The organism is Bradyrhizobium guangxiense, from assembly GCF_004114915.1.
Lineage (GTDB): Bacteria > Pseudomonadota > Alphaproteobacteria > Rhizobiales > Xanthobacteraceae > Bradyrhizobium > Bradyrhizobium guangxiense.
The window spans coordinates 853335-966086 of sequence record NZ_CP022219.1 but is presented as its reverse complement, the minus strand read 5'-3'; the positions used below and the strand labels follow the sequence as shown (position 1 = coordinate 966086).

Here is a 112752-nt window from a genome sequence, read left to right as displayed (position 1 = left end):
GCGAGCCGGCTGAACCGCTCGATCTGAGCGCTGTCGTCCGTCTCAGCAATCGCTTCCCAAAGACGTCTTGCCCGGGTTCGTCCCGGGCATTCTCGTCTTCGGACCCTACTTCCCGGTAAACCTCGCCTTGCGCTTCTCGACGAAGGCATTGCGGCCTTCGATGGCGTCGGCGCTCTTGCGGATCGTTGCCTGAAGCTCGATCTCGCGGCGGAACTGCGCCTCATAGGTGGCATGCTCGCTCTCCTCGACGAGCAGGCGCGTTGCCACCAATGCGCGTGTCGGGCCCTCGGCGAGCCGGTGCGCCAGTGTGAGCGCCTCGTCCATCAGCTTCGCATCGTCGACGACCTGGCGCACCAGGCCGATCTCCCGGGCACGCTCGGCCGTCAGCGGCTCCTTCAGCAGCATCAGCTCGAGCGCGCGCTGCCGGCCGATCAGCCGCGGCAACAGCCAGGTCGAGCCGAGATCCGGCACCAGTGCGATGCGGCTGAACACCTGGATGAAGCTCGCCGACCGCGCCGCGACGATGATGTCGCCGGCCATGGCGAGGCTGAAGCCGCCGCCGGCCGCCACCCCGTTCACGGCGACCACCACAGGCACGCGGCATTCGCGCAGCGCCTTGAAGGCCGGCCAGTAGAACCGCATGACGCCGGCGGCGATATCCTCACCCAGCGCTTCCGACGCCTTCAGATTTTGTCCTGAGCAGAAGCCGCGCCCGGCGCCGGTGAGGATCAGGGCTCGAATACCCTCGTCCTGCGACATTTCGCCGATGGCGGCAGCGAGCGCGCCGAGCAGATCCGGCGTCATCGCATTCAGGCTTGCCGGCTCATCGAGCGTCAGGATCCCGACCGCGCCATCCCGCGCCTGTTTCACACCAGCCATGTCGCCACTCCCTTTGGATGTTCTCGTTGGCCGCAATGTGCCATTGTCCGCGCGTTCCGCCAATCGCTACGTCGGCGCAACGACGCCAAGACAACAGACCGCAAACATCAAGACGACATCATGCCTCATCAGTTCAGCCTCAACCAAATCGCCCGCAACCCCGCCGTCACGTCCAAGGGTGGCATCGTCGCCTCGCAATCGCGACGGGCGGCCGAAGTCGGGGCGCAGGTGTTGGCCGCAGGTGGCGACTGCGTCGACGCGATCGTCGCGACCACTTTCGCCCTGAACGTCCTGGAGCCCTGGAATAGCGGTATCGGCGGCGGCGGCGCGATGGGGCTCTACCGCGCCAAGGAAAATCGCACCGAGGTGATCGACTACGGGATGCGCGCGCCGCAGAGCCTGCGCGCGGCCGACTATCCGCTCAGCGGCGAAGGCGCCGCCTCCGATCTCTTCCCCTGGCCAAGGGTGAAAGACGATCGCAACATTCACGGACCCAGCTCGGTGGCCGTGCCCGGTGTCGTCGCCGGAATGGAAGAGGCGCATCGCCGCTACGCCAAGATGCCGTGGAAGGATCTGGTCGCGCCGGCGGCCAGGCTCGCCGGCGAAGGACTGCTGGTTGACTGGTGGACCACGGCGACGATTGCGGGCTCGGCCGCCGATCTCAGGCGCTATCCGGCGAGCGCGGTCGCTTACCTGAAGGACGGCCTGCCGCCGACCGCGCCCTGGGGCATCAAGGCCGAGACGCGGCTGCCGCAGGACACGCTGAAGGCGTCGCTGTCACATCTCGCCGAGGCCGGCCCCCGCGATTTCTACCAGGGTGATCTCGCCAGGAGCATTGCTTCCGACATCAAGGCCGACGGCGGATCGCTATCGGTCGAGGATCTTGCCGCCTTCCGCGCCCATTCGCGCGCGCCGCTGGCGATCCCCTATCGCGAGGGCAAGGTCTATGCGACGCCGGAACTCACGGCGGGGCCGACGATGGCACATGCGCTGCGCCTCTTGCAGCAGAGCTTGACGCCCGCAGGCGCGCCGGATGCCGGTGCCTATGTCGAATATGCGCTCGCATTGCAAGCCGCCTTCCGCGAGCGGCTCAAGGACATGGGCGATGCCGACGGCAAACGCTCGCTGGGCGCCGAATATCTCGCACCTGCCTGCACCACACATTTCTCGGTCGTCGACCGTCACGGCAACATCGCTGCGGTGACGCAGACGCTGCTCTCGTCCTTCGGCTCGAGATATGTGACACCGCACACCGGCATCACCATGAACAACGGCATCATGTGGTTCGACCCGACGCCGGGCACCACCAATTCGCTCGCACCCGGCAAGCGCTGTCTTTGCAACTACACGCCCGTCATCGCCGAAACCAAGGACGGCAAGCGCCTCGCGGTCGGCGCATCCGGCGGACGCCGCATCCTGCCTTCGGTGCTGCAGCTCGTATCCTTTGCGATGGATTTCGGCATGGACCTCGACGCCGCCATCCATCAGCCGCGCATCGACGCCAGCGAGGGCGCGGTGGTGATCGGCGATGCCCGCCTGCCTGCGGACGTGCGTAAAGCCCTGGCCGCGCGCTTCGACTATGAAGAGAGTCGCGTGCAGGCCCTGCCGCAGAAATTCGCCTGCCCGAGCGTGGTGATGCGCGAGGGCGACACCAATTCGGGCGCAGTCGAGATCTTCCAGCCCTGGGCCGACGCGGTGGCGGAAGCCTGAGCGGACGGATCGAGTGCCAGCGCGCGTTGAGCCCTCGTGCGATTACGCATCCCGGCGAGCGTCACGACTCCTCCACATTCACAGGGAACTTACCCGCCCGGCATTCGTTCATTGCACGGACAAATGCGCTCGCCCCAGTGGAGGACATCATGAAGAAATTTGCGCTCGCCGCGTCGCTGATGATTGCGGCCGGCCTCACGTTTACCAATCCCGCTCTGGCCAAGGGGGGCCATGGGGGCGGACACGGTCATGGTTACGGTCATTCGATGGGCCACCATTACCATGGCACGCCGCCGGGATGGTCACACGGACGCAAGGTCGGGTGGCGCGGTCACGGGTGCCCGCCCGGCCTGTGGAAGCAAGGCCGCTGCTGACGCCATCCGCAACTCATGAAAGGCGCCGCTCCTGACCGGGCGGCGCCTTCTTCAAATGCCGAGCCGGTCCCGTATACGCCCCGCGATCACCGCGGTCGTCACGCCCACCGGCCAGAACGCGTGCATCGGGATCGGCTTTATGCCCGTGATGGGCATGTCGATGTCAGCCTTGGCGCCGCCGATCAGACGGCGCGCGAGCTGAGCGCCCATTGCGGTCGCGAGCGCAACGCCGCGGCCGTTGCAGCCGAGCGAGATCAGGATTCCCTCGGCGGGCTCATGCACATGCGGATAATGATCCCCAGTGATGGCGAGCCGGCTGTTCCAGCCGTGAGTCCAGGAAGCGCCCTTCAGCTGCGGCCACAGCCGCTCGGCATAGCGGATGAGATAAGCGACGTCGTACGGTGACTTGATCCAGCGCATCGGCCCGCGGCCGCCCATCAACAAGCGATTCTGCTGATCGATGCGATAATAGACGGTGATGTGGCCACTCTCGTAGAGCACGGGGCGCGTCGGCATGATCGAGCGGGCGACCGGATCAGACAGTGGCGCGGTGGCGGCGATCGAGGAGAACACCGGCACGATGGTGCGGCGGAGCGCTGGCCAGAGATCACCGGTAAAGCCGTTGGTGGCGAGCAAAACCTTGTCGGCATGAACCACGGCCCGCGGCGTCTCGATGCGCCAGCGACTGCCATCGCGGCGCAGTGACAGCGCCGGCGTCTCGCCATGCACCTTGGCGCCCGCCGAGATCGCGGCGCGCGCGAGGCCGCGGGCGTAGCTGAGCGGATGCAGATCGCCGCCGCGCGCATCGAGCATGGCGCCGACATAGCGATCGGTGCCGGTCATCTCGCGGAGCTGCTCGCGGTTGAGATACCTCACCGGCATGCCGCGGCGAATGCACTGCTGCGCCGTCTTCTCGATCGCGGCTGCGCTGGCCTCGTGATAGGCCGCGCGCAGCGTGCCGTTCTGCCGTGCCTCGCATGGGATCTGATAGCGGCGGATCAGATCATGCGTGAAGTTGGTCGTGCCGTAGGAAAACTCGATCATGCGCCGGCCGAGCTCGGCGCCGAAATCAGCCTCGATCTGATCGGGATCGTGCTTCAGGCCCGGGTTGGTGTGGCCGCCATTGTTGCCCGAGGCGCCCCAGCCCGGCTCCTGCGCCTCCAGCACCAGGGCCTCGACGCCCTGCTCCGCCAGATGCAGCGCGGTGGAGAGGCCAGTGTAGCCGCCGCCGACGATGGCGACCGAGACGGTCTTGTCGACATCGAGCGGCGGCGTGGCGGCCGGCGCAACGGCTGTGTCGGCATAGAGCGATGGCGGCAGGGGCAGGCGCGCAGGCATGGCGAAGTCCGGTCAGAGCGGGTGCAGCACGCGGCGCAGAAAATCCTGCGTGCGCGGATGCTGGGGTTGGTTGAGCAGCGTCTTGGCCGGCCCCTGCTCGACGATGACGCCACCGTCGATGAACAGCACGCGATCGGCAACGTCGCGGGCAAAGCCCATCTCGTGAGTGACGACGACCATGGTCATGCCGTCGTCAGCGAGCTTGCGCATCACCCCGAGCACGTCGCCGACCAATTCGGGGTCGAGCGCCGAGGTGGGCTCGTCGAACAGGATCGCCTTGGGCTGCATCGCCAGCGCACGCGCAATGGCGACGCGCTGCTGCTGGCCGCCGGAGAGCTGGGGTGGATGGGCGTCTGCCTTTTCCGCGAGCCCGACCTGGGCGAGCAGCGCGCGGCCGCGCTCGAGCGCGACGGCCCGCGATTCCTTCTTCACATAGAGCGGCCCTTCGACCACGTTCTCCAGCGCGGTGCGATGCGGAAACAGATTGAAGCGCTGGAACACCATCGAGACCTGGGTGCGGATATTCACAATCGAGGGCGCATCGCGATCGACCTTCAGGCCTTCAACGCTGATCTCGCCGCGATCGTAGCTTTCGAGCCCGTTGATGCAGCGCAGGATGGTCGACTTGCCGGAGCCGGAGGGACCGATGATACAGACCACCTCACCCTTCTGCACCGACGCATCGATGCCCTTGAGCACCTCGACCTTGCCAAAACTCTTGTGGACGTCCTTCAGCTCGATCATCGCTTGCCGGCCCGCTTCTCGAAGTGACGGACCAGCAGGATCAGCGGAATGCTCATGGTGAGATACATCAGCGCGACTAGCGTGAACACGCTGGTGTTCTTGAAGGTCGAGGACGCGATCAGCTTGCCCTGCAGCGCGAGCTCGGCGACCGTGATGGTGGACGCCTGCGAGGAATCCTTCAGCATCATGATCATGACGTTGCCGTAGGGCGGCAGCACGATGCGCACGGCCTGCGGCAGCACCACGCGGCGCATGGTGAGCCACCAGCCCATGCCGATCGACTGCGCCGCCTCGATCTGGCCCTTGTCGATGGCCTCGATGCCGGCGCGGAAGTTTTCCGCCTGGTAGGCCGAATAAGCGATGCCGAGCCCGAGGATCGCGGCCTGCAACGCGCTGAGCGTGACGCCGAGATCGGGCATGACGAAATAGAGATAAAACAACAGCACGATGATCGGGATGCCGCGGATCACGTTGATCAGGCTGGCGCTGAGCATCGACAGCGCCTTGATGCCGGAGACCCGCATCATGGCCCAGATCAGGCCTAGCACCGTCGAGAGCAGCAGCGAGCCGATGGTGACGACGATCGTCAGCGCGACGCCGTTCATCAGGATCGGGAAGAACTCGACGGCGTCGCGCCAGAAGCCTTTCATCGGCAAGCCTTCATCGAAAACCTTCTTCGATCAGCCTCTCACGATCAACCCTGCGCCTTCAGGCCCCATTTATCGAGGATCTTGTCGATGGTGCCGTTGGCCTTCAGCTTCGCCAGCGAGGCGTTGATCTTGCCGAGCAGTGCAGCCTCGCCCTTGCGGACGCCGATGCCGACCGAGCCGACGGTGACGGGCTTGTAGCCGTCGACGAGGCGCACCTCGGGGAAGCCGCCTTGCTTCAGATTGTAGGCGAGGATCGGATAATCGGCGTAGCCGGCCTTGAGGCGACCGGTGTTCACGTCGCGCAGGATGTCCGGAATGGTGTCGTAGGCCTTGACGTCGGCGAACAAGCCGGACTTCTTCAGCGCGTCGACGAAGGCGGTACCGACCTGGGCGCCGACCGTCTCGCCCTTCAGATCCTCCTGAGTGGCGTAGGCCTTGGTGTCGCTCTTCGGCACCACGAGACCTTCGCCATAGCTGTAGATCGGGTCGGAGAAGTCGACGACCTCCTTGCGCGGCGGCGTGATGAACATCGCGGCAGCGATGATGTCGATCTTGCTCGAAGTCAGCGACGGGATCAGTGCCGAGAACTGCATCGGCTCGATCTGGACGTTGAAGCCGGCATCCTTGCCGACCTCGGTGATGAGATCGACCATGATGCCCTGAATGGTGTTGGTCTTGGTATCGAGGAAGGTGAAGGGAATGCCCGTCGGCGTCGAGCCGACCTTCAGCACCTGTTGCGCCGAGGCCGGCGTCACTGCTGCCAGTGCGAGTGCCGCGACTGCGGCCTGAACAAAACGTTTCATCGCATCCCCCTTTGGGTCTGGCCGGTGGCGGCGGTCGCGCATGTCGTGATCAGACGTTGCGGGCCACGCCGTTTCGGCCTATTTTCACCAATATGAAAATTTGGTCACACTTTCGCGGACGATGCAAGCGGTTTTCATGCACATGAAGGAAGCGGTTTGACGTGAGCGGTGGCAAAAGAATGCGCAACCCGTCCGCCGCAAAGTCGGCCGGGAAGGTGAAAACCAAGGCCGCCGCCAAGCCGGCGGAGCCCGCGATGGACGTCGCGGTCGGCCGCCGCATCAGGGATCTCAGGCGGGTCAGGCAATTCTCGCTGGAAACGGTCGCCGCGCACACGGACCTGTCGATCGGCTTCCTCAGCCAAATCGAACGCGGCCTGTCGTCGCCGTCGCTGCGCGTGCTTGCAACGCTCGCCGACGTGCTCGGCGTCGGCATCGCCGCGCTGTTCGGCGCGAGCCCGAGCGCCGACGGCGCCTCCGACCAGGTGGTGACGCGCGGGCTGCAGCGGCCCGAACTGAAACTCTGGCGCACCGGCGTGTCGAAGCAATTGCTGAGCCCGGCGAGCGGCGACAACAAGCTCAATCTGTTCCTGGTGCATCTTGAGCCCGGCGGCTCCACCGGCGACGAGCTCTACACCCATGACGGCGAGGAAGCCGGCCTCGTGCTCGAAGGCGAGATGATGCTGACGGTGGACAGCGAGACGTGGTCGCTGAAGCGAGGGGACAGTTTTCGCTTTGCGAGCAGACGGCCGCACCGGTTTTCGAATCCGGCGCAGGATGCGAAGGCCGTGGTGCTGTGGGTGAATTGCGTGACGGGGGCGGGGTAGCCAATTGCCGTCATTCCGGGGCGATGCGTAGCATCGAACTATGGTGCGCAATTGCGCACCTGAGAATCTCGAGATTCCGGGTTCGCCTCTTTGAGGCGCCCCGGAATGACAGCGTCAATCACCCGAACCGGTGATTGTACCGATCCACCGTCAGCGCACTGACGTCGATCTCCGGCTTCTTGCCCGACAGCATGTCGGCGAGCACGCGGCCCGAGCCGCAGGACATGGTCCAGCCGAGCGTGCCGTGGCCGGTGTTGAGGTGAAGGTTGGCGTACTGCGTCGGGCCGATCACGGGCGGGCCGTCCGGCGTCATCGGACGCAGGCCGCTCCAGAACGTCGCCTTGGCGAGATCGCCGCCGCGTGGGAACAGATCGGTCAGCGAATGGTCGAGCGTGGCGCGGCGCGCATCGTAGAGCTTGCTCGAATAGCCGGAGATTTCGGCGGTGCCGCCGACGCGGATGCGACTGCCGAGGCGGGTGATCGCGACTTTGTAGCTCTCGTCCATCACGGTGGATTCCGGCGCGCCTGAGGCGTCCTTGATCGGCACCGTGATCGAATAGCCCTTCACCGGATAGACCGGCAGCGAGATGCCGAGCGGTGCGACCATCTGCGACGAATAGCTGCCGAGCGCGAGCACGTAACTATCTGCCTGCAACATCCCAGCACTGGTCGCGACGCCGCTGACGCGGGCGCCGTCGGTGACGATGCGGTCGATGCCGGTCTTGAACATGAAGCACACGCCGAGCGCCTGGGCATGCTTGGCCAGCGCCTGCGTGAACATGTGGCAGTCGCCGGTCTCGTCCTGCGGCAAGCGAAGCCCGCCGACGAACTTTTCCTTCACGCCTGATAGCGCCGGCTCGACGGCGATGCAGCCCTCTCGGCTCAGCACCTCGAACGGCACGCCATACTGCTTGAGCACAGCGATGTCCTCGGCCGTGCCGTCGAGCTGGGCCTGATAGCGGAATAGCTGGAGCGTTCCTTGCGAGCGTTCGTCATATTGAATGCCGATGTCGCGGCGCAGATCGCGCAAGGCATCACGGCTGTATTCCGCGATGGGGATCATTCGGCTCTTGTTGACCGCATAGCGCTCGCTGGTGCAGTTGCGCAGCATCTTGAGCAACCAGACCCACATCGCCGGATCGAGCTTCGGCCGGACCACCAGCGGGCCATGCTTCATCAGGAGCCACTTCACCGCCTTCACCGGCACGCCGGGGCCGGCCCAGGGCGAGGAATAGCCGGGCGACACCTCGCCGGCATTGGCGAAAGAGGTCTCCAGCGCCGGCTCGGGCTGACGGTCGACAACCGTTACTTCGTGGCCGGCACGTGCGAGGTAGTAGGCGGAGGTGACACCGATGACACCGCTGCCGAGGATCAGAACTTTCACGCTTCGTCAAACTCCCGCGGCATCACGCTCGCCGCTGCAAGGACACAACTCGCAACGGCGAGAGCAATTATCAGGCCACCTTCTTGATGGCGTCGCCGAGGATCGAGACCATCTGGTCGATGTGGCTCTTCTCGACGATGAGCGGAGGCGACATCGCGAAGCTGTCGCCGCTCATGCGCAGGTAAAGCCCGGTGTTGAAGCAGTCGACCATCACGTCATAGCCCCGCGCGCCGACGACGCCGTCCCGCGGCGCCAGCTCGACCGCGCCCATCAGGCCGCAATTGCGGATGTCGACGACGTTCGGCAGGCCCTTGAGCGAATGCAGCGCGTCGCGCCAATATTCGGCCATCGACGCACCGCGCGTCAGCAGCCCCTCGTCCTTGTAGATGTCGAGCGTCGCGATGCCGGCCGCGCAGGCGGTCGGATGCGCCGAATAGGTGTAGCCATGGAACAGCTCCATCTGGCTCTCCGGGCCGACCATCAGGCCATCGTGCACCTTGCGGCTCGCGAACACGGCGCCGCACGGAATGGTGCCGTTGGTGATGCCCTTGGCCGTGGTCATCAGGTCCGGCGTGACGCCGAAGAAGTTGGCGGCAAACGGCGTGCCGAGGCGGCCGAAGCCGGTGATGACCTCGTCGAAGATCAGGAGGATGCCGTGCTTGTCGCAGATCTCGCGCAGGCGCTGCAGATAGCCCTTCGGCGGCGGCAGCACCGCAGTCGAGCCCGGCACCGGCTCGACGATGACGGCCGCGATCGTCTCGGCGCCGTGCAGCGCGACCAGACGCTCCAGATCATCGGCGAGCTCGGCGCCATGCTCCGGCTGGTCCTTGGCGAAAGCGTTGCGGGTGAGATCGTGGGTGTGGCGGATGTGGTCGACGCCCGGCAGCAGGGTCGTGAAGGCACGGCGGGTGGCGACCATGCCGCCGACCGAGGTGCCGCCGAAGCCGACGCCATGATAGCCGCGCTCGCGGCCGATCAGGCGGGTGCGGCTCGCCTGGCCGGTGGCGCGGTGATAGGCGAGCGCGATTTTCAGCGCGGTGTCGACCGACTCGGAGCCGGAATTGGTGAAGAAGACGCGGTCGAGACCTTTCGGCGCGATCTCGGCGAGCCGCTCGGCGAAGTCGAACGCCAGCGGATGGCCCATCTGGAACGACGGCGCGAAGTCCAGCGTCATCAGCTGGCGCTCGACCGCGGCGGCGATCTGCTTGCGGCCATGGCCGGCATTGACGCACCACAGGCCGGCGGAGCCGTCGATCACCTTGCGGCCGTCGACGGTGGTGTAGTGCATGCCCTCGGCCGAGGAGAACAGGCGCGGCGCCTTCTTGAACTGCCGGTTGGCCGTGAACGGCATCCAGAACGAGTCGGTCTTGATAGTGTTCGGAATCTGATGAAGGGTCACGGCCGCGCTCCTTTGCTGACGCCATAGCTGAGCCACGGCTTGGAAAGCGCAACAAGTCCTTTTCTGCTCAGCCGCAACCCATTGATTTAACTGGGGCTGCAGGTCCATATTTGCGGGATCCGCAACACCTGCAACACGGGACCTGAGGCATGAGCGTCGACATCGGTGGACGGCTGCGATTCATCCGGGCGCGCCACAAGCTGTCGCAGCGCGAGCTTGCCAAGCGCGCCGGGGTCACCAATTCGACGATCTCGCTGATCGAATCCAACCAGATGAACCCCTCGGTCGGCGCCCTCAAGCGCATCCTCGACGGCATCCCGATGGGGCTTGCCGAGTTCTTCGCGCTGGAACCGGAAAGCCGGCGCAAGATCTTCTACCGCGCGGAGGAGCTGACCGAGGTCGGCAAGAAGCCGATCTCGTATCGGCAGGGCGGCGACAATCTGTTCGGCCGGAGCCTACAGATCCTGAAGGAACGCTACGAGCCTGGCAGCGACACGGGGCGCGTGCACCTCGTCCATGACGGCGAGGAAGGCGGTATCGTGATCTCGGGCAAGCTTGAAGTCACCGTCGAGGACGAGCGCCGCATCCTCAATCCCGGCGATGCCTATTATTTCGAAAGCCGCCGCCCGCATCGATTCCGCTGCGTCGGCGGCAAACCGTGCGAAGTGATATCGGCCTGCACGCCGCCGACGTTCTGAAGCGCGACCTGCCCATCCGCAATGCTACGGGCCACCGGCATCTTACGGGGCTTGAGCCACCTCAAATCCAACGAGCCGAACAGCTATATATTGGCAACCGTAGCCGAGCAGCCTGGCGCAAAGGTGCTGAGGTTATGGCCCCGGATTCCTAGGCTCTCCGGGGTCGCTTCGTAACAGGGCTCGCAGATGAAGACCGCTCTCGCTGATGCAGAAGCCGCGCTCGCGGAAGTCCAACGCGACACCGACAGGCTCCACTCGCAGGAGCTGCGCGCCGCCATCACGAAATACATCGAAGCACAGAAAGAGCAGATCAAGGCTCTCCGCAGGAAGATGAACTGATCGGATCGGCGAGGCGATTGGCATCGCCCATGCCGTCCTGAACCTCGGGGAGACGGCGCGCCACCAACGAGCAGGCACGATCCCGGTCCAGTTAAGGGCCGCCGATGTTCGTCTCCTTCAGCTTCGCACTTCTCGGCTCGATCCGCTAACGGCACCGGGCACGGCGCGGTCCGGTGCCGTGCGGCCTTTCAAGGCTGCGCCAGCAACGCCTCGATCCGGATCGGAAAGCGGCGAACGCGCACGCCGGTCGCATGCCAGACGGCGTTCGCAACCGCGCCGGCACTGCCGGTGATGCCGATCTCGCCGACGCCTTTGATGCCGAGCGCATTGACGTGCGGGTCGTGCTCCTCGACCGTGATCACGTCGAGCGGCGGCACGTCGGCATTCACGGGGACGTGGTACTCGCCGAGATTGGCGTTCATGATGCGGCCGGTACGGCGATCGGTGATCGCCTCCTCGTGCAACGCGAAGGATAGGCCCCAGATCATGCCGCCGAACAGCTGGCTTTTCACCAAGTGCGGATTGACGATCCGGCCGGCGGCGAAGGCACCCACCATGCGGGTGACGCGGACCTGGCCGAGCTCGGGATCGACCTTCACCTCGGCGAACACCGCGCCATGCGCATGCATCGCATATTCCTCCATGGCGGCGGGATTGGGCGCGCCGGTGCCGCGAGCCTCGACTTCGGCGACGCCGGCACGTGCGAGGATCTCGGCGTAGCTTTCGCTGCGACTCTCATCGTCGCGTCGGACCAGCCTACCCTCGCGCGCGATCACGCCGGCATTGCCGGCGCCGAACAGCGGCGAGCGCTCATCGTTGGTGGCGAGATCGGCCAGCTTTGCGATCACGGCCGCGCCGGCGCTGTGGATTGCAGCCCCCGCGGTTGCCGTATGCGCGGAGCCGCCGGCGATGCCTGCATCTGGCAAGTCGGACGTGCCGGCTTTGAACGCGACGCGTTCGATATTGAGACCGACAGCATCCGCCGCGATCTGCGCCAGCGCCGTCCAGGCGCCCTGCCCCATGTCATGTGCCCCGATCTCCATCACGCCCGAGCCGTCGCGCTGGATCGCGGCGCGTGCCTCCGCCTGGAACATCAGGGCGGGGAAGGTTGCCGTGCCCATGCCCCAACCGACCAGAAGGCCGGCATCGTCGCGCATCTGCCGCGGCTGGAGCGAACGCTTGGCCCAGCCGAAGCGCGCTGCACCCTGCTCGTAGCAGGCGCGCAGCGCCTTCGACGAGAACGGCTTGCCGCTGATCGGCTCGACCTCGGCGTAATTCTTCAGGCGGAAGGCCAGCGGATCCATGCCGCAGGCCCAGGCCATCTCGTCGATCGCGCTCTCCAGCGCGATCGAGCCGGTCGCCTCGCCGGGCGCGCGCATGAACAGCGGCGTTCCCGTGTTGACGCGTACGGCATCATGCGAGGTGCGGATCGCGGGAGCCGCGTAGAGCGTGTGCGAGGCATCGGCGGCCGGCTCGTAAAAAACGTCGAACGTGCTCGAGACGGTCCGCGCGTGGTGATCGAGCGCGGTCAGCCGTCCCTCGCCGTCGGCCCCGATGCGCAAGCGCTGACGCGTCGGCGCGCGATGGCCGACCGGGCCGTACATCTGCTCACGACGCAGCACCAGCTTGACCGGTCTGCCGACGAGCTTTGCGGCCATGATGCCGAGCACCGGCGGACCGCCCATCAGCCCCTTCGATCCGAAGCCGCCACCGAGGAATGGGCTGCGGATATGGATCTTGTCGTGCGCGATGCCGAACAGCTCGGCGATGCGCGCGAGCGACAGCTTCAGGCCCTGGGTTGGCATGTCCACGGATAGCTTGTCGCCATCCCAATGGGCCACGATTGCGTGCGGCTCCATCGCGTTGTGATATTGCGGCGGCGTCTCGTAAGTCGCGTCGATCTGCTTCTCGGCCGCGGCAAGGCCGGCTTCGACATCTCCGCGGTGAATTTCCGCGGGATTGCCGACGCCGACGGCGGGCGGCACAAAGCTCTCGCCGGCGTCGAGGCCGACCCGCGGAGGCAGCGTCTCATAGCGCGGTGCCAGCAGCACCGCACCTTCCGTCGCGGCTTCGAGCGTTTCCGCGATGACGACGGCGATCGGCTGGTTGGCGTAGCGGACTTCGTTGCTCTGCAACGCCTCCATTCGGAACACGAACGGATTGGTCTTGATCTCCGGGTCGATCGCGAGCTGCGGCTTGTGCTCCGGCGTCATGACGTCGACGACGCCGGGATGACGTTTCGCGGCAGCGACATCGAGCGACGCCACGCGTCCGCGCGCGATGCCGGAGGTCGCGATCACCGCAAACAGCATGCCGGGCGGATGATTGTCGGCTGCATAGGTCGCCTGCCCCGTGACCTTGAGGACGCCGTCACGGCGGGTCAGCGGCTGGCCGATGTTCGAGCCATGGCGAAGATGGGCAGGTGCGCTGGTGAGATTGAGCTCAGACATGGATGGCTCCGGACGTGGAGGCAAAGGGAGACGCCGGCAGCGCGGGCAGGCGCGCGGGCGTGCCGGCTGCGGCAAGGGTCAGCGCGCGCACGACGATGCGGCGTGCGAGCTCGATCTTGAAGCCGTTGTCGCCGGACGGCTTGGCATCGGAGAGCGCGCGCCAGGCAGCTTCCTGGAAGACGTCTGCCGTGGGCGCGATACCCCTCAGCACCTCTTCCGCAGGCCGAGCCCGCCAGGGCTTTGCGGCGACGCCGCCGAGCGCGAGCCGCGCTTCGATGACCTTGCCGCTCTCGATCCGCAACGCAGCCGCGGCGGACACCACGGCGAAGGCATAAGACGTGCGCTCGCGGACCTTGAGATAACGCGCATGCGCGCCGAAGCCGCTTGCCGCCGGCGGCAGGCGCACCGCGACGATGAGGTCGCCGGGCTCGAGCGCGGACTCACGCGCCGGCGTGTCGCCGGGCAGACGATGCAGCTCGTCGAGCGCGATCTCGCGGCGGCCGCTCCTGCCCTCGATCTCGACCACGGCGTCGAGCGCAACCAGCGGCACGCAGAAGTCGGACGGATGCGTGGCGATGCAATTCTCGCTCCAGCCCAGCACGGCGTGGCTGCGGTTCTCGCCGTCGCGGGCATCGCAACCGCTGCCGGCCTCGCGCTTGTTGCAGCGGCTGGCAGTGTCGTAGAAATAGGCGCAACGCGTCCGCTGCAAGAGATTGCCGCCGACGGTCGCGGCGTTGCGTAATTGGGCTGATGCACCTGAGAGCAGCGCTTCGGCGACGGCGGGATAGGTTCGTGCGAAGCCGGCATCGTGTGCTAGATCGGCGTTGCTGACGAGCGCGCCGATACGCAACGATCCGTCGGCGAGATGCTCGATGCCATCGAGCCCTTCGAGATGGGTGACGTCGACCAGGCGATCCGGCCGGCTGACTCCCCCCTTCATCAGATCGAGCAGATTGGTGCCAGCGGCGAGATATGCCGCGCCCGGCTGAGCAGCGGCGGCAACGGCCTCAACAACCGTGGCAGGCCTGAAATAATCGAACGGTTTCATGCGGAGCGCCTCTGGTTGGTTTCGTCGGCGCGGCCTTGTGCGTCGAGCACGGCATCGACGATGCCGGCATAGGCGCCGCAGCGGCACAGATTGCCGCTCATGCATTCACGGATGCGTTCGGGATCGCTGCCGGCCTGGCCCTCGCGCATCATGCCGATCGCGCTCATGACCTGACCGGGTGTGCAGAAGCCGCACTGAAAGCCGTCATGAGCGATGAAGGCGGCCTGCACCGGGTGCAGCTGATCACCGCGTGCTACGCCCTCGATGGTGAGGATGTCGGCGCCGTCATGGCTGATGGCGAGCGCGAGACAGGAATTGATGCGCTTGCCGTCGACCAGGATGGTGCAGGCGCCGCACTGGCCGCGATCGCATCCCTTCTTGGTTCCGGTGAGATGGAGGCGCTCACGCAGGAGATCGAGCAGCGTGACGCGCGGATCGTCGAGGACGAAGTCGCGCCGCGCACCGTTCACGGTGAGGCTGATCGAGTGGTTCATACAAGGCTCCGATCAGATTTGGACATGAGTCATCGTGCAGCGCGCCACCGCCGTGGCCGCTGTCGAATAGCGCCGCCCGACCACAATCCGGGCGAGCACATGACCGAAGATACGGAGGCGCCCTCCGCTTAACAAGGGCCGCCGAGAAATATTTGGAATTCGTCAAAAGCCCCTGCGCCACCAACGCGATGCAGCCCTGCACGGGTCCGACGAGGGTTCAATCTAACCAATTCGTGATCTACATTGCCCGCATGGACGACCACACCGACCAGATTCGGAAGCCCCGCGCCGATGCCGTGCGCAATCGCGAGCGCGTGCTCGAAGCTGCGAAACTCGTGTTCAACGCCGGCGGCCCCGAGGCGAGCCTGGAAGCGGTGGCCAAACGCGCCGGCGTCGGCATCGGCACGCTCTATCGGCATTTTCCGACCCGCGAGGATTTGTTCGAGGCGGTGTACCGGCGCGAGGTCGAGCAGCTCAGCGAGCTCGCCGAGCAGCTGAAGAACGCGAAGGACCCGGTGGACGCGCTCAGGCGCTGGCTGCGCTCCAACGTCGAATTCGTCGCCACCAAGAAAGGCATGTCGGCCGCGCTGGCGCTGACGTTCCAGAGCTCGTCGGAGCTGGCGGCGTTCTCGATGGACCGGCTGACCAAGGCGATCGGCTCGCTGCTGGATCGCGCGGTCGCGGCCGGCCAGATGCGCGGTGACGTCAGCCCCGAGGACCTGCTGCGCACGCTCGTCGGCATGTGTTACATGCACGACCAGCCCGGCTGGCAATCCTCGGTGCTGCGGATGCTCGACGTGTTCGTCGACGGGCTGCGCGTGCCGCCAGGCGCCACGGTCAAGGCACGAACCGCCAGGCCTGCGAGGCCGGTGGTGAAACGGAAGCGATAGCGCGCCCGTATCTCCCTGAGGTCATGCTAGGATCAGCATCGCCGGGATTTCAACGCGGAGCCTGTCATGCGCATTGCCGCCTTGCTCGTTTTTATCAGCCTTGCCTTCAGCTCCGCCGCTGCCCTCGCCGACGACGTCGCTGCCGCCCAAGGCGTCATCCGCGCCCAAGAGCAGGCCTTTGCACGCGACGACGCAGCCGCGGCCTATTCCCATGCCGCGCCGGCGATCAAGGAGATCTTCCCCGCGCCCGACGTCTTCATGTCGATGGTGCAAAACGGCTACGCGCCGGTCTACCGCCACAAGAGTTTCGAGTTCGGCGACAGCAAGATCGAAGGAGGCTGGATTGCGCAGCGCGTTCACATCGTCGATGCCAATGGCGATGCCTGGGTCGCGCTCTATACGCTCGAGCAACAGGCGGATGGCAGCTACAAGATCACGGGCTGCTCGCTCCTGAAGGCGGGCCGGGCGGTTTAGGTCGCAAAACCCGGCCCGGTCCTGGTGGCGTTCATCCGCGACCGAATCAGCAGCAGCACGACGATGCCGATGTTGAGCGCATTCCACGCCACGCCGTTCGCGAACGCCGCGCCGTAGGAGCCGGTGGCATCGAAGATCACGCCCGACACCCAGCCGCCAAAGGACATGCCGAACACGGAGGCGAAGATCACGATGCCGACGCGTGTCGCCGCCTCGCTCGCCGGCATCGCCTCACGCACGATGATGGCGTAGCTCGGCACGATGCCGCCCTGGAACAGGCCGAACATCGCGGAGATGAGATAGAGCGAGGCGAGGCTGTCGAAGAACAAATAGAACACCAGCGCAAATCCCTGCGCCAGCGATCCGACCAGCAGCGTGCGGATGCCGCCGATCTTGTCGGCGAGATAGCCGGAACCGATCCGGCTGATGATGCCGCAGCCCATCATCAGCGACAGCATCTCGGCGCCGCGCGCCACGCCGTAGCCGAGATCGCCGCAATAGGCCACGATATGCACCTGCGGCATCGCCATGGCGACGCAGCAGGAGATGCTGGCGATCGAGAGCAGCACGGTCAACGTGTTGGTCGAGAGCTTGAGATCGACGCGGGGCGGCGGCGCATTGGCATGATCGCGGAGATGGTCGTTGCCCATCTGCGCGCGCAGGACGAGGACCAGAAGCGCCATCGTGCTCGCGCAGACGACGCCGATAGCGACATGCGTATGGCGCCAGCCGATCGTCTCGGTGCCCCAGCTCACGATCGGCGGCCATATCGTGCCGGCGACGTAATTGCCGCTGGCCACGATGGTCACGGCAAGCCCGCGATAGCGCTCGAACCAGTGCGAGGCTTCCGCCATCAACGGCGCGAACGTCGCCGAGGTGCCGAGGCCGATCAGGAAATAGGCCGCCACGAACTGCCAGAGCTGGGTGGACAGCCCTGCGAGCACATTGGCGACACCGAGAAACGCAATGCTGATCGCCATCGCGAGCACGATGCCGAACCGGTCGGTGATCTTGCCGGCGATCACGCCGCCCAGCCCGAAGCCGAACATCATCAGCGTGAAGGCCAACGACACCGCACCGCGCGTGGCACCGAATTCGGTCTGCACGATGGGAATCACGACCACGACCGCCCACATGCCGACGGCGCCGATCGAGCCGATCACAAGTGCAATGATGAGCCGGATCCAGGCCTGACGGGAATCAGGGCTGAACGACTCAGGCGTATGTTCTGAATGATTTGGTGCGTGCACGGGCGGGAACATGGCCCGCGGATCGCCAAGGGGCAAGCATCGTGGCGCGATATTGGGCATGCGCGGTGCACTGCGGTAATAAAATCTTGGCGAATGCGTCTTTTGCCATTAGTTTGCAATCAGCGTGTGCAACATTGCCGCGCGAGGAGCGTATTGACGGAATGTTGTTGCGATTGACGCGATCGATGCGGATCAGGGTGGGGCGCCTCGTTGCCTTCGCCTATCTGTTCTGCGTGCTCGCGCCGGCGGCAAGTCTCGCCTTGGGCAGCGGTCCTGCACCGTGCCTCGACGAAGCATTCCTCGCCGACCTCGTCCCGGGGCATCACCAGATGTCGGCCGGCCATGGCAGCACCTCGCATGAGCACGCCGGCTCACATGCGCATCACCGGACCGTAGCACAGGACGCTCCCGCCGCGGATCATCATGGCGGCAAGGGAACCGTGGGGCCGTGCTGTGCAATGATGTGCGTCAGCGCGTTGCCGGCCGATCTGCCGGTCGTGGCGACACCGGTCCAGCCGACATCCACCTGCGCGCCCGAGATCGCGGCAAGCCTGCGCAGCACGGCACCGCCCCAGCGCTACCGTCCCCCCATCGCCTGATCTGACACGACGATTTCGGGCCGAGCGCGCGCTCCTGCGCGCGCGGACCTGTGGTCCTTCAGATCAGGGATGAATCATGCTTGCGCTTTCCCAGGCGAAATCCGCCGCATCTGCGGTGGATCGACGATATTTTCGATTCAGTTGGCTGCTGCCGGCCTTTGCTGCGCTGGTGCTGTCCGGCTGCATGCCGGCAACGACACAGGTCGCCAGCACCGATCCCGCCGATCCGGGGGCGAAGGTCGCCGCAGTCGGCTATCGCTCGACCATTGCGCCCTATACCAGCCTGCGGCCGGCGACGCCGGCGCCGTGGCGTAACCGCAACGAGGCGGTGACGCCGCAGCCGAAGCAAGACCGGTAGGAGCGCGCCATGATACGCCACCTTGCGCGAAGCCTGCCCGTCCTCACTGCGCTCGGCCTTTCCGGCTGCGCCGCGTTCTCGCCCGACGGCGGCATGACGACGGTCTCGGATCTGACGAGCCAGACCATTAAGAAAGATATCGCCTTCGTGCACTCGGCTGAAGGAGCCGCCGCGGTCGACGCCCGCGTTCGCGAGTTGCTGGCACGCACGCTCAGTGCCGACGCCGCCGTGCAGATCGCGCTGCTCAACAACAAGGGGCTGCAGGCCGCCTATAACGAGCTGGCCCTGGCCGAGACCGATCTGGTGGAGCAGAGCCTGCCGCCCAATCCGGCGTTCTCGCTCTCGCGGATTTCCGGCGACGGCGGCAGCGAGATCGAGCGCCAGGTGGTCGGCGACATCCTCGCACTCGCCCCCCTGCCGTTCCGTTCCGAGATCGCTCGGGAACGCTTCCGCGCAGCGCAGCTGCGCGCCGCGCTGGCGACGCTGCGGCTCGCCGCCGACGTGCGCCGCGCCTATCTGCGCACTGTTGCCGGCAACGAGATGGTGGCACTGCTGACCGACGCGAAGGCGACGGCGGAATCCACCGCCCAGCTCGCCGCCAAGCTCGGGGAAACCGGCTCGCTCAACAAGCTCGACCAGGCCCGCGAGCAGGTGTTTTATGCCGAGACCACCGCCGACCTCGCCACCGCGCGACAGGCGGCAACGAGCGCGCGCGAAAGGCTCGCGCGCCTGATGGGATTGTGGGACGGCGGTCTCGACTTTCGTCTGCCCAATCAACTGCCGCCCCTGCCGCGCCGGCCGCAGTCACTGCCCTCGATCGAAGCCGATGCTGTGGCCCATCGCATCGACCTGCAGATCGCGCGGCTGGAGCTGAACGCGCTGGCGAAGGCGCTGAACCTCACCGAGGCGACGCGCTTCGTGCCCCTGCTCGATCTCGCCGGCATCCCCCGCCGTACCCAGGATCCGGAAGGACCGCCGTTCCGCGAACGCGGCTTCGACGTGCAATTCCAGATCCCGATCTTCGACGGCGGCGAGGTTCGCATGCGGCAGGCGGCGGAGACCTACAACCTTGCCTTCAACCGCCTGACCGAGCGCGCGGTCAATGTGCGCTCCGAGGCGCGCGATGCCTATCGTGTCTATCGCTCCGCTTACGACATCGCCGGCCACTACCAGCGCGAGATCATCCCCTTGCGCAAGATCATCACCGAGGAGATGCAGCTGCGCTTCTCCAGCATGCAGGTCGACATCTTCGCGCTGCTCACAGAGGCGCGGCAGCGTCTGGCTGCGCTACGCGGCGCGATCGACGCCCGGCAGAGATTTTTCCTCGCCCAGGCCGATCTGCAGACCGCCGTCAATGGCGGCGGCTCGCCTGCAGCCGGCAGCGACAACCCAACCACCATCGCCGCGGCAGCGCCTGCCGATGGCGGCGGCCATTGAGATGGAGGCCAAGATGTTTTCCCGCCGAGGATTTCTAAGCAGCGCCGCGCTTGCCGGCGCGTCGGCCATCAGCGGCCGCGTCCAGGCCGCTTCGATTCCGGAAGCCCCTCACATGGACAAGGTGGTGATGCAGCCGCCGCTGCATCCGACCAGCGGACCGGACTATCGCCCCGTCGTCACGTTGAACGGCTGGTCGCTGCCGTTCCGCATGAACGGCGACTGGAAGGAATTCCATCTCGTCGCCGAGCCCGTGGTGCGCGAATTCGCCGAGGGCATGAAGGTGAATCTGTGGGGCTACAACGGCCAATCGCCGGGCCCGACCATCGAGGCGGTCGAGGGCGACAAGGTCCGCATCTTCGTCACCAACCGCTTGCCCGAATACACCACCGTGCACTGGCACGGCATGATCATCCCGAGCGGCATGGACGGCGTCGGCGGCTTGACCCAGCCGCACATCGAGCCAGGCAAGACCTTCGTCTACGAATTCGAGATGAAGAAGAGCGGGACCTTCATGTACCACCCGCATTCGGACGAGATGGTGCAGATGGCGATGGGCATGATGGGCATGTTCATCGTGCACCCGCGCGATCCGAACTTCCGCGCCGTCGACCGCGACTTCGTGTTCGTAATGAGCACCTATCGGGTCGATCCCGGCACCTATCTGCCGCATGTCAACGAGATGACGGACTTCAACATGTGGACCTGGAATGCACGGGTGTTTCCCGGCATCGATCCGCTGCCGGTCAGGCTCGGCGACAAGGTGCGCGTGCGCATCGGCAATCTCAGCATGACCAACCATCCGATCCATCTGCACGGCCACAGCTTTGCTGTGACCTGCACCGATGGCGGCTGGATTCCGGAGAGCGCCCAGATCCCCGAAACGACCACCGACGTCCCGGTCGGTGCGGTCAGGGTATTCGACGTGCTCGCCGACAATCCCGGCGACTGGGCGTTCCACTGCCACAAGTCACATCACACCATGAACGCGATGGGACACGATGTGCGCAACCTGATCGGCGTGTCGCGCAAAGATCTCGCCAAGGCCGTCGGCAAGCTCGCGCCTGACGGCATGGCCATGGGCTCGACCGGCATGGCGATGGGCAACATGGAGATGCCGGCGCCCGACAACACGTTGCCGATGATGACGGGGACCGGCCAGTTCGGACCGATCGAGATGGGCGGCATGTTCACCGTGATGAAGATCCGCGAGGACCTTGCCCGCGACGACTATCGCGACCCCGGCCCCTACAAATTCCCGCAAGGCACCGTCGCCTATGAGGTCGCGGCGCCCGATGCGGCACCAGCGCGGCAGCCCGGCCAGCCGACACACAAAATGAAGATGTGAGCGTTTCGATGAACCACCAACTGGAGATGACGATGAAGACGATCAAACTCGGCCTCGCGCTGGCTGCACTTTCGCTGGCGCCGGCCCTCGCCCACGACAAGCACGCTCACGCGGGCTTTTCGGCCGGCGAGCCCGGCGACCCCAAGAAGCCCGCGCGCACGATCGAGATCCTGCTGAACGAGATGGACTACTCACCCGCCCGGATCGAGGTCAAGCAAGGCGAGCAGATCCGCTTCGTGCTGCGCAATGTCGGCAAGGAGGACCACGAATTCCTGCTCGCCACACCTCAGGAGAATCTCGCGCATGCGGTGGAGATGAAGAAGCATCCGCACATGGAGCATGACGATCCCAACGGCGTGCGCCTCGCCCCGAGCAAGACGGCCGAGATCCTCTGGAAATTCAGCAAGCCGGGCACATTCGAATATTCGTGCCTCATTCCCGACCACCGCGAGAACGGCATGGTCGGCCACGTCACCGTCAAGTAACGAAAGGAGCTTCCCATGAACCGCATCATCACTATCGCCGCGGCGCTGGCGCTGGCTTCGAGCGTTGCCACGGGCGCGCTGGCGGCCGGGGCCTCGATCAGCGGCGAGGTCAAGAAAATCGACGAGGGTGCCGGCAAGATCACGCTGAAGCACGGGCCGGCGAAGAGCCTCGGCATGGATGACCCCATGACCATGGTCTATCGGGTCAAGGATCCCGCCATGCTCAAGCAGGTGAAGGTCGGCGACAAAGTGACCTTCGAGGCCGAGGAGGCGGCCTCAGGGTACACGGTGACGAAGATGGAGAAGGCGAAGTAGGGACTTCCTCTCGACTGTTATTCCGGGATGGTCCGCAGGACCAGACCCGGAATCTCGAGATTCCGGCTTCGATGCTTCGCATCGCCCCGGAATGACGACCGGGGCTCCGAAACACCCCGGTCCGCCCCTCTCCCCACCCCCACCGTTAACCCTTTGCTAACCATACACCGGGCAAAAATTGCCGGGTGAAGTCGAGTGTCGTCGGCCGCGTAGAACGGGAGGAACCCCGTGGACGCCAGTGCGGTGCCTCACTTTCGGAACGGCGGCCCCTCGGCCGCCGCGCAGACGTTTGGGGCGCGCGGACGGCAGTCGCGCGGGGAGGCAGCTACCATGGTCGACGTCACCGCGGGACAAGGCGTAGGCAGCCCGAAGCCCGGCATCCCTTCCCTCAACGACATCGTCACGGTCCTCAAGCGCGGCGACATCGCGCTGGCGCTCGGGATCCTCACCATCCTGGTGGTGCTGATCCTGCCCCTGCCCGCGATCGTGCTCGACCTGTTCCTGGCGATCTCGATCACGCTCTCGATCCTGATCCTGATGACCTCGCTGTTCATCCAGGCGCCGCTGGAATTCTCCGCCTTCCCGACCATCCTCCTGATCTCGACCATGCTGCGCCTGTCGCTCAACATGGCTTCGACCCGCCTGATTCTGTCGCACGGGCACGAAGGCACGGCTGCCGCCGGTCACGTCATCGAGGCCTTCGGCAGCTTCGTGATGGGCGGCAATTTCGTCATCGGCATCATCGTCTTCGCCATCCTGATCATCGTCAATTTCGTCGTCATCACCAAGGGTTCGGGCCGTATCGCCGAAGTCGCCGCCCGCTTCCACCTCGACGCCATGCCCGGCAAGCAGATGGCGATCGACGCCGATCTGTCCGCCGGCCTGATCGACGAGAAAGTCGCCAAGGAGCGCCGCAAGGAGCTGGAGGACGAGAGCGGCTTCTTCGGCGCCATGGACGGTGCCTCCAAATTCGTCCGCGGCGATGCCATTGCCGGCCTTTTGATCGTCTTCATCAACGTCGTCGGCGGCATGATCATCGGCGTGGCGCAGCAGGGCATGTCCTTTGCCGATGCGGGGCGCAGCTACACGCTGCTGACCGTCGGTGACGGCCTCGTCACCCAGGTGCCGGCGCTGATCGTCTCGACCGCGGCGGGCCTGCTGGTGTCCAAGGCCGGCGTCTCCGGCGCTGCCGACAAGGCGCTGATGAAGCAGTTCTCCGGCTATCCGCAGGCGCTCGCGATGTCCTCGGCGGTCATGCTGGTGCTGGCGGCGCTCCCGGGCATTCCGACCCTTCCCTTCCTCGCACTCGGCGCCGGCGCCGGCGCGCTGGCCTGGAACGCCCGCAACCGCAACCGGGTGACGGCCAAGGCCGAGCAGGCCGCCATGGCGGCACCCGCTCCGGGAACGCCAGGTGCGCCGGGCGCTGCCGCGGCCGAAGAGCCGATCTCGGCCGCACTCAAGATCGACGATCTGAAGATCGAGCTCGGCTACGCGTTGCTGCCGCTGGTCAACGGCCCCGACGGCACCGACCGCCTCACCGAGCAGATCAAGGCGCTGCGCCGCTCGCTTGCGATCGAGATGGGCTTCGTGATGCCCGCCGTGCGCATCCTTGACAACGTCCAGCTCGAAGCCAACACCTACATCATCAAGATCAAGGAGGTCGACGCCGGCACCGGCAAGATCTGGCCGAACCAGTTCATGGTCATGGACCCCGGCGGCAGCCAGGTGCAGGTGCCCGGCATCCACACCACCGAGCCGACCTTCGGTCTGCCCGCGACCTGGGTCGATGCCAGCCTCAAGGAGGAGGCCTCGCTCAAGGGCTACACCGTCGTCGATGCCGCGACCGTGCTCTCGACCCATCTCACCGAGCTGCTCAAGGCCAACATGTCGGACCTGTTGTCCTATGGCGAGGTGCAGAAGCTGCTCAAGGAGCTGCCGAAGGAGCAGAGCGAGCTGGTCAAGGACATCGTACCCGGACAGGTCACGGTCTCCGGCATCCAGCGCGTGCTGCAGCTCCTGCTCGCCGAGCGCATCTCGATCCGCGACCTCTCGACCATCCTCGAGGGCATCGCCGACTCGCTGGCCTTCTCGCGCAATCCCGCGACCATGGTCGAGCACGTCCGCGCCCGCCTGGCGCGGCAGATCTGCGCCCAAAACACCTCCTACGCCGGCTATCTGCCGCTGATCGCCCTGTCGGCGAAATGGGAGCAGGCCTTTGCCGAATCCATCATCGGCCAGGGCGAGGAGCGCAGCCTCGCCATGCAGCCCTCGAAACTGTCGGAGTTCATGACCGCTGTGCGCGAGGCGTTCGAGCGCGCCGCGCGCGAGGGGGAGGCGCCGGTGCTGGTCACCTCTGCGGCAATTCGTCCCTTCGTCCGGTCCCTGGTGGAGCGGTTCCGGGCCCAGACCACCGTGCTGTCGCAGGCCGAGATCCACCCTAGGGCGAGGCTCAAAACAGTCGGAAGCATCTGATTTGCCTTAAGAAGCCGTATGTTTTTCCGCCACAGGCAAATGGTTTTTGAGTTCCTGGCGCCTTGTGGACCAACTGCCGAAAAGGCGCGCGGGACGCAGATTACAGCCTTGAAATACTTACAAAAATGCACGATCAAGGGCCGCTTTTGATCGCGGCGCTTCACGTCCTGTCACGCTCTTGTGATGGCCTCTTGGGAACGAATCCCCCCAATATTAGGTTGTTGGGCACCGGAAGCATGAACCTGCCTGAACAGGCCGGCGACTACTTCGGGTAGATGGCGGCAGGAGGCTTCCATGAACCACTCGATCTACAGCGCAGATCGCGCGACCCACTTGAAAGTCGTGGTCGTCGCCCTCGTCGCAGGGATCGCGTTGGCAGGCTTCGGCATCACGGCACGCACGGGTTCGGACGATGGTCTGACCCAGACCGCCCGCGTCATCAAGGCCGGCAAGCCGGTCGCAATCACCAGTTCGAACGCGTCCCTCGTTCGCTAAGGAGATTTGACGAGTTTTGTGAATTCACGCGGCTCTTTACCAGCCCCCCAAAGTCGCCACGTGGATATGTAGACGACCCCAACCCCAAGTCGACTACAGAAAGCGCCCGCCCCCCACGGGCGCTTTCTCATGTCTGGGGTGTCCCGTCATTGCACACGTCTCTGTCTCCAACTCGTCTTGCGGAGTGCGTGGTGACGGCGTCGCTCCGTTCATCCGCGTCTTCATTGCAGACACGCCTTCGCATCCTCGCGGCTCATCTCGCCCGAGCTTTGCACGATCTCTTCACCCTCATGAATGAATGGAGAGGGCGCAGGGAAGACCGGGTGCCGGCCGGGCACCCGCGGTCCACTGTGCGAAAGATGGCAACAAGAATTTGCACAGCGGCATACAGGTGGAGCCAAACATCCGGCCTTCCCTGCGCAGTGGTTTTACGGCTTATGTCGCGCTCTCCCCGGGGAGCGATGCACTATTGCCCCCGTCGCCTTGCGGATGGCTGATGCGCTTGCCCGGTTGGGCACCCACATCACCGCAACGCTTGACGCACAGACCCCGGGCGTCAGGACCACACGATTTTGCCGTACGCCGATCACACCGGTCGTATGCGCGAGGCCCTTCGCTCACGGTTGCCCGCCCTGCAAAGCCCTTCGCGCCGATGCAATCAGCGTCCACCGCCCCCCGACCCGCGTTCGTGACGATCGCGATACGCCCCTCTTCCTTGGGCCGGGTTGCGATCACACATACGCCGTTTCCGAATTTCGGTAAAGTGGAATATTTTTGGCGAGCCGGGTTGACCCGATGAGTGGGTGTTTTGCCGTCGAATGGCGCAAGGGCTTGTGTGACTTTCCCTGGAAACTGAGAGCAGCTCCGCGGGACCACCACCACCGTGCGTGCTGCACGTTGTCAGATTACAAACCGAGAGCTGACTTTGCGGGCCCGGGGCATCGACGTCAGCGAGTGCCGGCTCGTGGCTTCGGGTCCGGCGCTGTCTCGGCCGTGCGCGCCATCGGGCAGACATGGTAGCTCGCAATGCGTAGCCGCAGACGCCTCCAAGGAGAAATGAGGCGAGCTAATCGCGACCGCGAGATCGAGGTCCGTCCACTTAAGTCTTGCTCGTATTTTCTGAGCTCGACCGAGCGCGTTGTTGCGAGGTGCCTTTCCTGGCAGTGCTCGGATGGGCAGGAACACCGTCCTTTCCCAAGAGGCGCTGCATTTCCTGTATCACGGCGAGCCGCCGTTCGACTTCGCCAATCGACCTAAGTTGGTCCCTTTGAAACAAAACCTGCGCCGGCTTCTTCATGGGCCCGCCCTCCAGATCGAGAGATTGCCAGATTTTCCCGGTTACTGTCTCTAACCTAATTTAACGATATCGATTCCGAGAGGTTCGGCACGCTGGGTGGAGCGAACTCGAGAAGGCCCACCGACTGCATCAAGCAATAGAACTACTGCGTTGCAAGCCCCGGTACCGGCTGGGCACGCACGACTGGCGGCGGGGTCCACTTGCCAATGAGCGCGTCGGCCTGGGGCGCATACATTCGCATGGTCAAATTGAACGCCCCCTTCGGAGCGGGCAGCCAATTGGCCTCCTTCTCCGCGCCCGGGCTTTCGTTCTGGAAATACAGGTCGAGCGAGCCGTCGGAGTTATATTTGAAAGGCATCCAGCTCGAGACTGCAAACCGGTTGAGCGCGTTTGCGACCTGGAAGCCGTCAGTGTCGTAAAGCGTGATGGACCAGAAAGCAGCGACCGGCGGAAGCGCGGCTTTCTCGAAATGCAAGGTGTATTTGCTTGTACCGTCGAGCGGCTTGCCGGTGTCGTCCCCAAGATTGGTCGGGTAGATAGCGTCCTCTGGCAGGTTGGCACCCAAGCCAAACTGTGCGACGATCGCACGCTTGAGATAGTAGTTGCCGTAGACGCCCATCGTGTCGGTGTTCATGGTCCAGCCGTTCACGACACGTGCGAGGGTCGGGTACTTCCATGCCATCAACTGCCGTCCGGTCTCGGGCGCGGTCGACAGCGCTCTGCGCACGACGGGATCGGCCTTGGTCAGGTCAAAACTCTTGCCCGGCTCAATGCCGATCTTCTTCAGTTGCGCGAGCATCGGCTCATCAGTGATGTGCGGCGGGGTCACCTTGAGCAGCTCAGCCGCATAAGCGAAGTATTTTTCGGCCGGCATGGTATCGACCTGCGCCTTCGGCGGCGTCTTCATGTCCACCGAGGGATCAATGACCACCTTTAGTGGGGCCGGATTCTTGCCCCATTCAGAGAGCGCCGTGATCCTGTATCCGGCCTGGATCTTGTGCACAGCATCGTAGTCCGGCGGGCCGTCGGTCTTTGTGCGGCCAATAACCCAGACGAACGGCGTCGGCGCACTGATGCGCGTCATGTCAGCCGGCACGGTTCCGGCCCAGCCGGGTGGGGTGAGCAGAAAATTGGCGATCTTGGTGCCGGTGGTGCGCCAGCCGGGCGAAGCAAACACGTCGCTCCACATATCCAACATCGGCAGCAGATAGAACCGGCCGTCCGTATCTGGCACGGAAACTACCATCGGCTCCTTCGTGAGATCGGCCCAGACGATGGAATAGAGCGTATCAAAATTGCTTCGCACCACGCCCTTGAAATCGGCTGGTGGATATTCGGGCACGCTGACGAACATGTTCATCGGACCCTTGCCGAACTCCTTCCCGGGCTCAACATTGGTGAACTGCCGCCGCGTGACCTCCATCGAGACCAGCGGATAAAAATAGAGATAGGCATTGACGCCGATGGCGTGCGCCTCCTGCTCGGAGATTGAAGTCTGAGCGCTTACCGGCACCGCAGTAGCGAAAAGTAAGGATACCGCAGCTCCAAACAGCACCTGCGAGATTGGTCGTCTCATATGCAGACCTCCGTTCCAATAGAAGCTGCAGCAGGCACCGGCTCCCGACCGACTGCATTGAGAAAGATCAACGGAGTAGTCACTTCCATCCAGACCGGATCGCCGTTGTCCGGAATGGGTCACGCCGTCCCGTGTCCGCTCTGCCGTCGATAGCCGACAGCACGTCCGCAATACGGTGGTTCGCCTAAGGTCCCAAAAGCTGGGGTTTAATCGTTCAGGCACATCCGGAGCCATCCCTGTCTGATCACCAGCGCTCTTGAAAATTGCGATCGGGATCACGAACGTTGGGAAAAGTGGCGCGTTGAGCGGGATAGGGCACTGCATTGGAGAAGAACCATGCGAACCGTAACTCTCGCGATGATTGTAGTTGCCGCAAGCGCAATTGCCTTCCAAGCAAATGCGCAACAGCAAAAGGCCGCGCCTAGCGAGCAAACCAAGGACGAGATGCGCACTGACGTAGACAAAGGGCTCAAGACGAGCGAGCCTAACGAGCAGATGCAGCGCGACGCAGATAAAGGGGCCAAGACACGCAATTCAGGCGCGTCCGGATACGTTGCCGACCAAGACAAGCCGGGCGCCTCTGCGCATCCCCCGGGCCAACCGGGGAGTGAGCAGACGACTGGTTCTGGCAGCCAGACTGGCCCTTCGAAACAAGGCCAGCAGTAATCGCTTAACCGACCTCGCGCTCACCTTGCGCCACTCGTCATAAGGGAGTGCCAAGGGCAGCGGCCGGTTAATTGCCGGCCTCTCGGCGGCAAGCGGCAAAGTTGGCCAAGGAGTCTCGGAGCGGACAAAGGTCGGCAGCATGACCTGCAGCCGTTCGCCCCAAGCTCCAACATGTCGGATGCTGGGTTCCGAAAGCTCACGCTCATCTGCGCGCGAGGCTGTTGCAGGGCGGGTTTTCTTCCGCGGTCGTGGCAAATTCAGACATGCGGGCCTGTCGCCGCGTTTCACGTTCGGCTGGAAATGAATGCACGGGACAGCTCAACGACGCGGCACCCCGTATGTCGCCGGCGGCGCCTGCACCGTCGGCGCAGCCGCGGCGAACAGTTCGTCCCTGCTGCCGGTGAGCGGTGGATAGATGCGCTTGCGGTTGATGGTCTGCTTGGTCGCCTTTGCCGCAGCACCCGTGGCGCGCACCTCGCGATTCCACCCTTCGGTGTAGAGCGCGCCCCAGCCGCCGAGATCGAGCACGGTGACGTACCAGTCGATCCGCAGCGGCAGCATCGGCAGGCCGGCGAGATCGGCGACCACGTTGTGGCCGGCGAAGCGGCCCATGGGACGCGCGAACTGGCACGACATCACGGTCGGATGCAGCCCATCGACCACGCAGGAAGCAACGTCGCCGGCCGCGAACATGCCGCCGACATCCGCCACCCGCATGAAGGGATCGACCAGGAGGCGCCCGAGCCGGTCACGTGCGTCCGGAAAGCTCGCCGCCAAAGGGCTCGCTCGCATCCCGGCACACCAGATCACCGTCTGCGCCAGAATGAACTCGCCCGTGTTCAGGCGCATGCCGGCGGCCTCGATCGACGCGACACGTACGCCGAGCCGCGTCTCGACCTCGAGCGACGATAGTGCCGTCTCGATGACGGGCTGCGCATGCCCGCCGATGGTCGCGCCGACCACGGGATTGGGATCCACCAAAATGATGCGGCGGCTGCCGGTGATGCCGGCACGCGCCAACCGGTCCGGCATCTCGGCCGCGACCTCGATCCCGGTGAAGCCGGCGCCGACCACGACGACGGTCGATCGCCCCGGCGACGGCGCGCTGCGGCCGAGCGAGGCGAGATGCTGCTCGAGGTGGAGCGCGGCGGCATAGGTATCGACGTCGAACGCGTGCTCGGCGAGTCCGGGAATGCCGGGACGCATCACCTCGCTGCCGAGCGCCAGCACGAGGCGGTCATAGGCCAGCAGCTGATCGCCGCTGCTGGTGACCAGCGAAACTTCGCGCCGGATCGGATCGATGGCCTCGACCTCGCCGATCCCATGACTGACGCCGACAGGGTCGAGCAGTTGCGGCAGCGGTATCGCGACCTCGCTGAGATCGGACTCGTAATTGCGCACGCGAATGTTGTGATAGGGATTGCGATCGACGAGGTGGATCTCGATGTCACCGTTCGCGCCGATCTCGTCGCGCTTGCGCGCGGCGGCGATGGCCGCCCACAGGCCTGCAAATCCGGCGCCGAGCACGACGATACGCGTCATGTCCGTGGACTGTGCTTTCCAATGAAAATTCTGCGGTCTACCCGCCCCGGCAGATATAGCTCATTCGGCCGGATCGACCAACTGCGCGACCGCCGCGCGCTGCGCAAAATCGCGGCTCACGCCTCGCGCAGTTCCGAGGGCGTCGCGCCGAAGCGCTTGCGGAACGCACGGTTGAAATAGGACAAATCGGCGAATCCCGAGGAATGCGCGATGTCGCTGATCTTGCGCGTCCTGGCGCGGGGATCGCCGAGCAGCTTGCGCGCCTGGAGCAGACGCTGCTCCAGCACGAATTCGGTGAAGGTCGTGCCGGCCTGCTCGAACAGACGTTGCGCCTGGCGCGGGCTCAAGCCCGAGCGCGACGCGATCTCGGACAGGCAGAGATCGTTGCGGCCGAGCGCGGCCATCACGTCGGCGCGCATGAGATCGAGACGCGCCGCCGCATGCCCACGGCCGCGCGCAAGACTTGCATGCTCGGCGTCGGTGCCGAGCAGGAGGCCGACGAGATCGACCATATGCTGCGCAGTGAGGCGCTGGCCGACCGCGTCGAGATGCGGCGCGTGATTGGCGGCGACCACATGATAGCGGAAGATGGTCTCGGCGACCGCACCGTCGCTGAGGACTTGCGACAGCTTGTCCTCGGCGCGCGGATTGATGTCGAGCAGCGCGCGGCGCGGCATGCGGATCGAGGTGAAACAATCGTCGTCGGTGTGGCCGACGCTCCCGGTGACGCTCATGTCGACGAGCACCATCTGTGCGGGTGCGAGCTCCACCGTGTGGCCGTTCTGCCCGACGCGAACGCGGCCTGCGCGCCCCGAGATCAGGACGAGGTCGTCGCTGCCGTCGGCGAGGTGGCTCTGGGTGCGGGAATATTGCGCGGAGGCGCCTTCCGGAATGGCGAGCGTGATGTTGTCGACCACGCTGATCTGGAGCCGACAATCGATGCTATCACCGCGGCTCGGCCCGATATCGAGGCCGAAAGCCCCGAAGGCCCGCTCGCGCCACTGCTCGAACGCCGGCCCGTGCGGCAGCCCCGCATATTGGTGAACGAAGATGCCCGGCGCTCTCGCTGCGTCCATTTCTAGCCCCTCTTTCGGCTCCGCGATCGGCGGTGCCGACTGCAATTTCCGGGAATTTGACGCCACGAATTGCGGCGAGGTTCAAATCGGGGGCGGATTCGGTCGGACTTGTCGGGATGCGACGGGGAAATGGACCGTGGCGACAGTTGATGGCTGTAGATTCGTAGCCCGCATGAGCGATGCGACAGGCGGGGATGGTTGTCCCGGATATCGCTTCGCTCATCCGGGCTACGGAATTACCTCTTCGCAGGCACCTGCGGCTCGGACGGCGGCACGGTCTCGATCAGCTTGCCGGAAAACACCGGGGCCGAGGTCGGCTGGCCGTTCGGCGAGCCGCCGGCCTGCTCGACGGTGACGGCGTAGGTTGCGCCGTTGACGACCTCGGCATCATACGAGGCGAGCAGCGGACGCGCGGTGAAATCGCCGGAGCCGATCACGCCGAGCGAGCGCGGGCGCGGCAGCTTGTCGGAGATCAGCCAGAGCTCGAAGCTTTTGCCGGGCTCAGGCGTCGCACCGACCTTGCGCACCGTGAAATTGCGCGTCGCGCCGTCGATGGTGAGGATGAAGGCGGGGCCGCCGGCCTGGCCCTGCAGCAATGCGACATATTGCGCAGACGCTGCGAGCGGCGCCGCCGGCGTCTTCACTTCGACCGTCTGAATGCGCGGGGCGGGACGCAAGACGCCCGGCAGCGCGTCGGGCAGGAAGATCTGGAGCGACAGCGTGACGAGCAGCGCGGCCGCAAGCGCGCCGGCGACGGACGCGATGGAGCGCCAGCGCTTCACGCGGCCCTCGAGACGAATCACGTTGCCGTCGTCGGCGGCCGGCGCCGGCGACGCGCGGACCACGGCCAGATCCGGCGCATGGACTTGCGGGATGAATTGCGGCGCGACGTCCGCGGGCGCGTCGAGCTCGGGACGCGAGATCTCCGGTGGCGCGGCTTCGTCAGGCGGTACGGCTGGCGACGGCGCGGCCTCCGTCGCCGGCTCCGCGGTCTCCAAAGCGGGCGGCTCCGGTGCTGGCGGCGGCGTTGCCTCAGCCAGCGCGGGCGGCTGCGGCGCCAGCGCCGTGCGCGCGATCTCGGACCTGATGTTCTCCCACACGATCGGACGCGGCTCGACCGAGCCGACCATCTGGTTCAGGCCGCCGAGCCGGAAGGACCAGGCCTGCACGATCGCGGCGAACGCCTCGTCCACCGCCATCATGGTCTCGACCTGCACGCGCTCGTCGGCATCGAGCGTACCGAGCGCATATTCCGCGGCGAGCGCGATATGGTCCTCCGTGTAAGCCATCACTTGCAGTCCAGAACCATCCTCACAGTCCGGGCATTCATAGTCCGAGGCACTCCCGGATATCCAACATGCTCCGCCGGAGCCACGTCTTCACCGTGTTGACGGGGGCGGCGAATTTCTCGGCCAATTGCTCGCGGCTCCAGCCGTTGTAATAGGCGAGGAGGACGAGCCGCTGACGGTCCGGCTCGAGCCGGCCGATGCATTCCAGCAGCCGCTTCAACTCTTCGGTCATCTCCCGGCGCGCCAGCGGGTCGGGACTGTCGGCCGCAACCTCCATCGCCTGGGGCTCTTCCTCGATGGAGACCTCCGACTTCTTGCGCACGATGTCGATCGCACGGTTGCGCGCAATCGAGGCCATCCACGTGATCGGCGACGACAGCGCCGGATTGAACTGGCCGGCGCCGTTCCAGATCTTGACGTAGGTCTCCTGAATGACCTCCTCTGCGAGATCCTGTCGACGCAAGATACGGAGCACGACGCCATAGAGTTTCGCGCGCGTGGCGGCGTAGAGGCGTTCGAACGCGGCCTGATCGCCCTTCGCCACCGCCTCGATCAACCCGACCAGCTCAGCTGGCGTCAGCATTCAGCCCCCCGACACGCAGGCTCAGGTGCATTCCGCGCAAGGCCTGACCCTGCGCCACCATAGCGCGTGGCAAAGCCGACCACCAAGAGGTGCGGCGCCACACTGTGGACAGCGCATACGAAAACCCGGACCTTGCGGGTCCGGGTTTTGCGGATTTTTCGGTGGTCTGGCTTGCCGGCGCCGTCAGGCGACCGCGCCGATGCGGGCGCGCATCAGGCCGATGCTGTCGAGGTCGGCCTGCTCGCGGGCGTTCTCTTCGGCGCGTTCGCGGGCCTGGTCGCGCTCGTCGAGCAGCTCGACCTTCTTCAGCTCCTCGAAGGCCTCGGCCAGCGCAGCCTTGGCTTCGTCGAGCTGGCCCTTGAGCTCGTCGGCCGAGCGGGTCAGGTTCTCGCGGCGCTGGATCGCGGCCTTGGCGTAGGTCGGATAGGCGAAGTGCGAGGGATCGTTGATCCCGGCGCGCTCCTGCTCGGTCTGGATCTCGCGTTCGAGATCGACCGACATCCGCTGGAAATCGGCGATCATGGTCTCGATCTGGGTGACCCGGCGGCGCTTCTCGTCGACCTGAAACTTCTTCAGGCGAATGAGGGTATCTCGTGACTTCATCGACTCGTACTCCCCAGAAGTCCCCCCGCTGCACGTGGGACGACACCGGTCACCCCACAGGCCCGACGGGGGCCAAGACCGGCTCTGCTACTCTGTGGGGTCGGATGATGACCTGACAAAGTTAGCGTTCCGTTTCCAAATTGCCGAGGATTTGCGCCAACTGGCGGTAGCCGTCCGCAAGTGATGCATTTTCGTCCTTGCGCTGGCGCAGGAAGGCCTCCAGCGGCTCGTGCAGGCGGATCGCCTCGTCGACCTCGGGGCTGGAGCCGGCCCGATAGGCGCCGAGACGGATCAATTCCTCCATGTCGGCATAGGTCGCCATCACCTGGCGCGCCCGCTGGATGACCGGCCAGAACTGGGGATCGGCCGATTTCGGCATGGTCCGGGAGACGGATTTGAGGATGTTGATCGCGGGGTAGCGGCCGCGCTCGGCGATCGAGCGCTGCATCACGATGTGGCCGTCCAGGATGCCGCGCACGGCGTCCGCAATCGGCTCGTTATGATCGTCGCCGTCGACCAGCACCGTGAAGATGGCGGTGATGGCGCCCTCCCCGAGGCCGGGGCCGGCCCGCTCCAGGAGCTTCGGCAGCTCGGTGAAGACGGTCGGCGTGTAACCCTTGGCCGTCGGCGGCTCGCCGGCGGACAGGCCGATCTCGCGCTGGGCCATGGCAAAGCGCGTCACCGAATCCATCAGACAGAGCACGTCCTGGCCCTCGTCGCGAAAATATTCGGCGACCGCGAGCGTCAGATACGCCGCCTGGCGGCGCATCAGCGCCGGCTCGTCGGAGGTCGCGACCACCACGACGGAGCGCGCCAGGCCCTCCTCGCCGAGATCGTCCTGCAGGAATTCCTGAACCTCGCGGCCGCGTTCGCCGATCAGCCCGATGACGCTGACCGCGGCATCGACGTTGCGCGCGAGCATCGACAGCAGCACCGATTTGCCGACGCCGGAGCCTGCGAAGATGCCCATGCGCTGGCCGCGGCAGCAGGTGAGGAACGTGTTCATCGCGCGCACGCCGAGATCGAGCGGGGCGCCGACACGCTTGCGCGAATGCGCCGGCGGCGGCGAATTGCGGAACGGCATCGGCGAGGCGCCCTGCGGCAGCGGTCCCTTGCCGTCGATCGGCTCGCCCAGCGCGTTGACGACGCGGCCGAGCCAGGCCGAGGACGGTCGCACCAGATTGGCAGCATTGGCGATGACGGCCTTGCAGCCGCGGCGCACGCCGTCGAGGCCGGCGAACGGCATCACGACAGCATTGTTGCCCGAGAAGCCGATCACCTCGCAAGGAATCGAACGGTTGGCGCCGGTCTCGATCACCAGCCGCGCGCCGACCGACATCGCATGGATCGGGCCTGCCACCTCGACCATCAGGCCGCGGACACCGACCACGCGGCCGTAGATGTTGACGCCGTCGATGTCGCCGATCTGTTCGGCCAAAGCCTTCATCGGCGAGCCTTCATTGAGGGACGCGCAATTGAGGGGTGCGCCTTGGCCATCCGGGACTTCACGGTGAAAACCTTAAGTTTCGCCATATTTCTGAACGGAGCTTAACTTCGTGTTTACCCGCATCATTAATCATTGCGTCACTGTCTTTGAGACTGAGCGTGACTCCCCTTCAGAAGAAGGCTGAGTCGCGGGAGTCGGTTAGGCCCGTCTCTTAAAGTGGAACTTGAACGGAGCTGGGTGACGAAAGCTGCTTCACACGCAAGACCTTAGGGCGATTCGACGAAAATTGCACCGGGGGGGACTTGCGTTCCAGAATCAGGATTTGTTAACCATCTGTTGTCAGGATCCGAATCAGTTGTTCAAAGGCGTTTTGTTGAGTGCCGCGAATGCGGCCGACCTGACGCCCAGGAGCGGCGACTATGGGGAACTGGCATGCGCGTTTTGCTGATTGAAGATGACAGCGCCGTCGCGCAGTCGATCGAGCTGATGTTGAAGTCGGAAAGCTTCAACGTCTACACGACCGATTTGGGGGAAGAAGGCGTCGATCTCGGTAAACTATACGATTACGACATTATTCTCCTCGACCTCAACCTGCCCGACATGTCCGGCTACGACGTGCTCAAGCAGCTCCGGGTCTCCAAGATCAAGACACCGATTCTGATCCTCTCCGGCCTCGCCGGCATCGAGGACAAGGTCAAGGGTCTCGGCGTCGGCGCCGACGACTACATGACCAAGCCCTTCCACAAGGACGAGCTGGTGGCCCGCATCCACGCGATCGTGCGCCGCTCCAAGGGCCATGCCCAGTCGGTCATCCAGACCGGCGACCTCGTCGTCAACCTCGACACCAAGACGGTGGAAGTCGGCGGCCAGCGCGTGCATCTGACCGGCAAGGAATATCAGATGCTGGAGCTGCTCTCCTTGCGCAAGGGCACGACCCTCACCAAGGAAATGTTCCTCAATCACCTCTATGGCGGCATGGACGAGCCCGAGCTGAAGATCATCGACGTCTTCATCTGCAAGCTCCGCAAGAAGCTGGCCAACGCCTCCGAAGGCCGCAACTTCATCGAGACCGTGTGGGGCCGCGGCTACGTGCTGCGCGAGCCGCACGAGGCAGACGAGCGCATCCCCGCCTGATCCCTCCTGGGTTTACGTCGCGAGCCCTTCGGGGCTTGCTCCTCCCAGCCTGGACCCCGCCGCAAATGGCGGGGTTTTCGTTTTTCTGGGGACGCTTCATCCGAAGCTTAACGTTTGAACCACTAGCCTTCCCCTGCCGACGAATGGTCGCTGCACGATGGGGGAACGATGATCCTGCAATCACTCGCCGGCCTGCCCGCCTTCCTGGTCTATTTCTGTACCGGGCTGATCGCGATCGTGGCCTATCTGCTGGTCTACACCCGCATCACCCCCCATAACGAGTTCCAGCTGATCCGCGACAACGAGCCGGCCGCGGCGATCGCGCTCGGCCTCAGCCTGCTCGGCTTCGTCGCACCGCTGGTCAGCGCCATCGCGCATTCGGCGAATGTGCTGGACTGCATGATCTGGGCGATCATCGCGCTGATCGTGCAGATCATCGTGCTGTTTCTGGTGCGGGTGCCGGTGCCGAACCTGTCGGCGCGGATCGCCGATGGCGAGCTTGCTCCGGCGATCTGGCTCGGGCTGTCCTCGCTCGCCGCAGGCCTCCTCAACGCCGCCAGCATGATCTACTGAGATGGCCGACAAACCGTCCAAGAAGGAGTTCGGCAAGCGCCGGCCACGCCTGCCAGAGCCATTGCCGCTGCCGGCCAAAGCGCCGGTGAAGCGCTCCGGCCATGTCGCGCTGCTGGTGATGGGCACAATCGCTGTCGGCACCACCGCCTACACGATGATGCCGCGGCAGACTTGCGAGCCCACGCCCGGCGCCGTGCCGGGACAGACGACCACGACCTGCACGAGCAGCAGCAGTTCGTCAGGCGGCAGCAGCTCGCGCTGGTCGTCGCGATCGAGCTTCTTCAGCGGCGATTCCTCGAGCCATTCCTCGTCGGGAACGTCGTCCGATTCCGGCCATAGCAGCGTGAGCCGCGGCGGCTTCGGCTCGTTCGGCCACGGCTTCTCGGGCGGTGGCTGACCATGCAGCGCATCACTTGCCTGGAGCGCGACGACTGGCGAGAGACAGCAGCGCAATGCGGCTTCGTCTTCCACACCATCGACGGCGAACGCTATTGGGACGAGCGCGCCTATTACGGCTTCACGCTCGACGAGATCGAGCGCGGCATCGAGACGCCGACCGGCGAGATCGACGCGATGTGCCTCGAGCTTGCCGGCCGCGTCATCGGCGACGAGCGGCAGCTGCGACGACTGAAGATTCCGGAGGCGTTCTGGAGCTTGATCGGCGAGAGCTGGGCGCGCCGCGACCGCAGCCTCTACGGCCGGCTCGATCTGAGCTACGATGGTAGATCGCCGGCAAAACTACTCGAATACAATGCGGATACACCGACCTCGATCTTCGAGACCGCCGTATTTCAATGGTCCTGGCTCGAGCAGGCGATCGAACGCCGCATCGTCCCTGTTCGCGCCGATCAGTTCAACTCCATCCACGAGCGGCTGATCGCGGCGTGGATGGAAATTGCAGCAGGCCAACAGGTCCATCTCACCGGCACCACCGATAACGCCGAGGATGCCGGCACGCTGGCTTATTTCGAGGACACCGCACGCCAGGCCGGGCTCTCGACCAGGCTGCTCGACATCGAGCAGGTGGGCTGGCGCGACGAGCCCGGCGGCTTCGTCGATCTCGACGAAAACGACATCGCGCTCGCCTTCAAGCTCTATCCCTGGGAATGGATGTTCCACGACGCTTTCGGCGCCAAGCTGAAGGACGCAGCCACGCGCTGGATCGAGCCGCCATGGAAGGCAGTGCTCTCCAACAAGGGCATTTTGCCGCTGCTCTGGGAGATGTTTCCGAACCATCCCAATCTGCTGCCCTCATTCTTCGAGGACGATCCGCGCGCTGCGGAGCTCGGCACGTCCTATGTGCGAAAGCCGCTGTTGTCGCGCGAAGGCGCCAATGTCACGATCGTGTCCGGCGGCATGCCGCTCGACGAACAGACGGGGCCTTATGGGGCCGAAGGCTTCGTGCGGCAGGCGCTGGCGCCGCTACCGAATTTTTCGGGCTTCTATCCGGTGATTGGAAGCTGGCTGGTGAACCACCAACCCTGCGGCCTCTCGATCCGCGAGGACGAGAGCCCGATCACGGGCAACCACTCGCGGTTTCTGCCGCACGCGATCTTGTGAGACGCGCTCGCGCCCCGTCGGTGAAGGCGCGCGAGCGCGAATGTTATCGCGTCGGATCAGGGCGTCTTGACGATGAATCGTCCATCGTACAGGAAGGCGCCCTTGAAGCCACTTTGCGCACTTTCGAAACCGCCGGTGCCCGTCGCGTTGGCGTACATCCCGGTGCCAGACAGGATCGTATATTCGCCCTTCGCCTTGCCGTCCTTGATCGCACCGGTGTAGCGCGCCGTGATCGAGGAGCCATCGTCGAAGGTGTAGGTGCTGTAGCCGAACATCGGCCCCGAGCCTTTGAGCAAATCGCTGGAGTTGACGAAATCCTTCACGGCAATGCGACCATCCTTGAAGATGGCGACGCCAAACATCTTGCCGGACATGACCGTCTGCCCTTCGACATTCGCAACCTCGGTGACCTTCACGTCCACCGGCTTGGTGACGAGCTTGAATTCGAGCACTTGCTCGCCGGCGCGAGCAGTGGCCGGCAACGAAACCGCAATCAATAAAAAGTACGAGGCACAAGACATTCGCATGGTATGCCCTCCTCAAATTCGTTCATGATGGAATGGAATCCCGCACGGTTGGGGCGGGACCATCGGCAATATAGCACAACCTTTAGATGCCCATCAGGGTCGCAACCATGTTGCATCGCGGCGCAAACTCTGTTGCGCGGTAGCCGGGTAGTTCGCGAGCGTTCGAACGCGCGTTCAGCGTCGCGCACAACGACTGAAGGTATCTCGTCAGATATTGCCGATCATGCGCAAGGACGGCGCTCCTCCGAGCGCCGTTCGGCCACTCACCTCGTCGCGGCGAGCTTCAGCGGCTGCGGCATCAGCCCGCCCATCGGGCGGCCGGAGCGCGCGGGGTTGAGCTGGTAGAGGCCGCGGCGCTCAGTGATGGGACGGAACGCGTCGGTAATGCCGACGACGGATTCGGCGGCCCCCAGCAGCAACGTGCCGTCCGCCTCCATCCCCTTCGCCATGCGCTCGAAGATCACCGCCTTGGTGTCCTGGTCGAAATAGATCAGCACGTTGCGGCAGAAGATCACGTCGAAGGTGCCGAGATGGGAGAAGTCCTGCAACAGATTGAGCTGGCGGAACTGCACCATGGCGCGAATGTCGGCATTGAGCTGCCAGAGCTCGCCGGTTTGCGTGAAGTATTTCATCAGGTGCTGGATCGGCAGGCCGCGCTGCACCTCGAACTGGCTGTAGACGCCGGCTTTCGATTTTTCCAGCACCTCCTGCGACAGATCGGTGGCGACGATCTCGATCCGCCAGCCGGCGAGCGCCGCACCCATCTCCTTCACGCACATCGCGATCGAATAGGGCTCCTGCCCCGTCGACGAGGCCGCCGACCAGATGCGAAGAGACTTGCGCGACGCGCGCGCCTGAATCAATCCCGGCAGGATGGTGTCGCGCAGATGATCGAACGGAATCTTGTCGCGGTAGAAGAAGGTCTCGTTGGTGGTCATCGCTTCGACCACGTCGGTCGCAAGCCGCCCGTCGCCGTTCCTGATCTTCAGCACGAGATCGGGAATGCCGGGAAGGTTGGCCTTGCGGGCGAGCGGCAGGAGCCGGCTCTCGACCAGATATTGCTTGTCGGGTGACAGATCGAGGCCCGAGCGCTCTTTCAGGAATTTGCGTAGATAGTCGTAGTCGACGGGCGTCACGAGCGGTCCCCCGAGAACAGGCGGTTGACCTTGGCGCCGATCTGGTTGAGCGGCAGGATCGCCGCGCAGATGCCGGCATTGGCCGCCGCGCCCGGCATGCCCCAGACCACGCTGGAGGCTTCGTCCTGCGCAATGACGCTGCCGCCGGCGGCAACGATATCCTTGCCGCCGCGCATGCCGTCCGAACCCATGCCCGTCAGGATCACGGAGAGAATGCCGCCGTGCCAGATGTCGATGGCGGACGTGAAGAGCGGATCGACCGCGGGCTTGCAGAAATTGACGGCGGGGCCGTCGTCAAGCGCGATGACGGTGTCGGCGCCGCTGCGCGCCACGCGCATGTGCTTGCCGCCGGGTGCGAGATAGATCCGTCCCGGCTTCACCGGCTCGCCGTCGACCGCCTCGGCTGCCGGCCGGCGGCTCGAACGCGCCAGGTGCTCGGCAAGGATGGTCGTGAAGGTCGGCGGCATGTGTTGGGTGATCAGCACCGGGAAGCGGTCGATCACCGGGCCGAGCTCGGTGACGAGCGCCATCAGCGCCTGCGGGCCACCGGTCGAGGAGCCGATCAGCAGCACCTTGGGTGCCTGATTGGAGAACGGGCGCGTCGCCAGCGATCCCGGCGAAGGGGCCTGCACCACGGGTGCGGCGGGCCGCGCGACGGGAACGGGGCCGCGCGAGGCCGGCGCCGGGCTCGCCGGCGCCAGCGGCGGACTGGCAACAGTGGACTTGCGCCGCAACCGCGCGCCGAGATGGCGGATCTTCTGGATCAGGTCGTGATGGAAGATGTCCGCGGCCGACGCCTCACGCGTCGATTCCGGCTTCGGAATGTAATCGGCCGCGCCGAGCGAGAGCGCCTTGAAGCTGATCTCCGCGTTGCGGCGGGTCAGCGTCGAGGCCATGATGATGACGAGATCACGCTTCTTCGCGAGCAGCTGCGGCAACGCCGAGATGCCGTCGAGCTCGGGCATTTCGATGTCGAGCACGGCGACGTCAGGGTTGATGCGTTCGAGCTGGTTGACCGCCTCGAGCCCAGTGCGCAGCGAGGCTGCGACCTCCATGTCGTGTTCGGCACCGACCCAGCGCGAAATCAGACCGCGGATGACGACGGAGTCATCGACGATCATCACGCGCAGCGGCCCGGCTTCGCGCGACGGGCCTGTGGTCGAATTCCCTGCGAACGCAACACTCATTACTCACCAACTCAGACTGAAAGGGTACGTTGAAAACGGGCGCCGAAGAATTCGTTCGTCCTTCGGCCGATCGCTCAGATAAGGCCGACTTCCTGGAATTTTGCCGTCACGATGTCCTTGTCGAACGGCTTCATGATGTATTCGTTGGCGCCGGCATGCAGCGCACGCGCGATATGCGCGACGTCGTTCTCGGTGGTGCAGAACACCACCTTGGGCTGGTCGCCGCCGGGCATCCGCCTGAGATGGCCGAGGAACTCGTAGCCGTCCATCACGGGCATATTCCAGTCAAGCAGCACCGCATCGGGCAAGCCGCGCTTGCAGGCTTCCAGAGCCTTCTCACCGTCCTCGGCTTCGAGAATCTGGAAGTCGAGGCCCTCCAGGATCCGGCGCGCAACCTTGCGGATGACACTGGAATCATCAACGACGAGACAAGTTCGCATGTGAACCTCTGCTTCCTCCCCCTTTGCGGGGGACACTTCCAATGCAAGTCCGTCGGCGGCAGAGCCGCCGTATCAGGCTGCCATCATCTCGGGCGCGAGCTCGAGGACACGGTCGACGTCGAGGACGACCATGAGCTGTCCGTCGAGGCGGTGGACGCCGCCGGCGAGCTTGGCCATGCGGGGGTCGAGGTTGACGGGGTTTTCTTCCTTGCCGTCCTCGGGCAGGCGCAGCACCTCGCCGATCTGGTCGATGAGCAGGCCATAGGATTCGCCGCGCAGATCGACGCCGACCGCCATCGCGGTCTTGCCGTCCTCAGGCTGGGGCAGGCCGAGCCGGGCGCGCATGTCGACCACGGTGACGATGCGGCCGCGCAGGTTCAGCACGCCGGCGATCTCGCGCGAGGCCAGCGGCACGCGGGTGACGCGCTCGGGCATGAACACGTCCTGGACGCGCGAGATCGGCAGGCCGAACAGCTGGCCGCCGATCATCGCGGTGACGTATTCGACCATGGCGCCTTCGCTGGACTGGGTCTTGCTGGTCATCGATCTGGCTCCTGATCCCGAACGCTCTTCTGTTTGAGCATGATCTTCTCGGAAAACCGCTTCACACTTTTCCGGATCATGCTCTACGCCGCCGCCCGGCTCAGCTCGGAGGCGCCGGCGGCGCCCGCGGTCTGCTCCTTCAGCGCCGCAATCAGACCGGGACGGTCGAACTTGGCGACATAGTCGTGGAAGCCGGCCTGACGGCCGCGCTCGATCGCCGCCGGCGACACCAGCGCGGACAGGCCGATGATCGGCGTCGCGGCGAGGTTGTTGTCGGCGCGGATAACTTCCGCGAACTCGAACCCGTTCATGTCGGGCATCTCGATGTCGGTCAGGATCACGTCGAAGCTCTGGGCCCGCAGCGCCGCCAAGCCCTCCTGCGCGGTCGGCGCGGTGCGGACGCGGTAGCCGGCGGCCTTGAGCACGGGCGCCAGCATGTTGCGGAAGAACGCAGAGTCGTCGACCAGCAGCACCGACTGCGAGTGCAGCGACGGCTTCATCTCCTTGCGGGTGAACCAGTCGGAGAACGCCATCGGCAGGAAGTGGCCGACGTCGATCACCTCGGTGGCCTGGCCCTTGATCACGGCCGAGCCGAGAATGCCGGAGGAGGAGCCGCCGACCTCGATGTTGAGCCGTTCCTCGACGATGTCGATGATCTCGTCGACCACGAGGCCCATGGAGCGGCCGTCGTCGGCGAACACCAGGATCGGCTGGGCGCCCTGGCTCGCGATGGTGACGCCTTCCATGGCCACCAGCGGCATCAGCTGCTCGCGGTACTGCACCATGTAGCGGCCGTTACTGAACTCGATCTTGTCGGCGGGCAGCTCTTCCAGGCGCGTGACGAGCCCGAGCGGGACCGCCTTGGGCTGGGACGAGCCGGCGCGGAACACCAAGAGCGAGGTGGTCTGCTCGCCCGAGCCGATGTGGTGGGCGCCGTTCTCGTCGCCCATGTCGTGGGCCGAGGAGCCGGCGGCGCCGAGCGCCTTGGCAATGCCGTTGGGGTCGATGATCATGATGACCGCGCCATCGCCCAGAATGGTGTTGCCGGAGAACATGTCGATGTGCCGCAGTTTGGTCGACATCGGCTTCACCACGATCTCTTCGGTATGGAAGACGCCATCCACCACGATGCCAAAGGTCTGGCTGCCGACCTGGGTGACCACGATGAAGCCGTTCTCGGGATCGCTGGCGGCGCCGTCGTCGATCTTGAGCAGCTTCTTCAGATGGATCAGCGGCAAGAGCTTGTTGCGCAGGCGCAGCACCGCGGTGTCCTTGATGCGCTCGATGCGGTGCTCGGAGTTGGCGCGGGCCCGCACCAGCTCGACCACCGAGAGCTGCGGGATCGCAAAACGGTCGCCGGCGGCCTCGACGATCAGGGCCGAGACGATGGCGAGCGTCAGCGGGATCTTGATGGTGACGGAGCTTCCTTCACCGGCCACGCTCTTGATGTCGATGGTGCCGCCGATCTGGTCGATATTGGTGCGCACCACGTCCATGCCGACGCCGCGGCCGGAGACCGAGGTGATGGCAGCCGCAGTCGAGAAGCCCGGCGCGAAGATGAACTTGTGGATCTGGGCTTCGCTCATCTTCTCCAGCTCGGCCTCGGTGACGAGACCGCTGGAGAGCGCCTTGGCCTTGATCTTCTCGGTGTTGAGGCCTCTGCCGTTGTCGGCGATGCAGATGATGATGTGGCCGCCCTCGTGATAGGCGGACAGGCGGATGGTGCCCTGCTCGCCCTTGCCGCTGGCCAGGCGCTCGGCGGGGGTCTCCAGGCCGTGATCGGCGGAGTTGCGCACCATGTGGGTGAGCGGGTCCTTGATCAGGTCGAGCACCTGGCGGTCGAGCTCGGTGTCGGCGCCGTGCATCTCCAGCTCGATCTGCTTGCCCAGTTCGCTCGAGAGGTCGCGGACGATGCGGGGCAGCTTCTGCCAGGCATTGCCGATCGGCTGCATGCGCGTCTTCATGACGCCTTCCTGCAGCTCGGCAGTGACGTTGGACAGGCGCTGCAACGGCACCTTGAACTCGGTGTCCTCGTTGCGGCGGGAGATCTCCAAGAGCTGGTTGCGGGTCAGCACCAGCTCGGAGACCATGGTCATCAGGTGCTCCAGCGTATCCACGTTGACGCGGATCGACTGGTTGGCGATGCGGTCGCCCTCGCTGGCGCCCTCGTCGGCCATCGACTTCTTCGGCGCGGCCTTCTCCTTGGCGGCGGGCTTTGCGGCTTCCTTTGCGGGAGCCTCTGCGGCCGGCGCGGGCTCGGCCTTCACTTCAGCCTTGGCAACCGGCGCAGGCACCGGCGCTTCGATCGCGGTCTCGCGGAAGGCGCGCTCGAGCTCGTCGAGCGAGACCTCGCCCGGACGCAAGGGGCGCTCCAGCGTCTGCTCGATCAGCGAGCCCGTGGTCATCTCCTTGGCGGGTGCGGGCGCAGCGGCCGGTGCTTCCGGCGCCAGCGGCGGGGCGTCAGCGACAGGAGCAGCAGCGCTGCCGGCCGCCATTGCCGCCATGCCCTGCTCGACCATCGCCTCCAGCTTGTCGATGAGGTCGCGGTCGTTGCCTTCGGGCTCGGCCTCGGTCGCCTCGAGCCCGGCCAGGATCTCCTTGATGCGGTCGATCGAGGACAGGATCACCGTCACCGCCTGCCCGGTCACCGGCATGCCGTCACGGAATTTGCCCATCAAGGTCTCGCCGGCATGGGCCAGCGCCTCAAGCCGGGGCAGGCCGAGGAAGCCGCACGTGCCCTTGATGGTGTGAACCAGGCGGAAGATGTTATCCAGGATCTTGGCGTTGTTCGGCTCCTGCTCGAACTTCACCAATTGATTGTCCACGGTGTCCAGGCTCTCGCTGGTCTCCGTCAAAAACTCCCGCAACAGATCATCCATGAAAACAGGCCTTCATACAGGAAGGGCGCGCACGAGGTGTGATGCGCCATCTCGGAATGGGGCCAGCTTCACCGCAAAGCGTTTAATATTGGTTGAGTATGTGCAAAAGAACGGAACCAACAAAGAGATAAGGCGCTCCGGACAAGCCGAAGCGCCTCGTAAAGATTCGCTTAAGAAGCCGTGCGCGACGCGCTGTTCACGAAGCGGTAACGATGATGGCCTCGCCTTCCGGCGCGAGCGTCACGGTGAGCCCGCAGGCCTGCGCCAGCAGCCGCGTATAGTAAGGCTGGATCGCGTGCGCGTCCGCGGCTGGTCCGCGCTCGCCGCTCAGCAGCTCGGAGATGTTCTGCGGCAGGCGTGCGTTATGGCCGGTCGCGGTGATGCGGAAGCTCATCGTCTCGCCCTCGCCGATCGGGTCGATCGTCAGCATGCCGCCGCGCGGGATCGTGTGCTGGGCGACGACCAGCATGTTGAGCAGCAGCTTGACCCGATTCTTCGGCATGAGGAGCCGCGGCAGATTCCAGGTGATCGAGCACTTGCCGTCCTCGATGTGCCCGCGCGCCATGGTCTGGGCATCGCCGAGATCGATCTGCGCGCCGGAGGAGCCGGCCGCGCCGAAGGCGAGACGGCAGAACTGGAGCCGGGCGGAAGCGGTCTTGGCGCTCTTGCGGATCAGGTCGAGCGCGAACTCGCGGTCTTCGGGCTTGGGATCGTCGTCGAGCACTTCGAGCCCGTTGACGATGGCGCCGACAGGGCTGATGAGATCGTGGCAGACCCGCGAGCACAGCAGCGCGGCGAGTTCGAGCATATCGGGAGCAGTAGCGGTCGCGGGCGACGAGGCGTCAGACATATAAAGGGGTCCTGGAGGGTTCCTGGAATTGCACGGCGCGGGCCGCCGCGAATCACGCATGCTTGACGGATGCTGCGGGTTCTAACATTCGCCAGCCCGCGGCAGCTAGCTTGCGATCACGCCCCGGCGGTCATAAAGCCACGGACGAATCAGTCGAGAAGGAACGAATTGCCGATGATTGAGGCATCCAGGTGAAGCGGATCATCGACGGCGCGGCCGCATCCGGGCTGATGGAGCCATTGACGGCGCTGGTGGTGAAGGCAGGCGAGGCGATCCTTGCCGTCAACCGCGCGGCGATGCGGGTCGACGGCAAGCAGGACGGCTCGCCGGTAACCGAGGCCGACCTCGCCGCCGACCGCATCATCGCCGACGGCCTGGCGCAGCTCGCAGGCGACATCCCGACGCTCTCGGAAGAGCGGACCCAGCTCGCCTCGCCGCCGTTTCAGGGCAGCTTCTTCCTGATCGATCCGCTCGACGGCACCAAGGAGTTCGTCGCCGGCCGCGACGAGTTCACCGTCAACCTCGCCCTCGTGACATCGGGCGTGCCGCTGCTGGGCATCGTCAGCGCGCCCGCGCTCGGCCTGCTCTGGCGCGGCGTCGTCGGCCACGGCGCCGAGCGCGTGAGGCTCGACGGCGCCGGCATCGGCGCGGCGGAGCCGATCCAAACCCGCAAGCTGCCGGCCCGGGGTGAGCCCTGGATCGCGGCAGTGAGCCGCTCGCATGGCGACCCCAAGAGCGAGGCCTTTATCGACGGCCGGCCCAATGCGGTGAGAAAGAGCTGCGGCTCCGCCGTGAAATTCGGCCGGATCGCCGAGGGCAGCGCCGACATCTACCCCCGCTTCGGACCCACCTGTGAATGGGACGTCGGAGCCGGTTCTGCGGTCGTGACGGCGGCCGGCGGCAGGGGGACCGACGGCCAGGGCGGCGAGCTGCGCTTCGGCGAGCGGCATGATCGCGGCTTCATCATCCCGGACTTCATCGCCTGGGGCGACCCGCAGGCGGTAGGTTGCTACTGACCGAGCTGTTCCAGGAGGGCCGGCCAGCGCTTGCCCACTTCATGAAGGAACCGCTCGGGGTCGGCGGCGAAGGCATCGCGATTGGCTTCCCGGCTGAACAGGTAAAGCCGCTGCGCGACGATCGCGAAGAAGTGGGGATTGCCGGCAATGGTGACGCCGCGAGCGATATCGGCGGGGTCGTAGCCGCCGAATTGCGGTCCATAGATCTCGGGATGGGCCAGGAAGGAGGCGCGGTTGCCCTCGTTGCGGAAGCGCCAGACCGCGCCCCAGAGGTTGGCCTCGAACTCTGCCGTCCCCTGCTCGGCCCGGCCATCGACGAAATAGGCGACGGGGTCGAAGCCTTCGATGGCAACGCCGCTGAAGCGGTTGACGACGATGCGCTCGGTGGTGGCCGCCTCGGCCGGTCCCCGCGAGCCGACGATCCATATGCCCGACAGCAGGCAGAGGAGGAGCCCGATCAAGGCAATTCCGGGGCGCAAAGGGCTATCTTCCTGCCGTTGTACCGTCATAGTTGCTGCGGATAACATCCGAGTCGAGGGGACATCCGGCGCAACCTAGGGCCGCGCCTGTTGGCGCCAGGTTAAGGAAGCGGCCGGATTCGGTACTAGGGGTTCTTTTATGACTTTCGCATCACGCCTTGCTGCGCTCGCGCTTGCCGCGATGGTGGGCTGGATCGTGCCGGCCTCCGCCCAGCAGGCGCCGCCGCCCAATCTGCCGCCGCCGCAGCGAACCCCGACGCCCAACACCTACGGGCCGGACGAGCTCGTCACCGCGGGCCACCGCTTCTTCGGCAACGTCTCGCGCGGGCTCGCCTCGATCATCGAGAAGGCGGTCAGCCAATGGGGCCTGCCGAACGGCTACATCCTCGGTGAGGAAGGTTCCGGCGCCTTCGTCGCCGGCCTGCGCTATGGCGAAGGCACGCTCTACACCAAGAACGCCGGCGACCTGCGCGTCTACTGGCAGGGCCCCTCGCTCGGCTTCGACTGGGGCGGCGACGGCGCGCGCACCATGACGCTGGTCTACAACCTGCCCGCCACCAACGCGATCTACCAGCGCTTCGCCGGCCTCGACGGCTCGGCCTACATCATCGGCGGCTTCGGCATGACGGCGCTCACTGCCAACAACATCGTGCTGGTGCCGATCCGCTCCGGGCTCGGCCTGCGGCTGGGCGCCAATATCGGCTATCTCAAATACACCCCGCGGGCGACCTGGAACCCATTCTAGAGTCCCCTCCTCCCATCCGCTGACGGATCAAGGTTAACGACAGGCCGGGGCTGGCTTTTTGCCGGCCCGCCATGGCATGGTCGTTAGTGAATTTTTCCTTAAGCTTGGGAGTTCTGGCCCATGGTCGAACCGATCATGTACCTGGCGATCGGTTTCCTGCTTTCGATGCTGTGCGGGCTCGCCATCGTGCCGCTGGTGCATAATCGCGCCGTGCGCCTGACCACGCGCCGGTTAGAGGCCGCAACGCCGCTGTCGATGGCAGAGATCCAGGCCGACAAGGACCAGCTCCGCGCCGAATTCGCCATGTCGGCGCGGCGGCTCGAGATGAGCGTCGAGCAGCTCAAGAGCAAGACCACGAGCCAGCTCGCCGAGCTCGGCAAGAAGAGCGACGCCATCAACCGCATGAAGATCGAGTTAGGGGAGAAGAACGCCACGATCTTCGCCCTCGAGGCGCGCGAGAAGGCGGTGAAGGAGCAGCTCCGCGCCACCGAGGAAGAATTCAACGCCAAGACCGAAGCCTTGCGCGCGGCCGAGAATGCGCTGACCGACAAGCAGAACGAGCTCGCCAAGATCAACTCCGAACTGTCCGACCGCTCGATGATGGCCGAGAGCCGCCAGGTCGAGTTGATCGCGGTGCGCGCGCAGATCGAAGAGCTGAAGAACCGCGTCGGCGACGCCGAGAAGGAGTTTGCCGCCACCCAAGCGCGGCTTGCGCAGGAGCGCCTGGAATCGGAGACAGCCTCGCGTGAGCTCGGCGATGCCCGCGGCCGGGTCGAGAATCTGAGCCAGCGCGTCACCGAGCTCGATCGTCAGTTGATGGTGCAGGTCAAGGAAGCCGAGATGTTGTCGGCCCGCGTCGCCGACCTCGAGGGCCGGCTCGCCACGCAAGGCAAGCTGCTCGCCGAGCGCGACTATGAGAACAACCAGCTCCGTCAGGCCAATGAAGGGGCCGAGCGCACCATCAAGGAGCTGCGCGTCGAGATCGCGGGCCTCAGCGGCGGCAAATCGTCGGCCGCGATGGAGCAGTTGCGCGCGGAGAAGTCCGCGCTGGAGGAGCAGCTCCGCACCGCCCGCGACGAACGGGCAAAACTGCAGCGCGATATCAACGCGATCCAGCAGCAGGCCGAGAGCTCCTGGGCGACCGAGCGCATGGAGAATGCGCTGCTGCGTGAGCGCATCAACGACATCGCCGCGGAAGTCGCCAAGCTCGCGATGCAGCTCGAAGGCCCGAACTCGCCGATCGAGGCGCTGCTCGCGGCCGAGGTCGGCCAGCCGCCGAAGCCGGCGCCGCGCCCGGCCAACGACGCCGCGACCAATGGCACGCCGAACCTGCCCGAAGGCGGTGGAACGCTGGCCGAGCGCATCCGGGCGCTGCAGGCCCACGCCTCCCGCGCCCGCCAGCAGGGCGCGTAAGGGCCCCGAAATCGCCTCTCCGCCGCAAATGGCGTGACCGAGGCAAGGTTTTCGAGCTCCCCGGCGCCTGGAAACTTGACACCTCAAGCCTGCACTTCTAAATCGCGGGCTCCAATGCGTCGGCCGGCCGGACAGGTCCGGCCGTCTGCATGATGGTCCCGGGCGCATAGCTCAGCGGGAGAGCGTTCCCTTCACACGGGAGAGGTCCAAGGTTCGATCCCTTGTGCGCCCACCACGCTTCGTCAGAAGGCTTCGCGTGGCGCAGCCACGCCTAATGATGGCGAAGCGTGTCCGGCGTAGCTCGAAGAGCGTAGACGGACTGGGGCGTCTTGCTCCCGCTCTGTCAAAACCTCGAAAACAACCCCATGCACAGTAGACGGCACCAGTCGGATCAATGGGTTACGGCTGTCCGATTCTTGGTTTGCCGCGTCAGGCAAACCAGGTGCCGGATGGGATGACCTCGGGAGAGGCGAGCGGCTCTAATGAGCCATCAGGACAGGCAGATCCGCATGCTCCAGGATATAGCTGGTCGCCCCGCCGAATATCATTTGCCGCAACCGGGTGCGGGTGAAGGCTCCCTTGATCAAGAGGTCGCAGCCTTCAGCTCTACCGGCATCGAGGACTGCCTCACCGGTGTCGCGATCCTCCAGTTCAACCCTTCTCACCTGCGCTGGAATGTCATTGTACCGCAATTGCTGAACGATCTGATCGGCAGACGGTCCTGGTACGGCTTTGCCGCCAACCACGGTTAGGACCGATACCCTTTCGGCCAGACGAAGCAACGGCATGGCAAATGCGTTGGCCCGAGCTTGCTCCGTACTACCGTTCCAGTGGATCATAATGTTGGTTGCGACGCTTCTTGGCGCATACGATGGCACAAGTAGAACGGCCCTGCCGCTCTCGAACAGCGCAGACTCAATCGCGCGGCGGTGAGGGCCCGCAGCATCAATGTCCGACCGTGCCATCACGATCAGATCGAAAGCGCGCCCATAACTTCCGACAAAATCTTCGCCCTCAGGCGCGGTCTCCAGCCAGCCGAAACATGGCCGACCCGATCCAGCAGTGGATCGAGGAACATCGTGCTTCAGCATGAATGCTTCGAAAAAGTCGCGCATGTCGTTCAATTCGGCTTCGCTCTTCACTTCATACGAATCCATGAGAATGCCGGTGGCCAATTCCGCAGCTAGATATTGAGGGATACCGAACCGGAGCGGGAATCCTTCGATATAGGCGCCGGTACGTTGCGCGAGGCGTACGGCGACATCGAGCGTGGATGTCATCATCGGAATATTTTGAAGCGGGACCAAGAGCGTCTTCATTTTTGACCTCCGGTGTTTGCAGCGAACATTGACGCAGGATGCGACAATGATTGCAGTCACGCGACCTGCTCAAGCCTCGCATCGATCTGCTGACGCAGCGCCGCGAAGTCAATTGGCTTGGTCAACAGGTCGGCTGCCCCGTTCGCCAGCGCCTTGCGCTTGGTCTCGGCGTCACCATAGGCCGTGATCATGATGACCGGTACATCGGGGCGGGCCGAGCGCACGATAGGCAGCATCTCCAGGCCGCTCATGCCGGGCATGTTGATGTCGGACAGGATCAAAATCAGAGTTGCATCCTCTATCTCGGCCGCGCGCTGCAACGCCAACGGTGCCGACGGGACAAATTCCATGAGAAAACGACCGGCGCGCAGATCGCGCCGAAACTGCTGGCGGAATAGCGCTTCGACATCGGGCTCGTCGTCGACCACCAATATGAAGACGCTCAACTTCTGCCTCCGGTCTGCGATGGCGCCGCCAGCGTACGCGGCAGCCTAATGATGAACTCCGTATAATCGCCAGGCTCGGTATCGACCTCGATGCTGCCGCCGTGCTGTTTCACGATGATGTCGTGGCAGATGGAAAGGCCAAGGCCGGTTCCTTCGCCTGCGGGCTTGGTTGTGAAGAATGGGTTGAATATTTTCTTTCTCACGTCGGCCGGGATGCCGGCGCCGTTGTCGCGAATCCGGATCTCGACGGCGCCGCCGAGGTTTGTGGTCGTGGCGCGCAGCCTTGGCTCGAAGCCGTCGCCGGCGGCGTCCTTTTGTTTGCAAGCCGCGTAGAAGCCATTCGACACGAGATTGAGGAACACCCGCGTGATCTCCTGAGGATACAGATCGAGCGCACCCGCAGACGGATCGAGATTCCTCTCAAGCGTGATATCGAAGCCCGCTTTCTCGGCGCGCGCTCCGTGATAAGCAAGGTTGAGGCTTTCCTCGAGGATGGCATTGATATCCGCCGCGCGACGTTCGCCGGACCCTTCACGAGAGTGCAGAAGCATATTCTTGACAATAGAATCGGCGCGCGTTCCGTGCTGCACGATCTTTTCCAAATTGCCCTGTAGCAGGTGTATCAGCGCATCGATGTCCAGCCTTGCTGCCTCAACGAGCCCGGCTGAGCGCAGCGCGTCGCCGAGTTCATCGATGAGTTCGGAGGAAAGCGCAGCAAAATTATTGACGAAATTCAGCGGGTTCTTGATCTCATGTGCAATGCCGGCGGTGAGCTGTCCGAGCGAGGCAAGCTTCTCGGTCTGAATCAGCCGATCCTGCGCATTTCGCAATTCCTCGAGGGATTGCGACAATTCCATGGTGCGCTCACGCAGCTCGTTCAGCAGGCGTGCATTCTCGATTGCGATCACGCCCTGGTGCGCGAAATTGGACACCAGCTCGATCTGCTTGTCAGTGAAGGATCTAACCTCCTGGCGAAAGATGGTGATGGTGCCAATCAGCTCATCTTCCTTGAGCATGGGGACGATGACCAGGGTCCGTGCGCCGGCAAGGTCGGCAAGCGCGCGAACGTTCGGGTTGCCTTCGACGTAGGGCGGCTCGGTCCTGATATCGTCGATATGAACGGTCTGATGAGTTTTCTCGACGGTGCCTAGTCCGCTTGCCGGATGTGGGCGAATGCTCTGGTACAGCCGGGTATCAACATAAGCCTGTGGCGCGTTGTGCAAGGCAACCGTACGAAAGCCGCCGTCCTCGTAGAGATTCATCGTGCCGAAGCCGGCGCCGCAAATTCGCGTCGCGTTCTCCAGCATCTTGTCGAAGACCGGAGTCAGCGTGCCCGATGAAGCGCTTATGATTTCCAGCACTTCCGACGTTGCCGTTTGCCGCTCCAACGATTCATTCAACTGTTCGAACAGACGCACGTTGCCGATGGCGATGACAGCTTGATCTGCGAAAGTCTGAAGCAGGGTGATCTGCTTCTCGCCAAATGGACGAACCTCCGTGCGACGAAGCACGATCGCACCCATGCTTTCCCCATCGCGCAACAGCGGCACGCTCAGAACGGTCCGAACGTTCGAGCGAAGCGCATATTCACGCCCGGTCGGGAACTCCTCGCCTTCGGGCCCGAGCAGGTCGTGCACATGAACGGTGCGGCCGTCGATGATCGCCCTGCCGGTGGGCGATTTGACACTGATCGCCCGCCGGCTCCAGACCACGGGAACTTGTCCGTGGTGCGCCTGGATGACGAGGTCGTCGCCGTCCCTCAGAACGACCAGCGCATCATATGCCTCGCAAAGCCCGCATGCGCTTTCTACGATCGCCTTGAGCACCGGACCGACCTCGGTCGGCGAGGACGCGATAACCCGCAAGATATTGGCGCTGCCGGTCTGGTACGTCAGCGCCTCGGACAGATCCCGCGTTCTGGTCTGCAATTGTTCGAACAGTCGTACATTCTCGATAGCGATCACGGCCTGGTCGGCAAAGGTAGCGACCAGCTCGATCTGCTTTTCCGTGAAGGGCTGCACGCGCTTGCGGGCGATTACGATCGCGCCGATCGGCTCACTCTCGCGCAGGAGGGGAACGCCGAGCGCCGTGCGCTGACCAGCCAAGGTAACGGACTCGCGCAGGCCGTATTCGGGATCGGCCGCGACATCGAGGATCTGCACCGGACGGCGCTCGAGCACGGCCCGACCTGTGACCGTGCTCTGTCCGGGGGCAATGGGATGCCCCCGCAGAAACTCGATGTAGTCCTCGGAAAACCCCACCGCTGCTCCGGCCTGATATTCATCGCCTTCGCGGCGCATGATGAATGCCATCTCCGCTTCGCACAGCCGTGCCGCCGAATCGACCAGCGTGTTGAGCACGGTCTGCAGATCGAAGGTCGAGCGGCTGATCACCTTCAGCACGTCGGCGGTCGCGGTTTGCTGCTGGAGCGATTCGGCGAGATCGCGCGTTTTCGCTTGGACCTCATCGAACAGCCGGACATTCTCAATCGCGATCACGGCCTGATCGGCGAAAGTGGAGACCAGGTCGATCTGCTTGTCCGTGAACGAGTTTACGGCCTTGCGGCCCAGGAACAGCACGCCGATCGTTTCTCCGGATCGAAGCAAAGGTACGCCCAGGAGGGTCCGGTAACCGCCGGCCCGCTGTTGCTCGGGATAAGCGTATTCGGGATCGACAAGAACATCCTGGATCTGGACAGCCTTGCCGGACAGCAGGACGCGCCCAACGACGCTGCCACGTCCAGCATTGAGTCGAATGCCCGCGGAGACCTTGGCCCACTCGGGCGAGAAATTGTACCGAGTTGCATGATAGTAGGCGCCGTCAGTGCCCTGCCGGACGATTGCCGCCATATCAGCGCCACAGAGCCACGCCGCCGATTCCGTGAGCGTGTCGAGAACCGTTTGTAGATCAAACGCGGAACGGCTGATGACCTTCAGCACATCGGCGGTCGCCGTCTGCTGCTGAAGCGATTCTCGCAAGTCGTCAGTGCGCGCCTGCACCTCATCGAACAGCCGCGCGTTCTCGATAGCGATCACGGCCTGATCGGCGAAGGTCTGCAGAAGTTGCACATGATGCGGAGCGAAGGCACCCGGCTCGACCCGCGTTACGCTGATCATGCCGATCACCACCCCGCCGGTCGCGAGCGGAACGAACAACATGCTGCGAAAACCGCGGGCGCGCGCGATGAATTTGATGTCGTTTGTCAGCGCTTCGGTGTCGGGAGTCGGCACCACTTTACCGGCCTGTGTCCTTTCAAAACTCTCGAAATCGGCAATCGGGCGCGGAAACATCTTCTGCAAAGCTCGATCGGCGGCAGAATTCGTCGGCGTGAAGGCCGCCAGATGGGCGTTGCCGTCGATGAAGCGGAATACGGTCGTCGAAAAGCCGCCAAGCAGAGCATTGGCGCGCCTCGCGATCGCATCGAATACCGGCTTCACCTCCGATGGCGAGCTGGCAATGATCTTGAGGATGTCCGCGGTGGCGGTCTCGCGATCTTGTGCGGCGCGCAATTCGGCCAGGAGCCGCGCGTTCTCTTGCTGCAAGTCCGCCACAACGTCCTGAGGAGGCGCGGCCATGATGAAAATCCAGGTCGTCAGCCGGTTCGCGGCCGACGTCAAAATTCAATCAAGAATGCGTCCGGAATTATTCCACCATCAGGTGCTTCCGACCAGACGTATCGTTGGTTGATTTTCAATCTTACTACGCGTCAATTCCCCTCCGCGATCTGCCCCCGAAGCGGCAAGTTCCACAGATTGCCGCTGCAGGCCACACCGTTCGTGCCGCATAGCGGCGGACCTTCGGGAAGTGGCGGGACCAAGCGCCGACGAGGCGATGACCCACATCGCCATTCAGGAATCCTCGGGCGGCTCGAACGCGGATTGGCTGGAGAGGGGGAGCGACGGACAGTCTCGGAATTGACGCGAGGGCGCGGTACACTGCGCGTGAAACATCCAGGGAAGCGCGCATGGCAACCATCTTCATCACCGGCAGCACCGACGGCCTCGGCCGCGCGGCGGCGCAATCGCTGCTCGATCAAGGCCACCGTGTGGTGCTGCACGCGCGATCGGCCGAACGCGTCGACGCGCTTGGCGAGCTGAAGTCACGTTCCCATGGAATCGTGATCGGCGATCTCAGAAGCGCAGCAGAGACGAAGGATATCGCCGATCAGGTCAACGCGATCGGACGCATGGATGCGATCATCCACAATGCCGGCGTCTACACGCGGCCCGGCCGCGGCGCGACGCCGGAAGGCCATGCCGAAACGCTCGCCATCAACACGCTTGCGCCCTACATGCTGACGGCGCTGATCCAGCGGCCCGGTCGGCTGGTGTATCTCAGCAGCGGATTGCACAGGGGCGGAGAGGGATCGCTCGACGACCTCGACTGGACCAAGCGTCCGTGGGATTCCGCCAAGGCCTATGCCGAGAGCAAGCTGCACGTCGTCGCGCTGGCTTTCGCGCTGGCGCGGCGCTGGCCTGAGGTCCTCAGCAACGCGGTCGATCCCGGCTGGGTCCGTACCAGGATGGGCGGCGCGGGCGCGCCGGTCGATATCGACACCGGACAACGGACGCAAACCTGGCTGGCGGTTGCCGAGGATTCCGCTGCCTTGGTCAGCGGGTGCTATTGGCATCACCTCGGGCGGCAGCAGCCGGCCAGCGAGGCGGCCGATGCGAAATTCCAGGACGAGCTCATCGCCGAATTGGAGAAGCTGACGGGCGTTCAGCTACCGGGGGTGAAGGGCACGTGAAGAGAGCGGCGCTTCAGGCGACCGGCTCCGTCCGCCAGACGGTATAGAGACCGACGAGGGTCCCGATCGCGGCCAGCGCGGCCGCCAGCAGCATCTGCAATTCGCCGTCGTCGGTGGGACCGACGGATGACACGAGCCTGGTCACGATGACGAACAGAATGCCGACGGCGGCCGCTGCACCCGCGCAGAGATAGGCAAGCTCTCGCGTCAGGCTGCGACCGAGCAGTCCGAGTGCCGTGAAATACATCGCGCAGGCGTTGGGATGCACAAACAAGGCGATGCGCGCGTAAGCGCCGTAGGCGTCGAACAAGGACTCACATCGCTTCAGTGCCGCCCTTGAGGCCACCCGCTGCAGGAACGGTCTGAAGAAACGAGCCTGTCCGTAGCTCAAGACCGCGCCCATGATGATGGCGAGCCACGACACGGCAAACACGGAAGCATCCGCGGATTTCGGACTGAGTGCCACGGACATCAGGATGAGCGCGGTTCCGGGAAAATAGCCGAAATACGGAAAGACCGACTCCAGGAGCACGCAGACGAACATGAAGGCCGGAAACCACCACGACGCGGTCGCCTCCCGGACGATGGCATTCAAGTCAAACAGGCTCGTCCTGTACAGGACGAGGGACATGCACATGGCGAGTGCAGCCAGCGCGTAGAACGGCAGCGCTCCCGACAGAAACCGTCTCATTCGACCATCACGCTTTGTTTGGCGGAGACGACGGCCTCGCGCTGTTCCGGATCATGCTTCAGGCAATCGACAGGATCTCGATCTCCTGCGCGCCCGCGCCCACGACATCGCCGACCGATTTGCCCATCAGCGACCGCGCCACCGGCGAGACGAAGGAGATCGTCCCCGCCTTCGGGTCGGCTTCGTCCTCGCCGACGATGCGGTAGGTTTGCACGCGGCCGTCGGCGCGGCTGAAGGTGACCGTACTGCCGAAGGCGACGACATCGGTCGCGACAGGATCGGGCACGAGCTGGGCGGTTCGCAGGCGTTCCGTCAGATAGCGGGCGTCGCGCAAGGGCACGGCGGATTGCCGGCGCTTCTCGTTGACGTCCTCGATGGCTTGCGCGGCTTCATAGGCTTCGCGGGCCTCTTGAAGCTGCGCCTGCAATGCCTTTAGGCCGGCCTCGGTCACGAGGTTGGGATGCGGCGAGATCGGGCGGTCCGGTAACAGCGTCTCGGACGCGGTTTCGGCGCTTTCTTCCTTGGTAAAGGCGACGCTCAATTCAAGAATCCTGTCGAACTGTCCGGAGCGGCGCCAGGGGTCACCGCTTTTGCCAGATTATATCTCAAGTTCGACGAAACGACGGAGCTTGAAGACAATATCCGGCATGGCCTGGCGGAACCGCGTGGCATTCTGGAAATTGGTCGAGAACGGCGCGAAGGTGATCATCGCGTTCCAATGCCGGTAACCATAGACCGTGACCGAGGCGCCGCTCGCCGGAAAATCCTCCAGCTTGCGCAATTCCCCGAGCACGAGATCGGCGATCGCTTCGGCCGGCAGCAGCCGCCTGCCATCCCGGGTGGTGACGATTTTTGCAGGCTGCTCGACCGGCCCCACGATCGCCGGCGCCGCGTCTGACACTTCCCCTTGCGAGGGCGGCTCGGCGGCCGGCGCCGCATCGGCCTCTGCTCCGTTCGACGGCGCTGTCGGCGGACCCTCGGTGAGCGGCGGCGGTGCAACACTGTCTGCGCGCTTGTTGCCTCCGAGGATGCTGCTGATCATGGCCACGAGGCCAGCATCCTTCACGTCGTCACTCATCATTCCCCCCGGGATTCGCCTAGAGCTTCGGTTCTGATTGAATCAGAACCGAAGCTCCAGATTCTTGTTTTGACGCGTTTTCTTCACACGAACCGGTGTCCACTTCGCTCGAAACCGCTCTAGTCTAGCATTGCGCTAGCAGACCGCCACCGGGGGATGTGTGGCGGGAGCCCGTGCGGCGGAGGCGGTTCGTCGCAGGGTCGAAGGACCGGTTGTTCGACAGCACCGGCGGCGCGAAGCCGAGAGCCCCACGCCACCGCGCGATCCGTCACTGCTTCTCGAACGGAATATAGTGCTGGTACTGCTTGGGGACCGAGCTGCGATAACGGGCGGGCACGGTGCCGGAGTCGATGGAATGATCGATTTCCTGCTGCCGCGTCATCTTCTTTTTTGCCGGCTTCTTCGACGCGCTCTTCTTGGAGTCGGTCGGCTGGCTCGCGCTGTCGGTGGTGGCGGCCGGTGCCGGTGCCGGTGCCGGTGCCGGTGTCGTCGCCGGCGCAGTGGATGTCGCCGCAGGCGCCGCGGTTCCGCCGGCAGCCGGCGCGGTCTGGGCCAGCGCAAGCGGGGTTTGCATGATGAGCGCCAGCGCTGCCGTCGCGGCCAGCAAATATGATTTTTGCATCAGAACCTCCAAAATTGCCTGATCCGATTGAGGCCGAACGTAGGCCTGCGGCATCGACGCGTGCAAGTCTGTCAATATTGGGTCCGGCCCCACACGAGAACTGTGGCCGAGATCACATTGCCCGCCGCTTGCTGCGTCGCGATGTAGCTCGCCTCGAACGCATTCGGCGTCGCGGAGACTAACAGAATATGACCATGCGTCAGACAAGCCACGGGAACGCCGCCGAGGCGCGGCCGCTCCCCCCACCTTCGAAGGAGACTGAAATGCGTCGCGCCATCCTCACGTTTGCATCGTTTGCGACCTTGATCGCCGCATCGTTGGCGGCGGTCCCGGCCCAGGCCGGAAACGACAGGTACTGCCTGCAAGGCCGCAGCTGGGGCTATCCTGGCAACTGCCAATTCGCCAGCTACCAGCAATGTGTCGCCACGGCCTCGGGAACGTCGGCCTATTGCGGCATCAACCCGCGCTACGCCTACTCGCAGCCCTACTACCACTGACAACATTGCGGCGTGCGCAACGATCGCGCACGCCGCGCGCCTCTCAAGCGCGATGAGATTTGGATGAATCGTCGTCGCGCTTTGGGTTGTTGCTTGCGCTTGATCTTTCCGGAAAACCGCTTCGCACTTCTCCGGATCATGCTTCAGGCGCGAGCCCCTAAGCCGATCTCCTCCAGCCGCGACGCGAACCAGCGCGACAGCGGTTCATCGACGGCGCCGCTGACATAGACCTCCGACATCGTCGCCCGGTCCTTGTCCAGCACCAGCAATACGCCGATCCAGTAGGGAAACCAGACATGGACATCGGTCAGCGCCCGCAGCTTGTGCTGATCGTGCTCCAGCGGCGTGTGATTGCTCGCCTTGCGGATCTCAACGCTCAGCAGATTGTTCGGGATCTCACGCTGATGCACGACGACATCGGGATAGATCGACTTGCCGAGATGATCGTCGGTCGAGATGATGGTGCCGTGCGGCAGATGTAGCGTGCGCTCGCCGAGCCGGTCGTAATTGCAGTCGACCGACCAGCCGGAGAACTGCTTCTCCAGATGCACGGCGAAGCGGTGGGTGACCGCGCGCTCGCCGATGTCCTTCTCGAACAGGAAGGCTTCGTGGGCGTAGAAGTCCCGCAGCGCCGCGATCACCTTGTTCAGCTCGGTCTGCATTTTGCCTCCGGGCTCATTTCGACCTTGTGCGCGTCCCGACCGGTCTCCCGCTCCCTCGCCCCGTTCTTACGGGGAGAGGGCGGGTGAGGGGCCGTCTCCGCGAATTTGGTTGAGATGATAGGTCGAACGCGCGCGGCGCGCGAGTCAGATGGGCCTTTGCTCAGGCTTGCAGCTTGCCTTGCCCCTCACCCGGATCGCCACGCGATCCGACCTCTCCCCGCGAAAGAGCGGGGAGAGGTTAAAACACTACATCTGCACTTCGATCAGCCGCGGCCCGGGCTCGGCGACGGCTTCGGCCAGCGCCTTGTTGAACTCGTCGGCATTGGTGACGGCGCGGCCGGGCACGCCCATGCCCTTGGCCAGCGCCACGAAATCCAGCGTCGGCCGGTCGAGCCGAAGCATGTCGTTGGCGCGCTGGCCGGGCTCGCCGGCGCCGACATTGTCGAACTCGCCGCGCAGGATCTGGTAGATGCGGTTGGCGAACACGATGGTGACGATGTTGAGGTTCTCTCGCGCCTGCGTCCACAGCGACTGGATCGTGTACATCGCGCTGCCGTCGCCGACCATGGTGATCACCTTGCGGTCGGGGCAGGCGATCGCCGCGCCGATCGACAGCGGCGTCGAGAAGCCGATCGAGCCGCCCATGTTCTGCAGCCAGTCGTGTGGCGCCGCGGCGGCCGTCGGCGGGAAGAAGGCACGGCCGGTGGTCAGCGATTCGTCGACCAGGATGGCATTCTCGGGGATCGCATAGGCGATCGACTGCGCGATCGAGGCATGGGTCAGCGCGCCGGTCGGCTTCACCAGCTCCTGCAAAGCCTGCGGCTTGACGTCCTTGGCGCTGGCCTTCACCGCGTCGGCGAGCGCCTCGAGCGCGGCGACCGAGTTCTCGCCCCAGGAGGTCATGCGATGGACGTCGCAGCCTTCGGGACGCAGCACGCTCGGCTTGTTCGGATAGGCGAAGAACGCCACGGGATCATCGGACTCGACCAGCACGATGTGACGGAATTTTGCCAGCATCGGCAGCGCCTGCTCGATGACGTAGTGGATGCGGTCGATCGAATAGCGGCCGCGGCCGCGCGCCATCTTGGGACGGAAGGTCGGGCCCATCACGGTGCAGCCGGTCCTGTTCGCGATGCGCTCGGCGAGCGCCAGGCCCTGCTCGCTCAGCGCGCTGCCGGTCATCAGGAGCAGCGTGCCCTCGCCGTCGCCGTGCAGGATCTTCGCGGCCTGCTCCACCGCCTGCGGCGAATAGCTCGCGCGCTGCTGCTCGGCCGGAACCTCGGCGACGCCATCGGCCTCGTTCCAGGCGGTGTCGGCCGGCAGGATCAGGGTCGCGATCTGCGGCGGCGCGCTTTTCGCGGCGGCAATGGCCGCGGCACCGTCGGCGGCGACCGATTTGGCGTCCGGCGAGGTGCGGACCCAGGACGACATCGGCCGCGCCAGGCCCTCGATGTCGGAGGTCAGCGGCGCGTTATAGCCGATGTGGTAGACCGCGTGCTGGCCGACGATGTTGACGATGCCGGAATTGGCCTTCTTGGCGTTGTGCAGATTGGCAAGGCCGTTGGCGAGACCGGGGCCGAGATGCAGCAGGGTCGAGGCCGGCGTACCCTTCATGCGGAAATAGCCGTCGGCGGCACCGGTCACGACGCCCTCGAACAGGCCGAGCACGCAGCGCATGCCGGGCACGCGGTCGAGCGCTGCGACAAAATGCATCTCGGAGGTGCCTGGGTTGGTGAAGCAGACATCCACCCCACCCTTGACCATCGTCCGCACCAGGCTTTCCGCACCGTTCATCCCAAGCTCCCGCAATCGGCCATGTCCAGATATCCGTTCGATCAATCATTGTTCGCGCGTTGCGTCAAAGCAATAGCCGCCATCGCGGCCCTGCCCCGCGTGACGATGCGCCGGTTTGGCTAATGGTTGCCGATTCGATAACGCGGTCCCGGGAGGACCCTCACGGGGCCGTGGCTTGCGAAAAGCCCGCAAATATGGCCTGTGGCCTTTGTTGAATCGATTTTTTGCTGGGGGAGACAATGATCCGGTTTTTTGCCGCGCCGATTGCCGCCATCGCACTGCTGTCGGCCGCGGCGGGCGGCGCGCTCGCCGAAGAGTACGACTCGCGCGACATCATGGGCGGCGGCCCGAACTTCTTCCGCGGCGGCGCCAGCCCGATCCCCCGCACCACCGTCATGTATAACGGCAACTACGCCCCCGGCACGATCGTGGTGAACACCAGCGAGCGGCGGCTCTATCTGGTGCTGCAGAACGGCCAGGCGCTGCGCTACGGCATCGGCGTCGGCCGCGACGGCTTCCGCTGGGGCGGGGTCCACAAGATCACCGCCAAGAAGGAATGGCCGGACTGGACGCCGCCCTCGCAGATGCTGGCCCGCCGGCCCGACCTGCCGCGCCACATGAAGGGCGGCATCGAGAATCCGCTCGGCGCGCGCGCGATGTATTTGGGCTCGACACTCTACCGCATCCACGGCTCCAACGAGCCGGAGACGATCGGCCAGGCCGTCTCCTCGGGCTGCTTCCGCATGACCAATGACGACGTCACCGACCTCTACAGCCGCGTCTCGGTCGGTACCACGGTGGTGGTGCTGAACAACTAGCGCGCAGTTACCTCCTCGCAGGAGTGCACTCCCTCTCCCGTTTGCGGGAGAGGTCAAGAACGGACGGAACCCGCCGAACGCGTGAATTTGCCGACTTGTGCGCGGGGCGTGAATACGGCAGCGTCGTACGACGATGAGCGCATTGAACCCGTCCTCGGCTGCACTTCGCTTCGCCCTGCTGGCGCTCGCAGTGCTCACATGCGCGGCCGACGCCGCGCCCCCCGCCGCCGCGGGCGAATTGCCCGCGATCTCCTCGCGCCAGCGCTCCGAGAAGAAGAGTTTTACCGACGGCGAGATCGTCGAGGGCTTCCTGAAGACGGCGTTCGGAGCCGAATATCACCTCGCCGGCCGGGTCGACCGCATCCGCAAGTTCGACGGTCCGGTGCGCGTGTACGCCGAGAGCGACCGCGCCGATCGCAAGGCACAGCTTGCAAAAGTCGTAGCCGACATCGGCAGGCGCGTGCAGCACCTCGACATCGCCATGATCGAAACCAACGAAGCGGCGAACGTGCGGGTGAAGCTGGTGCGCGACCGCGACCTCTTCCGCACCATCTCGAGCTTCTACGGCGCGGAGAAGGCGCGCGAGATCCGCTCTTCGCTCGACCCGCAATGCCTGTCCGGCTTCCGCAAGAACGACAATTTCGAGATCGAGCATTCCGACGTCATCCTCACCGTCGACAACGGCGATTTCGTCTTTCTCGACTGCGCCTATGAGGAATTGCTGCAATCGCTCGGGCCCATCAACGACACCACGAGCGTGCCCTGGACCATGTTCAACGACAACGTCTCGATGGGCTATTTCGACGTCTACGACCAGTACATCCTCAACCTGCTGTACGATCCCCGCATCAAGGCAGGCATGACGGTGGCCGAGGTCAAGGCCGTGCTGCCCGCCGTGCTCGCCGATGTGCGCGCCTGGGTGAAGCAGGTGAACGATTTGAAGGAGTGAGGTGCCCACCCTCCAGGGGAGGGTAAGCGCCCGCTCCGACCTACTGCACCAGATCGGCCACCGTCGTCGCGGCCTTGAGGCCGGTGCCGGTGAGGACTGCCACCGTGGTCTCATTCGCCTTGATGGCGCCGGCTGCTGCGAGCTTGTCCAGCGCCGCCGCCGCGCTGGCGCTGGTGGGCTCGGCGAGCAGGCCCTGGCGCGCAAGGCGGCGCAGAGCGGCGACGATCTCCTCTTCGGTGAGCGCGATAGTGCCGCCGCCGCTTTCCCTGAGCGCGCCGATGATCTCGCGCAGGCGCAGCGGATGCTTGATGGCAGTGCCCTCGGCGATGGTCTTGCTCATCTCGCGCGCAACGGGCGTATCGACGCCAGCCTTGAAGCTCGCATCGATCGGCGAGCAATTCAGCGGCTGCGCCGCGAACAGGCGCGGCAGCTTTGCGATCTGCCCGGCTTTCCTCAGCTCGCGGAAGCCGAAGGCGCAGCCGAGCAGGCTGCTGCCGGCGCCGACGGGAACGATGACGTTGTCGGGCGCGCGAAAGCCGAGGTCCTCCCAGATCTCGTAGGCCAGCGACTTGGTGCCTTCGAGGAAGAACGGCTGCCAATTGTGGCTGGCGTAGAACGTCTGGCTCGACTGGCGGATGGCCTCGGCTTCCGATTCTTCGCGCGGGCCCTCGACAAGCTGCACCGTCGCGCCATAGGCGCGCACCTGCGCGATCTTGGCGGGCGAGGTCGAGGCGGGGGCAAGAATCTTCACGCGCATGCCGCCGGCGGCGCCCAGCCCCGCCATCGACGAGCCGCCATTGCCGGAGGAGTCTTCGAGAATGGCATCGACGCCGATCTGGCGCAGGAAGGACAGCATCACGGCGGAGCCGCGGTCCTTGAAGCTGCCGGTCGGGTTGAACCATTCGAGCTTGAACAACGGGCGCAGCTCGCCCCAGTCCTGCTGCACCAGCGGTGTGCAGCCTTCGCCGAGCGTGATCGGAGTCTTGATCTCGACCGGCAGCGCAGCCCGGTAACGCCACAGCGAGCGGGTCCGGCCTTCGATGTCCTCACGCGAGATCCCTGCCCCCGGCGTCACCAGCAGCGGCGTCCGCTCGTCCGAGCACCAGCGCGGCTGGTCGAGCGGGTAGAGCTGTCCGTTGCGGGGATCGATGTAGCTGGCGGGCATGAGAGTCTCCGGGGGCAGAGCCGATCCGGTCGATATGTCCGAATATGCAGGTTTTATCCAGTCGCCTGTTTAGCTTGCGGAAGCGACCTGGGCCTCTTCAAAAATGCGAACGATTACATAGATATAGAGGGGAGCGCTGTTCGTCGATCGAGACGCGTGCTGGATAGGTCTCTTGAGCCGCCGAGCACGATTAACTTGTCTGTCGCGAGCTGCCGCTACAATATGTTGGATTGAGCTTGCGTCGCCGCCGTTCCGAAAGCGGTGCCGCAAGCGAGCCAGGCCCGTCCGAGCGGCGGGCCGTTGGCGTTTTGGGAGCCTGGACATGAGCCGCGCGAACCGTACTGACCACATCCGCCTGACCTCCCATCCGGAGCCGGGCCGGACCTCCGCCTTTCCGATCCACTGGGGCGCCAGTGAGGCACGCGCCCGTGGGCCGATCATCGGCACGGTGTCGCGCGCAGGCGATCGCAACGTGATCGGCAGCCATGGCGGCTCCTATGCGATGTACCGTGCGCTCGCAGTGTCGGCCGGCGCGCTCGATCCGATTCGCAGGCCTGACCTCACCAACACGTTTCCGGCGGCGACCATCGGCCCGTTCCCGCAATGGAGCGATCCCACCAAGATCGTCGCGCTCGATCCCTGGGGGCACCTCGTTGCGGAAAACTTCCGTCAGGAGATCGCCGAGGGCGCCGACATCCGCCCGAGCATTGCGGTGACGCGGGCGCGGCTGGACCTGCCGGAAATCCGCGACGCGCTCGCCGCAAAACGGCTGCGCGCCGACGGCGAGGTCGTGCATGCCAATGGCAGCGTCTCCGTGGTGAAGATCGCGATCGATCCGGTCTGGTACCTGCCCGGCCTTGCGGCACGCTTCGGCACCAGCGAGACAGAGCTGCGGCGCACGCTGTTCGAGCAGACCGCCGGCATGTTCCCCGAGCTGGTGACGCGCCCGGACATGAAGGTGTTCCTGCCGCCGATCGGCGGCACCACCGTCTACATGTTCGGCGACGTCACCAAGCTGCCGGATCATCGCACCAAAATCACCTGCCGCGTGCATGACGAGTGCAACGGCTCGGACGTGTTCGGCTCCGACATCTGCACCTGCCGCCCCTATCTGATCCATGGCATCGAGGAATCCGCGCGCGGCGCGCAGGAGGGCGGGCTCGGGCTCGTCGTCTACAACAGGAAGGAGGGCCGCGCGCTCGGCGAGGTCACCAAATTCCTGGTCTACAATGCCCGCAAGCGCCAGGAGGACGGCGACGCGGCCGCGGCCTACTTCGAGCGCACCGAATGCGTCGCGGGCGTGCAGGATGCGCGCTTCCAGCAATTGATGCCGGATACGATCCACTGGCTCGGCCTGAAGCGGATCGACCGCTTCCTGTCGATGAGTGACATGAAATACGACGCGCTGACCTCGCAAGGCATCGACATCGTCGAGCGCGTGCCGATCCCGCCGGAGTTGATCCCGGCGGACGCCTATGTCGAGATCGCCGCGAAGAAGGCCGCCGGCTATTACTCGACCGACATCGCGCCCGAGAAGGACATCGACGGCGTGGTCGGCCGTTCGCTGGAAAAATACTGATCGCGCGATGGCGGAAGCTTTGGAACGACAGGCACGCGCACTGCTCACCGCACAGGCGGTTCGCGCGCGCGCCGGACAAATGCTCGAGATCGGCCTTGCCGGCGGCTTGAGCCATTTCACCATCGATCTCGACCGCATGGACGATGTCGCAGAGGCCGTGCTCGCGATCACGCGAAGAGCCTATCCAACGCTGGAGATTCCCTTCCATGCGCGCTGGCGGCACTTCGTGATCGGCGGCGTCGACCGCTGGTCGGGCCTTGCGAATGCGGCGTCGTGGCCGGATCGCGCGGCGCGGGCGCGCGCGGAGTTCGACCTCGCGATCGTCAGCGTGCTGCTCGACGCCGGCGCTGGCGCAACGTGGCGATATCGCGATGCGACCAGCGGCGAAAGCATCGGCCGATCCGAGGGGCTCGCGATCGCGAGCCTCGACATGTTTGCGGGCGGCCTTTTCTCGGGCGAGCCCCGCGCGCCGTTCAGGGCCGATGCGGACGTGCTGGCAAGACTGCCGCTCGCCTCTCTCACCTTCGCCTTTCAGGTCAGCGAGGCCAATCCGCTGCTCGGCCTCGAAGGACGCACCGATCTGCTGCGCCGTCTGGGCAAGCAGGTCTCTGAGCGCGCGGAGGTGTTCGGCCTGCGCGACAGGCCACGGCCGGGCGGCCTGTTCGATCATATCGCGGCGCAAGCGAACGGCGGCGCCATTGCCGCTCCCACCATTTTGTCGGCGGTGCTGAACCAGCTGGGGCCGATCTGGCCCTCGCGACTCGCGCTCGCCGGTGTCCCGCTCGGCGATTGCTGGCGCCACCCTGCGCTCAAGGCCGATGACGGAACGGGCGGCCTCGTGCCGCTGCACAAGCTGTCGCAATGGCTGAGCTATTCGCTGATCGAGCCGCTGCAGCGCGCCGGATTTGACGTCACCGACATCGACGGCCTGACCGGGCTTGCCGAATACCGCAATGGCGGCCTGTTCGTCGATCACGGGGTGCTGCGCCTGCGCGATGCCGCCGATGCGGAGCGCGCGCATGCGGTGGATTCCTTGCTCGTCGTGGAGTGGCGCGCGCTGACGGTTGCGCTGCTCGACAGGCTGGCGGAGCGCATCCGCACGAAGCTCTGCCGCACGCCTGAGACGCTACCGCTCGCCAGCATCTTGGAAGGCGGCACGTGGGCCGCCGGCCGCGCCATCGCCTTTGCGCGCCGTCCCGACGGCTCGCCGCCGCTCAAGGTGATCAGCGACGGCACGGTTTTCTAACCCTCTCCCCTTGCGGAAGAGGATGGCTTCGCGAAAGCGAAGCGGGGCGAGGGGTCTCTCTCCGCGGGCACCTCTCTCAGTGAAGTTCGCGGAGAGAACCCCTCATCGGGCGCCGTAGCCGAAGCTAAGCTTCGGCGTTCTTAAGAACGGCGGCCCGAAGGCCGCCTATGCCACCTTCTCCCACAAGGGGAGAAGAAAGAAAGGTTTCTCATCATGGAAGGCGTCACGATCGTCGATCATCCGCTGGTGCAGCACAAGCTGACGCTGGTGCGAGACAAGTCCATCTCGACCAAGTCATTCCGCGAGCTGATCAAGGAGATCGGCATGCTGCTCTGCTACGAGGTGACGCGCGATCTGCCGCTCGCCGATACCGTCATCGAGACGCCGCTGGCGACGATGCATTCGGCCAAGATCGCCGGCAAGAAACTGGTGTTCGTGCCGATGCTGCGTGCCGGCACGACCTTCGTCGAGGGCATGATGGACCTGGTGCCGACCGCGCGCATCGCGCATATCGGTCTCTACCGCGAGCCGCACAGCTTTGCCGCGGTCGAGTATTTCTTCAAGTCGCCGTCCGATCTCAGCGAGCGCCTCGCCATCGTGGTGACGTCGGTGGTCGCTACCGCCAACACGGCCGTCGCCGCCATCGACCGGCTGAAGGAGCGCGGCGCCAGGGACATTCGCCTCGCCTGTCTGATCGCGGCTCCTGAAGGCCTGGAACGGCTGCGCGGATTTCATCCTGACGTGCCGGTCTGGACCGCTGCCGTGGACGAAGGCCTCGACGAGAACGGTTTCATCCTGCCCGGCCTCGGCGATGCTGGCGATCGCGCCTACGGGACCCGGTAGCTAGCCCCTTCCGCTGCCGCAAATCAGCTTCAGCGCCTGCCACTCCTTGTCCGTCAGCAGCGGCGGGCCCGAGGCTGGGCCGTCTTCCCTGGTCATGCGCGCGAGGCGGTCCTCGGTCAGCGGGTGGCTGGCGAGGATCGTCGTGAGCGTGGAGCCGCCTTCCTTGCCGGTGATGCGGAACATCAGCTCTGCGGCGGGGTTCGGCGAGCGGCCGAGCCTGTGCATGACCTCGATCGCGAAAGTGTCGGCACCGGTCTCGGCCTCGCGCGAATAGGAGGCCTCGACCAGATTGCGCGAGGCGAAGATCCCCGCGCCGGAGCCGGTGACGTCGCCGAACAACAGGCCGATCAGGAACGAGGTGCCGCCGTTGTAGATCAGGCCGCGCATGTTGTCGTAATGCTTGAGATGGCCGAACTCGTGGGCGAGGATGCCGGCGAGCTCGTCCGGATTCTCGGCCTTGTCGAGCAGACCCTTCAGCACGTAGACCTTGCCGCCGGGCAGCGCGAACGCATTCGGCACCGAGGTTGGCAGTACGCCGGCCGTCATGGAATCATCGTCGAGGCCGGCGGCATCGCGCAGGCGGTTGACGAGCTTCGTGAAGGCGGCCTTGCCCGCGGGCTCTTCGCACACGTTACGGCCGAAGATGGTCTTCATCTGCACTTCGGCGGCGTCACCGATGCGCCGTTCGACGGGTTTCGGCACCAGCGGCGCCAGACGGTCGGCCGCGAGCGGCACGCCGAAAAGAACCACACAGACGATCGAGACGGCCGCCGCCACCGACCAGCCGACGATCTTTGCCACGCCGCGGCGCGAGGTCCGGTGATCGTCGAGCCGCAGGCAGCGGGCGGTCACATCTGCCGCGAGCGCGGCGTCGCGGATCTCCAGCCGCGACAATGGCGGCGCGCTGGTACACGCCAGGCGCAACATCCCGGGCGGACCGTCGGCGCGGCGGAGGTCGGGATAGGCCCAGCGAACCGGTGTTCCGCCCACTTCGGAAATCTCGAGCGCGTCACCGAACGTCAGCGTCACCTGCCGTCTGCGGTTCGACACGCCGTCGAAGAAGATCGTCGGCTTGGTGGACTGCGCCGGGCTGTCGGCGAACACATCACTCACGACTCAAAATCCCGCAACATCGAGGCCGTCGGCAAAACCTTCGCCGAGCGCGCTGGCGAGCTCGCCGCTGCCACGCACGTCCGCCGCGGCCGCGATGTCGTGCACCTCGACGGTTTCCAGCACCTTGGCCCAGAGATCGCGCTGGAGATAGACGCGCATGACGATGTTGATCGCGAGCGCCAGGGCGAAATAGCCGATCACCATCATCACCACCATCGGGATGCTCTTGGCGGCATTGTCGCCGCCGAACACCTGATCGGCCGGAACGCCGCTCAGCTGCACGAGCAGCAAAGCGCCACCGCCGATATAGACAGCGAAGGCGATCGTGAGCAGCATCCACCAGCCGATCACCTTCCAGTACAGGCCGTAGAAGGCGTCGTGAGGCAGGTCCGAGGACAGGCTGACGCCGCCGATGCGAATGCCGTCGAGCCACCAGCGCCATTCGCGCGCCTTAAACTCGGCATAGAGGAACGGCGCGAGCGGGGAAATCAGGAGCGCGATCGGGCTGAGCAGCCACAGCGACCAGGCGCGCTTGAAGAAGGTCCAGCCGTCGCCCACGAAATCGCCGCGGAGATCGCCATAATGGCTGTGCTGCATCTTGTAGCGTTCGAGCGCCGCCGCGCGCCACGGCAGCGCCAGGCCGAGCGTGAGAAGCACGAGCAGGCCCCACGCCATGGCGCGGAACGCATAGGCCCAGCCGGAGCCGTCCATCCAGAACCGCACGCCGCGCCAGACCGTGCGCGTCAACCGGTATCGCCGCGCACGAAAGATCGCGAACTGGCCGAAGGCATAGAAGCCGATGAACAGCGGCGTCGAGGCAAAGCCTTGCCAGCGCTCGAACTCGATGCCGATCAGGAAGTAGGCGAGGTAGATCGGCACCAGGATCGCGAGCGCGAACAGGAAGCCGACCAGAAGCTCCTTGGCCCGCCCGGTATATTCGGCGGCATCGCCGTCGATCGCGGTGTTCGCCCACAGATGACGGCGGATGTCGGTGACGAGCCAGAACCGGTAGAAGCCGAAGGTGACGAGCTCCAGCATGGCACCCTTGGTGACCATTTTCCGGAACTCGGAGCGGTTACCGCTGAACTCGACCCGCGTCGGCGGCAGCGGCGGCGGAATGGGCTCGGAGCCGATGGGGGTCCATTGCATGTCGTTCACGGCGGCAACCTCGGGATGTCGGCCTGTTGCATTCAAACTATAGATCAGAGATTTGGTCGATCCCCAACACGGCCAGGTTCGATTTAGCTCGATTCCAGCCCGTTCTGGCACGATTTCACGACAAACAGCGTGCGCGGGATCACGTTGACGAGGTTCGTGGCGCAGTCCCGTAGCCCGGGTGAGCGGAGCGATTCCCAGGAACATCGCGAGCAAAGTCCCGGATGTCGCTTCGCCCATCCGGGCTACGCATTCCCCTCTCACAAGGGTTGGAGTGGCAAAACTCTCCCTTGCTCCGGCGCAGACAACCGGCTGTAATTGCAAATCAAATACCGCAGCGCAGAATTCAACGAGAACGCGCGGTTCATGCCAGGGAGAGCGGTCATGCATGGGACCATCGAGAGCGCGGCCAAGCTCGACGCATTGCGCGAGCGCGCCAATTCACTTCCGCTGGAGCAGTTCGATCCTGGCGATCCGGAATTGTTCAGGACCGATACGTTCTGGCCCTATTTCGATCGGCTGCGCCGGGAAGATCCCGTGCATTACTGCAAGGACTCGATGTTCGGGCCGTACTGGTCGGTGACGCGCTATAACGACATCATGGAGATCGAGACCAACCATGCGGTGTTCTCCTCGGCCTCCGCCCTCGGCGGCATCACCATCCGCGACATCGATCCGGATCTGCGCCGCGAGAGCTTCATCTCGATGGACCCGCCGCGCCATGCCGCGCAACGCAAGACCGTCGCGCCGATGTTCACGCCGACACATCTGGACAATCTCGCGCTCAACATCCGCAAGCGCTCGGCCGAGTGCCTGGACAATCTGCCCCGCGGCGAGGTGTTCGATTGGGTCGACCGCGTCTCGATCGAGCTCACCACGCAGATGCTGGCGGTGCTGTTCGACTTCCCCTGGGAGGACCGCCGCAAGCTGACGCGCTGGTCCGACATCGCGACCACGATTCCCGGGCCCGACGGCCTCGTCGCCACCGAGGACGAGCGCCAGGCCGAGCTGACGGAATGCGCGACCTACTTCGCGCGGCTCTGGAAGGAACGCATCGCGCAGCCGCCGAAGAGCGACCTGCTCTCGATGATGGCGCACGGCGCCGCGACCCGCGACATGGACGCCAAGAACTTCCTCGGCAATCTCATTCTGTTGATCGTCGGCGGCAACGACACCACGCGCAACACCATGTCGGGCTCGCTGCTCGCGCTGAGCCAGCATCCGGAGCAGTATCGCAAGCTGCGCGACAACCCCGCTTTGCTCGACAGTTTCGTCCCCGAAGTGATCCGCTGGCAGACGCCGCTGGCCCATATGCGGCGCACCGCGCTCTCCGACTTCGAGTTTCGCGGCAAGCAGATCAAGAAAGGTGACAAGGTCGTGATGTGGTACGTCTCGGGCAACCGCGACGAGGAGGCGATCGACAAGCCATACGAGTTCATCATCGACCGCGCCCGCCCGCGCACGCATCTGTCCTTCGGCTTCGGCATCCACCGCTGCGTGGGATTGCGGCTTGCCGAACTCCAGCTCAAGATTATTTGGGAAGAAATTCTCAGGCGGTTCGACCATATTGATGTGGTCGGCGAACCCAGGCGGGTCTATTCGAGCTTCGTGAAGGGTTTGGAGGAGCTGCCGGTGAAGATTGCGGCGTAGGAAATCTCCCTCTCCCCGTTCTTACGGGGAGAGGGTCGGGGTGAGGAGCTCTCTCCGCGAACACGCTGAGGGACGGATTCGCGGAGAGTCCCCCTCACCCGGAGTTTGAGCTTCGCTCGAATTCCGGCCTCTCCCCGCAGGCGGGAGAGGCGAAGAAAGAGAACCAACTGGAGCCACGACGATGAACATCCAAGCGCCGGTCAAGGTGGACAAGGCCGAACGCATGCGCCGGGCCTTTGATGAGGCCTATGCGACGCCGCTGTCGCAATTCCATCCCGGCGCGCCCAGGCTGTTCCAGGACGATACCTTGTGGCCCTGGTTCGAGCGGCTGCGCAAGGAAGAGCCGGTGCATTACTGCACCAATGCGCCGATCGAGCCGTACTGGTCGGTGGTGAAGTACAACGACATCATGCATGTCGACACCAATCACGGCATCTTCTCCTCGGACTCCAAGCTCGGCGGCATCTCGATCCGCGATGTGCCGGAAGGCTACGACTATCCGAGCTTCATCGCGATGGACCAGCCGAGGCATTCGGCGCAGCGCAAGACGGTGTCGCCGATGTTCACGCCGACACATCTGGACGAGCTCGCGAAGCTGATTCGCCAGCGCTCGCAGACCGTGCTCGACAATCTGCCGCGCAACGAGACCTTCAACTTCGTCGAGCGCGTCTCGATCGAATTGACGACGCAGATGCTGGCCACCCTGTTCGATTTCCCCTGGGAGGAGCGGCGCAAGCTGACGCGCTGGTCGGACGTCTCCACCGCGTTGCCCAAGAGCGGCATCGTCGCCTCCGCCGAGGAGCGCCGCCGCGAGATGGACGAGTGCTATGCCTACATGTCGAAGCTGTGGAACGAGCGCGTCAACTCGGCGCCGCGCAACGATCTGTTGTCGCTGATGGCCCATAACGACGCCACGCGGCACATGGACCCCGACAATCTCATGGGCAACATCATCCTGCTCATCGTGGGCGGCAACGACACCACGCGCAACACCATGACCGGCTCGGTGCTGGCGCTGAACGAGAACCCGGAGCAGTACGACAAGCTCCGCGCCAATCCGGAGCTGATCGACTCCATGGTGCCGGAGGTGATCCGCTGGCAGACGCCGCTGGCGCATATGCGGCGCACGGCGCTTGCCGACACCGAGATCGGCGGCAAGCACATCAAGAAGGGCGACCGCGTCGTGATGTGGTACGTCTCGGGCAACCGCGACGAAGAGATGTTCGAGAAGCCGAACGAGTTCATCATCGACCGCCCGCGCCCGAGGACGCATCTCTCCTTCGGCTTCGGCATCCACCGCTGCGTCGGCATGCGCCTCGCCGAGCTGCAGCTGCGGATCGTCTGGGAGGAGATGCTGAAGCGGTTCGACCGGATCGAGGTGGTCGGCGAGCCCAAGCGGATCTATTCGAGCTTCATCAAGGGATATGAGACGCTGCCGGTAAGGATACCGGGGTAAGGGCTCGGCAGTCAACGCATGAACAATCGCGAGTTCTTAGCTCTATCTCTCACGGTCCTAATCGCTGGCGCGATCCATCAGCCATGCAATGCCCAACCGTCCAAAGCGGCGTCGATGACGGAGGTGGATTGTTCTGCCTATCATCGACAGCCGAATGGCACTTGGCTTGTCGCTCGATCGAACACCGTGATGCGTGACGGCAAAACGATTAGAGTTGTCTTTCGCGCAGAGGATCCCACGACAGTTCTCATATCGGACAGAACCTCGCTGCCTGTGCTTCTCAATGCGGTTTGCTCTAGACTTGCTCCTTGAGAGGCAAATCAACCCAACCTGCTATAAAATTTCGGCATGACAGCTCGCGCCAGATGCGAAGGCACGATGGCGCGCGGCTGTTCTACGAGACTACCGCACCTAACTCAATTTTATGTCCCAAACGCCTTCCTTGCGGCAGGCGGCGACCTCCTCGCGCAGAAGCGCCGTGACGGCCAGCGAAGCGGTCGAGGCCGGGCGGTCGATCGGAGAAGCGAAAATGAGCTCGCGCGTCATCGGCTTTGACACGGCCGTCGTCTCCAACCGTCCGTCCGCGACCTCGCCATGGACCGACGATGGCGGCAGCAGCGCAAAGCCGAGCCCCTCCTCGACCAGGCTCGTCAGCACGCGGAAGGAATCCGCTTCGAGCTGGACGTTGAGCTTGATCTTGCGCTGGGCCGCCGCGTGCTCGATCAGGGCGCGGAGGCCGTGCGAATGACTGGGCAGCACCAGCCGCTGCCGCAGCAGCCAGCCGATGTCGACGCTCTTCTTGCGCGCCAGCCCGCAGCCGCGCGGACCGACCGCGACGATGTTGTCGCGCCCCAGGCTCTGCACGTTGAGATGCAAATCGGCCGATCGGCCGTAGAGGATGGCGAGATCCATCTCGCCGCGGTGCAGCCATTCGACGAGATGGCCGCTGTAGCTCTCGACGATGCGCAGCGAAATCCCGGGAAATTTTTCGACGCAGCGCCGCGCAAAGCGCGCCGACAGCACGCAGCTCACAGTCGGAACGAGGCCGAGCACGACTTGTCCGGAGGGCGGGCCCTTCACCGACTGGATGTCGTCGCGGATCTGGTCGATCTGCCGCACGATGCCGGAGGTGCGGGCCAAGAGCAGGCGGCCGGCCCCGGTCAGCACCATGCCGCGGCCGTTGCGGGTGAACAGCTCGGTGCGCAGCTCGTGTTCCAGAAGCTTGATCTGCCTGGAGAGCGCCGGCTGCGCCACGCGCAACATGTCGGACGCCTTGGAGAGGCTGCCGAGCTCCGCCACGCAACTGAAGGTCCTGAGCTGCCGGAAATCCATGCTTGCCAATCCTGGAAGGCTACTTCATACGCTATAACAAATGAGCATAGGGGGCTGGCGTTGTTTTCACAACGCCAGAGGATCGGCCGGCGTTATCCTAACTGCCGCCAAGAACTGGAAACGTCATGAGTCAAGAACACCACACCGAAGATTATGCCGACATCCGCGAAGCCGTCGCCAAGCTGTGCGCGCAGTTTCCCGGCGAATATTGGCGCAAGCTCGATCGCGAGATGGCCTACCCCAAGGCCTTCGTCGATGCGCTGACCGAGGCCGGCTATCTCTCGGTGCTGATCCCCGAGGAATATGGCGGCGCGGGCCTGAAGCTGTCCGCGGCAGCGGCGATCCTGGAGGAGATCCAGCGCGCGGGCTGCAACGGCGGTGGCTGCCACGCCCAGATGTACACGATGGGCACGGTGCTGCGGCACGGCAATGCCGAGCAGAAGGCGAAATACCTGCCGAAGATCGCCAGCGGCGAATTGCGCCTGCAGGCCTTCGGCGTCACCGAGCCGACCAGCGGCACCGACACCTCCTCGCTGAAGACCTTCGCCCGCAAGGAGGGCAACGACAGCTACATCGTCAACGGCCAGAAGATCTGGACCAGCCGCGCCGAGCATTCCGACCTGATGGTGCTGCTTGCGCGCACCACGCCGAAGGACCAGGTCAAGAAGCGCACCGATGGTCTGTCCGTGTTCATCGTCGACATGCGCGAGGCCAAGAACAACGGCCTTGAGATCCGCCCGATCCGCACCATGATGAACCACGCGACGACGGAAGTGTTCTTCACCGACATGAAGGTGCCGGCGGAGAATTTGATCGGCGAGGAAGGCAAGGGCTTCCGCTACATCCTTTCCGGCATGAATGCCGAGCGCATCCTGATCGCGGCCGAATGCGTCGGCGACGCCAAATGGTTCATCGCGAAGGCGACCAACTACGCCAAGGAGCGCGCGGTGTTCGGTCGTCCCATCGGCCAGAACCAGGGCATCCAGTTCCCGATCGCCAAGGCCTACGCCTCGATGCGCGCGGCCGAGCTGATGGTGAAGGAAGCCACGCGCAAATACGAAGCCGGGCTCGACTGCGGCGCAGAGGCCAACATGGCCAAGATGCTGGCGGCGGACGCGTCATGGGAAGCGGCGAATGCCTGCATCCAGACCCATGGCGGCTTCGGCTTTGCCGAGGAATACGACGTCGAGCGCAAGTTCCGCGAGACGCGGCTCTATCAGGTGGCACCGATCTCGACCAACCTCGTGCTGTCCTTCGTCGCCGAGCATGTGCTCGGCATGCCCCGCTCATACTGAGGCCGCAGCCATGGGAGCACTTGACGGGATCAGGGTGATTGCGGTCGAGCAGGCGGTGGCGGCGCCGTTCTGCTCCTCGCGGCTGGCGGATGCCGGCGCCGAGGGGATCAAGATCGAGCGACCCGAGGGCGATTTCGCCCGCGGCTATGACGCGGCGGCCAAGGGCCAGAGCAGCTACTTCGTCTGGCTCAATCGCGGCAAGCAATCGGCGGTGGTCGATCTGACCACGACGGAAGGCCGCGCCGAGCTGGAGAAGCTGATCGCCAGCGCCGACGTGCTGATCCAGAACCTCAAGCCGGGGTCGATGGACAAGCTCGGCTTCTCGCGCGAGCGGCTCCTGAAGGACTATCCCAGGCTGATCTCGTGCACCATCACCGGTTATGGCGACGAGGGCCCCTATGCCCATCGCAAGGCCTATGATCTCCTGATCCAGGCCGAGAGCGGGCTTGCCTCGATCACCGGCAATCCCGATGGCGCCTCGCGCGTCGGCATGTCGATCGTCGACGTCGCGACCGGCGCCACCGCACATGCGGCGATCCTGGAAGCGCTGATCGGGCGCGGGCGCACCGGCAAGGGCGCCGACATCCGCATCTCCATGTTCGACGTGATGGCGGACTGGTGCACGGTGCCGCTGCTCAACGCCGAAGCCGGCAATCCGCCCAAGCGCATGGGCCTTCGTCATCCCTCGATCGCGCCCTATGGCGTGTTCACCTCCAAGGACGGCAAGGACATCCTGATCTCGATCCAGAGCGAGCGGGAGTGGAAGACGCTGTGCGCGAAGGTGCTGGCCCAGCCGGACCTGCCGGCCGATCCCCGCGTCGCCAACATGGTCGAGCGCGTGCGCAACCGCGACTTCACCGACAAGACGGTCGCGGACATCTTCGGCAGGATGACGCGCGACGAGCTCCTCAAGCGGCTGTCGGATGCCGACATCGCCTTCGCCGAGGTCAACACCATGGCCGACCTCACCAGGCATCCGCATCTGCGGCGGATCGAGGTCGACACGCCGAACGGCCGTGTCAGCTATCCCGCGCCGGCGCCGATCATCGTCGGCGAGATGCGCAGCTATGGCGCCGTGCCCGCCATCGGCGAACGTCCCCAAGCGAAGAAGTAGCAAGAGCGAGGCGTCATGACCGAGAAGCTCGACATCGATCATTTGCGGCAATGGATCGGCCGCAGCACCGAGGCCACCGACATCGTCACCGCGCAGCTCGTCATGGGTCTGCGCGCGACGCTGTTCCAGGAGGTCGGCGCGCCCAAGACGGGTGACGCCGCACCGTTCACGGTGCATTGGTGCCTGGCACAGCCGGTGTTTCCGATGTCGATGCTCGGTCCCGACGGCCATCCGACCCGCGGCGGCTTCCTGCCGCCGGTGCCGCTGCCGCGCCGGATGTGGGCCGGCGGCGAGATCGAGTTTTTGCAGCCGCTGCAAGTCGGCGATGAATCGACGCGGACGTCGCGTATCGCCGATGTGCAGGTCAAGACAGGCTCGACCGGCACGCTCTGCTTCGTCTCGGTCGAGCACAGCATTTCCTCACCGCGCGGCACAGCCATCCGCGAGCGCCAGGACATCGTTTATCGCGAGATGACGAGCAGCGCGCCAGCGACCGCCAAGGCCCCGCCGCCGCCGCCGAAGGCGCAGCACCGCGAGACGCATGTGTCCGATCCCGTGCTGCTGTTTCGCTACTCCGCGCTGACCTTCAACGGCCACCGCATCCATTACGACCGCGACTACGTCACCAAGGTCGAAGGCTATCCGGGCCTGATCTTCCACGGCCCGTTGCAGGCGGCACTCATCATCGAGATGGCTGCAAGGCTGCGCGGCGGAAAGGCGCCGAAGAAATTTACCTATCGCGGGCTGCAGCCGCTGTTCGAGGGCACCGAGTTCTCCGTCAACGCCAACGAGACCGAGGCGGGCATGGAGCTGTGGACCGCGAACGCGGAGGGACAACCGACGATGAAGGGCACGGCGGTGTGGTAAGCCACCGCTGTTTTCTCCTCGTCGTTGCGAATGCAACCGCGATGTAGGAAGCTGGCACCTCACCCTGAGGAGCGCGCCTTTCGCGCGCGTCTCGAAGGGCTGAGGCCACCAGCCGGGCCTTCATCCTTCGAGACGCGCGAAGACGCGCTCCTCAGGATGAGGAACTAAGAAGGGGACGGAAACCAATGGCCAAGAACGGCAAGACCGGCAGCAAGTCCGTCACCGTGAAGCAGGCGACACTCGACCTGCTGCGCGCCTTCGGCATCACGAAAGTGTTCGGCAATCCCGGCTCGACCGAGCTGCCTTTCCTCAGCGACTGGCCCGACGACATCGATTACGTGCTGGCGCTGCAGGAAGCTTCTGCGGTCGGCATGGCCGATGGCTATGCGCAGGCGACCCGCAATGCGGGTTTCGTCAATCTGCATTCGGCGGCCGGCGTCGGCAACGCGCTCGGCAATATCTACACCGCGCACCGCAACCAGACGCCGCTGGTGATCACGGCGGGCCAGCAGGCGCGCTCGATCCTGCCGCTGCAGGCGTTCCTCTATGCCGAGCGCGCCTCCGAATTCCCGCGACCTTACGTCAAATACAGCGTCGAGCCGGCGCGGCCCGAGGACGTGCCGGCCGCGATCGCACGCGCCTATTACACCGCGATGCAGCCGCCGTGCGGGCCGACCTTCGTGTCGATCCCGATCGACGATTGGGCGCATGCCTGCGCGCCGATCGAAGCGCGGACAGTGAGCCGCGAGATCGGCCCCGAGCCGAAGGCGATGAAGGCGCTGGTCACAGCGCTCGGATCGGCAAAACACCCCGCCCTGGTCGTCGGCCCCGGCGTCGACCGCGCCGGCGCGGTGGATCTGATGGTGCGCGTCGCGGAGAAAGCCAAGGCGAGCGTCTGGGTCAGCCCGTTCTCGGCGCGCTGCTCCTTCCCCGAGCATCACCCGCAATTCGCAGGCTTCCTGCACGCTTCGCCCGCGCAGCTCTCCGACGCGCTGCGCGCGCATGACCTCGTCGTCGTCGTCGGCGCGCCGGTGTTCACCTTCCATGTCGAGGGCCATGCCGCGATCTTCGACGGCGGCGCGACCATCTTCCAGATCACCGACGATGCCGATGCCGCGGCCGTCACGCCCGTCGGCACCAGCATCATCGCCACCATGAAGCCGGCGCTCAGCCTGCTGCTCGAGCTCCTGCCCGAGAGCAAGCGCGCCACGCCAAAAGGACGTATGCTGCCGGCGCCGCCGCCGGCGGCCGATCCGCTGCCGGTCGAATTCCTGCTGCATTCGCTGTCGCAGGCGATGCCGGATGATGCCTCGCTGGTCGAGGAAGTGCCCTCGCACCGCCCAGCGATGCAAAAATTCCTGCCGATGCGCGGCCAAGACAGCTTTTATACGATGTCGAGCGGCGGCCTCGGCTATTCCCTGCCCGCCGCGGTGGGCATGGCGCTCGGCAAGCCGAGCAGCCGCACGATCTGCCTGATCGGTGACGGCTCGGCGATGTATTCGATCCAGGCGCTGTGGACCGCCGCGCAGCGCAAGCTGCCGCTCACCATCGTCGTCATCAACAATTCCGGCTATGGCGCGATGCGCTCGTTCAGCCAGGTGATGCAGGTGCGCAACGTGCCGGGACTGGAGCTGCCCGGCATCGATTTCGTCCGGCTCGCGGAGGGCATGGGCTGCCATGCCGTGAGGGTCAGCAAGGCCGCAGAGCTCGGCGAGGCGCTGAAGCGCGGCATGGCGCATGCAGGCACCAGCCTCGTCGAGGTCGTCGTGGATTCAACCGTGCCGGTACTGTACGGGCAGAAGCATTGAAGATGTCGTTCCTGCGAACGCAGGGACGACACTGAATATTTGGCGCGACCGCGCCCACTATGACGCCAAGAATCCCCCGTCCGCCGCCAGCACGTGTCCAACCACGTAAGATGACGCGTCGGACGACAGCCACACCACGGCTTCCGCCACCTCCTCCGGACTACCCATCCGCCGCAACGGCAATCCCGCGCTGACCGTCGCGACATCGCCGACGCCGGCGCGCAGCATCATGTCGGTGACGACGCGGCCAGGCGCGATGGCGTTGATGCGGATTCCGCGCGGGGCATTCTCCATCGCCGCCGAGCGCGTCAGGGAGATCACGGCCGCCTTGGACGCCGAGTAGAGCGAGAAGCCCGGATTGGGATTGCGCATGCCGCTGACGGAGGCATTGACGACGATGCTGCCGCGCCCCTGCGCCAACATCACCGGCAATTGGTGGCGCAGGCACAGGAACAGCGCCCGGACATTGGTGTCGAACACGCTGTCGTAGATGTCGGTGCCCTGCTGTTCGAGCGGCGCGCGGCGCTCCTGGAAGCCGGCATTGTTGAAGGCGACGTCGAGCCGGCCGCAACGGTCATTCGCGGTGCGAACCAGCCGCTCGACCTCGTCCTCGCGTGTGATGTCGGTCTTGAGCGCAATCGCTTCCGCGCCGAGCTCGCGGCACGAAGCGGCGGTCGCCTCGATCTCGGCCTCGCGGCGGCCCGCGACGATGACCGCATCCGCGCCTTCGGTCGCCATCTGCAACGCGGTGGCGCGGCCGATGCCGCTGCCGCCACCGGTCACCAGGCAGACCTTGCCCTGCATCCGCATCCCCGTCGGCAAAGCTCCGCTCATGGGCCACTCCAAAACGCTTGCGCGCGCGCCGTTGCGCACATATAGTTGTATGATACAACTATATGCCGGGAGTCAAGGGATGGCTGAGCTTTCGCTGATCGACGACATCCGCGCCGCCTCGCGCCTGATGGTGCGCGAGCTCGGCTTCATGGATGCGACGGTCGCGGCCTCGGACTATCCGCCCTCGGCGGTCCACACCATCCTTGAGATCGGCATCCGCGGTCCGATGACGTCAGGCGAGCTCGGCGATTTCCTGCTGCTCGAAAAATCCAGCGTCAGCCGCCTGGTGCGCAAGCTGGTCGATTGCGGCGAGCTCAAGGAGACGGCGGATGAGACGGACGCCCGCAGCAAGCTGTTGTCGCTGACGGCGAAGGGCCGGCGCACGCTGGAGGCGCTGCATGCCTTCGGCCGCCAGCAGGTGCGCGGCGCGCTAGCGACGCTGACGGAAGCGGAGCAGCGCAAGGTGCGCGAGGGCATGATGCTCTATGCGCGGGCGCTGCGGGCGAGCCGGGTGGAGGAGATGTCGGAGCCCAGATAGCCCTCGTCATTCCGGGGCGGTCCGCAGGACCGAACTACGGTGCGCAATTGTGCACCTGAGAATCTCGAGATCCCGGGTTCGATGCTGCGCATCGCCCCGGGATGACCTTGCGGTCACTTTCCGAACTCCTCCCGCATCTTGGCTTGGATCTTGGCCATGCCGCCGATCCAGCGGTCGTAATTCTCGGTCTTCTTGCGCATGTAGCCGAGCACCTGGGGGTGCGGGAGAATCAGGAAGGTCTCCTGCTCGAGACCGGCGAGCACGTCCTTGGCGACCTGCTCCGGTGTGAGATCGCCGTCGCCGGATTGTGGGCCTTTCGGGATCGAGCGCAGCATGTTGGTGTCGACACCCTGAGGGCAGAGGATCGAGACCTTGATGTTATGCGCCTTGTGCGAGATCGCGAGATTCTCGGCAAAGCCGACCGCAGCGTGCTTGGTGGTCGAATAGGCCGGGCTGCCGACCTGCGACAACAGGCCCGCGGCCGAGATGGTGTTGAGGAAATAACCGCCGCCGCGCGCCTTCATGCGCGGAATCAGATGCCGCGCGGCATAGACATGGGCCATCACGTGGATCGCCCAGCTGCGCTGCCACGGCTCGTCGGAAGCACCGCCGGCATTCTCCGACATCGGATCGAAGCCGCCGCCGATGCCGGCATTGGAGCAGAACAGGGCGATGGGGCCGAACTGGCGCTCGGTCTCCTCGATGACGTGCGCAATGTCCTTCTCCTGCGCGACGTCGCATTTGAAGGCGGCGCCATCCACCATGGCGGCGACCGCCCTTGCATTGGCGGCGTCCATATCGGCGACGACGACCTTGGCCGCGCCCGCGTTGTGAAAGGCCTCGCACAGCGCCCTGCCGATACCGTTTGCGCCGCCCGTGACGACCACGACCTTGCCGGTCACCTGCATGCGACGTCTCCTCTTGTTTTCTATACCGCTCTTACGCCGCGCCACTTATTCCGCGGCGCGGAGCCAGCTCAGCTCAACACGAGGTCGAGCACTGCGGTATAATGGCATGCCGCGCCGGCCAAGACAAAGCCGTGCCAGATCGCATTCTGGAAGCGCAGGCGCCGCCAGGCGTGAAAAATAACGCCGAAGCTGTAGAGCAGACCGCCGGCCAAGATGAATCCCAGCACCAGCGCCGGCAACGCCCTGACCACGGCGTCATAGAGCATCACGCCACTCCAGCCCATCGCGAGATAGATGCCGACCGAGACGCGGTCGAACCGGCCGGGGTACAACAGCTTCAGCACGATGCCGAGGATGGCGACACACCAGACGCCGGCAAGCAGCACCAGCGCGAAGCCGCTGTCCTTCACTTCCAGGATGAACGGCGTGTAGGTCGCCGCGATCAGGAGATAGATCGCGGAATGGTCGAACCGGCGCAGCAGCCATTTGGCCGGCGACACCGGCCAGAGATTATAGGTCGCCGACAACACCAGCATCGAGAGCAGGCCGGCGACGTAGACCGAGACGCCGATGACGTCGGTCGCATCCGCATAGATCGCCGTCAGCACCACCAGCACGGTTGCCGCGATGACGCCGGAGAGCACACCGATCGCGTGGATAATGCCGTCGGCGATGAGCTCGGCGCGGTCGTAATCCCAGCCGATCACGTCGGCGGCGGCATGAACAGACGTCGATGCAAGCTGTTTCAGTTGGAAGACGGTCATGGCAATCCGCAAGATCAGGTAATGCTCTCTTCTATGGGTCTTTCGAGATCGTCGCGTCGTTCAAACGGCTGATTTCCCGATAAAGGCGGTGGAAGTATGGAGCTTGATTTTCCTCACGCAATTGCCACTTTTGTGAACGGACACACATCCCGCCCGCCCCAGATCCACTAACGTTCATATGGCATTCAGTTTCCAGGATATGGTCGAAGAAGCGCGGCTGTCGGCGCGGGCGCTGATCGACTATGGCGAGCACTTCTTCAACCCGACGGTGCGGCTCGGGGTCACCGGCCTGTCGCGGGCCGGCAAGACCGTGTTCATCACCGCGCTGATCCACGGCCTCACCCGCGGCGGTCGGTTTCCGGTGTTCGAAGCCTATGCCTCCGGCCGGATTGCGCGAGCGCATCTGGCGCCGCAGCCGGACGATGCCGTGCCCCGGTTTGCCTATGAGGGCCACCTGCACGCGCTGGTCGAGGAGCGACGCTGGCCGAATTCGACGGTCGACATCAGCGAGCTCAGGCTCGTTATCGACTATCAGCGCCGCAACGGCGCCGACCGCACGCTGACGCTCGACATCGTCGACTATCCCGGCGAATGGCTGCTCGCCCTGCCGCTCCTGCAGAAGAGTTTTGAGCAATGGTCGGCGGAAAGCCTTGCGCTGTCGCGCGAGGCGCCGCGCGCGCATCTCGCCGCCGAGTGGCACGCGCATCTCGCAACGCTCAAGCCCGAGGCGCGCGAGGACGAGCAGGCGACGCTGACGGCGGCAAGGCTCTTCACCGATTATTTGCGCGCCTGCCGCAACGAGCGCGTTGCGATGAGCTTGCTGCCGCCCGGCCGTTTCCTGATGCCCGGCAATCTCGCGGGCTCGCCGGCGCTGACTTTCGCACCGCTCGACGTGCCCAACGGCGCGCAGGCGCCGGAGGGATCGCTGTGGGCGATGATGGTGCGCCGCTTCGAGGCCTACAAGGACGTCGTGGTGCGGCCGTTCTTCCGCGACCATTTTGCCCGGCTCGATCGCCAGATCGTGCTGGCCGACGCGCTTGCCGCATTCAATTCCGGTCCCGAGGCGCTGCACGATCTCGAAGCTGCCCTCGCCGGCATTCTCGATTGCTTCAACGTCGGCCGCAGCACCCTGCTCTCCAGCCTGTTCCGGCCGCGCATCGACCGCATCCTGTTCGCGGCGACCAAGGCGGACCATCTGCACCATTCCAGCCACGACCGGCTCGAGGCCGTGCTGCGCCGCGCCGTCTCGGGCGCAGTCGCGCGCGCGGAAAATACCGGCGCGGCGATCGACGTCGTGGCGCTCGCCGCCGTGCGCGCCACAAGAGAGGCTCAAGTCGCCCGCGGCCGCGACAAATTGCCGTCGATCCTGGGAACGCCGGCCGCGGGCGAAAGCGCCGGCGGCGAGTTCTTCGATGGCAACACGGAAGTGGCGACCTTTCCGGGCGATTTGCCGCTGGATCCCGAGCCGCTCTTCAACGGCACCGATGCGTTCCGCGGCCTCGCGACCGAGGCCGCCGACAGAAGCGATTTCCGCTTCCTGCGCTTCCGCCCGCCCAAGCTCGAACGCGAGGGAACGAACGAGCCGACGCTGCCACACATCCGCCTTGACCGTGCCTTGCAGTTCCTGATCGGAGACAAGCTCGCATGAACGACCGATCGAAGCCACGGCGGCCGGCGACGTTCCGGCTTGACGATCCCGGCGTCGTCGTCACCGAGGCGGACGAGACGGCGCGGCCCGGCCGCGCCACCATCCAGATCACGCCGGAGCCTGATCCGGCCATGCTGCCGGTGCCGATCGAGGCCGCGCTGCCGGCGCGGCGTGGTTTTCCCTGGGGCACGCTGTTCTGGTCGGGACTTGCCGGGCTGACGCTGCTCGGCACCGGGCTCGGCGTCGTGCATCTGGTCGAGGATTTGTTCGCGCGCAGCGAAACACTCGGCTTCGTCGGGCTTGCCCTCGCCTCCGTGACGGCGCTCGCGCTTGCGGTGGTGATCGGACGCGAGGCGCTCGGTCTCGCGCGCCTCGCGACGATCGAGAAGCTGCACGCGCGCGCTGCGGCGGTGCTTGCCAGCGATGACCGCAAGGAGAGTCGCGTCATCGTCCAGGACCTGCTCAGGATCGCGCACCAGAACCCGCAGCTCGCACGCGCCCGCGCCACCCTGGAGAGCCACGCCGGCGAGATCATTGATGGCGCCGACATGATCCGGCTCGCCGAGCGCGAGCTGATGTCGCCGCTGGACGCCGAGGCGCGGCACCTGGTGTCGTCGGCCGCACAAAAGGTCTCGATCGTGACCGCGGTGAGTCCGCGCGCGGCGATCGACGTGCTGTTCGTGTTCGTCGCCGCGCTGCGCCTGATCCGCCAGCTGGCCTATCTCTATGGCGGCCGCCCCGGCGCGCTCGGCATGATCCGCCTGCTCCGCCACGTCATCACCCATCTCGCCATCACCGGCGGCATGGCCGCGAGTGACAGCCTGGTGCAACAGATGCTGGGACACGGGATCGCGGCGAAGCTGTCGCAGCGGCTCGGCGAAGGCGTGCTCAACGGGCTGCTGACCGCGCGGCTGGGATTAGCTGCGATCGACGTGACCAGGCCATTGCCGTTCGCGGCGCTGCCGCCACCGAAACTGTCGGATCTTGCGACGGATTTGTTGCGCAAGAAGGATGGCGAGGAGTAAGGCTCTTTCTTACCCTCCCCTCCAGGCAGGGCTATCGCATATGGCTCTTAGCGCGAGCTGAGCGCGCGCCTCGTCCTTCGAGACGACCGGTTCGCGGTCTCCTCAGGGTGAGGCTAAGCGATATCGGAGGCCGTTGAAACGAGCGAAATGCCCTCAGTCCTCATCCTGAGGGCCCGCCAACGGCGGGCGTCTCGAAGGATGGTCACGGGCGACATCATTCCCATATGCGATGGCCCTGCCTGGAGGGGAGGGTAAGAGAAGCCGAGCTCCCGCTTCTCGAGTTCGCCCGCTAGCACCTTCCACCAAAACAGCGGCGAATCCTTCGGCGGTGAGAGCTCCGGGGTCCAGCCGGTGAGCTTTTCGATCACATAGGTATCCGCCAAAACGCCGCGCCAGCGGCGTTCGACCCGGCCGAGCTGTTCGCGCTTCGCCGGAATGTTCTCCCACAGCGACGACCGGTCGTCGGGCTCGCGGCCGACATAGATGCCGGCGTGACCCTTGATCTTGTCGATGCCGGGATCGCGGAAATCCTGAAAGCGGCCGCGCTCATTGATCTCGATGACCGGCACGCGGCCGCGGAACAGCCAACGCATCATGGCGTAGGTGCGGTAGTCGGTGGTCGCGATCCAGGTCGCGCCGGTTTCGTCGAGCGCGGCTTGTGCACGCGCGGCGACCTGCTCGTAACCCGCCTCGGCGCCGATCGGATCGATCTTGCCGAGCAGGTTCCAGGGCGCGGCGACGTAGTACAGGAACACGATGACGACGAAGGCGATGCCGGAGACGACCGCTGTCCTGGCCCAGAACAGTGACGATCTGAGCATGCGTGCCGACCATCCCTCCTTCATCATCGTCGCGAGGTTCACGGCGGCTGCGGCGAAGCCGACCGGCCACATGAACATCGGCCAGGTGTCGCCGACCCGGAGCGTCATCGACTTGGCGAAGAAATAGCAGAACGGCACCAGCACCGCGGTCGACAGCAGGATCGCGACCGGCTCCCGCGTGCGATAGCCGCGCCATGCCGTCAGCGCCAGCCCGGTCAGCACCACCGGCAACATGACAAAACCGACCAGGCCGAATTGCAGGCCGATGTAATCGCCGATGGTGCGCAGCGAGATGCCGTAATTGGCGGTGGCGCGCACGCCCTGGAAGCGGAACGAGGCCCAATCGTGCTGGGCGTTCCAGATCAGCACCGGCGAGAACACGACGGCCGCAACCAGCACGGCAAGATAAGGATAGGGGCTGCGCAACCAGCGCCAGCGCCAGTCCGGCACCAGCAGAAAGGCCGCAACCGCCGGCGCGAACATGATCGCGGTGAATTTCGACAGCATCGAGAGGCCGGCGAACAGGCCGGCCGCCAGCCACCAGCGTCCGTCGCCGCTTTGCGCCAGCCGTACAAGCGACCACATCATCGCCACCGCGAACGGGATCATCGCCACGTCGGGCGCGACCTTGGCCATCAGCAGGCCGTAATAGAGCGCGGCCTCCGGCATCAGCACGGCGAACATGACCGCGCGCGCGTCATGGGTGAGACGGCGGACGATGTCGGCGAGCAGCAGTTGCGTCAGCAGCATCGCGACGATGCCGCCGAAGCGAACGCCAAGCACGGTATCGCCGAAGATCGCGGTGCCGAAGCGGATCAGCCAGGCGATCCCCGGGGGATGATCGAGAAAGCTGAGCGCGCTCTCCTTGGACCAGGTCCAGTAATAGGCCTCGTCGGTGCGCAGCTCGATGGCGGAAGCATAGACGATGCGGAGCAGCGTCATCGCGGCGATGACGAGCACGGCAATAAGCATGAGACGGCGTTCTGCACCGTCCGGCTTCACGGAGATATCGGGAGCGATCGTCACGAGCGCGCTTTTCGCCAACCTGACAGAGGGAGTCAATGCGGGGGGACCGCGCTACAAATACCGCTGTCGTTCCGGGCAAGCGTCAGCGCAGACCGGGGACCCATAACCACAGGGAGGAGTTTGGCGAAGACCCGGAGTTGCCGGCTCGCCCATCACCACGTCCTGTGGTTATGGGTCCCGGATCGGCGCGCGCCTGAGGGCGCGCTTGTCCGGGACGACAGCGGCGCGCGCCTTTGCCTACCCTACGATTTCGTAACCTTGCCGCGCATGTGATCTCGCAGCCTGTCCATATCGGGAATTAACCGCTACGCTGGCTGTTCTCCTTGGTGAACTGATACAACCGAATCATGGCCACCGCTCCCGCACACATGTCCGAACTCGTCCGCGCGACCAGCGTGCGGCAGGTGCGGCTCGTCTGCGGCGTGATCCTGTTCGCCTACGTGATCAGCCATTTCCTCAACCATGCACTCGGCAATATCTCGGTCGAGGCCATGGAGGCCGGGGTCTACTACCACACCCTGTTCTGGCAGTTCCTCCCCATTTCGATCGTGTTCTACACGGCGGCGCTCACGCATATGGGGCTCGGCATCTATGCGCTGTACCAGCGCCGCCAGTTCCGCTGGCGCACGATCGAGCCGCTTCAGCTCGTGCTGGGCTTGAGCATCCCGGCGCTGGTCATGGGGCATGTGATCGGCGTTCGGCTCGGCTACACGCTGTACGATCATCACAAGCTCTATCCGCAGGAGCTGTATCTGTTCTTCGTCGCCGCGCCCGGCCGGCTCTGGCAGATGACGATCCTGCTTCTGATTGCCTGGGTGCACGGCTGCATCGGCATCTTCTTCTGGCTGCGCCTAAAGCCGTTCTTCACGCGCGCCGCCCCCTATCTGCTCGCCGCCGCCGTGCTGATCCCGACATTGTCGCTGCTCGGCATCTACCAGGGCGGCCGCAGCGTCGCGTTCGAAGCCGATGACGGGGAATGGCGCACGCACAATCTCACCCGCCGCCAGGTCGGCACGGTCGCGGAAGGGGACACGCTCGACCGCATCACCGGCATCCTCACCGTCGGTTATTTCGGTCTGCTGGGATTGGCGCTGGCGGCGCGCGGGGTGCGAGCCCTGCGCGAGCGGCGCGGCGGCATGATCGCGCTGTCCTACGGCAACGGCAAGACGGTGCGGGTCCCCAAGGGCGTCTCCGTGCTGGAAGCGAGCCTGCGGCACAATCTGCCCCATGCCAGCGTCTGCGGCGGCCGCGCCCGCTGCTCGACCTGCCGCATCCGCATCATCGGCGATCATGCCGCCCTGCCCGAGCCGTCACAGCGCGAAGCCTTCGTGCTCACCCGTGTCGGCACCAGCGATCCCTCGATCCGGCTGGCCTGCCAGCTGCGGCCGACATCCGACCTCTCCTTCTTCCAGCTCTTCACCCCGCAAACGTCGTCGGCAACCGCGCATGCCTCGGCGCCGGCGAGCATCGGCCAGGAGCGCTATCTCGTCAGCCTGTTCGTGGACATGCGTGGCTCGACACAGCTCGCCGAGAAACGGCTACCGTTCGACACCGTCTTCATCGTCAACCGCTTCCTCGGCGCGGTATCGCAGGCCGTGATCGAGAATGGCGGCCAGCCGAACCAGTTCGTCGGCGACGGCATGCTGGCGCTGTTCGGGCTCACGGCTGATCCGGAACCCGCCTGCCGGCAGGCGCTGAAGGCGGCCTCCGGCATCGCCAGCCATATCGACGAGCTGAACAAGCTCCTGAGCCATGACCTTCGCCAGCCGATCCGCTTCGGCATCGGCATTCACGGCGGCGAGGTCATCATCGGCGACATCGGCTATCGCGATCACATCGTCTTCACGGCGCTCGGTGATGCCGTCAACGTCGCCGCCCGTCTCCAGGACATGACCAAGACGCTGGCCTGCGAGGCGATCGTCTCGGACGAAATCCGCCGCAGCGCAGGCCTTGCCGACGATACGCTGCCGCAGCAGGAGGTCGCGATTCGCGGCCGCGACGAGCCGATGGCGGTGCGGGTGATTGCGGATACGCGGGAGCTGGCGGCACTGGTCGATCGCAGCGAGCGCGTCGCGGCCTGACAGGCAAACCACACGGAAAGCGTGCACCTCTCCCGCTCGCGGGAGAGGTGCACCGAGACTGCAGTTACAGCCCGGCTCAATTTCACCACGGACGCAACACCGGCCTGCTGCAGCGCAGCGGCATGGGCCTGCTGCGAAAGCACGAATTGACTTCGTTCAAATCGTTGCGGCAGATGAGCGCAGGTCGGCGGTGATGACCGCAGGCAGAGAAAAGCTCCGGGAGGAGACGAGAATGTTCGATCGACGCGACCTGCTCAAAGGAGCGGGCTTCACCGCACTTGCGGCCACACTGAATTCCACCAAAGCGCTGGCACTCGACACCGTCGCCCTGCCCTTTGCTAACGGCGAACGACCGTTGGTGAAATATCCGCAGAAGCGGCCGATGATCGGCCTGACCAGCCGGCCGCCGCAGCTCGAGACGCCGTTTGCGATCTTCAATGACGGTCCGATCACGCCGAACAATGCGTTCTTCGTGCGCTATCACCTCTCCGACCTGCCCTACGATCTCGACCCCGACAAGTTCACGCTGGAGGTCAAGGGCAAGGTCGACAAGCCGCTGAAACTGTCGCTGAAGGACATCAGGAAGATGAAGGCGACGGAGATCGTCGCCGTCGCGCAGTGCTCCGGCAACAGCCGCGGCTTCTTCGAGCCGCGCGTCGCCGGCGGCCAGCTCGCCAACGGCGCCATGGGCTGTGCGCGCTGGCGCGGCGTGCCGCTGAAGGCGGTGCTGGAGATGGCCGGTGTGCAGGCCGGCGCCAAGCAGGTCACATTCAACGGCATGGACGGCCCGGTCAGCGACAAAACGCCCGATTTCGTCAAGGCCCTCGATCTCGATCATGCCCGTGACGGCGAGGTGATGCTGGCCTATGGCATGAACGGCGAGGCCCTGCCGTTCCTCAACGGCTTTCCGCTGCGCCTGATCGTGCCCGGCTATTACGGCACCTACTGGGTCAAGCACCTCAACGACATCACCGTCATCGACAATGTCTATGACGGCTTCTGGATGAAGTCGGCCTATCGGATTCCGGACACCCCGAACAACGCGGTCGAGCCCGGCACCGCGCCGAAAGCGACGATCCCGATCAACCGCTTCACCATCCGCTCCTTCATCACCAGCGTGCCGGACGGCGCCAAGCTGAAGGCGGGCGCCGTGACCCTGCGCGGCATCGCCTTCGACGGCGGCCAGGGCATCAAGGAGGTCCAGGTCTCCACCGACGGCGGCACGACCTGGGTCAGCGCCAAGCTCGGCAAGGATCTCGGCAAATACGCCTTCCGCGAATGGAAGCTGCCGGTGAAGCTCGCGGCCGGCAGTCACGAGCTCAGGGTGCGCGCCACCGGCAATGGCGGCGAGACGCAGCCGGACACGCCGCGCTGGAACCCAGCGGGCTATTTGCGCAACGTCGTCGAAACCGTCCGCGTGACCGTGGCCTGAAGGAGAATGATCATGCACCGCACCGTTCTCCTCGCCGTCTCGTTCGGCCTCGCCGCAATGGTGGGATCGGGCCTCGCAGCGCCGGTCAATTACAAGACCCCTGACGAGGTCGCAGCGTTCAAGCCGGGCCCCGACCTCGAGATCGTCAAGGGCAATTGCGGCGCCTGCCACTCGGCCGACTACATCAAGACGCAGCCGCCGATGAAGGACAAGAAAGGCTTCTGGCAGGCCGAGGTGACCAAGATGATCAAGGTCTATGGTGCGCCGATCGACGACGCCGATGTCGGCAAGATCGTCGATTATCTGGCCGCGACGTATTGACTGCTAGCGCGCGGCGCGTAGGCCGTTTGACCGCGAAACGGGCAAAACCGGCAAAAGCGCCGCGAAGTTGAGCGGAATTCGGCGAAATGCGGATGTGGTTTGAGCTACCAAGCCCGCCACATTCCGCGTATCCTGTTAGGACCGAACCGGCCGGTTGGCGGGGACTGGCGGTTCGAGATCTCGGAGGAAGACCCGCGGAGAAGTCGTGATGGCTAAAGGTACGGTCAAGTGGTTCAACCCGACGAAGGGTTATGGATTTATCCAGCCTGCGTCGGGTGGCAAGGATGTGTTCGTGCATATCTCGGCAGTGCAGAAAGCCGGTCTGTCGACCCTGAACGAGGGACAGACGGTGGAATACGAAGAGATCGCAAACCGGGGCAAGACTTCCGCAGAGAACCTCAAAGTATAAGCCCGCCAGCCTTTGCTGCCTCCCGGATCACCTCCGGGAGCGGGCCAAGAAAATTTCAGAAGACGGCCAGTGCATTCGACGACAGGCGTTGCGACTGCACGCGGGTAGCTATTTTCCCTGCGAAGACCGCTCATTCAACGCCACAGCAATGACAATCGCGACGACATGTCGTCAGCCCACCGGCAACGGTGCGTCGCGCTTGATCTCCTCCATCACCGCATAGGTCCGCGTCTCGCGCACGCCCGGCATCGACAGCAAGGTCTCGCCGAGAAAGCGTCGATAGGCGGCCATGTCCGCAAGCCGCGCCTTGACAAGATAGTCGAATCCGCCGGCAACCATGTGACACTCAAGAACTTCAGGCGCGAGCTTCACCGCGCGCGCGAACCGCTCGAAATTTTCCGGCGTGGTCTTGTCGAGCAACACCTCGACGAACACCAGGAGACCGAGGCCGAGCCGGTGCGGGTTGAGCCGTGCGCCATAGCCTTCGACAAACCCCTCGCGCTGCAGGCGCTTCAGCCGCTCGCCGATTGAAGTCGGCGACAACCCGATCCGCTCGGCGAGCTCGACATTGGCGATTCGCCCATCCTCCTGCAAAATCGAGAGGATTTTCCGGTCGATTCGATCTAGTTCCATAATTTCTGAGGCCAAACTGCGTCTTATCTTCGTTTTCTAAGGCTAATCGGCTAGATTGTCTATCGAACTACGGTCATGCGAGCCTTATCCTGGATTTCAGCCACAGGACACGCCATGCCGAACATCCCACCGCCCTTCACCGCCCCTTTCGCGCCCGATGACGCTGAGATCGCCGCACGCCTCTTGCCGGCGTCGCATCTCAGTCCACCACAGGAGACGCGGATCGATCGCACCGCGACGCGGCTGATAGAGGCGATCCGCAAGCGCGACGACCGGCTTGCGGGAAATCTTGGCGGGGGCGAGGACATGCTGCGGGAGTTCGCGCTGTCGACCAAGGAGGGCCTCGCGCTGATGGTGCTGGCCGAGGCGCTGCTGCGCGTGCCTGATGCCCGCACCGCCGACCAGTTCATCGAGGACAAGCTCGGCGAGGGTGACTTCATCCATCACGAGACCAAGTCCACCGCCTTCCTGGTCAACGCCTCGGCCTGGGCACTCGGCCTGTCGGCGCGGGTGATCCAGCCCGGCGAAACGCCAGACGGCACCATCGGCCGCCTCGTCAAGCGGCTCCGCGCGCCGGCTGTTCGCACCGCGACGCGCCAGGCAATGCGGCTGATGGGCAATCATTTCGTGCTCGGCGAGACCATCGAGCAGGCGCTGGAGCGGGGCCGGCCACGCTCCGGCCAGAAGCCGCGCTATTCCTTCGACATGCTCGGCGAGGGCGCGCGCACGGCGGCGGACGCAAAACGCTATTTCGACGCCTATGCCAGTGCCATTGAAACCATCGGCAAGGCGGCAGGCTCCCATCCCCTGCCCGACCGGCCCGGCATCTCGGTCAAACTCTCGGCACTGCATCCGCGCTTCGAGGCGATCAGCCGCGAGCGGGTGATGGCCGAGCTGGTGCCACTGCTGCTCGATCTCGCGCGCCGGGCCAAAGCCCATGATCTCAACTTCACCGTCGATGCCGAGGAGGCCGACCGGCTCGAACTGTCGCTCGACGTGATCGCGGCGACGCTCGCCGATCCCTCGCTCAAGGGCTGGGACGGATTTGGCCTCGCGATCCAGGCCTATCAGAAGCGCGCCAGCGCCGTGATCGACTATGTCGATGCGCTGGCCCGCGCGCATGACCGCAAGCTGATGGTGCGCCTCGTCAAGGGCGCCTATTGGGACACCGAGATCAAGCGCGCGCAGGAGCGCGGGCTCGAGGGCTACCCCGTGTTCACGCGCAAGGCGATGACGGATCTGAACTACGTCGCCTGCGCGACGAAGCTGCTGGCCTTGCGGCCGCGCATCTTCCCGCAATTCGCCACCCACAACGCGCTGACGGTCGCGACCGTGCTGGAGCTCGCAGCTGACGGCGGCGGCTTCGAATTCCAGCGCCTGCACGGCATGGGCGAGGCGCTGTACGAGCAGCTCGCCAAGGATCACCCTGAGATCGCCTACCGCACCTATGCGCCGGTCGGCAGCCATCGCGATCTGCTGGCCTATCTGGTGCGGCGGCTCCTGGAGAACGGCGCCAATTCCTCGTTCGTGGCGCAGGCCGCCGATTATCGCGTGCCTGTTACGGCGCTGTTGCAGCGTCCGGCGGATGCGATTCTCCGGCCGCAAGCGGCGGCCCATCCCAAAATTCCGTTGCCGGGCGATCTGTTCGGGCCGGAGCGGCGCAATTCGCGCGGCGTCGAATTCGGCGCACGCGTCGCGCTCGACCAATTGCTGACAAATGTCAAAGCAGAGGCGGTCGACCTGAAGCCGATCGCCGACGCAACGCCGGATCAGGCCAGCGCGGCGGTGGCCGCAAGCCGCGCGGGCCTTGCCGCCTGGAGCCGGACGCCGGCAGCCATGCGCGCCGCAGCCCTGGAGCAGGCCGCGCATCTGCTGGAAAGCCGTGGCGCGTACTTCATCGCGTTGCTTCAACGCGAAGGCGGCAAGACGCTCGACGATGCGCTGTCGGAGCTGCGCGAGGCCGCGGACTTCTGCCGCTACTATGCCGCACAAGGCCGCAAGCTTTTCGGCAGCGCGACGGCAATGCCCGGACCGACCGGCGAGAGCAACGCGCTCGCCATGCGCGGCCGCGGCGTCTTCGTGGCGATCTCGCCGTGGAATTTTCCGCTGGCGATCTTCCTAGGCCAGGTCACGGCGGCCCTGATGGCCGGCAACACCGTGGTGGCAAAACCGGCCGAGCAGACGCCGCGCATCGCGCGTGAGGCCGTCGCTCTGCTGCACGAGGCCGGCATCCCCAGAAGCGCGCTGCACCTCGTCACTGGCGACGGCAAGATCGGTGCGATGCTGACTGCCCACCCCGACATCGCCGGCATCGTCTTCACCGGATCGACCGAAGTGGCACGGTCGATCAACCGGACGCTTGCCGCCAAGGACGGGCCGATCGTGCCGCTGATCGCGGAGACAGGCGGCATCAACGCCATGATCGCGGATGCCACCGCGCTGCCCGAGCAGGTTGCCGATGACGTCGTGACCTCCGCTTTCCGTTCCGCCGGCCAGCGCTGCTCGGCGCTGCGGCTCTTGTTCGTGCAGGAGGACGTCGCCGATCGCATGATCGAGATGATCGCGGGCGCGGCGCGCGAGCTCAAGATCGGCGATCCCTCCGATCTCGCGACCCATGTCGGTCCGGTGATCGACATGGAGGCTAAGCAGCGGCTCGATGCGCATATCACGCGGATGAAGAACGAGGCGCGGCTGCACTTTGCGGGCCATGCGCCTGACGGCTGCTTCGTGGCGCCGCACATCTTCGAGCTCAGAGAGGCCGGCCAGCTCACCGAGGAGATCTTCGGCCCGATCCTGCATGTCGTGCGCTACCGCGCCGAGACTCTCGACCGCGTGCTGCAGTCCATCGAACGCACCGGCTACGGGCTCACGCTCGGCATTCATTCGCGCATCGACGACACGATCGAAGCCATCATCGATCGCGCCCAGATCGGCAACATCTACGTCAACCGCAACATGATCGGCGCGGTGGTCGGCGTGCAGCCGTTCGGCGGCAACGGCCTGTCTGGAACCGGCCCCAAGGCCGGCGGCCCGCACTACCTCACGCGCTTCGCCACCGAGCAGACCGTGACCATCAACACGGCGGCGGCGGGCGGCAATGCGGCACTGCTGGCGGGGGAGGAATAACGCCCTGCGCCAGGCGCCGTTGCATCCCGGCAAAACATCGGTCTAACTGCTCCCATCATCTGCCCGCGCCAATTCCAGCGCGCGGGAAACGACAAGAGCGAGGGAGCGACGCTGCGATGGAAAAAGGCATCTTTTCAGGCCTGAAAGTTCTGGATTGCGCGAGCTTCATCGCAGCGCCCGCGGCCGCGACCGTGCTGTCGGATTTCGGCGCCGACGTCATCAAGATCGAACCGCCCGGCGCCGGAGATCCCTATCGCAACCTGCCAAACCTGCCGGGCTATCCCACCGGCGAGCACAATTTCGCCTGGCTGCTGGAAGCGCGCAACAAGAAGAGCATCGCGCTCGACCTCGCCAAGCCCGAGGCGCAGGCGGTGCTCTACAGACTGGTGGAAGAGGCCGACGTCTTCATCACCAACATGCCGCCGCCGGTGCGCGCCAAGCTCGGCATCACCTATGACCATCTCGCCCATCTCAACGACCGGCTGATCTACGCCTCCTTCACCGGCTATGGCGAGAAGGGCGAAGAGGCCAACAAGCCCGGCTTCGACAGCAACGCCTATTGGGCGCGCTCCGGCCTGATGGACCTCGTCCGCGCCGACACCGGCACCACGCCGGCGCGTTCCGTCGCAGGCATGGGCGACCATCCCTGCGCCATGGCGTTCTACGGTGCCATCGTCACCGCGCTGTATCAGCGCGAGAAGACCGGCAAGGGATCGCATGTCGCCTCCAACCTGATGGCGAACGGCGTATGGGCGGCGAGCGTGCTGGCGCAGGCCAAGCTCTGCGGCGCCAAGTTCGGCGAGCGGCGCCCGCGCGAGCGCGCGCTCAACGCGGTCGCCAATCACTATCAGTGCAAGGACGGCCGCTGGCTGATCCTGTCGCTGCTGAACGAGGAGAAACAGTTTCCGGCGCTGGCGAAGTGCTTGGGACGCGAAGACCTCGTCACCGATCCCCGCTTCGCGACCAAAACCGACCGTCACGCCCGCTCGGTGGAGCTGATCAGGATTTTTGACGAGACGTTTGCGACAAAGGACCTTGCCGAATGGCGAAAAATCCTCGACGGCAACGGCCTCGTGTTCGGCGTCGTCGCCATTTTGGACGACATCCCGAACGACAAGCAGATGCTCGACAACGAGGTGCTGGTGCCGTTCGAGAACGACACCATGCTCACCATCAACAGCCCGATCTGGATCGACGGAGCCAAGAAGGTGCAGCCGCGCAAGCCGCCCGCGGTGGGCGAGCACAGTGACGAGATTTTGCGTGACGCGGGATACGATGAAGCCGCGATCAAGCAGCTGCGCGGATCGGGGGCGGTCGGGTAGCGCCATCGCTTCCTGGGGCAAACTCGCTATTTACTCGCAGCAACAAACACGCGTCGCGAGGTCCCATGCCGCTCTACCGCCTGCACTACTTCCCCGAATCAGGCAACAGCTACAAGCTGGCCCTGATGCTCACGCTTTGCGGCGAGACCTTCGAGCCGGTGTGGACCGATTTTGCCGGCGGCGTCACGCGCACTCCGGAGTGGCGCAAGGCCGTCAACGAGATGGGCGAGATTCCCGTGCTCGAGATCGACGGCGTGAAGATGACGCAGACTGCGCCGCTGCTCTTGAAGCTCGCCGAACAGTATGGCCGCTTCGGCGCCGAGACGGAGGCTGAAAAATTCGAGCTCTTGCGCTGGCTGTTCTGGGACAACCACAAGCTCACTGGCTACATGGCAACCTATCGCTTCATGCGCGCCTTCAGCGAGAAGAACGATCCGCAGGTGCTGAAGCATTTTCGCCGGCGGCTCGAAGATTTTCTCGGCATCCTCGACGGACATCTCCAGCACAATGACTTCGCGATCGGGGCAAGGCCCACGGTCGCCGATATCTCGATGATGGCCTATCTGCATTATCCCAGCGACGAGCACGGCTTCGATTTCGCCACGAGCCATCCCGCCATCCGCGCCTGGCTCGGCCGCGTGGCCGCCCTGCCCGGCTGGAAGTCGGCCTACGAGCTGCTGCCGGGACAGCGAATGACGAATTACGCGAAGTAAGGATTCCTTGCCCTCACCCGGGCGAAAAATTCGCAGCTCACCTCAGCGACAGCCAGCCGAGCGTGAACAGAATGCCGCCGATGATGACGGCCACCGCAATCGCCCAGATGCTGACGCGGGCGCTGCCGGTGACCTGCTTGGCTTCCTCGTTCCGCGCGATCTGGCGATTGCGCGCCTTGTTGGCATTGCCGGTATCCGTCATGGGTCATCCAAATCGAACAAGCTTTGTCTTGCCCGTGACCCTTTTGCGGATCACGCGCTAACGCGTCTTGATGAAGCACATGCCGATGCGGCGCGAGGCCGCGGCAGCCTGACAGGTGAGACCGTTAGCACAGCTCCATGACGTAAAACTCTCATCTCGCGTTCCTGATCCCGCATCTTGCAGGGAACAATGGGCGCCCCAGCCGTCCTGGTATTCGCTGCCGGCCAGCTCCCGGCTGCCGCGGGTCTGCGGCCGGCTGGCAAATCCGCGTGAGAAATCAGGACGTTTGCCCGCGGCGAACGCGGTCAGGATGTCGCGGCGGCGGAGCTGATCGCCGACGAAATGCGGCGAAGCCGGCACGATGGTGGAATTGGACGGCTTGTCGGCGAGCCAGTCGACACCAGGGAAGTGGAAGCCGCCGATGCCGCGGGTCTGGTGGCAGCCGGCGCAGGTGACGTCGTTGAGACGGCGCTGGAAGCCCGCAACCGAGCGGATGTTCTGAATCTCGCCGCGCGCGGCGGCCTGCTTCAACGCGCCGACGACGTCGTTGTCGGTGAAGACCGGATCGCCGCTCCCCTCGCCTTTTCCCTCTCCTTGCATCATGCCGAACTCCGGCTGCAGGGCGGAGGCATCGAGGCCGACGGGTGTCGGCACCACCGCAGCCCTGGCCAGGAATTTTTCCGGGATCAGCACCGTGCCGCGATCAAACTCGCGCAAGTTCTCGGGTGCGAGCAGCCAGGCCTTGAAGTCGCGTCGGAGCGCATCGTCGGCGAGGATGCGGTCACGGTCGATCTGGTTCTCCAGCGCCGCTTCCTCGAACTGCTTCGTGGCCGCGTTGTACTTGAACACCTTGAGCAGATAGTCGGAGCGGAAATCATGCAGCGCCGATTTCGGCGCGATGGAGACCTGAATGTTGGTCTCGATGCGATCGAGCATGGCGTCGTCTCGACCGCGGATCAGCTCCTGCCAGTTGCCGTTGTCGAGCCACCGCCGCGCGATCTCGGCGCAGCTGACCGGCTTGCCGTTCCCGGCCGTCTGCCGTGCATCGCGCGCCTTCATCACCAGATTGAGTGTCATCGGCAGCCGCGCCGCGGTCTTGCCGCCGTCAGGCTTGGTGTCGAAACGCGCGAGACGGTAGATCAGCCGGATCTCGCCGCAGGACTCTTCGTCGACATAGGCGCGGTCCATGCGGTTGACGATGCCGGCCAGCACGAAGCGCGTGTCGGCGGATGTCAGATTGGCGCGGTCGAACAGCTGCACGTCATAGCCCTCGCCGACGCCGATGGTCTCGGTCGGATAGGCCGCCTTCTGCCGCGCAACGTAGCGGTCGAGCTCCGCGTCGATCGCGGGCGGAATTGACGCAAGCAGCGGTAACCGCGAGAACATGAGGTCATTGGTCAGCGGCGCCTCGAACGTCCGATCGGGCTGCAACAGGTGCGACAGTGTGAGGGCGCCGCTCTGGTCAAGGTTGCGCAGGAGATCGGGATCGGTGATGGCCGTGCCGCGCAAAAGCTGCGCGGTCTCCGCTGCCGACGGCGAGGCGGCACCGCCAAGCAACACGGCGGCCAGAACGAGAATTCGCAACGCGCGGCTCATGCCTGAGGTAACACCGCGGCGGGAGGCCTATTCAAGTAAAAAGGCGCTTCACGCGGTGGTGAAGCGCCCCTTGGAAGTTGGAGATCGAACGCTCAGCGCGAGACGATCAGGCCCCTGCTGGTGACGACCACCCAGCGGCCGTCCTGGCGGCGGATGGCGTCGACACGGCCCACCCCGGGGATGGGATCGCCGGGATAGACCTCGTAGAGGCCGTCGCGGCCCTCGATCAGCGCACCGCCATTGGCGGCGTTGCGCAGCCGCCAGCCCTCGATCGTCGGCAGACGGCCGACCTCGGTCTTGGGCGCGGCGGGCACGGGCGCTGCGGCCGCAACCTGCGTCGGCGCGATCGAGCCGGTGGTCTCCTTCGCGGGCGCGGCAGCCGCGGCCTGCGCAGGGGCTGCGGGCGGCGCGGCGCGAAGCTTGTCGATGGTCTCGGACAGCTTGGCGATCTTGGCCATCGGCTCGGCCTGCGCCCTCTCGAGCTTGTCGAGGCGGTCATTGGCCCGGTTGATCTGGCTGACGCCGGTCTTCGAGCTTTGCTCGACATTGGCCTTCAGCGCGACGAGATCGGCATCGATCCGCGCGACGGAAGCATCGAGCGCGCTGGTGTCGGCGACCTGGACCGGCGCCTGGGCCGGGCTTGCGAAGTGCATCATGCCAGCGGTTGCGAGCGCGCCGCTGATCGCGCCGACGCCGGCGGCAATCGCCACAACCGCGGCCATGGCCGAGAGCCGGCGCTTGCTGCCGGCCTCGCGCGGCTCGTCTGCCTTCATATGCGGAGCAAAATCCTCGCGGTCCCAAGAGCCGTTCCACGAGCGATCCGAGGGCGCCATGACGATGAGCTTGCCGGGCTTCGGCTCGGGCCTGGTCTCGGCTTTGGCCTCGACCGTCGGCACCTCGACCTTCGAAGCCTCGAGCTTCGAAGCCTCGATCTTTGGCGGCTCGACCTTCACCGGATCCGGTTTGGGCGGCGCCTCGTGGTCGGGCGCGATCGAGGGGGCGTCGATCCCGGCAGCCTCGACAGCCTGCGGCGCGGTCGTTCCTGTTTCGACGACGCTGTTATCCTGGGCAGCCTGCTCAGCCATTGGTTCGCTCACAGTTCAAATACTCCGCTCTGGATTGACCTTTTGGTAACTTTCATTGCTTGCGAAATCCTTACCTCAGGACCCGCTTACCGAAATTTTAGGAAGTTATCCGGGGCCGAATTGAGCCGGGAAGATGGAACCGGTGTGGCGGGCGTGAAACAATTTGTAACCGGCCAAGATGAACGGCGGCGGAATGCGTAAAGCCCGGCACAACTCCCCACCCGTCATCCTGAGGTGCGAGGCGTGCGCTGCGAAGCAGTGCGCGCGGAGCCTCGAAGGATGAACGGCCAAGCTGCCGCAGCCGGGCCGCGCCCTTCGAGGCTCGCCGAAGAGGCGAGCACCTCAGGGTGACGGTCAGAGAGCAATAACGGAGCACGCGACGCGCGCTCCGGTCACATCACGACGGGCGCATCCGGCAGCTCGTTCGCATGCGGTCCCTGCGGCGGGAAGTGCTTTGCCAGCTCGCGCGACACCGCTGCGATGCCGGCGATCACGCCGCGCTCGAACTGGTTCGAGCTGAATTCGGCTTCCATCGCGCGGCAGATGCTCTCCCAGCCCGCAGCGCCGACCTTCGCGTCGATGCCGCGATCGGCGATGATCTCCACATCGCGGTCGGCGAGCAGGAGATAGATCAGGACGCCGTTATTGTGTGCGGTATCCCAGATGCGCAGATGCGAGAACACGTCGAGCGCGCGCGCTCGCGCCGGCTGGTTGCGAAACAGCGGCACGCCGTCGAGTGCGCCTTCGACCACGAAGCGGACCTGGCCGGAATGAGTGGCTTCGCCTTGCTTGATCGCCTGCTCGATGCGGTCGAGTACGGCTTGCGGGAAAATCTGCTTCGCCCGCCAATGATGCTGCACGAGATGCCTGGCAATGCGCTTGATGCTCATGTCCTACCAGCTCCCCGAGGCACCGCCGCCGCCAAAACTGCCGCCACCGCCACTGAAGCCGCCGCTGTCGCTGGACGATCCGCTGCTCCAGCCGCCTCCCGATGAGCCGCTCGACCAGGAGCCGCCGCGCGAGCGGCCCGTGCCTGGCGTGATCGCCGAAAACAGATCAGCGATAAATCCGATGATGAAGCCGAGCACGCCGACGGCCGCGGCGAGCGCCGCGGAGCCGAGGATGAACCAGGTCACCGCCGCGATGATGCCGCCGGTCACCAACGAGCCGAGCAGCCGTCCCAGGATCGCGCGGAAGAACCCGCCGACGCCGATCGAGGCGAACAGCGCCACGGCAAAGACCGGGGCGAGGTCGTCCAGATTATGGGCGAAGTTGACGCTGCGCGATGGCGACGGCAGCGGCTCGCCGTCGATCACCCGCATCATGCGGTCGACGCCCGCGCCGATGCCGGCGGCGAAATCGCCGCTCCTGAACTTGGGCGTGATGTCCTCGTCGATGATGCGCCGCGAGGTGACGTCGGTGAGCGCGCCCTCGAGGCCGTAGCCGACCTCGATGCGCAAATGCCGGTCGTTCTTGGCAACGACGAGGATCGCGCCGTCGTCGACCTTCTTGCGCCCGATCTTCCAGCCCTCCGCGACGCGGATCGAGAACTGCTCGATCGTCTCCGGCTGCGTGGTCGGCACGATCAGCACGGCGATCTGGCTGCCCTTGCGCGCCTCGAAGTCACGCAATTTCTGCGACAGGGAGGCGATGTCGCTGCTCGACAGCGTGCCGGTCTGATCGACCACGCGGCCGGTGAGCTGGGGGACGGCGACCTCGGCCAAGGCGGGAAAGGCAACGGCGAGGAGTAGCGCTACGGCGAGGACAGCCGCGGTGAAGGCCGAACAAGACAACCTCGCTGTCATCGCCCGGCTTGACCGGGCGATCCAGTATTCCAGAAACGCCGGCGGGATACGGAGAGGCCGCGGCGTACTGGATTCCCCGCTTACGCGGGGAATGACGACGGAGTGTGAAGCTTGGCACATTCGCAAAACGGCGAGCAGCTACTTCGACGGCGCGGGCGCCGGATTGAAATCCACCTTCGGCGCGGTCGAGATCGCCTTCTCGTTCTCGACCGTGAAGTTCGGCTTCTCCTTGTAGCCGAACATCATCGCGGTGAGGTTGCTCGGGAAGGAACGGATGGTGACGTTATAGTCCTGCACCGATTTGATGTAGCGGTTGCGCGCTACCGTGATGCGGTTCTCGGTGCCCTCGAGCTGCGACATCAAATCCTTGAACAACGCATCGGACTTCAGCTGCGGGTAGTTCTCGGTGACGACCAGCAGGCGCGAAAGAGCGCTGGAGAGCTCGCCCTGGGCGGCCTGGAATTTCTGGAAGGCCGCCGGATCGTTCAGCACTTCCGGGGTCGCCTGGATGCTGCCGACCTTAGCGCGCGCATTGGTGACGCCGAGCAGGACGTCCTTCTCCTGCTGCGCAAAGCCCTTCACCGAGTTGACGAGATTGGGCACGAGGTCGGCACGACGCTGATACTGGTTCACGACCTCGGACCAGTTGGCCTTGATCTGCTCGTCCTCGCTCTGGATCGCGTTGTAGCCGCAATTGGTAAGGCTCAGCGAGGCCAGCGCTGCCAGCACGGTCAGGATCTTGCGCATCAAATTTCTCCCGGTGGAATCTGGTGCAAATTACCAGATGGGACACGCAAGACGCCAGCTTGCCGATGTCATTCCGGGGCGCGAAGCGAACCCGGAATCTCGAGATTCCGGGTCTGGTCCTTCGGACCATCCCGGAATGACTGCGGTGGATGGGGCGCTCCAGCCGGCTGACGCAAGCCTCTTGCCTATCGCAGGCCGACATAGTCAACTCCCGCCAAACAAAGCGGAAAAGCCAAGGGGAACGTCATGACCTCGTTCGAGACCGTCCTCGTGGAGAGGCCTGAGCCCGCGATCACCCGGGTCGTGATGAACCGGCCCGAGGCCCGCAACGCGCAGAACCTGCAAATGACCTACGACCTCAACGCCGCCTTCGATGCGGCGGTGCAGGATGATGCGGTCAAGGTGATTATTCTCGCCGGGAACGGCCCGCACTTCTCCTCCGGTCATGACCTCCGTCCCGGCGGCAAGAACGCCGCCGGCGTCGATTTTCCACCGATCGGCAATTGGGGCGGTTTCGCCGAGCCGAACGCGCACGGCCGGTTCGCGCGCGAGCAGGAAATTTATCTCCAGATCACGCGGCGCTGGCGCAACCTGGCAAAGCCGACCATTGCCGAGGTGCACGGCAAGTGCATCGCCGGCGGGCTGATGCTGGCCTGGGCCTGCGACCTCATCATCGCCAGCGACGACGCCCAGTTCTGCGACCCCGTCGTGACCATGGGCGTCTGCGGCGTCGAATGGTTCGTGCACCCCTGGGAGCTGGGCCCGCGCAAGGCCAAGGAGTTCCTGTTCACGGCCGACAGCTGGAGCGCGCTAGAAGCGCACCAGCTCGGAATGGTCAATCAGGTCGTGCCGCGCGCGGAACTGTCATCACGCGTGCTGGAGCTGGCACGCCGGATCGCGGCAAAGCCGTCCTTCGCACTCAAGCTGACCAAGGAAGCGGTCAACCGCTCGGTTGACGTGATGGGCCAGCCTGCCGCGATCGACCAGGCCTTCGCCCTGCACCAGCTCTGCCACGCCCATAATCTTCAGGAGTTCGGCATGATCGTCGATCCATCCGGCCTGCATCCCTCCGTGCGCAAGCCGCCCGCGGCGGCGGAGTAGACGCCATGGACCTCAATCTCAGCGACGAGCAGAAGCTGCTGCGCGACAGCGCGGAGCGCTTTGTGGCCGGCAGCTATGATGCCGATCATCGCCGCAAGATGGCAAACGATCCGCTCGGCTTCAGCCCTGCGGTGTGGAAGCAATTCGCCGAGCTCGGCTGGCTGGCGCTGCCGCTGCCCGAAGAGCTCGGCGGGCTCGGCGGCGGCGCGGTCGAGATCGGCATCCTGATGGAAGCCTTCGGCCGCGGGCTGGTATCGGAGCCCTATGTCGCGACCGTGGTGCTGGGCGCCGCGCTGATCGCCAGATGCGGCACCGCGGAGCAGAAGGAGGCGAGCCTGCCCAAGGTCGCGGACGGATCACTGAAGCTTGCGTTTGCGCATTCCGAGCGCGCGGCAAGGTTCGATCTCGCCAAGGTCGCAACCAGCGCCAACAAGACGGCGCAAGGCTGGCGCCTTTCCGGCAGCAAGATCGCGGTGCTCGACGGCCACGCCGCCGATGAGATCATCGTCTCCGCAACTCTGCACGACCATCATGGGCCCTCGGGGCGGATCGGCCTGTTCGTGATGCCGGCAACGGCGCCGGGCCTCGGCATCTCCGACTACGCCCGCCTCGGCGGCGGGCGTGCCTGCAACATCGAGCTGTCCGACGTGCATCTGCCCGAGGACGCGCTGCTCGGCGACGGCCGCGATGCGCTGCCGGCGATCGAATGGGCGGTGGATGGTGCCATGGCCGCGTTGGGTGCGGAAGCGATCGGCATCATGCAGACGCTGCTGGAGACCACGCTCGAATACACCAAGATCAGAAAGCAGTTCGGCCGGCCGCTCTCGGCCAACCAGGTGATCCGCCATCGCCTCGCCGACATGGCGATGCAGGTCGACGAGGCGCGCTCGATGGCGCTGCGGGCTGCGCTGAAGCTGGAAGCTGCGCCGATCGAGCGGGCGCGGGCCGCGTCGGGCGCGAAGGCGAAGATCGGCAAATGCGCGCGCTTCGTCGGCGAGCAGTCGATCCAGCTTCACGGCGGCATGGGCGTCACCGAGGAGCTGGAGGTCGGCGCCTATTTCAAGCGGCTCGTCGCCTTCGACACGCTGTTCGGCGGCAGCGCGCATCATTATGCCCGCCACGCCGAGCTTGGCCGCAGGGCCTGACACCGGGAGAGCCTCATGGACCTCAGTTTCAATGCCGAGGAGCGCGCCTTCCAGAGCGAGGTGCGCGGCTTCATCGCCAAGAACCTCACCGAGGAGATGAAGCGCGCGACCGCGCTGACGCCGTCGGTGTTCTCCGATCCTGACATCGGCATGGCCTGGCAACGCGCGCTGCACGCCAATGGCTGGGGCGCGCCGGGCTGGCCGGTCGAATATGGCGGGCCGGACTGGACGCCGGCGCAGCGCTGGATCTTCGAAACCGAATGTGCTCGCGCCGGCGTGCCCAATGTCAATGTCATGGGCGTGAAGATGGTCGGGCCCGTCATCATCGGCTTCGGCTCGCCGGGGCAGAAGAATTTCTACCTGCCGCGGATTCTCTCCGGCGAGGATTATTGGTGCCAGGGCTATTCCGAGCCGGGCTCCGGCTCGGATCTCTCCTCGCTGAAGACGCGCGCGGTGCGCGACGGCGACGACTACATCATCAACGGCACCAAGATCTGGACCACGCATGCGCACCATGCCAACCGCATGTTCGCGCTGGTGCGCACCAGCGACGGGCCGCGGCAGCAGGACGGCATCAGCTTCATCCTGATCGACATGAAGACGCCGGGCATCACCACCCGCCCCATCCTCACCATCGGCGGCGACCACGAGGTCAACCAGGTGTTCTTCGACGACGTGCGCGTCCCCGTGGCCAACCGCGTCGGCGACGAAGGCAAGGGCTGGACCTACGGCAAATATCTGCTCGAGTTCGAGCGCGGCTCGGGCATTGCCTCGGCCAAGCTGCGCGAGGGGCTGAAGGCGATCGCCGATCTTGCCGAGTCCGATTTGACGGGCCGCGCCATCGACAGTCCCGATATCGCGACGCGGATCTCCGAGGTCGAGATCGACATCGACGCGCTGGAGATGACCGAGCTGCGCGTGCTCTCGGCGCTGCAGACGGGACAGAATCCCGGCGCGGTGTCGTCGATCCTGAAGCTGCGCAACAGCGAGATCCGCAAAGCCGTGACGCGGCTGGGTGTCGACGTGATCGGTCACGACGCGCTCGCCATCGAGCCGATGCGCCCGCTCTACAAGCTCAACCACGAGCCGGCGACGCCCGAGGAGATGCTGACGGTGGTGCCGGAATATCTCAACGGCCGCGCCTACACCATCTTCGGCGGCACCTCGGAGATCCAGCGCGATATCATCGCGAAGATGATGCTGGGGATTTAGCCAACCTGGCGCGCCCCCTCCGCCGTCGTCCGGGACAAGCGTAAGCGCAGATCCGGGACCCATAGCCACAGGAAGATGCGGTTACGGGGACTCGGAGTTACCGACTTGGCGCCACAACCACTCCCTGTGGCTATGGGTCCCGGATCGGCGCGCGCTTATGGCGCGCTTGTCCGGGACGACAGTTAAATGTGCCGCGACAACCAGCGCAACAAAGCGCTGCGGCTAACCCGCTGCCTTCGCGTCCCTGATCGCCTGCCAGATCTTCTGCGGCGTCAGCGGCGTATTGAGCTGGGTGATGCCGAGCTCGGCGAGTGCGTCCATCACGCCGTTGGTGACGCAGGGCGGGCCGCCGATGGCGCCGGATTCGCCGCAGCCCTTGGCGCCGAGCGGATTGGTGCGGCAGGGCGCGGAATCGTCCAGCGTCACTACAATCGGCGGGACGTCGTCGGCGCGCGGGATGCAGTAGTCCTGGTAGCTCGCGGTCAGCAGCTGGCCGTCAGCGTCATAGGACGCGCCCTCATACAGCGCCTGGCCGATGCCTTGCGCGACGCCACCATGGATCTGGCCGGTGACCAGCATCGGGTTCACGGCGACGCCGACGTCGTCGACCGTGGTGTAGCGCACGACCTTGGAGACCCCGGTCTCCGGATCGATCTCGACCTCGCAGATATGCGTGCCGTTCGGCCAGCTCGGCCCGTCGACCTCGCCTTCGGAATCGACGCTGAGCTTGGCACCGCTCTCCTTCTCGGCGAGATCGAACAGGCTGATGCGGCGGTCGGTGCCGACCACGGTGAGCATGCCGCCCTGATACTCGATGTCCTCGATCGAGGTCTCCAGCACGTTCGCCGCCTTCTCGCGCGCCTTCTGGATCAGATCATTGGAGGAGACCGCGACCGCGGTGCCGCCCACGAACAGCGAACGCGAGCCGACGCTGCCGAAACCCATGGCAAGATCAGTGTCGCCCTGCACCACGTCGATCTTCTCCATGGGAATGCCGAGCGTGTCGGAGATCATCTGGGTGTAGGTGGTCTGCAAGCCCTGCCCCATCGCCATGGTGCCGGAATGCAGCACGACGCGGCCTTGCGAGGTGGCGTGCAGGCTGACCTTCTCGGTATGGGCACGGCCGCCGGTCCATTCGATGTAGGAGGTGAGACCGCGGCCGTAGAGCAGGCCCTTCTTCTTCGCCGCCTTCTTGCGCGCGGCAAAGCCGTCCCAGTCCGCGAGCTTCACGGCGCGGTCGAGCATATGCGCGAACGCGCCGGAATCGTAGACTTGCCCTGCCGCATTGGTGTAGGGCAGCTGCGCCGGCTTGATGTAGTTGGCTTTGCGGATCGCACGCGGATCCATGCCGATTTTTCGCGCAGCGGCGTCGAACAGGCGCTCGACGATGAACACCGCTTCAGGGCGACCCGCGCCGCGATAGGCGCCGACCGGCGCGGTGTGGGTCATCACCGACTGCACCTCGAAATGCACCAGCGGCAGGTCATAGACGCCGGTCTGCACGAACGGCCCGAGCACCAACGGGATGATATTCGCCGCGCCCGAGGAGTAGGCGCCGGTGCAGCCGATCGACTTGACGCGATAGGCCAGCACCTTGCCCTTCTCGTCCAGCGCGAAGGACGCCGTGGAGGTAAGATCGCGGCCGTGAGTGCCGCCGACGAACTCGTCGGTGCGGTCACCGCGCCAGCGGATCTTCTTGTTCAGCTTGGTCGCGGCGTAGGCGACGATGCCGTCCTCGGGATAGAGGTTGGTCTTCTGGCCAAAGCCGCCGCCGATGTCGCCGACCAGCACGCGCACGCTGTCCTTGGGACGCTTCAGCACGGCCTCAGCCAGCACGTCGCGGGTCGAGGCCGGCGTCTGCGATTGCACGTGCAGCAGGAGACGGCCTGACTTCTTGTCGATCTCGGCAATGGTCGAGCGCGGCTCCATCGCGGAGGGAACGAGGCGCTGGCTGACGAGATCGAGCTCGACCGTATGCGCGGCCTTGGCAAACGCCTCGTCGACCTTGGCGGCATCGCCGTAGGACATCGCGCCGACGATGTTGTCGGGCGCTTCCGGCCAGACCACGGGCGCGCCAGGCTTGACGGCTTCGGCGGGATCGACCACTGCCGGCTGCACGTCATATTCGACGACGATCGCCTCGGCCGCGCTTTGCGCTTCCGCGCGGGAGGCAGCCACAACGGCGGCCACCGCTTCGCCGGCGTAGCGCACGACCTCATGGGCCAGCAGACGGCGCGGCGGCACCGTCATCGGCTTGCCGTCGGGGCGCTTGAAGATGCTGAGGGTCGGGATGCTGCCGATATCGTCCTTGACGAGATCGGCCCCGGTATAGATCGCAGTGACGCCGGGCATCGCGGCCGCGGCGCTGGTGTCGATCGAGGCGATCTTGGCGTGGGCATGCGGCGAGCGCAGCACGTGCAACCACAGCGCGCCGTCTTGCGGCTTGTCGTCGATGAATTGCCCCTTCCCGGTGAGCAGCCGCTGGTCTTCCAAACGCTTGACGGGCTGGCCCGCTCCGAAACGCAAATTGCCGGGAAGAATGTTCATTCCGTGGGGTCCTCAGGGTCTTTTCGAAACTGCGGGCAGCCTTTTAGCGGATCGACCAACGGCGCACCAGTCGCGGTTTTGGGCGGGATATCCACGATTTCGGCATGTCCCCAAAGCCACCGTCATTCCGGGGCGATGCGCAGCATCGAACTATGGTGCGCAATTGCGCACCTGAGAATCTCGAGATTCCGGGTTCGTCCTGCGGACGCCCCGGAATGACAGCTACGCCAGCTCCCGCAGCGCCGCTTCCACGACCTTGCGCGCGTCCGCCGTCAGCGGGGCCTGCGGCGGAATGGGGGCGCCGACGTCGTAGCCCTGGATCGCAAGCCCCGCCTTGATGCAGGCGGCGAGGTTGAAGCGGGCGAAGGCTTCGTTGATGCGCCAGAGCCGGCGCTGGAGCACCATGGCCTCGTCCCAACGGCCGGCCTTGCAGAGCTCGTAGAGCATGACGCTCTGGCGCGGGATGATGCAAGCAGGTCCCGCCATCCACCCGAGCCCGCCGATCAGCATCACCGCAGCCGGAATATGGGCTGAGGCCGAGAACACGCGCAAGGCGTCCCCGCAGCGGTTCATGATCGAGAGCAGCCGGCCCGTGTTGGTCGAGGCATCCTTGATGTAGCCGATGCGCGGATGCTCGGCGAGGCTCGCGATGACGTCGAGCGTCAGATCGGAGCGCTGAAATTGCGGGTTGGTGTAGATGACGACGGGAATATCGACGGCATCCGCAATGGCCCGGAAGTAGGATCCGACCTGGGCGTCAGCGAGCGGGAAATACGCTTCCAGGATCGCGAGGATGCCGTCGGCCCCACACTTCTGGTACGCTTTCGCCTGCGCCACCGCGTCCGCCGTCGAGGTCGAGGCGCCGCCCGCCACGACAGGCACGCGGCCCTTCGCGGCCTCGATCGTGGTCTGCACGACCGCGCTGCGTTGCGCCGCATTGAGGTAGGCGAATTCGCCGGTCGAGCCGAGCGGCGTCAAGCCGTGCACCCCGGCGCCGATCAAGTCGTCGCAGAGCTTGCCGAGGACTTCGGTGCGCACGATGCCGCCGGCATCGACGGGTGAGACCAGATAGGGGAAGACACCGCGAAATTCGGACATGGCGGGCAAGATTCCCAGGACATCGGGGCGCTGCAAGGCCTCGTCAATCGCTGCTAACATGCGAGGAAATCGTCGGCAAGTTTGGCATTGACCACTCCTTAAGGATGTTGCACGCCGGCTAGCATGTCGCGTCACTCTCCTACCCTATGTTAGGGAGTGACGGCGATGGTGCCGGCATGCCTCTCACAGTGCTGTCCAGGTATTTGCATCCCGATCCGCGCATTCGGCGCGAGCTCGTCGATCTCCTGTACACATCGCTACCGCAGGTGTTCGCCATCGGCGTCACCTCGGTGACGGGTGCCGTGGCGTTGACCGTTATGAGCGGCGATATCGGCTACGCCGCGATCTCGCTCTTCATCTTCATCACGGCCGCGGCCCGCATCTATTCCCTGTTCCGCTACCGGTCGCGCGCGGCTCAATTCTCCGATGCCGACGTGATCCGCTGGGAACGGCTTTACGGGGCCGGCGCCTCCGCCTTCGGCCTTGCGCTCGGCCTGCTCTCCTATCGCGCGCTCGAGATCGACGACGCCCCCGGTGCCTGGATCGCGTTCGGGCTCTCGATGTCGTTCTGCGTCGGCATGGTTTCGCGCGCGGCGATCCGTCCGTGGATCATCCTCAACACGGCGGCCGTCCTGTTGCTGCCGACCATCGTCGGCGGCCTGTTGAGGCCCGAATTCGCCTACAAGATCGGCGCCATCATGCTGGTGTTCTTCTGGCTGACCCTGCGCGAGGCCTCCAAGCACCTCAGCGCCGCTTTCGTGGAGCGCCTCGAAGCCAAGCACCGCCTGGCGCGGCAGGCCACCCACGACTTCCTCACGGGACTGCCGAACCGCGCCGCGTTCTTCCAGACGCTGGCAGACACACAGGGCGACTTCGCCATCGTCGCCATCGATCTCGACGGCTTCAAGCCGATCAACGACCGTCACGGCCATCAAGCCGGCGACGACCTGCTGCGTCAGGTGGCGGAGCGGCTGTCGCTCTGCGTCGGCGGCGGCGGCATCGCAGCACGTTTCGGCGGCGACGAGTTCCTGATGCTCAGGCCGGTTGCGGCAGGCGACGACGGCCGCAAGGAGGCGCTCGCGCTGGCGCGCCAGGCCATTCGCGATCTCTCGATGCCATTCCTGCTGGCGGACATTCCGGTCCGCATCGCGGCGAGCGCTGGCATTCTCGTCAGCACCGGCGCGGTGACCGCAGCGAAGGCCTCGCAGCTGCTGGAGCGAGTCGACCGCGCCCTCTACGTCGCCAAACGCGGTGGAGGCGGACGCTGGACCTGGTCGGACGAGGATACCGTCCTCGAACGCGCTGCAGGCTCTCGCCGAAATCCTTGAGGCCGTGGGGCGCAATTTCGGGATTGCTACACGTTCCCGTGAGCTCTTCCCAATCACATGTTCGTCGGCCGTGCTCCTACGGACCGCCAGTCCTGGCCACCAGGCCAGTTTCGCGTTTCCTCGCGGCATCCCAGATTGAGGGCAACATACAGGAGGCCGCCATGACCGCCCCAACTCCCCTATCCTCACTGTCGTCCGCGTTCGCGGACGTGGTGGCGCGCGCAGCGCCGTCCGTCGTCTCCGTGCATTCGCATCGTGCCCGCGCGACCGGCTTCGTCTGGAAACCCGGCCTGATCGTCACCGCCGACGAGGCGCTGGCCGACGAGGGCGAGGTCGAGATCGGCCTCTCCGACGGCAGCAGGGTCCCCGCCACGATCGCCGGCCGCGATCACACCACCGACATCGCGCTGCTCCGCGCCGACGTCGCGACAACCCCGGTCAAGCTTGCAGCGATCGTCCCGCCGCTGGGCGCCTTGTCGATCGTGGTCGCCACCAACCGCGAGACGCCGAGCGCGGCGCTCGGGATGGTGTCGGCATCCGGCAACGGCTGGCGCTCCTTGCGCGGCGGCGAGATCGATGCGCGGATCGAGCTCGACGTCCGCCTGCGCGAAAGCCAGCAGGGCGGCGTGGCGCTCGATGCATCGGGGCAAGCTTTCGGCATGGCCGTGCTCGGCCCGCGGCGCGTTCTGGTGATCCCGACGGCGACAATCGAGCGCGCTGCGGCCCAGCTGGAGACGCGCGGCCGCATCGCGCGGGGATATCTCGGCCTCGGGCTGCAGCCCGTCCGGCTCGATGACGGCATCGGCGCGATGGTGATGAATGTCGACAAGGCCGGGCCGTCCGCCGCGGCCGGCATCCGCCAGGGCGACGTGATCATAGGGGTCAACGACCAGAAGCTGTCCGGCGTGCGCGCGCTGTCGCGCTCCCTGGGACCGGCAAGCGTCGGCGCGGTCGTCGACGTCGCGGCGCGCCGCGGCGGCGAGCCGATCAGCTTCAAGGTCACGATCGGCGAAAGGCCGGAGGCGTGAGCGCGGACAAGGCGCCGGAGATCGTGCTCGCCCTGGAGGTCGACGATCCCGCCCTCGCCGACCGCCTGACGGCGCTGCTCGGTAATGTCGCCGGGCTGCGTCTTGCCGGGCCCGGCGAGCAGGCCACCGCCACGGTCGTCGCCCGCGACCCACGTGTCAGCCCTGCGGACATCGCGCTGACGCAGCGCGAGCTCGA

Annotated in this window: 105 protein-coding genes and 1 tRNA gene (2 of these 106 running past the window's edge); 54 read left to right on the top strand and 52 right to left on the bottom strand. The window is 65.2% G+C overall.

What is annotated here, in order from left to right:
- On the top strand, positions 1 to 27 hold the 3' end of the coding sequence (locus X268_RS39225; RefSeq protein WP_164937529.1) for a hypothetical protein. Its footprint begins 150 nt before the window's first position; the window shows 27 of its 177 coding nt (coding positions 151-177); the start codon falls outside the window, past its left edge; its stop codon occupies positions 25 to 27.
- Positions 28 to 105: 78 nt separating this feature from the next.
- Here the strand turns inward: X268_RS39225 and X268_RS04655 are convergent, their stop codons facing one another.
- On the bottom strand, positions 106 to 879 hold the full coding sequence (locus X268_RS04655) for an enoyl-CoA hydratase-related protein (protein ID WP_128923834.1): 774 nt from the start codon (positions 877 to 879) through the stop codon (positions 106 to 108).
- A 120-nt stretch (positions 880 to 999) separates the two neighbouring features.
- Here X268_RS04655 and X268_RS04650 point away from each other — a divergent pair, with 120 nt between their 5' ends.
- Positions 1000 to 2589, top strand: coding sequence for a gamma-glutamyltransferase (locus X268_RS04650; RefSeq protein ID WP_128923833.1), 1590 nt, complete (start codon positions 1000 to 1002; stop codon positions 2587 to 2589).
- A 149-nt stretch (positions 2590 to 2738) separates the two neighbouring features.
- Positions 2739 to 2963 (top strand): hypothetical protein, encoded by a 225-nt coding sequence (locus tag X268_RS39220; RefSeq protein ID WP_164937528.1) that lies wholly within the window; start codon positions 2739 to 2741, stop codon positions 2961 to 2963.
- Positions 2964 to 3014: 51 nt separating this feature from the next.
- On the opposite strand, the gene X268_RS04640 is transcribed toward X268_RS39220, so the two are convergent.
- The 4 genes from X268_RS04640 to X268_RS04625 are packed head-to-tail and all read right to left on the bottom strand — an operon-like array spanning position 3015 to position 6498.
- Positions 3015 to 4301 carry an NAD(P)/FAD-dependent oxidoreductase gene (locus X268_RS04640; RefSeq protein ID WP_128923831.1) on the bottom strand — a complete coding sequence of 429 codons (1287 nt, stop codon included), beginning with the start codon at positions 4299 to 4301 and terminating at the stop codon, positions 3015 to 3017.
- A 12-nt stretch (positions 4302 to 4313) separates the two neighbouring features.
- Positions 4314 to 5045: an amino acid ABC transporter ATP-binding protein gene (locus X268_RS04635; protein WP_128923830.1), complete on the bottom strand. Its 732-nt coding sequence runs from the start codon at positions 5043 to 5045 to the stop codon at positions 4314 to 4316.
- Positions 5042 to 5695, bottom strand: a complete 654-nt coding sequence (locus tag X268_RS04630; protein ID WP_128923829.1) for an amino acid ABC transporter permease — start codon at positions 5693 to 5695, stop codon at positions 5042 to 5044. Before X268_RS04630 ends, X268_RS04635 begins: the two co-directional genes overlap by 4 nt.
- Before the next feature lie 44 nt (positions 5696 to 5739).
- Positions 5740 to 6498 carry an ABC transporter substrate-binding protein gene (locus X268_RS04625; RefSeq protein WP_128923828.1) on the bottom strand — a complete coding sequence of 253 codons (759 nt, stop codon included), beginning with the start codon at positions 6496 to 6498 and terminating at the stop codon, positions 5740 to 5742.
- A 179-nt stretch (positions 6499 to 6677) separates the two neighbouring features.
- Here X268_RS04625 and X268_RS04620 point away from each other — a divergent pair, with 179 nt between their 5' ends.
- Entirely contained in the window at positions 6678 to 7322 is a 645-nt protein-coding gene (locus X268_RS04620) for a helix-turn-helix domain-containing protein (protein WP_164937527.1), read from the top strand.
- A gap of 118 nt (positions 7323 to 7440) precedes the next feature.
- On the opposite strand, the gene X268_RS04615 is transcribed toward X268_RS04620, so the two are convergent.
- Entirely contained in the window at positions 7441 to 8706 is a 1266-nt protein-coding gene (locus X268_RS04615) for a D-amino acid dehydrogenase (protein WP_128923826.1), read from the bottom strand.
- Between the two features lie 70 nt (positions 8707 to 8776).
- Complete coding sequence (gene aptA, locus X268_RS04610) at positions 8777 to 10105, bottom strand: omega-aminotransferase AptA (protein WP_164937526.1); 1329 nt, start codon at positions 10103 to 10105, stop codon at positions 8777 to 8779.
- Positions 10106 to 10254: 149 nt separating this feature from the next.
- On the opposite strand from aptA, the gene X268_RS04605 reads away from it, so the two are divergent.
- Complete coding sequence (locus tag X268_RS04605; RefSeq protein WP_128923824.1) at positions 10255 to 10803, top strand: cupin domain-containing protein; 549 nt, start codon at positions 10255 to 10257, stop codon at positions 10801 to 10803.
- A gap of 186 nt (positions 10804 to 10989) precedes the next feature.
- Positions 10990 to 11142: a hypothetical protein gene (locus X268_RS39215; RefSeq protein ID WP_164937525.1), complete on the top strand. Its 153-nt coding sequence runs from the start codon at positions 10990 to 10992 to the stop codon at positions 11140 to 11142.
- Between the two features lie 188 nt (positions 11143 to 11330).
- Here the strand turns inward: X268_RS39215 and X268_RS04600 are convergent, their stop codons facing one another.
- The 3 genes from X268_RS04600 to X268_RS04590 are packed head-to-tail and all read right to left on the bottom strand — an operon-like array spanning position 11331 to position 15134.
- Complete coding sequence (locus X268_RS04600; protein WP_128923823.1) at positions 11331 to 13592, bottom strand: xanthine dehydrogenase family protein molybdopterin-binding subunit; 2262 nt, start codon at positions 13590 to 13592, stop codon at positions 11331 to 11333.
- Positions 13585 to 14640 carry an FAD binding domain-containing protein gene (locus tag X268_RS04595; protein WP_128923822.1) on the bottom strand — a complete coding sequence of 352 codons (1056 nt, stop codon included), beginning with the start codon at positions 14638 to 14640 and terminating at the stop codon, positions 13585 to 13587. The genes X268_RS04600 and X268_RS04595 overlap by 8 nt, the downstream gene beginning before the upstream one ends.
- The gene (locus X268_RS04590) at positions 14637 to 15134 is read right to left on the bottom strand and encodes a (2Fe-2S)-binding protein (RefSeq protein ID WP_128923821.1); all 498 of its coding nucleotides are present in this window, start codon (positions 15132 to 15134) and stop codon (positions 14637 to 14639) included. The genes X268_RS04595 and X268_RS04590 overlap by 4 nt, the downstream gene beginning before the upstream one ends.
- Before the next feature lie 251 nt (positions 15135 to 15385).
- Here X268_RS04590 and X268_RS04585 point away from each other — a divergent pair, with 251 nt between their 5' ends.
- Both X268_RS04585 and X268_RS04580 read left to right on the top strand, forming a co-directional pair.
- Positions 15386 to 16024, top strand: a complete 639-nt coding sequence (locus X268_RS04585) for a TetR/AcrR family transcriptional regulator (RefSeq protein WP_208764448.1) — start codon at positions 15386 to 15388, stop codon at positions 16022 to 16024.
- Between the two features lie 66 nt (positions 16025 to 16090).
- Positions 16091 to 16498 (top strand): DUF4864 domain-containing protein, encoded by a 408-nt coding sequence (locus X268_RS04580; RefSeq protein ID WP_128923819.1) that lies wholly within the window; start codon positions 16091 to 16093, stop codon positions 16496 to 16498.
- Here the strand turns inward: X268_RS04580 and X268_RS04575 are convergent.
- Positions 16495 to 17760 carry an MFS transporter gene (locus X268_RS04575; protein ID WP_128923818.1) on the bottom strand — a complete coding sequence of 422 codons (1266 nt, stop codon included), beginning with the start codon at positions 17758 to 17760 and terminating at the stop codon, positions 16495 to 16497. The genes X268_RS04580 and X268_RS04575 overlap by 4 nt on opposite strands.
- A 173-nt stretch (positions 17761 to 17933) precedes the next feature.
- On the opposite strand from X268_RS04575, the gene X268_RS04570 reads away from it, so the two are divergent.
- The 8 genes from X268_RS04570 to X268_RS04535 all read left to right on the top strand — a co-directional run bounded on the left by X268_RS04570 (position 17934) and on the right by X268_RS04535 (position 25254).
- Positions 17934 to 18347 carry a hypothetical protein gene (locus tag X268_RS04570; RefSeq protein WP_245477778.1) on the top strand — a complete coding sequence of 138 codons (414 nt, stop codon included), beginning with the start codon at positions 17934 to 17936 and terminating at the stop codon, positions 18345 to 18347.
- Between the two features lie 76 nt (positions 18348 to 18423).
- Positions 18424 to 18705 carry a hypothetical protein gene (locus X268_RS04565; protein ID WP_128923816.1) on the top strand — a complete coding sequence of 94 codons (282 nt, stop codon included), beginning with the start codon at positions 18424 to 18426 and terminating at the stop codon, positions 18703 to 18705.
- 9 nt (positions 18706 to 18714) lie between these two features.
- The gene (locus X268_RS04560; protein ID WP_128923815.1) at positions 18715 to 20142 is read left to right on the top strand and encodes a TolC family protein; all 1428 of its coding nucleotides are present in this window, start codon (positions 18715 to 18717) and stop codon (positions 20140 to 20142) included.
- Between the two features lie 13 nt (positions 20143 to 20155).
- Positions 20156 to 21487: a multicopper oxidase family protein gene (locus tag X268_RS04555; RefSeq protein WP_128923814.1), complete on the top strand. Its 1332-nt coding sequence runs from the start codon at positions 20156 to 20158 to the stop codon at positions 21485 to 21487.
- Positions 21488 to 21519: 32 nt separating this feature from the next.
- Positions 21520 to 21972, top strand: coding sequence for a cupredoxin domain-containing protein (locus X268_RS04550; RefSeq protein ID WP_164937524.1), 453 nt, complete (start codon positions 21520 to 21522; stop codon positions 21970 to 21972).
- Between the two features lie 15 nt (positions 21973 to 21987).
- Positions 21988 to 22287, top strand: a complete 300-nt coding sequence (locus tag X268_RS04545) for a copper-binding protein (protein WP_128923812.1) — start codon at positions 21988 to 21990, stop codon at positions 22285 to 22287.
- 330 nt (positions 22288 to 22617) lie between these two features.
- Entirely contained in the window at positions 22618 to 24759 is a 2142-nt protein-coding gene (gene flhA / locus X268_RS04540) for a flagellar biosynthesis protein FlhA (RefSeq protein ID WP_164937523.1), read from the top strand.
- 294 nt (positions 24760 to 25053) lie between these two features.
- Positions 25054 to 25254 carry a hypothetical protein gene (locus X268_RS04535; RefSeq protein WP_128923810.1) on the top strand — a complete coding sequence of 67 codons (201 nt, stop codon included), beginning with the start codon at positions 25054 to 25056 and terminating at the stop codon, positions 25252 to 25254.
- Between the two features lie 1439 nt (positions 25255 to 26693).
- On the opposite strand, the gene X268_RS04515 is transcribed toward X268_RS04535, so the two are convergent.
- Positions 26694 to 28127: a DUF1254 domain-containing protein gene (locus tag X268_RS04515; protein WP_128923809.1), complete on the bottom strand. Its 1434-nt coding sequence runs from the start codon at positions 28125 to 28127 to the stop codon at positions 26694 to 26696.
- A gap of 336 nt (positions 28128 to 28463) precedes the next feature.
- Between X268_RS04515 and X268_RS04510 the strand changes: the two genes are divergently transcribed.
- Positions 28464 to 28793 (top strand): hypothetical protein, encoded by a 330-nt coding sequence (locus X268_RS04510; protein ID WP_128923808.1) that lies wholly within the window; start codon positions 28464 to 28466, stop codon positions 28791 to 28793.
- Positions 28794 to 29111: 318 nt separating this feature from the next.
- Here X268_RS04510 and X268_RS04505 read toward each other — a convergent pair whose 3' ends face one another.
- The 6 genes from X268_RS04505 to fliI all read right to left on the bottom strand — a co-directional run bounded on the left by X268_RS04505 (position 29112) and on the right by fliI (position 35333).
- The gene (locus tag X268_RS04505) at positions 29112 to 30335 is read right to left on the bottom strand and encodes an NAD(P)/FAD-dependent oxidoreductase (protein WP_128923807.1); all 1224 of its coding nucleotides are present in this window, start codon (positions 30333 to 30335) and stop codon (positions 29112 to 29114) included.
- 116 nt (positions 30336 to 30451) lie between these two features.
- Positions 30452 to 31411: a helix-turn-helix transcriptional regulator gene (locus X268_RS04500; RefSeq protein ID WP_128923806.1), complete on the bottom strand. Its 960-nt coding sequence runs from the start codon at positions 31409 to 31411 to the stop codon at positions 30452 to 30454.
- Positions 31412 to 31647: 236 nt separating this feature from the next.
- Positions 31648 to 32700: an anti-sigma factor gene (locus X268_RS04495; protein ID WP_128923805.1), complete on the bottom strand. Its 1053-nt coding sequence runs from the start codon at positions 32698 to 32700 to the stop codon at positions 31648 to 31650.
- A 37-nt stretch (positions 32701 to 32737) separates the two neighbouring features.
- Complete coding sequence (locus X268_RS04490) at positions 32738 to 33283, bottom strand: sigma-70 family RNA polymerase sigma factor (RefSeq protein ID WP_128923804.1); 546 nt, start codon at positions 33281 to 33283, stop codon at positions 32738 to 32740.
- 183 nt (positions 33284 to 33466) lie between these two features.
- The gene (fliJ, locus tag X268_RS04485; protein WP_011084990.1) at positions 33467 to 33886 is read right to left on the bottom strand and encodes a flagellar export protein FliJ; all 420 of its coding nucleotides are present in this window, start codon (positions 33884 to 33886) and stop codon (positions 33467 to 33469) included.
- 121 nt (positions 33887 to 34007) lie between these two features.
- Positions 34008 to 35333, bottom strand: a complete 1326-nt coding sequence (gene fliI, locus X268_RS04480) for a flagellar protein export ATPase FliI (RefSeq protein ID WP_128923803.1) — start codon at positions 35331 to 35333, stop codon at positions 34008 to 34010.
- A gap of 432 nt (positions 35334 to 35765) precedes the next feature.
- Between fliI and ctrA the strand changes: the two genes are divergently transcribed.
- The 4 genes from ctrA to X268_RS04460 all read left to right on the top strand — a co-directional run bounded on the left by ctrA (position 35766) and on the right by X268_RS04460 (position 38600).
- Positions 35766 to 36467, top strand: coding sequence for a response regulator transcription factor CtrA (gene ctrA / locus X268_RS04475; RefSeq protein ID WP_016848562.1), 702 nt, complete (start codon positions 35766 to 35768; stop codon positions 36465 to 36467).
- Between the two features lie 168 nt (positions 36468 to 36635).
- On the top strand, positions 36636 to 37040 hold the full coding sequence (locus tag X268_RS04470) for a DUF350 domain-containing protein (RefSeq protein ID WP_128923802.1): 405 nt from the start codon (positions 36636 to 36638) through the stop codon (positions 37038 to 37040).
- A gap of 1 nt (position 37041) precedes the next feature.
- Positions 37042 to 37437, top strand: a complete 396-nt coding sequence (locus X268_RS04465; RefSeq protein WP_128923801.1) for a hypothetical protein — start codon at positions 37042 to 37044, stop codon at positions 37435 to 37437.
- Between the two features lie 2 nt (positions 37438 to 37439).
- Entirely contained in the window at positions 37440 to 38600 is a 1161-nt protein-coding gene (locus tag X268_RS04460; RefSeq protein ID WP_128923800.1) for a glutathionylspermidine synthase family protein, read from the top strand.
- Between the two features lie 56 nt (positions 38601 to 38656).
- On the opposite strand, the gene X268_RS04455 is transcribed toward X268_RS04460, so the two are convergent.
- From X268_RS04455 to chpT, 7 genes are all read right to left on the bottom strand, one after another.
- A complete protein-coding gene (locus tag X268_RS04455; RefSeq protein ID WP_245477776.1) occupies positions 38657 to 39052 on the bottom strand; it encodes a hypothetical protein in 396 nt (131 codons plus the stop codon).
- A gap of 338 nt (positions 39053 to 39390) precedes the next feature.
- Entirely contained in the window at positions 39391 to 40263 is an 873-nt protein-coding gene (locus X268_RS04450; protein ID WP_128923798.1) for a CheR family methyltransferase, read from the bottom strand.
- A complete protein-coding gene (locus X268_RS04445) occupies positions 40260 to 41450 on the bottom strand; it encodes a protein-glutamate methylesterase/protein-glutamine glutaminase (RefSeq protein WP_128923797.1) in 1191 nt (396 codons plus the stop codon). The genes X268_RS04450 and X268_RS04445 overlap by 4 nt, the downstream gene beginning before the upstream one ends.
- 74 nt (positions 41451 to 41524) lie before the next feature.
- Positions 41525 to 41890, bottom strand: coding sequence for a response regulator (locus X268_RS04440; RefSeq protein ID WP_007600538.1), 366 nt, complete (start codon positions 41888 to 41890; stop codon positions 41525 to 41527).
- Between the two features lie 72 nt (positions 41891 to 41962).
- The gene (locus tag X268_RS04435) at positions 41963 to 42433 is read right to left on the bottom strand and encodes a chemotaxis protein CheW (protein WP_128923796.1); all 471 of its coding nucleotides are present in this window, start codon (positions 42431 to 42433) and stop codon (positions 41963 to 41965) included.
- A gap of 83 nt (positions 42434 to 42516) precedes the next feature.
- A complete protein-coding gene (locus tag X268_RS04430; RefSeq protein WP_128923795.1) occupies positions 42517 to 45312 on the bottom strand; it encodes a hybrid sensor histidine kinase/response regulator in 2796 nt (931 codons plus the stop codon).
- A gap of 196 nt (positions 45313 to 45508) precedes the next feature.
- Positions 45509 to 46162, bottom strand: coding sequence for a histidine phosphotransferase ChpT (chpT, locus tag X268_RS04425; RefSeq protein ID WP_164937522.1), 654 nt, complete (start codon positions 46160 to 46162; stop codon positions 45509 to 45511).
- 191 nt (positions 46163 to 46353) lie between these two features.
- Between chpT and X268_RS04420 the strand changes: the two genes are divergently transcribed.
- Positions 46354 to 47178: a 3'(2'),5'-bisphosphate nucleotidase CysQ family protein gene (locus X268_RS04420; RefSeq protein ID WP_164937521.1), complete on the top strand. Its 825-nt coding sequence runs from the start codon at positions 46354 to 46356 to the stop codon at positions 47176 to 47178.
- Here X268_RS04420 and X268_RS04415 read toward each other — a convergent pair.
- A complete protein-coding gene (locus X268_RS04415; RefSeq protein ID WP_128923792.1) occupies positions 47172 to 47657 on the bottom strand; it encodes a YHS domain-containing (seleno)protein in 486 nt (161 codons plus the stop codon). The two genes, X268_RS04420 and X268_RS04415, sit on opposite strands and share 7 nt — an antisense overlap.
- Before the next feature lie 139 nt (positions 47658 to 47796).
- Here X268_RS04415 and X268_RS04410 point away from each other — a divergent pair, with 139 nt between their 5' ends.
- The 3 genes from X268_RS04410 to X268_RS04400 all read left to right on the top strand — a co-directional run bounded on the left by X268_RS04410 (position 47797) and on the right by X268_RS04400 (position 50050).
- On the top strand, positions 47797 to 48402 hold the full coding sequence (locus tag X268_RS04410; protein ID WP_128923791.1) for a DUF1134 domain-containing protein: 606 nt from the start codon (positions 47797 to 47799) through the stop codon (positions 48400 to 48402).
- Between the two features lie 120 nt (positions 48403 to 48522).
- Positions 48523 to 49815, top strand: coding sequence for a coiled-coil domain-containing protein (locus X268_RS04405; RefSeq protein WP_128923790.1), 1293 nt, complete (start codon positions 48523 to 48525; stop codon positions 49813 to 49815).
- A 160-nt stretch (positions 49816 to 49975) separates the two neighbouring features.
- Positions 49976 to 50050: transfer RNA gene (locus tag X268_RS04400), tRNA-Val, on the top strand.
- Between the two features lie 244 nt (positions 50051 to 50294).
- Here the strand turns inward: X268_RS04400 and X268_RS04395 are convergent.
- From X268_RS04395 to X268_RS04385, 3 genes are read right to left on the bottom strand one after another with little or no spacing between them, the layout of a single operon-like run.
- Positions 50295 to 51134: a universal stress protein gene (locus tag X268_RS04395; RefSeq protein ID WP_128923789.1), complete on the bottom strand. Its 840-nt coding sequence runs from the start codon at positions 51132 to 51134 to the stop codon at positions 50295 to 50297.
- Positions 51135 to 51190: 56 nt separating this feature from the next.
- A complete protein-coding gene (locus X268_RS04390; protein WP_128923788.1) occupies positions 51191 to 51580 on the bottom strand; it encodes a response regulator in 390 nt (129 codons plus the stop codon).
- Entirely contained in the window at positions 51577 to 55155 is a 3579-nt protein-coding gene (locus X268_RS04385) for a GAF domain-containing protein (RefSeq protein WP_245477775.1), read from the bottom strand. Before X268_RS04385 ends, X268_RS04390 begins: the two co-directional genes overlap by 4 nt.
- A gap of 389 nt (positions 55156 to 55544) precedes the next feature.
- On the opposite strand from X268_RS04385, the gene X268_RS04375 reads away from it, so the two are divergent.
- The gene (locus tag X268_RS04375; RefSeq protein WP_128923786.1) at positions 55545 to 56327 is read left to right on the top strand and encodes an SDR family NAD(P)-dependent oxidoreductase; all 783 of its coding nucleotides are present in this window, start codon (positions 55545 to 55547) and stop codon (positions 56325 to 56327) included.
- Positions 56328 to 56340: 13 nt separating this feature from the next.
- Here X268_RS04375 and X268_RS04370 read toward each other — a convergent pair whose 3' ends face one another.
- The 4 genes from X268_RS04370 to X268_RS04355 form a co-directional block, all read right to left on the bottom strand.
- Entirely contained in the window at positions 56341 to 57018 is a 678-nt protein-coding gene (locus tag X268_RS04370) for a hypothetical protein (protein ID WP_128923785.1), read from the bottom strand.
- A 58-nt stretch (positions 57019 to 57076) separates the two neighbouring features.
- A complete protein-coding gene (gene greA, locus X268_RS04365; protein WP_128923784.1) occupies positions 57077 to 57559 on the bottom strand; it encodes a transcription elongation factor GreA in 483 nt (160 codons plus the stop codon).
- Positions 57560 to 57616: 57 nt separating this feature from the next.
- Positions 57617 to 58096, bottom strand: a complete 480-nt coding sequence (locus X268_RS04360) for a hypothetical protein (RefSeq protein ID WP_128923783.1) — start codon at positions 58094 to 58096, stop codon at positions 57617 to 57619.
- A gap of 268 nt (positions 58097 to 58364) precedes the next feature.
- Positions 58365 to 58718: a hypothetical protein gene (locus X268_RS04355; protein ID WP_128923782.1), complete on the bottom strand. Its 354-nt coding sequence runs from the start codon at positions 58716 to 58718 to the stop codon at positions 58365 to 58367.
- A 263-nt stretch (positions 58719 to 58981) separates the two neighbouring features.
- On the opposite strand from X268_RS04355, the gene X268_RS04350 reads away from it, so the two are divergent.
- A complete protein-coding gene (locus tag X268_RS04350; protein WP_128923781.1) occupies positions 58982 to 59215 on the top strand; it encodes a DUF3551 domain-containing protein in 234 nt (77 codons plus the stop codon).
- A 143-nt stretch (positions 59216 to 59358) separates the two neighbouring features.
- On the opposite strand, the gene X268_RS04345 is transcribed toward X268_RS04350, so the two are convergent.
- On the bottom strand, positions 59359 to 59877 hold the full coding sequence (locus tag X268_RS04345) for a hypothetical protein (protein WP_128923780.1): 519 nt from the start codon (positions 59875 to 59877) through the stop codon (positions 59359 to 59361).
- A 246-nt stretch (positions 59878 to 60123) separates the two neighbouring features.
- Positions 60124 to 61671 carry an acetolactate synthase large subunit gene (locus tag X268_RS04340; protein WP_128923779.1) on the bottom strand — a complete coding sequence of 516 codons (1548 nt, stop codon included), beginning with the start codon at positions 61669 to 61671 and terminating at the stop codon, positions 60124 to 60126.
- Positions 61672 to 61910: 239 nt separating this feature from the next.
- On the opposite strand from X268_RS04340, the gene X268_RS04335 reads away from it, so the two are divergent.
- Positions 61911 to 62489 (top strand): L,D-transpeptidase, encoded by a 579-nt coding sequence (locus X268_RS04335; RefSeq protein ID WP_128923778.1) that lies wholly within the window; start codon positions 61911 to 61913, stop codon positions 62487 to 62489.
- Positions 62490 to 62622: 133 nt separating this feature from the next.
- On the top strand, positions 62623 to 63438 hold the full coding sequence (locus tag X268_RS04330) for a DUF2927 domain-containing protein (protein ID WP_128923777.1): 816 nt from the start codon (positions 62623 to 62625) through the stop codon (positions 63436 to 63438).
- A 40-nt stretch (positions 63439 to 63478) separates the two neighbouring features.
- Here X268_RS04330 and X268_RS04325 read toward each other — a convergent pair whose 3' ends face one another.
- Positions 63479 to 64603, bottom strand: a complete 1125-nt coding sequence (locus X268_RS04325; protein ID WP_128923776.1) for a threonine synthase — start codon at positions 64601 to 64603, stop codon at positions 63479 to 63481.
- 322 nt (positions 64604 to 64925) lie between these two features.
- Here X268_RS04325 and X268_RS04320 point away from each other — a divergent pair, with 322 nt between their 5' ends.
- The 3 genes from X268_RS04320 (at position 64926) to upp (ending at position 68271) form a co-directional block, all read left to right on the top strand.
- Entirely contained in the window at positions 64926 to 66182 is a 1257-nt protein-coding gene (locus X268_RS04320; RefSeq protein WP_128923775.1) for a GTP cyclohydrolase II, read from the top strand.
- A 7-nt stretch (positions 66183 to 66189) separates the two neighbouring features.
- Entirely contained in the window at positions 66190 to 67428 is a 1239-nt protein-coding gene (locus X268_RS04315; RefSeq protein ID WP_128923774.1) for a URC4/urg3 family protein, read from the top strand.
- A gap of 213 nt (positions 67429 to 67641) precedes the next feature.
- Complete coding sequence (gene upp / locus X268_RS04310; protein WP_128923773.1) at positions 67642 to 68271, top strand: uracil phosphoribosyltransferase; 630 nt, start codon at positions 67642 to 67644, stop codon at positions 68269 to 68271.
- On the opposite strand, the gene X268_RS04305 is transcribed toward upp, so the two are convergent.
- Together X268_RS04305 and X268_RS04300 are read right to left on the bottom strand one after the other, a co-directional pair.
- Positions 68272 to 69384 carry a M48 family metallopeptidase gene (locus X268_RS04305; RefSeq protein WP_128923772.1) on the bottom strand — a complete coding sequence of 371 codons (1113 nt, stop codon included), beginning with the start codon at positions 69382 to 69384 and terminating at the stop codon, positions 68272 to 68274. It lies immediately after the preceding gene.
- 3 nt (positions 69385 to 69387) lie between these two features.
- Complete coding sequence (locus tag X268_RS04300; RefSeq protein ID WP_164937520.1) at positions 69388 to 70542, bottom strand: DUF898 family protein; 1155 nt, start codon at positions 70540 to 70542, stop codon at positions 69388 to 69390.
- 381 nt (positions 70543 to 70923) lie between these two features.
- Here X268_RS04300 and X268_RS04295 point away from each other — a divergent pair, with 381 nt between their 5' ends.
- Together X268_RS04295 and X268_RS04290 are read left to right on the top strand one after the other, a co-directional pair.
- A complete protein-coding gene (locus X268_RS04295) occupies positions 70924 to 72189 on the top strand; it encodes a cytochrome P450 (protein ID WP_128923770.1) in 1266 nt (421 codons plus the stop codon).
- Between the two features lie 181 nt (positions 72190 to 72370).
- Entirely contained in the window at positions 72371 to 73645 is a 1275-nt protein-coding gene (locus X268_RS04290; RefSeq protein WP_128923769.1) for a cytochrome P450, read from the top strand.
- Positions 73646 to 74056: 411 nt separating this feature from the next.
- On the opposite strand, the gene X268_RS04285 is transcribed toward X268_RS04290, so the two are convergent.
- Complete coding sequence (locus tag X268_RS04285; protein ID WP_128923768.1) at positions 74057 to 74977, bottom strand: LysR substrate-binding domain-containing protein; 921 nt, start codon at positions 74975 to 74977, stop codon at positions 74057 to 74059.
- 125 nt (positions 74978 to 75102) lie between these two features.
- Here X268_RS04285 and X268_RS04280 point away from each other — a divergent pair, with 125 nt between their 5' ends.
- The 4 genes from X268_RS04280 to mdlC all read left to right on the top strand — a co-directional run bounded on the left by X268_RS04280 (position 75103) and on the right by mdlC (position 80061).
- Entirely contained in the window at positions 75103 to 76272 is a 1170-nt protein-coding gene (locus X268_RS04280) for an acyl-CoA dehydrogenase family protein (protein ID WP_128923767.1), read from the top strand.
- A gap of 10 nt (positions 76273 to 76282) precedes the next feature.
- Complete coding sequence (locus X268_RS04275; RefSeq protein WP_164937519.1) at positions 76283 to 77386, top strand: CaiB/BaiF CoA transferase family protein; 1104 nt, start codon at positions 76283 to 76285, stop codon at positions 77384 to 77386.
- A 15-nt stretch (positions 77387 to 77401) separates the two neighbouring features.
- Positions 77402 to 78253 carry an HTD2 family dehydratase gene (locus X268_RS04270; protein ID WP_128923765.1) on the top strand — a complete coding sequence of 284 codons (852 nt, stop codon included), beginning with the start codon at positions 77402 to 77404 and terminating at the stop codon, positions 78251 to 78253.
- A 185-nt stretch (positions 78254 to 78438) separates the two neighbouring features.
- A complete protein-coding gene (gene mdlC / locus X268_RS04265) occupies positions 78439 to 80061 on the top strand; it encodes a benzoylformate decarboxylase (protein ID WP_128923764.1) in 1623 nt (540 codons plus the stop codon).
- A gap of 57 nt (positions 80062 to 80118) precedes the next feature.
- Here the strand turns inward: mdlC and X268_RS04260 are convergent, their stop codons facing one another.
- On the bottom strand, positions 80119 to 80895 hold the full coding sequence (locus X268_RS04260) for an SDR family NAD(P)-dependent oxidoreductase (RefSeq protein WP_128923763.1): 777 nt from the start codon (positions 80893 to 80895) through the stop codon (positions 80119 to 80121).
- A 79-nt stretch (positions 80896 to 80974) separates the two neighbouring features.
- Here X268_RS04260 and X268_RS04255 point away from each other — a divergent pair, with 79 nt between their 5' ends.
- On the top strand, positions 80975 to 81433 hold the full coding sequence (locus X268_RS04255) for a MarR family winged helix-turn-helix transcriptional regulator (RefSeq protein WP_128923762.1): 459 nt from the start codon (positions 80975 to 80977) through the stop codon (positions 81431 to 81433).
- 113 nt (positions 81434 to 81546) lie between these two features.
- On the opposite strand, the gene X268_RS04245 is transcribed toward X268_RS04255, so the two are convergent.
- A complete protein-coding gene (locus X268_RS04245; RefSeq protein WP_128923761.1) occupies positions 81547 to 82341 on the bottom strand; it encodes an SDR family oxidoreductase in 795 nt (264 codons plus the stop codon).
- 68 nt (positions 82342 to 82409) lie between these two features.
- Positions 82410 to 83105 carry a PAQR family membrane homeostasis protein TrhA gene (gene trhA, locus X268_RS04240; protein WP_128923760.1) on the bottom strand — a complete coding sequence of 232 codons (696 nt, stop codon included), beginning with the start codon at positions 83103 to 83105 and terminating at the stop codon, positions 82410 to 82412.
- Positions 83106 to 83283: 178 nt separating this feature from the next.
- On the opposite strand from trhA, the gene X268_RS04235 reads away from it, so the two are divergent.
- Positions 83284 to 84753: a YcjX family GTP-binding protein gene (locus X268_RS04235; protein ID WP_128923759.1), complete on the top strand. Its 1470-nt coding sequence runs from the start codon at positions 83284 to 83286 to the stop codon at positions 84751 to 84753.
- Entirely contained in the window at positions 84750 to 85778 is a 1029-nt protein-coding gene (locus tag X268_RS04230) for a YcjF family protein (protein ID WP_128923758.1), read from the top strand. Before X268_RS04235 ends, X268_RS04230 begins: the two co-directional genes overlap by 4 nt.
- A gap of 113 nt (positions 85779 to 85891) precedes the next feature.
- Here X268_RS04230 and X268_RS04225 read toward each other — a convergent pair whose 3' ends face one another.
- Positions 85892 to 87571, bottom strand: a complete 1680-nt coding sequence (locus X268_RS04225; RefSeq protein ID WP_245477773.1) for a glycosyltransferase family 39 protein — start codon at positions 87569 to 87571, stop codon at positions 85892 to 85894.
- A 401-nt stretch (positions 87572 to 87972) separates the two neighbouring features.
- Between X268_RS04225 and X268_RS04220 the strand changes: the two genes are divergently transcribed.
- From X268_RS04220 to X268_RS04205, 4 genes are all read left to right on the top strand, one after another.
- The gene (locus X268_RS04220; protein WP_128923757.1) at positions 87973 to 89706 is read left to right on the top strand and encodes an adenylate/guanylate cyclase domain-containing protein; all 1734 of its coding nucleotides are present in this window, start codon (positions 87973 to 87975) and stop codon (positions 89704 to 89706) included.
- 232 nt (positions 89707 to 89938) lie between these two features.
- Positions 89939 to 91138: a SorA family sulfite dehydrogenase catalytic subunit gene (gene sorA / locus X268_RS04215; RefSeq protein WP_128923756.1), complete on the top strand. Its 1200-nt coding sequence runs from the start codon at positions 89939 to 89941 to the stop codon at positions 91136 to 91138.
- A gap of 12 nt (positions 91139 to 91150) precedes the next feature.
- Positions 91151 to 91459: a SorB family sulfite dehydrogenase c-type cytochrome subunit gene (gene sorB, locus X268_RS04210; protein ID WP_164937518.1), complete on the top strand. Its 309-nt coding sequence runs from the start codon at positions 91151 to 91153 to the stop codon at positions 91457 to 91459.
- Between the two features lie 208 nt (positions 91460 to 91667).
- Entirely contained in the window at positions 91668 to 91868 is a 201-nt protein-coding gene (locus X268_RS04205; protein ID WP_008563500.1) for a cold-shock protein, read from the top strand.
- Between the two features lie 171 nt (positions 91869 to 92039).
- Here X268_RS04205 and X268_RS04200 read toward each other — a convergent pair whose 3' ends face one another.
- Positions 92040 to 92501, bottom strand: a complete 462-nt coding sequence (locus tag X268_RS04200) for an Lrp/AsnC ligand binding domain-containing protein (RefSeq protein WP_128923754.1) — start codon at positions 92499 to 92501, stop codon at positions 92040 to 92042.
- A 114-nt stretch (positions 92502 to 92615) separates the two neighbouring features.
- Between X268_RS04200 and putA the strand changes: the two genes are divergently transcribed.
- The 3 genes from putA to X268_RS04185 all read left to right on the top strand — a co-directional run bounded on the left by putA (position 92616) and on the right by X268_RS04185 (position 97662).
- Positions 92616 to 95627 (top strand): bifunctional proline dehydrogenase/L-glutamate gamma-semialdehyde dehydrogenase PutA, encoded by a 3012-nt coding sequence (gene putA, locus X268_RS04195; protein WP_128923753.1) that lies wholly within the window; start codon positions 92616 to 92618, stop codon positions 95625 to 95627.
- Positions 95628 to 95743: 116 nt separating this feature from the next.
- Positions 95744 to 96949, top strand: a complete 1206-nt coding sequence (locus X268_RS04190) for a CaiB/BaiF CoA transferase family protein (protein WP_128923752.1) — start codon at positions 95744 to 95746, stop codon at positions 96947 to 96949.
- A 65-nt stretch (positions 96950 to 97014) separates the two neighbouring features.
- Positions 97015 to 97662, top strand: coding sequence for a glutathione S-transferase family protein (locus tag X268_RS04185; RefSeq protein WP_128923751.1), 648 nt, complete (start codon positions 97015 to 97017; stop codon positions 97660 to 97662).
- Between the two features lie 37 nt (positions 97663 to 97699).
- Here the strand turns inward: X268_RS04185 and X268_RS39210 are convergent, their stop codons facing one another.
- The 6 genes from X268_RS39210 to X268_RS04155 form a co-directional block, all read right to left on the bottom strand.
- Entirely contained in the window at positions 97700 to 97864 is a 165-nt protein-coding gene (locus X268_RS39210; protein WP_164937517.1) for a hypothetical protein, read from the bottom strand.
- Positions 97865 to 97921: 57 nt separating this feature from the next.
- Positions 97922 to 99460, bottom strand: a complete 1539-nt coding sequence (locus X268_RS04180; protein ID WP_128923750.1) for a hypothetical protein — start codon at positions 99458 to 99460, stop codon at positions 97922 to 97924.
- A gap of 92 nt (positions 99461 to 99552) precedes the next feature.
- Positions 99553 to 100545, bottom strand: coding sequence for a hypothetical protein (locus tag X268_RS04175; RefSeq protein WP_164937516.1), 993 nt, complete (start codon positions 100543 to 100545; stop codon positions 99553 to 99555).
- Between the two features lie 392 nt (positions 100546 to 100937).
- Positions 100938 to 101435 carry a TPM domain-containing protein gene (locus tag X268_RS04170; RefSeq protein ID WP_128923748.1) on the bottom strand — a complete coding sequence of 166 codons (498 nt, stop codon included), beginning with the start codon at positions 101433 to 101435 and terminating at the stop codon, positions 100938 to 100940.
- Positions 101436 to 101438: 3 nt separating this feature from the next.
- Positions 101439 to 102350 (bottom strand): TPM domain-containing protein, encoded by a 912-nt coding sequence (locus X268_RS04165; RefSeq protein ID WP_164937515.1) that lies wholly within the window; start codon positions 102348 to 102350, stop codon positions 101439 to 101441.
- A gap of 138 nt (positions 102351 to 102488) precedes the next feature.
- Positions 102489 to 103097, bottom strand: a complete 609-nt coding sequence (locus tag X268_RS04155) for a LemA family protein (RefSeq protein WP_128923746.1) — start codon at positions 103095 to 103097, stop codon at positions 102489 to 102491.
- 246 nt (positions 103098 to 103343) lie between these two features.
- On the opposite strand from X268_RS04155, the gene X268_RS04150 reads away from it, so the two are divergent.
- Genes X268_RS04150 through X268_RS04140 form a run of 3 tightly spaced genes read left to right on the top strand, consistent with a single transcriptional unit; the run spans position 103344 to position 106555 of the window.
- On the top strand, positions 103344 to 104198 hold the full coding sequence (locus tag X268_RS04150) for an enoyl-CoA hydratase (protein ID WP_128923745.1): 855 nt from the start codon (positions 103344 to 103346) through the stop codon (positions 104196 to 104198).
- Positions 104199 to 104203: 5 nt separating this feature from the next.
- Positions 104204 to 105343 carry an acyl-CoA dehydrogenase family protein gene (locus X268_RS04145; protein WP_128923744.1) on the top strand — a complete coding sequence of 380 codons (1140 nt, stop codon included), beginning with the start codon at positions 104204 to 104206 and terminating at the stop codon, positions 105341 to 105343.
- Positions 105344 to 105358: 15 nt separating this feature from the next.
- Positions 105359 to 106555: an acyl-CoA dehydrogenase family protein gene (locus X268_RS04140; RefSeq protein ID WP_128923743.1), complete on the top strand. Its 1197-nt coding sequence runs from the start codon at positions 105359 to 105361 to the stop codon at positions 106553 to 106555.
- A gap of 222 nt (positions 106556 to 106777) precedes the next feature.
- On the opposite strand, the gene X268_RS04135 is transcribed toward X268_RS04140, so the two are convergent.
- Positions 106778 to 109102 (bottom strand): xanthine dehydrogenase family protein molybdopterin-binding subunit, encoded by a 2325-nt coding sequence (locus tag X268_RS04135; protein WP_128923742.1) that lies wholly within the window; start codon positions 109100 to 109102, stop codon positions 106778 to 106780.
- Positions 109103 to 109324: 222 nt separating this feature from the next.
- Positions 109325 to 110200: a dihydrodipicolinate synthase family protein gene (locus X268_RS04130; RefSeq protein ID WP_128923741.1), complete on the bottom strand. Its 876-nt coding sequence runs from the start codon at positions 110198 to 110200 to the stop codon at positions 109325 to 109327.
- Between the two features lie 176 nt (positions 110201 to 110376).
- Between X268_RS04130 and X268_RS04125 the strand changes: the two genes are divergently transcribed.
- From X268_RS04125 to X268_RS04115, 3 genes are all read left to right on the top strand, one after another.
- A complete protein-coding gene (locus tag X268_RS04125) occupies positions 110377 to 111528 on the top strand; it encodes a GGDEF domain-containing protein (RefSeq protein ID WP_128923740.1) in 1152 nt (383 codons plus the stop codon).
- A 161-nt stretch (positions 111529 to 111689) separates the two neighbouring features.
- Positions 111690 to 112556, top strand: a complete 867-nt coding sequence (locus X268_RS04120; RefSeq protein WP_128923739.1) for a S1C family serine protease — start codon at positions 111690 to 111692, stop codon at positions 112554 to 112556.
- On the top strand, positions 112553 to 112752 hold the 5' portion of the coding sequence (locus X268_RS04115; RefSeq protein WP_128923738.1) for a response regulator transcription factor. Its footprint extends 172 nt past the window's final position; the window shows 200 of its 372 coding nt (coding positions 1-200); its start codon is at positions 112553 to 112555; its stop codon lies off the right edge, out of view. Before X268_RS04120 ends, X268_RS04115 begins: the two co-directional genes overlap by 4 nt.

What these genes read in the sequence shown, in the direction of transcription:
- X268_RS04405 (WP_128923790.1), top strand. Translation starts at nt 48,523, where the DNA reads ATGGTCGAACCGATCATGTACCTGGCGATCGGTTTCCTGCTTTCGATG.
- X268_RS04555 (WP_128923814.1), top strand. Translation starts at nt 20,156, where the DNA reads ATGTTTTCCCGCCGAGGATTTCTAAGCAGCGCCGCGCTTGCCGGCGCG.
- X268_RS04490 (WP_128923804.1), bottom strand. Translation starts at nt 33,283, where the DNA reads ATGCTGACGCCAGCTGAGCTGGTCGGGTTGATCGAGGCGGTGGCGAAG.
- putA (WP_128923753.1), top strand. Translation starts at nt 92,616, where the DNA reads ATGCCGAACATCCCACCGCCCTTCACCGCCCCTTTCGCGCCCGATGAC.
- X268_RS04190 (WP_128923752.1), top strand. Translation starts at nt 95,744, where the DNA reads ATGGAAAAAGGCATCTTTTCAGGCCTGAAAGTTCTGGATTGCGCGAGC.
- X268_RS04270 (WP_128923765.1), top strand. Translation starts at nt 77,402, where the DNA reads ATGACCGAGAAGCTCGACATCGATCATTTGCGGCAATGGATCGGCCGC.
- X268_RS04435 (WP_128923796.1), bottom strand. Translation starts at nt 42,433, where the DNA reads ATGACCAGCAAGACCCAGTCCAGCGAAGGCGCCATGGTCGAATACGTC.
- X268_RS04375 (WP_128923786.1), top strand. Translation starts at nt 55,545, where the DNA reads ATGGCAACCATCTTCATCACCGGCAGCACCGACGGCCTCGGCCGCGCG.
- X268_RS04630 (WP_128923829.1), bottom strand. Translation starts at nt 5,695, where the DNA reads ATGAAAGGCTTCTGGCGCGACGCCGTCGAGTTCTTCCCGATCCTGATG.
- X268_RS04205 (WP_008563500.1), top strand. Translation starts at nt 91,668, where the DNA reads ATGGCTAAAGGTACGGTCAAGTGGTTCAACCCGACGAAGGGTTATGGA.
- X268_RS04570 (WP_245477778.1), top strand. Translation starts at nt 17,934, where the DNA reads ATGCGGATCAGGGTGGGGCGCCTCGTTGCCTTCGCCTATCTGTTCTGC.
- X268_RS04315 (WP_128923774.1), top strand. Translation starts at nt 66,190, where the DNA reads ATGGCGGAAGCTTTGGAACGACAGGCACGCGCACTGCTCACCGCACAG.
- X268_RS04640 (WP_128923831.1), bottom strand. Translation starts at nt 4,301, where the DNA reads ATGCCTGCGCGCCTGCCCCTGCCGCCATCGCTCTATGCCGACACAGCC.
- X268_RS04465 (WP_128923801.1), top strand. Translation starts at nt 37,042, where the DNA reads ATGGCCGACAAACCGTCCAAGAAGGAGTTCGGCAAGCGCCGGCCACGC.
- X268_RS04355 (WP_128923782.1), bottom strand. Translation starts at nt 58,718, where the DNA reads ATGCAAAAATCATATTTGCTGGCCGCGACGGCAGCGCTGGCGCTCATC.
- X268_RS04510 (WP_128923808.1), top strand. Translation starts at nt 28,464, where the DNA reads ATGCGAACCGTAACTCTCGCGATGATTGTAGTTGCCGCAAGCGCAATT.
- X268_RS04590 (WP_128923821.1), bottom strand. Translation starts at nt 15,134, where the DNA reads ATGAACCACTCGATCAGCCTCACCGTGAACGGTGCGCGGCGCGACTTC.
- X268_RS04175 (WP_164937516.1), bottom strand. Translation starts at nt 100,545, where the DNA reads ATGGCTGAGCAGGCTGCCCAGGATAACAGCGTCGTCGAAACAGGAACG.
- upp (WP_128923773.1), top strand. Translation starts at nt 67,642, where the DNA reads ATGGAAGGCGTCACGATCGTCGATCATCCGCTGGTGCAGCACAAGCTG.
- X268_RS04345 (WP_128923780.1), bottom strand. Translation starts at nt 59,877, where the DNA reads ATGCAGACCGAGCTGAACAAGGTGATCGCGGCGCTGCGGGACTTCTAC.
- X268_RS04385 (WP_245477775.1), bottom strand. Translation starts at nt 55,155, where the DNA reads ATGGCCGCGCCTCCTCAGGACGTTGTGGCGGACTTGCAGCAAGAGAAC.
- X268_RS39215 (WP_164937525.1), top strand. Translation starts at nt 10,990, where the DNA reads ATGAAGACCGCTCTCGCTGATGCAGAAGCCGCGCTCGCGGAAGTCCAA.
- X268_RS04460 (WP_128923800.1), top strand. Translation starts at nt 37,440, where the DNA reads ATGCAGCGCATCACTTGCCTGGAGCGCGACGACTGGCGAGAGACAGCA.
- X268_RS04635 (WP_128923830.1), bottom strand. Translation starts at nt 5,045, where the DNA reads ATGATCGAGCTGAAGGACGTCCACAAGAGTTTTGGCAAGGTCGAGGTG.
- ctrA (WP_016848562.1), top strand. Translation starts at nt 35,766, where the DNA reads ATGCGCGTTTTGCTGATTGAAGATGACAGCGCCGTCGCGCAGTCGATC.
- X268_RS04230 (WP_128923758.1), top strand. Translation starts at nt 84,750, where the DNA reads ATGAACGACCGATCGAAGCCACGGCGGCCGGCGACGTTCCGGCTTGAC.
- X268_RS04235 (WP_128923759.1), top strand. Translation starts at nt 83,284, where the DNA reads ATGGCATTCAGTTTCCAGGATATGGTCGAAGAAGCGCGGCTGTCGGCG.
- X268_RS04340 (WP_128923779.1), bottom strand. Translation starts at nt 61,671, where the DNA reads ATGAACGGTGCGGAAAGCCTGGTGCGGACGATGGTCAAGGGTGGGGTG.
- X268_RS04500 (WP_128923806.1), bottom strand. Translation starts at nt 31,411, where the DNA reads ATGGACGCAGCGAGAGCGCCGGGCATCTTCGTTCACCAATATGCGGGG.
- X268_RS04295 (WP_128923770.1), top strand. Translation starts at nt 70,924, where the DNA reads ATGCATGGGACCATCGAGAGCGCGGCCAAGCTCGACGCATTGCGCGAG.
- trhA (WP_128923760.1), bottom strand. Translation starts at nt 83,105, where the DNA reads ATGACCGTCTTCCAACTGAAACAGCTTGCATCGACGTCTGTTCATGCC.
- X268_RS04585 (WP_208764448.1), top strand. Translation starts at nt 15,386, where the DNA reads ATGGACGACCACACCGACCAGATTCGGAAGCCCCGCGCCGATGCCGTG.
- X268_RS04470 (WP_128923802.1), top strand. Translation starts at nt 36,636, where the DNA reads ATGATCCTGCAATCACTCGCCGGCCTGCCCGCCTTCCTGGTCTATTTC.
- X268_RS04200 (WP_128923754.1), bottom strand. Translation starts at nt 92,501, where the DNA reads ATGGAACTAGATCGAATCGACCGGAAAATCCTCTCGATTTTGCAGGAG.
- sorB (WP_164937518.1), top strand. Translation starts at nt 91,151, where the DNA reads ATGCACCGCACCGTTCTCCTCGCCGTCTCGTTCGGCCTCGCCGCAATG.
- X268_RS04260 (WP_128923763.1), bottom strand. Translation starts at nt 80,895, where the DNA reads ATGAGCGGAGCTTTGCCGACGGGGATGCGGATGCAGGGCAAGGTCTGC.
- X268_RS04350 (WP_128923781.1), top strand. Translation starts at nt 58,982, where the DNA reads ATGCGTCGCGCCATCCTCACGTTTGCATCGTTTGCGACCTTGATCGCC.
- X268_RS04440 (WP_007600538.1), bottom strand. Translation starts at nt 41,890, where the DNA reads ATGCGAACTTGTCTCGTCGTTGATGATTCCAGTGTCATCCGCAAGGTT.
- X268_RS04330 (WP_128923777.1), top strand. Translation starts at nt 62,623, where the DNA reads ATGAGCGCATTGAACCCGTCCTCGGCTGCACTTCGCTTCGCCCTGCTG.
- X268_RS04335 (WP_128923778.1), top strand. Translation starts at nt 61,911, where the DNA reads ATGATCCGGTTTTTTGCCGCGCCGATTGCCGCCATCGCACTGCTGTCG.
- X268_RS04275 (WP_164937519.1), top strand. Translation starts at nt 76,283, where the DNA reads ATGGGAGCACTTGACGGGATCAGGGTGATTGCGGTCGAGCAGGCGGTG.
- X268_RS04125 (WP_128923740.1), top strand. Translation starts at nt 110,377, where the DNA reads ATGCCTCTCACAGTGCTGTCCAGGTATTTGCATCCCGATCCGCGCATT.
- X268_RS04220 (WP_128923757.1), top strand. Translation starts at nt 87,973, where the DNA reads ATGGCCACCGCTCCCGCACACATGTCCGAACTCGTCCGCGCGACCAGC.
- X268_RS04130 (WP_128923741.1), bottom strand. Translation starts at nt 110,200, where the DNA reads ATGTCCGAATTTCGCGGTGTCTTCCCCTATCTGGTCTCACCCGTCGAT.
- X268_RS04255 (WP_128923762.1), top strand. Translation starts at nt 80,975, where the DNA reads ATGGCTGAGCTTTCGCTGATCGACGACATCCGCGCCGCCTCGCGCCTG.
- X268_RS04410 (WP_128923791.1), top strand. Translation starts at nt 47,797, where the DNA reads ATGACTTTCGCATCACGCCTTGCTGCGCTCGCGCTTGCCGCGATGGTG.
- X268_RS04290 (WP_128923769.1), top strand. Translation starts at nt 72,371, where the DNA reads ATGAACATCCAAGCGCCGGTCAAGGTGGACAAGGCCGAACGCATGCGC.
- X268_RS04575 (WP_128923818.1), bottom strand. Translation starts at nt 17,760, where the DNA reads ATGTTCCCGCCCGTGCACGCACCAAATCATTCAGAACATACGCCTGAG.
- X268_RS04600 (WP_128923823.1), bottom strand. Translation starts at nt 13,592, where the DNA reads ATGTCTGAGCTCAATCTCACCAGCGCACCTGCCCATCTTCGCCATGGC.
- X268_RS04625 (WP_128923828.1), bottom strand. Translation starts at nt 6,498, where the DNA reads ATGAAACGTTTTGTTCAGGCCGCAGTCGCGGCACTCGCACTGGCAGCA.
- X268_RS04430 (WP_128923795.1), bottom strand. Translation starts at nt 45,312, where the DNA reads ATGGATGATCTGTTGCGGGAGTTTTTGACGGAGACCAGCGAGAGCCTG.
- X268_RS04535 (WP_128923810.1), top strand. Translation starts at nt 25,054, where the DNA reads ATGAACCACTCGATCTACAGCGCAGATCGCGCGACCCACTTGAAAGTC.
- X268_RS04165 (WP_164937515.1), bottom strand. Translation starts at nt 102,350, where the DNA reads ATGACAGCGAGGTTGTCTTGTTCGGCCTTCACCGCGGCTGTCCTCGCC.
- X268_RS04550 (WP_164937524.1), top strand. Translation starts at nt 21,520, where the DNA reads ATGAAGACGATCAAACTCGGCCTCGCGCTGGCTGCACTTTCGCTGGCG.
- flhA (WP_164937523.1), top strand. Translation starts at nt 22,618, where the DNA reads ATGGTCGACGTCACCGCGGGACAAGGCGTAGGCAGCCCGAAGCCCGGC.
- X268_RS04360 (WP_128923783.1), bottom strand. Translation starts at nt 58,096, where the DNA reads ATGAGTGACGACGTGAAGGATGCTGGCCTCGTGGCCATGATCAGCAGC.
- chpT (WP_164937522.1), bottom strand. Translation starts at nt 46,162, where the DNA reads ATGTCTGACGCCTCGTCGCCCGCGACCGCTACTGCTCCCGATATGCTC.
- X268_RS04320 (WP_128923775.1), top strand. Translation starts at nt 64,926, where the DNA reads ATGAGCCGCGCGAACCGTACTGACCACATCCGCCTGACCTCCCATCCG.
- X268_RS04495 (WP_128923805.1), bottom strand. Translation starts at nt 32,700, where the DNA reads ATGGCTTACACGGAGGACCATATCGCGCTCGCCGCGGAATATGCGCTC.
- X268_RS04280 (WP_128923767.1), top strand. Translation starts at nt 75,103, where the DNA reads ATGAGTCAAGAACACCACACCGAAGATTATGCCGACATCCGCGAAGCC.
- X268_RS04655 (WP_128923834.1), bottom strand. Translation starts at nt 879, where the DNA reads ATGGCTGGTGTGAAACAGGCGCGGGATGGCGCGGTCGGGATCCTGACG.
- X268_RS04150 (WP_128923745.1), top strand. Translation starts at nt 103,344, where the DNA reads ATGACCTCGTTCGAGACCGTCCTCGTGGAGAGGCCTGAGCCCGCGATC.
- mdlC (WP_128923764.1), top strand. Translation starts at nt 78,439, where the DNA reads ATGGCCAAGAACGGCAAGACCGGCAGCAAGTCCGTCACCGTGAAGCAG.
- X268_RS04135 (WP_128923742.1), bottom strand. Translation starts at nt 109,102, where the DNA reads ATGAACATTCTTCCCGGCAATTTGCGTTTCGGAGCGGGCCAGCCCGTC.
- X268_RS04620 (WP_164937527.1), top strand. Translation starts at nt 6,678, where the DNA reads ATGCGCAACCCGTCCGCCGCAAAGTCGGCCGGGAAGGTGAAAACCAAG.
- X268_RS04285 (WP_128923768.1), bottom strand. Translation starts at nt 74,977, where the DNA reads ATGGATTTCCGGCAGCTCAGGACCTTCAGTTGCGTGGCGGAGCTCGGC.
- X268_RS04580 (WP_128923819.1), top strand. Translation starts at nt 16,091, where the DNA reads ATGCGCATTGCCGCCTTGCTCGTTTTTATCAGCCTTGCCTTCAGCTCC.
- X268_RS04505 (WP_128923807.1), bottom strand. Translation starts at nt 30,335, where the DNA reads ATGACGCGTATCGTCGTGCTCGGCGCCGGATTTGCAGGCCTGTGGGCG.
- X268_RS04225 (WP_245477773.1), bottom strand. Translation starts at nt 87,571, where the DNA reads ATGCTTATTGCCGTGCTCGTCATCGCCGCGATGACGCTGCTCCGCATC.
- sorA (WP_128923756.1), top strand. Translation starts at nt 89,939, where the DNA reads ATGTTCGATCGACGCGACCTGCTCAAAGGAGCGGGCTTCACCGCACTT.
- X268_RS04595 (WP_128923822.1), bottom strand. Translation starts at nt 14,640, where the DNA reads ATGAAACCGTTCGATTATTTCAGGCCTGCCACGGTTGTTGAGGCCGTT.
- fliJ (WP_011084990.1), bottom strand. Translation starts at nt 33,886, where the DNA reads ATGAAGTCACGAGATACCCTCATTCGCCTGAAGAAGTTTCAGGTCGAC.
- X268_RS04605 (WP_128923824.1), top strand. Translation starts at nt 10,255, where the DNA reads ATGAGCGTCGACATCGGTGGACGGCTGCGATTCATCCGGGCGCGCCAC.
- X268_RS04155 (WP_128923746.1), bottom strand. Translation starts at nt 103,097, where the DNA reads ATGCGCAAGATCCTGACCGTGCTGGCAGCGCTGGCCTCGCTGAGCCTT.
- X268_RS04650 (WP_128923833.1), top strand. Translation starts at nt 1,000, where the DNA reads ATGCCTCATCAGTTCAGCCTCAACCAAATCGCCCGCAACCCCGCCGTC.
- X268_RS04545 (WP_128923812.1), top strand. Translation starts at nt 21,988, where the DNA reads ATGAACCGCATCATCACTATCGCCGCGGCGCTGGCGCTGGCTTCGAGC.
- X268_RS04370 (WP_128923785.1), bottom strand. Translation starts at nt 57,018, where the DNA reads ATGAGACGGTTTCTGTCGGGAGCGCTGCCGTTCTACGCGCTGGCTGCA.
- X268_RS04145 (WP_128923744.1), top strand. Translation starts at nt 104,204, where the DNA reads ATGGACCTCAATCTCAGCGACGAGCAGAAGCTGCTGCGCGACAGCGCG.
- X268_RS04395 (WP_128923789.1), bottom strand. Translation starts at nt 51,134, where the DNA reads ATGAAGACGCTCTTGGTCCCGCTTCAAAATATTCCGATGATGACATCC.
- X268_RS04445 (WP_128923797.1), bottom strand. Translation starts at nt 41,450, where the DNA reads ATGAGTGTTGCGTTCGCAGGGAATTCGACCACAGGCCCGTCGCGCGAA.
- X268_RS04170 (WP_128923748.1), bottom strand. Translation starts at nt 101,435, where the DNA reads ATGAGCATCAAGCGCATTGCCAGGCATCTCGTGCAGCATCATTGGCGG.
- X268_RS04325 (WP_128923776.1), bottom strand. Translation starts at nt 64,603, where the DNA reads ATGCCCGCCAGCTACATCGATCCCCGCAACGGACAGCTCTACCCGCTC.
- X268_RS04245 (WP_128923761.1), bottom strand. Translation starts at nt 82,341, where the DNA reads ATGCAGGTGACCGGCAAGGTCGTGGTCGTCACGGGCGGCGCAAACGGT.
- X268_RS39210 (WP_164937517.1), bottom strand. Translation starts at nt 97,864, where the DNA reads ATGACGGATACCGGCAATGCCAACAAGGCGCGCAATCGCCAGATCGCG.
- X268_RS04565 (WP_128923816.1), top strand. Translation starts at nt 18,424, where the DNA reads ATGCTTGCGCTTTCCCAGGCGAAATCCGCCGCATCTGCGGTGGATCGA.
- X268_RS04120 (WP_128923739.1), top strand. Translation starts at nt 111,690, where the DNA reads ATGACCGCCCCAACTCCCCTATCCTCACTGTCGTCCGCGTTCGCGGAC.
- X268_RS04515 (WP_128923809.1), bottom strand. Translation starts at nt 28,127, where the DNA reads ATGAGACGACCAATCTCGCAGGTGCTGTTTGGAGCTGCGGTATCCTTA.
- X268_RS04180 (WP_128923750.1), bottom strand. Translation starts at nt 99,460, where the DNA reads ATGAGCCGCGCGTTGCGAATTCTCGTTCTGGCCGCCGTGTTGCTTGGC.
- X268_RS04185 (WP_128923751.1), top strand. Translation starts at nt 97,015, where the DNA reads ATGCCGCTCTACCGCCTGCACTACTTCCCCGAATCAGGCAACAGCTAC.
- X268_RS04560 (WP_128923815.1), top strand. Translation starts at nt 18,715, where the DNA reads ATGATACGCCACCTTGCGCGAAGCCTGCCCGTCCTCACTGCGCTCGGC.
- X268_RS39220 (WP_164937528.1), top strand. Translation starts at nt 2,739, where the DNA reads ATGAAGAAATTTGCGCTCGCCGCGTCGCTGATGATTGCGGCCGGCCTC.
- fliI (WP_128923803.1), bottom strand. Translation starts at nt 35,333, where the DNA reads ATGAAGGCTTTGGCCGAACAGATCGGCGACATCGACGGCGTCAACATC.
- X268_RS04140 (WP_128923743.1), top strand. Translation starts at nt 105,359, where the DNA reads ATGGACCTCAGTTTCAATGCCGAGGAGCGCGCCTTCCAGAGCGAGGTG.